The sequence below is a fragment of the Erwinia sp. CGal63 genome (assembly GCF_037026505.1).
In the GTDB taxonomy this organism is placed as follows: domain Bacteria; phylum Pseudomonadota; class Gammaproteobacteria; order Enterobacterales; family Enterobacteriaceae; genus Erwinia.
The window spans coordinates 285,920-401,262 of the sequence record NZ_JAKUMN010000001.1; the positions used below are offsets into that span (position 1 = coordinate 285,920).

The following is a 115,343-nucleotide window of genomic DNA, read 5'->3' on the forward strand; positions in this document are numbered from 1 at the left end:
CGCTGACCTTGATCAGTTCCAGGCAGAACAGCGTCAGAACAAAGGCGAGCGCGCCAAACAGCGCTCCTCTGCACCAGAAGAGAGAAGAGCGGCCAGCGGGGGAAAAAGTATCAGTCGTCATATCAATCCAGCGAGGCAACGGAGGTCGGTCAGCTCGTACCGGTTTAATGCTAACACAACGATTTTTGAATGCCTGCGGTAATTCAAAAGATCGCTCTATTCGGACGATTGACCCCGCCAGCCACGGCACTACTGGCGCAGCTTCAGCAAATCGGCGCGTGTCCAGGGATGATCGATACCGGCGATCTGCACGGAAAGGCGCTGTAAAAACTGCTGCGTGGTGGCGAGACGGCCATGACTCAGCAGCAGCAGAGGCAACAGCAGCGCAACGCAAAGCTGCAGCGAGGAGAATCCCTGCAGCCGTGAACGGCGCTGACTCACCAGAAAAGCCGTACTCAGCGTAAAGCCCAGAATCAGGCCGGTGACCACTTCACTCACGGAGTGATAGCTAAGCAGCAGTCGCGAGACGCCAACCAGCACGGGGATCAGATAGCCGACAGCGACGGCGAACCGGCGGCCGTTTTCGCTCAGGCGACCGCTGAACAGCCAGAGCATGACCGGCCACAGCGTGGCCGACATGGCGGTATGGCCGCTGAAACCGGTAAAGTTAAGATGGGCGCTGCCAAGACCAAAGCCCATAAAAGCGATTTTGGAAAGACTGACCACCGCACCGGCGGTGCAGAACGCCAGCGCCCAAAGCCAGACCGCGCGACGATCGCTGTTTTTCCAGCCGATCAGGCCAGCCATGACGATAGCGGTGGGAATAAGCAGCATGCTGTCGCCAAAATAGGTCAAAAAGTGCAATGTACGCCAGTACAAGGTGTTTCCTTATTATGCTGTGCGGTTCCGACGAGCCTTTTGTGACAGCGTAAAATCGCTGCCGACCACGCGCGAAACGAAAAGATGATCCCGACTGCCGTCAGTTTACCGATCGGTGTCGGCAAGGTATAACGGGAAAGTCTTAAAAGAGCGCCGCCGCTTTTTTCTGGCATCAACACCCCGAAATCCCTATAATTATGCGCGAATTCATCCTCTCCATCTGTCTCAGACACAAATCAGGTCTTTAATTTTATGACTGACAAGTCGCATCAGTGCGTCATCGTAGGTATCGCCGGCGCATCTGCCTCGGGAAAAAGTCTTATTGCCAGCACGCTTTATCGCGAAGTCCGCGATCGGGTCGGCGATGAAAATATTGGTGTTATCCCTGAGGATGCTTACTACAAAGACCAAAGCCACCTGACCATGGATGAGCGGGTTAAAACCAACTATGACCATCCCAGCGCGATGGATCATAATCTGCTGCTGCAGCATCTGCAGATGCTGAAAGCGGGCGAGGCGATCGATCTGCCGGTCTACAGCTATGTCGAACATACCCGTACCGCGCAGACCATTCAGCTGAAGCCGAAAAAAGTGATTATTCTGGAAGGGATTCTGTTGCTGACGGATGCGCGCCTGCGCGCCGAAATGAACTTTTCGATCTTTGTGGATACGCCGCTGGATATCTGCCTGATGCGCCGCATGAAGCGTGACGTCAACGAACGTGGCCGTTCGATGGACTCCGTGATGGCGCAGTATCAGAAAACAGTGCGTCCGATGTTCCTGCAGTTTATCGAACCTTCCAAACAGTATGCCGATATTATCGTGCCTCGCGGCGGCAAAAACCGCATCGCGATCGATATTCTGAAGGCGAAGATCAATCAGTTCTTCGAGTAAATGCTGCCCGACGCCCCGCAAGGCGGCTCGGGTATTCCGCGCAGGGGGCGACCCGCTCCCGCCGTTCAGCCTATTGTTTTGGAGTAACTTTCCATGCGTTTATGCGACCGCGATATAGAAGCCTGGCTCGACAGCGGCCAGCTCGATATCTCTCCACGTCCGCCGGTCGAGCGTATCAACGGCGCCACCGTTGACGTTCGCCTCGGCAACCAGTTCCGCACCTTCCGTGGCCATACCGCCGCCTATATCGATCTCAGCGGCCCGAAAGATGAGGTCAGCGCGGCGCTTGACCGCGTGATGAGCGACGAAATCGTGCTGCCGGAAGGCGAAGCTTTCTTTCTGCATCCCGGCGAACTGGCGCTGGCGGTGACTTTTGAATCCGTTACGCTGCCGGATAATCTGGTCGGCTGGCTGGATGGCCGCTCGTCGCTGGCCCGCCTCGGCCTGATGGTGCACGTTACCGCGCACCGCATCGATCCGGGCTGGCAGGGACGTATCGTGCTGGAGTTCTATAATTCTGGTAAGCTGCCGCTGGCGTTAAGGCCGGGTATGCTGATTGGCGCGCTGAGCTTCGAACCGCTTTCCGCGCCTGCGGCTCGTCCCTATAACCGTCGTCAGGACGCCAAGTACAAAGGCCAGCAGGGCGCGGACGCCAGCCGCATCGATAAAGATCAGGACGCTTAATGGCGGCAGGCCAGCGTACGGCCCTTTTGTCCGTCAGCCGCGTCGTCAGTAGTGGAAGTTATAAGGGGAAGGCATGAAAAGGTTTATCACCACCCTGGCCATTTTGCTGGTGGTCATCGTGGCCGGCATGACGGCGCTGGTGTTGCTGGTCAATCCCAACGATTTTCGCGCCTATATGGCCAGGCAGGTCGAGCAGCGCAGCGGCTACCGGCTGACGCTGAACGGCGATTTGCGCTGGCACGTCTGGCCGCAGCTCAGCATTCTCTCCGGCCCGATGAGCCTGACCGCGCCGGGCGCGCAGCAGCCTTTCGTCAGCGCCAGCAATATGCGGCTCGACGTCAAGCTTCTTCCTCTGCTCTCCCATCAGCTGGCGGTAAAACAGGTGCTGCTGAAAGAGGCGGTCATTCGCCTGACGCCAGACAGCGCCGCGCAGCGCCCGGCCAACGCGCCGCAGGGCCCGGCGGATTCGCCGCCGCCGTCGCCGCTGACCCAGCGCTGGACCTTCGATATCGACAACCTGCAGGTGGCCGACAGCCTGCTGATCTGGCAGCAGAGCAGCGGCGAGCAGCTTAACGTGCGCGACCTCAACCTCAGGCTGTCGCAAAACCAGCAGCGTCATGCCCATCTTGAACTGGGCAGCCGCGTCAGCCGCGATCAGCGCGAGCTGAATCTGAATCTGAACGCGGATGTGGATCTCAGCCGCTACCCGCAGCATCTCGCGGCGACGATCAACCAGCTGGATTACCAGCTCGGCGGCGCGGATTTGCCGCAGGAAGGAGTGAAAGGGCAGGCCAGCCTGCAGGCGGAGTGGAGCGACAGCGACGCTTTCCGCCTGAACAACCTGGCGCTGAGCCTGAACGACAGCCAGCTGACCGGCAGCGCCAGCGGTACGCTGGCGAACCGGCCGCAGATCCAGCTAAACCTTCATGCGCCGATGCTCAATATGGATTCGCTGCTGGGGCTGGAAAGCGGCGGCGACGGCCAGACTATTCAGGCGCGGCGCTCCGCTCCGGCGCCCGTTATCGCCCAGCCCGCGCAGGCTAACGTCGATTCTCTTTTCAACCAGATGGATGGGCAGCTGACGCTGTCGGCGGATCAAATGCGCTGGCGCGGCCTGGCCTTTGATCAGGTCGCGCTGCAGGCCAGCAGCAGCAACGGGCTGCTGACGCTGGCGACGCTAAGCGGCAAAGCGGGCAACGGCGCGTTTTCTCTGCCGGGCAGTATCGATTTCCGCTCGCCGCGCGCGCAGGCGTCGCTGACGCCGTCGCTGCAGAATATCGCCGTCGCGCCGCTGCTGAAAGCCTTTGAGCTGCCGCCTTCGCTGAGCGGCGATTTGACGCTGAACGGCAATTTCAGCGGCGCCGGACTGACCGTAGCCGATTTCAAGCGCGACTGGCAGGGTAGCGCCGAACTCAGCCTGAATAACGCGCTGATGTCCGGACTGAATTTCCAGCGCATGATCCAGCGCGCCGTGGAGCGAAGCAGCAACCGTGTTCATGCCGCCGCCGCGCCTGAAAGCGATTTCCAGCACATCACCGGTAAAATGACGCTGCAAAAAGGGCTGCTCGCCTTTGTCGATCTGGACGGCCGCGCCTCTATGCTGAACTACAGCGGCCAGGGCACGGTTAATATGGCGGCGAAGCAGGCGGATATGAATTTCGGCGTTACGGTCACCGAAGGCTGGCAGGGCGACGGCGAAGTAATCGAACGGCTGCGGCAGACGCCGGTTCCGCTACGGATTTACGGCCCGTGGGACGGGCTGAACTACTCGCTGCAGATCGATCAGGTACTGCGCCAGCAGCTGCAGGATGAGGCGAAAAAGCGCCTGAAACAGTGGTCGGAAAAAAATCCCGAGAACGGCAAAAGCAGCTCGGTGCAGAAGTTAATCAAGGATCTCTGAGGCGAAACGCTGATAAAGCAGGGCTTTATCAGCGTCAGCGTTATGCTTCCTCTTCCTGCGCTAAAGGAATAATCTGCACTTTCTGCACGCGATGGCTTTCAACCTGCAGCGTGCGGAACAAACAGTCGTCGATCTGAATCTCTTCGCCTTCCTGCGGCACGCGCTGCATATGCTCCATCAACAGGCCAGCCAGCGTGTGGTACTCCCTTTTTTCATCCAGCGGCAGCGGTACGTACAGAATCAGGTCGTCCAGCGGCATATGGCCGTTAGCCGTCCAGCTGCCGTCGGCGTTTTGCTGAATATCGTAGCGGGGATCGATCGTTTCACCTTCGTTAGGCAAATTGCCCGCGATGGTTTCCATCACGTCGCTCAACGTCACGACGCCTTCTACTGAACCGAACTCATCCACTACAAAGGCGAAATGGGTGCGCGCGTTGCGAAACTGCTCCAGCGCCGGCAGTAGCGAAAGCTGTTCCGGGAAAACCAGCGGCTGGCGGATAAGGGCGCGAATATCCAGACTGTCGCCATGCAGCGCCTGCTTCAGCAGATCGATTACGTGCACTACGCCCAGCGGGTCTTCGCTGTTTTCCGTTACCACGATACGCGTGTGCTGGTTCAGATCGAGCGTCGCCATGATCTCTTCCGGCGACTCGCTGAGATCCACCGAGGCGATATCCTGCCGCGACGTCATAATGCTGCTCACCGTGCGCTGGCCCATACCCAGCACGCGCGCAATCATCATGCGTTCCTGCTTGTTAAAAATGGCCTGGCTGCCGCCATCCGCCACCAGCGAAGAGGTTTCCGCGTCCAGCTCCGTCTGGTCGTGACTGCCGCGCAGCAGATTCAGTACGGCCTCGGCGGTGCGCTTGCGTAGAGGCGCTTTCGCGGAGAGAAACCGGCGACGGTTAAAGTGCGCCAGCTGGTTCAGCGCCTCGATAATCACCGAGAAACCGATGGCGGCGTAAAGATAGCCTTTGGGAATGTGATAGCCGAAGCCGTCCGCCACCAGGCTGAAACCAATCATCAGCAGAAAGCTCAGGCAGAGGATTACTATAGTCGGATGCTGATTAACGAAGCGCGTCAGCGGTTTACTGGCCAGCAACATTAAGCAAATCGCGATAATCACGGCCGCCATCATTACTGCCAGATGGTCCACCATGCCGACGGCGGTAATCACGGAATCCAGAGAAAAAACCGCATCCAGCACCACAATCTGCGCCACTACCGGCCAGAATTTCGCCCCACGCTTTTGTGGATTCTCATCCTCGTCTTTGCCTTCCAGCCTTTCATTCAGCTCTACGGTAGCTTTGAACAGCAGGAAGACGCCGCCCAGCAACATAATCAGGTCGCGCGCGCTAAACGCGTGGCCCGATACCGAGAAGAGGGCAGAGGTCAGGGAAGAGAGCCAGGAGATAGAGGCCAGTAACAGCAGGCGCATCACCAGCGCCAGCAGCAGACCCGTTACGCGGGCGCGGTCGCGCTGCGCGGGCGGCAGCTTCTCCGCCAGAATGGCGATAAAGACGAGATTATCAATGCCCAGCACCAGTTCCAGCACGATCAGGGTGACAAGGCCAGCCCAGATTGACGGATCGGCGATCCACTCAAACATCAGAAATTCACTCTCAGGATTAAGGAAATGCCATGATGATAGTGAACGCCCTCTGATTCAACAAATAATCCCGCTGCTCGCCGCGTTAAAGCGATAAAGGGCGCTGTTCGATGGCGCCAATTTTTAGAATTATCCGAGCAAAGATTGCCTTCTGATTAAAAGGTTTTCAGGAATATTCGCATAGGTCTGTCCGATAAAGTAAGGGATACTTAAGAGATGAAGTTAAGTCAGACAGGATTATTCTTACTCTGAACGTAAAGCTAATCCGAATTTTATCGCGGGGAAAAAGATGAAAGCTAAGGTATAGCGTGGCGCTGCAGGTAGTCTTAATCCTAAAAGAGCGCATGGGGGAGAGCGGGCTCTTGTAAACAGGCCAGTAATAACTAGTATAGCAATGTGTTAGTAAATGGCTGCGTTAATGTAGCAATTAGCACGGTCGTGTTTTGACGTCCTTTTTATGTTTGCAGTTCAGGGGGCGATAAAATGCGTCTTAAGATGGCAGGATAAAACCAACATGTCAGGACAAGATACAGCGCATTGGCAGCTACAAGCCAGGGGCGGTAGCGTGTTCGAAACGGTGGAAAAACGTGCTGCACTGGCGAAGAAAGCACCGTGGTTGTTGATTTTACATGTCCTCTCCGATCGTACTGCCAGTTGCCATGACCTTTTACACAACTTCTGAATACGTCTCCTGTGGAATAAACAGCATGCCTGAAAACTTGCGGTTCTTAGCGGTGAAATTATTAAATCACAGGCTTTTGAAGAATAAATAAGAGTTAACTATGCGCGATATACAATTCACCTTTAAAGGGCTGTTAATAAAAATATCACTGGCACTTTCAGATCTTATTTTTTTTAACGCGTCTTTATTTATTGCTATTCTGTTGATGAGAAGTTTTCCAGGGAATTTGTTGGAGAATATGTCAGCACAGGATATGCAATTAAAAATAAGCACACACATTATCCTCTCAGTGATCTGTATTGGCTGGTTCTGGGTTCGCCTGCGCCACTATACCTATCGCAAACCCTTCTGGTTCGAATTAAAAGAAGTTTTCCGGAGCGTACTGATATTCTCCGTGATCGATCTTTCCATCACGGCGCTGTCAAAATCGGAAATGTCTCGCTGGGTATGGATTTTAACCTGGCTGCTGGCGCTGGTGCTTATTCCCGTAGGCCGCGCTATCGTTAAGCGCGTGCTTAACCGCAATGGCCTGTGGAAAAAGCAGACCATTATTATCGGCAGCGGTAAAAACGCGGAAGAAGCCTGGATGGCGCTACAGAGCGAAGAAGTGATGGGCTTTGACGTCATCGCTTTCTACGACGTGGACGGCACTACGCCTGCGCCGGCGCTGTTCGGCATCCCGGTTATTCGTGAAGAAGCTGCTCTCTGGCAGCTGGTAAACAGCGAAACGCAATTTATTGTCGCCGTGGAATTCGAACAGAGCCATCATCGCGATATCTGGCTGAAAAACCTGGCGAAGCATAATTGCCGTTCCGTTTCGGTTATTCCTTCGCTGCGCGGCGTTCCGCTATATGGCACTGATATGGCTTATATCTTTAGCCATGAAGTGATGATCCTGCGCGTCAGCAATAATCTGGCTAAACGCACCTCGCGTTTCGTTAAGCGCGCTTTTGATATTGTCGGCGCCTTAAGTATTATCGTCATGCTGATGCCGGCGCTGGCCGTTCTTATCTTTATGGTTGCCCGCGACGGCGGTAATCCTATTTACGGTCATGAACGCGTGGGTCTGAACGGCCGGAAATTTAAATGCCTGAAATTCCGCTCTATGGTGGTTAACTCCAAAGAGGTTCTGGAAGAGGTGCTGCGCACCGATCCAGCCGCTCGTGCGGAATGGGATAAAGATTTCAAGCTGAAAAACGATCCGCGTATTACCCGTATCGGTCACTTTATTCGTAAAACCAGCCTGGACGAGCTGCCGCAGCTGTGGAACGTGGTACGCGGCGAGATGAGCCTGGTTGGGCCGCGTCCGGTCATTGAAGATGAGCTGGAGCGCTATGCGGGCGACGTTGACTACTACTTTATGGCCAAGCCGGGCATGACCGGTCTCTGGCAGGTCAGCGGACGTAATGACGTCGATTATGAAACTCGCGTCTACTTCGACTCCTGGTATGTGAAAAACTGGTCGTTGTGGAACGATATCGCCATTTTGTTCAAAACCATCGGCGTGGTGCTGAAACGCGACGGCGCCTACTAGTTCGAGCTTTCGGCGCGCTCTGCGGAGGGCGCCGCTGTTATGGCGTGATTTGGCTGTTGATCTGCGCGCTCAACGTTTTCCTGGTTAAGGGCTGGTTCACCGCGAACCGGCAGGACTTCTAAAGAGGATAGGGATCGAAAAAGAATGAGTGACAGTGACAGCGATTGAAACGCTTATATTGACTTTTGCATGACGCTACACAGCGGCGGATCCGCCACTATCAATCAAATTACTGATAGCGATGAAACAGATGATTACAATCAAAACGAAGTTATTGCCCTTGTTGATATCGGCTACCCTCCTTTCCGGATGTACGGTAGTACCGGGTTCAAAGCTTTCCACCAGCGGAAAAGATGTGATTAAGCAGCAGGATAACGATTTTGACATCGATAAATATGTCAACGTTTTCCCTATGACCCCAAGCCTGGTCGATCGCATGCGTCCAACGCCTGTGGTTGCCCGTCCTAATCCGCAGCTGGAAAACGAGCTGCAGAATTACGAGTACCGTATCGGCGTTGGCGACGTGCTGACCGTGACCGTCTGGGATCACCCGGAATTGACCACGCCAGCTGGCCAGTACCGTAGCGCCAGCGACACCGGCAACTGGGTACACTCCGACGGCACCATTTTCTATCCTTATATCGGCCGTGTCCGCGTCGCGGGCCGTACCGTGCAGGAAGTGCGCACCGAGATCGCCGGTCGTCTGGCGCAATATATCGAAAGCCCGCAGGTTGACGTCAGCGTCGCCTCGTTTAAATCACAGAAAGCCTATGTGACGGGCGAAGTGACCACTTCCGGCCAGCAGCCGATCACCAACGTGCCGCTGACGATTCTGGACGCGATCAACACCGCCGGCGGCCTGACCGCCAACGCCGACTGGCGCAACGTGGTGCTGACCCATAACGGCAGCGAAATACCGGTTTCCCTGCAGGCGCTGATGCAGAACGGCGATCTGTCGCAGAACCATCTGCTCTATCCGGGCGATATCCTGTTTGTGCCGCGCAACGACGACCTGAAAGTCTTTGTGATGGGCGAAGTCAAACAGCAGAGCACGCTGAAAATGGACCGCAGCGGCATGACGCTGTCCGAGGCGCTGGGTAGCGCGCAGGGTATGGATCAGCAGACTTCCGATGCTACGGGCGTCTTCGTTATCCGTCCAATCAAAGGCAAAAACCGCACCAAAATCGCCAACATCTATCAGCTGAACCTGAAGGATGCTTCCGCGATGGTGATGGGTTCCGAATTCCAGCTCGAGCCGTATGACATCGTTTATGTCACCTCGACGCCGCTAACGCGTTGGAACCGCGTTATTTCGCAGCTCACCCCAACTATCACCGGTATCTATAACGCGAGCGAAAACGCGCAGATTATTCACAGATGGTAACGGCGGGACATGATGATTAATTCAATCTTAGTGGTCTGCGTCGGCAATATCTGCCGCTCTCCTACCGGAGAGCGGCTGCTGAAGCAGGCGCTGCCGGATAAAAAGATCGCCTCGGCGGGCCTGGGCGCGCTGGTGGATCATGCGGCTGACGACACCGCCAGCAGCGTGGCCGCCGAGCACGGGGTTTCGCTGGCGGGCCATCGGGCGCAGCAGCTGACTTCAGCCATGTGCCGGGATTACGATCTGATCCTGGTGATGGAGAAAAAGCATGTCGATCTGGTTAACCGCATTAACCCCTCCGTACGTGGCAAGACCATGTTATTTGGCCACTGGCTCAACCAACAGGAAATAGCGGATCCCTACAAGAAAAGCCGCGATGCCTTTGAAGCCGTGTACGGATTACTCGAAAAAGCTGCCCAGAAATGGGTCAACGCATTAAGCCGATAGTTGGGATACTCGATGAATATTAAAAGTAAGGCGACGACCGCGTCGAAAGAGGAAGCTGGCGGGTGGGATTTAGCGCACCTGGTTGGGCAACTGATTGACCATCGCTGGATTATCGTGGCCGTTACGGCCTTCTTTCTGCTGCTCGGCACGCTCTATACGCTGTTCGCCACGCCTATCTATAGCGCGGACGCGCTGGTACAGGTAGAGACGAAAAGCCCTAACACCGTGCTGACCGATCTGACGGAAACGCCGGTAGAGCCAGCCTCCGCCACCGAAATCCAGATTATCCAGTCCCGCATGGTGATTGGGAAAACCGTTGACGATCTGGGCCTGAATATTCAGGTTGAGCAGAATCACTTTCCTGTCGTAGGCAAAGGGTTCTCGCGTCTGCTGGGCGCGAAGCCGGCTAAAATCGCCATCTCGCGTCTTGAGCTGCCGCGCAGCTGGAAAGACGCCAGCGTCAAGGTTGAGATCACCGGCGCCGACAGCTTCACCGTTTCCAAAGATGGCGATGAGCTGTTTAAAGGGAAAATCGGCCAGCTGCAGCAGCAGCGTGGTGTCTCCATGCTGGTTAGCGGCATCGACGCCGAGCCGGGCGACAGCTTTACCGTGACCAAACTCTCCACGCTGGCCGCGATCGGCATGGTCACCAACAATCTCGCTGTGGCCGATAAAGGCAAAGACACCGGCGTGATGGGCCTGACCTACACCGGCGAAGATCCAGAGCTGATCAGTCAGGTGCTGGATCGCATCATGGCCAACTATCTGATGCAGAACGTGGAGCGTAAATCCGCCGAAGCGCAGAAAAGCCTGGAGTTCCTGCAGCATCAGCTGCCGCAGGTGCGCAGCAAGCTGGATGAAGCGGAAGACAAGCTGAACACCTATCGCCGCAACAACGACTCGGTTGATATGTCGCTGGAAGCCAAATCGGCGCTCGACTCCTCTGTCAGCGTGCAGAGCCAGCTGAACGAGCTGACCTTCCGCGAGGCGGAAGTCTCCCAGCTGTTCACCAAAGATCACCCAACCTACCGCGCGCTGCTGGAAAAACGTAAAACGCTGGAAGACGAGCAGAAAAAACTGAACCAGAAAATTGGTCAGATGCCGCAGACCCAGCAGGAAATTTTACGTCTGACCCGTGACGTGCAGGCCGGTCAGGAAATCTACATGCAGCTGCTGAATCGCCAGCAGGAGCTGAGCATCAGCAAAGCCAGCACCGTTGGCGACGTGCGTATCATTGACCGTGCGGAAACCGCGTCCAAGCCGGTAGCGCCGAAAAAGATGATGATCATGCTGGCCAGCCTGATTGCGGGCCTGGTGATCTCCGTCGGCATTATTCTGCTGAAAGCGATGTTCCATCATGGCATTACCGCACCGGATCAGCTGGAAGAAGCGGGCATGAACGTTTACGCCAGCGTGCCGCTGTCGGAATGGCAGCGTAAGAAAGACGTTGAGGCGTTAAGCAAGCGTGGCGTGAAGGGCGTGAAGACCGATCCGCACAACAGCCTGCTGGCGCTGGGTAATCCCACCGACCTCTCTATCGAAGCGATCCGTAGCCTGCGTACCAGCCTGCACTTCGCGATGATGGAAGCCAGAAACAACGTGCTGATGATTACCGGTGCCAGCCCTGGCATTGGTAAAACCTTTATCAGCGCCAACCTCGCTACCCTGGTGGCGCAGGCGGGTCAAAAAGTGCTGTTTATCGATGGCGACATGCGCCGCGGCTATACGCACGAGCTGCTGGGCGCGGCCAACAAGCAGGGTCTTTCCACTATCCTGTCGGGCAAAACCGCCTTCACTCAGGATTTGATTCAGCACGGCGAATATGGCTTTGACTTTATACCACGTGGTCAGGTGCCGCCGAACCCTTCCGAGCTGTTGATGCACAGCCGTATGAACGAGCTGCTGGAGTGGGCGAGCAAAAACTACGACCTGGTGCTGATCGATACGCCGCCGGTGCTGGCTGTTACCGACGCCACCATTATCGGCAAGCTGGCGGGCACCGCGCTGATGGTGGCTCGTTTTGAAACCAACACGCTGAAAGAAGTAGAGTTCAGCTACAAGCGTTTCGCGCAGAACGGTATCGATATCAAAGGCGTCATCCTGAACGCCGTGGTGCGTAAAGCGGCGAACGTCTATGGCTATGGCTACGACTATTACGATTACAGCTATAAAGGCAACGCAAAAAGCTAGCAGGTAAAAGGATCCGCCGTTCTGGCGGGTCCTTTCGTCTCTGGCTGCGGCCGTTTTATCAACGTTTAAAAGGTGCCTTGTGATGAAGGATATTTTCTTCTCGATTGTGATCCCTGCCTATAACGCTTCCGAATCGATCGTCACCACGCTGGACTGCGTTAAAGCGCAAAGCTACAAGCATTTCGAAGTGATTATCGTGGATGACAAATCCGCCGATGCGAGCCAGCTGGCCGAAGTGGTCAACAGCGACCGCTACAGCGAGCTGGATATCAACCTGGTGCTCTCCGAGGTCAAGCTGAACGGCGCCGGCGCGCGCAACCGCGGCATCGATCTGGCGAAGGGCGACTATGTCTGTTTTCTGGATGCCGACGACGAATGGCATGAAGACAAACTGCTGGAAAACGTCAAAAAAATCCAGGAGCTGACCGCCCGTGGCAAAGATCGCTTTGTGATCTACAGCCAGGTCAACATTATTCAGGACGGCGCTTTCCTCAAAGTGATGCCGCTGAACCAGCCCGCGTACAACGAAAGCATCGCTGAGTACCTGTTTGGCTGCTACGGTTTTATCCAGACCAGCACCATAGTGCTGAAGCGCGAGCACGCGGCGGAAATTAAATTCGATGAGCGCTTTATTCGCCATCAGGATTACGACTTCTGCATCCGCGCGGATAAAAACGACTTTGAATTCGTGATGATCGCCAAACCGCTGGCGAACTACCATATGGTCAGCAAATTCAACTCAAGCCATAAGGGCGAATCGGTCAAATACTCGAACTTCTGGCTGCAGAGCATGAGTCCTTATCTCAGCAAGCGGGACGTTTACACCTATAAAGCCTATAAGCTGCCTATTCGCTATAAAATGGACGGCAAAGTGCTGCACGCCAGCCTGAGCTTCGCGCAATATTTCTTTCTGACCAACAAAGGCAATCGCGATTATTTTCTCGGCCGTTTGAAACAGAAGTTCTCAGAACGTCTTGCTAAAAAATAGCCCTGATTAAAAGAATAAGACGGCGGAACAACAATGGCCATATATTGGATAATCAGTTACAGCATTCTGGCATGCTGTATTTTCGAGTTGGCAGCAATCAACCAGCTTAACGACCCCAGGATTAAACGCGTCATTATGTGGCTGGCGTTTATCTGTACGATGGCGCTGATCTGCTTCGGCGGCTCGCGCGGCCTCAACTCCGGGATGGATGACAGCCAGTATCTTGATTTCTTCTCGGATTTTTCGGCGCAGCTTCATGTCAACACCTATGATGCAATCACCGATACCTACCGCTACGAAAAACTCTTTATGCTGCTGGCGTGGCTCTTCTCGCTGTTTACCAGCCAGAGCTACTATTTTCTGTTTTTTATCTGCTTTATTGCGGTTTCCACCAACGCATACTGTTATAAAAAATATTCGCCGCTGATCCTTTGTTCGCTTTGTTTATATTCGACCCACCTGTTTATCAACAAAGATATGAACCAGATCCGCTTTGGTTTATCCAGCGCCTTCGCCATCGCCTTTATCTGCTCGCTGGCGACGAAAAGAAACGTGCTGGCGCTGATATTCCTGGTGCTCAGCACGCAGTCGCACGCTACGGGCTACACCATTCTGCTGGCGGTGCCGTTCTTCTTTCTGCGCGAACGCAAATATCTGCCGCTGCTTATCGTTTTCGCCTGTATTCCGCTGGGCATTATCGGCGGGAAAAAACTCTTTCTCGACTCGCTGGGTATCGTTCCCGGTCTTGGCGAGCGAGCGGCAGGCTATAGCGGCACTGGCTTCGATACCGCGTCACCGGTATTCGGGCTGGCTAACCTGAAAAACATCTTCTTTATTGGCGCCTTTACGCTCTACTACTTCCGTAACGGCATCCAGAAGGGCGATCGTCTGGTTTATATCCTGCTGGTTTCCTACGCGGTAGGCGCGGGCGTGCGTATTACCTTCTCCGACTTCAGTATCTTCGGCGGCAGGGTAGGTAACCTCTTCCTGCATGCGGAACCGATACTGTTCTCTTTCCTGCTGTTGCGTATACGTAATTTGCTGATAAACGTCGCCCTGTTAGCGGGGATCTGCTCTTACTATCTCGCCTATAACACGATACTTTCCGCGCAGTCGATTACCGGCTATAGCGTGTCGCCACTGTTCCGTATGTTCAGCGGCTAGGCGGCTTCGGCCGCCCTTTGATTCAATTTCAACAGGATGACTGAAAATGTACAGATTGCTGATCCTTATTGACGGCATTTCCAACAGCGGCGGTACGGATCGGGTCGCCAGCACCTTATCCAGCCTGCTTTGCAATAATGGTTACGACGTGACGCTCTATTCGTTGAACAAAGGCGATCCCTACTATCCCACCGATGCGAAGGTTAAAATCTGCTATCCGCAAGCCTCCGCGCGCCTGCTTAAAATTCATGAGTTCGTCCGCTTCGCCAAAGCGCAGCCTTTCGACGGCATCATGATTATCTCTATGGGCAAGCTTTCCGTGCAGGCGCTGCTGGCGATGAAGCTGTTCGGCGTGAAATCAAAAATCATCTGTTGCGATCATGTCTCGATTGAAACCTTTAAAACGCCAGTCCGCCGCCTGAAAGTCTTTTGCTATGGCCTGGCCGACCAAATCGCTGTGCTGACCGATCACGATAAACACTATCTGGAATCGAACTACGGCGTTAAAAACGTCCACGTGGTCAGAAACATTTCGCCTTTTCATGCCGAGAGCAGCGCCACCCGTTTTGAAGCGCTTTTTGCCCATAAACAAAAGCGCGTGCTGGCGGTTGGCCGTCTCACTTACCAGAAGAACTTCGACCGCATGCTTGATGTCTGGCATCGCGTGAATAAGCAGGGCTGGAAGCTGCAAATCGTCGGCGACGGCGAGGACAAGCCGGCGCTGCTGCAAAAAATCAAAAGCTACGGCATTGAAGAGAGCACCGAAATCGTCACGCCCAGCAAAAAAATCAACGACTACTACCGTTCGGCGGGCATCATCATCATGACTTCCCGCTATGAAGGCCTGCCGATGGTGCTGATCGAGGCGAAAAACTTCGCGCTGCCCGCTGTCGCTTTCGACTGCAAAACCGGCCCGGCGGAAATCATCAAAGATGATGGCTTCGTGGTTGACTATGACGACAACAAAGCGTTTGTTACGCAGCTTAACACGCTGATCGCCGACGAAGAAAAGCGCGAAAGCTTTGCCCGCGCGGCCTGGCGGAACGCCGAAAACTACGGGCCGACGCTGATCTTACAAAAGTGGAATGAACTTCTGAATTAACGGGTGGTGTTATGTTTTCAGTTCTTATGTCTCTCTATCACCGGGAGAAGCCGGAAAATGTCGAGCAGTGCATGCAAAGCCTGCACGAGCAGACGCTGCCCGCTGATGAAATCGTCCTGGTTTACGACGGCCCGCTGGGCGATGACCTGAAGGCCGCGGTCAATAACTGGATGGACAAGCTGCCGATCGTCATCGTGCCGCTGGAAAAAAACGTCGGCCTGGGCAAAGCGCTCAATGCCGGGCTGGACCGCTGCTCGCACAATATCGTCGCGCGGATGGACACTGACGATATCTGTCTGCCGCAGCGCTTCGAAAAGCAAATTCCCTATATGGAAGCGCATCCGGAGATGGCGCTGCTGGGCGCGGCGGTTATCGAGTTCGACGAATTCGGCAACGAGCGTCTGAAGCGCCTGCCGCTCAATAACGTTGAGATCCGCCAGTTCGCTCGCATGAAAAATCCGTTCAACCATATGTGCGTGGTGTTTCGCAAAGACAAAGTGCTGGCGGCGGGCAGCTACCAGCACCATCTGTTTATGGAAGACTACAACCTCTGGCTGCGTATGCTGTCGCAGGGCTACGAGGTGGCGAACCTGCATGAAGTGCTGATGCGCGTGCGCTCCGGCAGCGAGATGGTCAGCAAGCGCCGCGGCATGACCTATATCAAAAGCGAAGTGCAGCTCTGGTCGCTGAAAAACCGGCTGCGCCAGACCAACCTTGTTAACGGCACGCTCTATTTTTTAATCCGTACCTCCACGCGAGTGATGCCGGTAAGCGTAATGAAGTTTCTGTATGAACGGGATCGCAAAGGATAAAAAAGCCTGACCGGACGATACCTCTGGACGAAACAGCACCGACATTTACCTGATTAACGGAATTTCGTATGAAGCGCAGAGAATTAATCCGAACAGCCTTTTCCTCCATTGTCGCCACCGCCGCGCTAAGTTCGCTGCCGGTGGCCGCCCGTAGCGAAGAAACGGGTTTAAAACTGAAAAAAGTGCCGGCCGACGCCATTCCTGAAAATGACGTGCCGATTTTTTCCCCTGATGACGTTTTCACTATGCCCGCCGAGTTCTGGCGGGATTTCAGGGGCAAGCTCTATATCGGTAAGGCGGGCGCTGCGCCTGACCAGCATCCGATTGACGTCTTTGTCAAAGGCGCAAATGGCGAGGTGTCGCTGCTGACCCAGCCTGTGATGCTGGACAGCGATACGCTGAAGCGTTTTGTCGCCGGCAAAGGCACGCTGTGGTCAAACAGCGAATATTCGATGGCGCTCTACAACGAGCGTGACGAACAACTTTTCTACGTGCCCGATGTGAAAAACAGCGGCGCCTTCGAGTTCAGTCGTCGCCTGGCGCAGCCGTCCGGCTACCAGCTGATTGGCGAAATCAGCTCTTTTGCCGAGCTGCGCCAGACGCGGCCGCTGTTTAACGGTGCCAAGGTGCGGCTGAAAGGCTGGCACGCCGGCACGGAAACGGGCGGCGGCGCTTTCGTTGGCGAGCTGACTCAGGCAAAAGACGACGGCGGCTATATCGCTTCGGCAGGTCAGGATTATCACTGGCGACGCGTTGCCGACGATCTCAATGCCCTGACGATTTTCGACTTCGGCGCTATCGCCGATGGCCGCACCGATACGCTGCCGGCGATTCAGGCGATGTTTCACTGGGCGCAGGACAACAACCGCATGTTGTCGGTGCAGTTCCCCGCCGGGCGTTTTTTCGTCTCCTCATTCGATATTTCCGGCAACTACGTCAGCTACTTCCGCGTGGCCGGCGCGCCGATAAACTTCGGTTACTTCCCGTCAACGACGCTGGTTTCCGACGGCAAATCGGACTTCGTCTTTAAGGTCAACGCGCGCTGGGTAGAAGTCAGCAACCTGAGTTTTGAAGGGCGCAACAAAGAACTGCCGAACAGCCAGGGGTTCTATCATAACGCCTGTCCGGCAGGGCAATATTTTCGCGGCTCCTGCCTGCGCTTTATCGGCGTTGGCGGCACCTCGCTGAGCCTGATCGACACGCTCGACTGCAAAATCGACCAGTGGTACGCCAATAACTGTACCGGCGACGTGATCAAAGCGACCTGGTCCTATACCAAAAAAGGTAACTGGGATCACAGCACCGCTATTGAGCTGTCGAACTTCAACGTGCAGCACTGCTCCAAAGGCATGGCGCTGAACCTGCCGCGCTGCACGCAGTCCATTATTCACAACGGCTGGATTGAGCATACCGAGTTTCCGGGCGATCTCTCCAACGGCCAGTGGATTGTTGATGCGCTGAGCATTGAAACCTGTCCAAACCCGCTAATCGCGCATCATTCGCGGCTGAATATGCGGCAAATCAACCTGCAGGCGAAAAGCTGGATCGACAACTCGCTGCAGGGCGATGAGTGGCTCGGGCCTTATGAACGGGGTTCCACTCGCGTCGAGTCTTTCGGCATCGCCGCCGACGGCAGCATGAAGTACAACTACCTGACCTCGCGCTTCCGCATTCAGAACAACAGCAACCAGGAAAAATGGTATCTGCTGGGCAATATCCATACGCCTGACGTGGGCGACAGCTGGGAAGTTGAAGTTCTTGGCCAGTCGCAGTTCAGCAACGGCACCACTTCTGAACCGCTGCATAATCTGCTCAACGATCGCAATACCGGCGGCAAAGCTATTGTCACGCTGCAGCGCAAGGTTCACGGTTTCGAAGGCAGCTGGCATATCGAAGGCAGCAGCCCGATCGTCGACGTGATGTACACCACGGATCACGAAGCTGACACCCAGCTCTTTGTTAAGGTCGCTGGCTGGGTCGGATCTGCCGGCGTCATGATGAAGACCACGGCGCGCGATCGCTTTGTGACCGGCCAGTGCGCGCGCTTTGATGCGGAAATGGCCGTTAAAAATCCGCCGCAGGGCGCTCCCCAGGCGGTTCGACGCTTCGCGCTGCATAACGGCAAAGCGGGCGTCGGCGCCAACGAGCAGGGCGATCTGCTGTTGCAGTCGCGGCAGCTCGACGCGGCTCAAGTCGACACGACCAAACCCGGCGGCTTTGTCTCCGTGGTCATCAACGGTCAGCAGGTCGCCGTGCCCTGGTATGCGCTGAAACAGAATTAACGCCCTGTTTCCCGCTGTATTTGCTCTGAAATTACTGAAAAACAGGCTACCCGTTTGATTTTTAGGATAATTACGCTTATTCAGTGGGGACGCTTAGCTGTTACTATAAAGTAAAAATAAATGACAATCGGGCCTGGCCGCGACACCCGCGCCCGTTTTGCTTAAGCCGCCTCTGGGTGGATACGACGCTGCGAGCTTTATGCCTTTCGCTCCGGCCAGCCGCGCTGCAGTGCAGCAACGGCCGGTCGGGACTTATTACCGAAGACGTCGTCAGGATTTTAGGGTAAATCGATGAAACTAACATTTTTCACCATGCGTTTTCCGGTAGCGTCAGAGACCTTTGTCCTGAACCAGGTGACCCACTTTATCGACAGTGGTTATGACGTGGAGATCATCTCGGTGTTTCCGGGCGATCATGTAAACCGGCACGCGGCTTTCGATCGCTACAATCTGGCGGATCGCATTCACTATCTGCTGCCGGAAGAGAAAAAGAGCTATAAGGAAAAGCTGCAGCAGCGCCTGAAAATCATACTGCCAAACCTCTTTAAGCCTGGCGTAATGAAAGCGATGAACGTTGGCCGCTATGGCGATCAGTCCATGAAGCTGCTGCTGCCAGCTATCGTTGCCCTGGCCAAAAAGCCAATCGTGTCAGACGTGTTTCTGGTGCATTTCGGCTACGCTGGCGCACTGGCGAACAAGCTGCGCGAACTGAAAGTTCTGCGCGGCAAGCAGGCTACTGTCTTTCACGGTGCCGATATTTCTCGCCGCTTTATCCTGAAGGAGCATCGAAAAGACTATCCAAATCTTTTCCGTGAAACCGAGCTGCTGTTGCCTATCAGCCATCTTTGGGAAAGAAAGCTGATCTCAATGGGCTGTCCGCCGGAAAAAATCCAGGTGACACGGATGGGCATCGAGCCTGAGAAATTCAATATGAAGGTGCGGGATGCGCTGCATCAGCCGCTGCGTATTTTGACCGTCGCGCGCCTGACCGAGAAGAAAGGACTGGGCGTGGCGGTGGAAGCCTGCAAATACCTTAAAGAGAAGGGCGCTAACTTCCAGTACACCATTATCGGCAATGGCGATATGGAAGAGCAGATGCGTGAAACCATCCGCCAGGCGCGGCTGGAAGATTGCGTACAGATGGTCGGCTTTAAGCCACAGGAAGAGATCAAGCGTTATCTGGACGACGCCGATATCTTCCTGCTGCCTTCGCTGACCGCCGCCGACGGCGATATGGAAGGTATTCCCGTTGCGCTGATGGAGGCGATGGCGGTCGGACTGCCGGTTGTCTCCAGCGATCACAGCGGCATTCCGGAGCTGATTGAAAACAATGTTTCCGGCTGGCTGGCGCCGGAAGGGGATGCTAAAGCGCTGAGCGAAATCCTTTTCAAACTCGCTCAGGGCGATGTGGACGTCGCGCCCGTTGTCGCCGCTGCACGCGCGAAGGTGGAAACGGAATTCAACCAGCATATCGCCTATCAGCAGCTGGCGGAGACGCTGGAGCGGTTAGCGGCGCGCTGAAAAGAGATAAATGCGCCGGTAAAGGGCGCATTATTAATCAGGACGGGTTTTTAACCCTGCCGTAGAGTTAAATGTGGTCGTAAAATTGCGTGAAACTCTATTTGTTTTTGGCCTTGCTACGTGGGCTAAAACTTAATATCGATATCAGGTTAAAAATGGATAAAGGCGATTGCTACGGCGATGGCCTTTTTTTATTTAAATGCGCAGATTTGCTGAAGTTAGGCAATTTTACCTGCATGATGGTTTGGTAATTCGTTACCTGAGCCTGCGATGTTAAACCGCTCTGCGACAGGCGTTATTTATTTTAGCCGACAGCGCAAGAGTCACAAGCCGGTCGCGACGTTAAAAAATAGCGCCATTTTGCGGGCCAGCCACAGCTAAATTTTCAGATAAAGATTATACTTGCCGAATATCGCTTTAATGCATAATTGCTGAACGTTTTTTTACTTCATTTATATGGAAAAAATATGACCAAGCTTAAAGCAGTTATCCCCGTTGCGGGTCTGGGTATGCACATGCTCCCTGCTACAAAAGCCATTCCTAAAGAGATGCTGCCCGTTGTCGACAAACCGATGATCCAGTACATCATCGACGAGTGCGTAGCGGCTGGCATCAAGGAAATTGTTCTGGTCACTCATGCATCCAAGAATGCGGTTGAAAACCATTTCGATACCTCCTACGAGCTGGAAGCTCTGCTGGAAGCGCGCGTTAAGCGTTCGCTGCTGAGCGAAGTGCAGTCCATCTGTCCGCCGGGCGTGACCATTATGAACGTGCGTCAGCCGCAGCCGCTGGGCCTGGCCAACTCTATTCTGTGCGCGCGTCCAATGCTGCACGATGAAGCTTTCGTGGTAGTGCTGCCGGACGTGCTGCTGGATGACTCCACCGCCGATCCGCTGCGTTACAACCTGGCCGCGATGGTCGCGCGCTTTGAAGAAACCGGCCACAGCCAGGTACTGGCGCACCATATGCCGGAAGCCGACCTCTCTGAATACTCCGTTATCAAAACCAAAGAAACGCTGGATAACCCGGGCCAGACCAGTCAGATCGTTGAATTCGTCGAGAAGCCGGACCAGCCGCAGACGCTGCAGTCCGATCTGGCTGCGGTAGGCCGCTACGTGCTCTCTGCCGATATCTGGGCCGAACTGGAAAACCTGGAGCCGGGCGCCTGGGGCCGCTATCAGCTGACCGACGCTATCGCCAGCCTGGCGAAAAAGCAGCGCGTCGACGCACAGCAGCTGACCGGCACCAGCTATGACTGCGGTCGTAAAATGGGTTATATGAAAGCCTTCGTCTCCTGGGGTCTGCGTAACAACGCGCAGGGCCGTGAGTTCCGCGAAGAGATCAAAAAGATCCTGGCTAAATAATTTCCATTCACCGAAGGTCGCGTCTGCGCGGCCGTCAAAGGAGTTAACATGGCTATTTTGGTAACGGGCGGAGCGGGCTACATCGGTTCCCATACGGTGCTGACGCTTTTAGAGCGCGGTGACGACGTTGTTGTTCTGGATAACCTGAGTAATGCTTCACGGGAGTCCATTAGCCGGGTAGAAAAACTGACCGGGAAAAAAGCGACGTTCTGCGAAGGCGATATCCTGGATCGCGCTTGCCTGCGCGATCTCTTCGCTCAGCACAATATTACCGCTGTTATCCATTTCGCCGGCCTGAAAGCGGTGGGCGAATCGACCCGTATGCCGCTGGAGTACTATCAGAATAACGTGACCGGCACGCTGGTGCTGCTGGAAGAGATGCGCGCCGCTGGCGTTAATCAATTTATTTTCAGCTCGTCCGCCACCGTTTACGGCGCCGACGCGCCGGTTCCTTACGTTGAAACCACGCCGATCGGCGGTACCACCAGCCCTTATGGCACCTCCAAGCTGATGGTTGAGCTGATCCTGCGCGACTACGCTAAGGCCAACCCGGAGCTGAAGGCAATCGCGCTGCGCTACTTCAACCCGGTTGGCGCTCACGAGTCCGGTCAGATTGGCGAAGATCCAAACGGCATCCCGAACAACCTGCTGCCTTATATCGCGCAGGTTGCCATCGGTCGTCTGGAGAAGCTGGGCATCTTTGGCGATGACTACCCGACCAAAGACGGCACCGGCGTGCGCGACTATATCCACGTGATGGATCTGGCGGAAGGCCACCTGAAAGCGCTGGATCATCTGCCGGCCATCAGCGGCTACAAAGCCTATAACCTGGGTGCGGGCGAAGGCTACTCGGTGCTGGAGATGGTGAAGGCGTTTGAGAAAGCCTCGGGTCGTCCGGTGCCTTATCAGATCTCTCCACGTCGTGACGGTGACCTGGCGGCGTTCTGGGCGGATGCCTCGCTGGCCGACAAAGAGCTAAACTGGCGCGTATCTCGCGGCATTGACGAAATGATGCGCGATACCTGGAACTGGCAAAGCAATAACCCTAACGGGTATAAGTAAAAAAGCACAGCGGGTATTCTACCCGAGAGAGGCTTATTAAGAAGCGCAGCTTTCGCTGCGCTTTTTTAAATCTTCTCGTCGATCAGATTCTGCAGGTACTGACCATAAGAAGTTTTAGACAATAGTTTTGCCTGTACGGCCACTTCATCGTAGCTTAACCAGCCCTTACGCCAGGCGATCTCTTCAAGACAGGCAACCTTCATGCCCTGACGTTTTTCAATCGTATGGATAAATTGTGATGCTTCAATGAGGCTGTCATGAGTGCCCGTATCCAGCCAGGCAAAACCGCGCCCTAATAATTCCACATTCAGCTGGCCATTCTCCATATACATCTCGTTCAGCGTGGTAATTTCCAGCTCTCCGCGATGGGAAGGTTTCACCTGTTTAGCCATCTCTACGACATTATTGTCATAAAAATATAAGCCAGTTACGGCCCAGTGCGATTTAGGCTTTAGCGGCTTTTCTTCGATAGAGAGCGCCCGCATATTTTCATCAAACTCCACTACGCCAAAGCGTTCAGGATCCATGACTTGATAGCCAAATACGGTAGCGCCGCTCTTTTGTTGCGCAGCGGCTTCCAACTTCTTACCAAAGCTCTGACCGAAGAAGATGTTGTCGCCTAGTACCAGTGCACAGGACTCGCCAGCAATAAACTTTTCACCAATAATAAAGGCCTGAGCCAATCCATCCGGAGAGGGCTGTATCGCGTACTGCAACTGAATACCAAACTGACTGCCATCACCCAGTAACCGCTGAAAAGAAGGCAGATCATCGGGTGTGGTAATAATCAGAATTTCTCTGATTCCCGCCAGCATTAATACTGAAAGCGGATAATAAATCATCGGCTTATCATAAATTGGCAGTAGCTGTTTCGAGATACCACGAGTGATAGGATAGAGACGCGTACCCGAACCTCCGGCTAAAACTATACCTTTCATAAAATACCTTTTATTTATTTAAGCCCAGACGTTCACCAGCATAGGCGCCGCTCTGTACGCGCTGCCACCATTCACGGTTGTTCAGATACCACTCGACGGTTTTACGAATGCCGGTTTCGAAAGTTTCCTGAGGTTTCCAGCCCAGCTCGCGCGCGATTTTTCCGGCATCAATAGCGTAACGCATATCGTGACCCGGGCGATCGGTAACGTGGGTGATTAACTCTTCGAAATGAGCAATGCCGTTTGGCTTGTCAATAATCAGCTCATCCAGAATAGCGCAGATAGCTTTTACCACGTCGATATTTTTACGCTCATTGTGGCCACCAATATTGTAGGTTTCTCCTACTTCGCCTTCGGCAACCACTTTGTAAAGCGCTCGCGCATGGTCTTCAACATAAAGCCAGTCGCGAATTTGCAGGCCTTCGCCGTAAACCGGTAACGGTTTACCCGCCAGCGCATTAAGGATGACCAGCGGAATCAGCTTTTCCGGAAAATGATAGGGGCCATAGTTGTTGGAGCAGTTAGTGACAATCACGGGTAAACCGTAGGTGCGATGCCAGGCACGAACCAGGTGATCGCTGGAAGCTTTGGAAGCAGAGTAAGGGCTGCTGGGCGCGTAAGGCGTAGTTTCAACAAAGAGATCGTCTGTACCGTGCAGATCACCATAAACCTCATCGGTAGAAATATGGTGGAAACGAAAGGCATTTTTTTTCTCATCCGTAAGCGTAGACCAGTAGGCGCGAGCCGCTTCCAGCAGCGTATAGGTACCCACAATATTAGTCTCGATAAAGGCTGCCGGCCCATCGATAGAGCGATCGACATGGCTTTCTGCCGCCAGATGCATTACCGCATCTGGCTTAAATTCGGCGAAGGCTTTATTCATAGCGGCCGCATCACAAATATCGGCCTGCAGAAATTGATAGCGAGGGTTTTGTGACACGGCAGCTAATGATTCCAGATTGCCGGCGTAGGTCAGGCTATCTACTACCAGCACGGTCGCGTTTATATCGTTGATAAGATGCCTGACAACGGCTGACCCGATGAAACCTGCACCGCCTGTTACAAAAATTTTCATGAATTATTGCTCACTCATTTGCTATCACAAAGTTATCCAGCATATTAAGCCGCAGGATCAGAGGGATAACCTGCATACAGGTTAAGTCGTAAATTATACCTGTAACCACTGGCGCCTCAACAGTAGGTGAACAAAAAACACGCAGTTAGTAACAGTTTTTTCGGATATTACTTTTATTAATAACCTTGACATGCGTAAAGAAATTGGGCCGAACGGCCATAGACTGTAAGCCCTAATCCATCTAGCTTTCTTATGGGTAAAAAATTGCTTAAGTCAATATGTTATATAGGTTTTTTGCGCAATTATGTTATGACTACCGCTGAAAAATAGAAAAAAGAATTGCCGGCTCAGGGTTCAGCACCGATCGAGTTAATGCTAAGATCCGATTTTGAAACTGGATGCTTTGACTTAGTTAACCAATTTGTAAAAACGAGCCGGCAGCCCAGAAGCGTGTTTTAACAAAAATGAGCGGTGTGCAGATGAAAGTAACAGAAACGCGTGTACAAGGTGTAAAACTTATTGAGCCACAAATTTTTGGTGACGATCGAGGATTTTTTCTCGAAACTTTTCAGAAAGAGCGTTATCAGACGCTATTGGGCATTGATTTAGACTTTGTACAGGATAATCACTCTCGTTCAGCGCGAGGTGTTCTGCGAGGGCTACATTTTCAAACTGCAAGACCGCAGGGAAAGTTGGTACGCGTCGTGCGAGGCGAGGTTTTCGATGTTGCAGTAGACATTCGTCCGGACTCACCTACGTTTGGCCAATGGGCAGGCGTTTATCTCTCAGAAGAAAATAAAAATCAGTTCTGGGTTCCGCCTGGACTGGCGCATGGTTTCGTAGTGGTTTCAGAATTTGCCGATTTTGAATACAAGTGCACGGATTACTATGATCCACAAAATGAAGGTTGCCTGCTCTGGAACGATCCTGAGATCGACATTGAGTGGCCCATTGCAGAGCCGCTGCTCTCTGGCAAAGATGCGCAGGGTAAATTGTTCAGAGAACTGTTCAAATGAAAGTATTGTTAACCGGCGCTTCAGGCCAGGTCGGTTCCTGTTTTCAGGATCTGGTCAGCAAAAAATATCCACAAATGACGCTATTGGCTACCGATCGCTCGCAGTTAGATATTACGGATGCGGCAGCTGTAGATCGTGTGGTTGCGCAGTTCCAGCCGAATGTCATTTTTAATGCTGCGGCATATACCGCCGTCGATCGCGCTGAGTCCGATCCTGAGGGAGCATGGAGCGTTAATGTACAGGCAGTAGAAAACTTATCTCTTGCCGCTCAGCGACATCATGCCTTTTTTGTACATATTTCTACCGATTACGTATTTAATGGCGAGGCAGATAAACCGTGGGTTGAAGATCATCCATGCGATCCGCAAAGTGTATATGGTTCAACCAAATTGGCTGGCGAGAAAGCAGCGCAGGTATGCGATCAAACTATTGTGCTCAGAACTTCATGGGTGTTTAGCGAGTATGGCAATAACTTTGTGAAGACAATGCTGAGATTAGGCAAAGAGCGGCCCGAACTAAGCATCATTGACGACCAACGCGGCTGCCCTACTTATGCCGGTGATATTGCCAACGCTGTGATGCAGATAATATGTGCCGATGAGCGTCCCACAGGCGTTTATCATTATAGCGGTTTAGGTGAAATAAGCTGGTTTGGTTTTGCAGAAACTATTTTGCAAAAAGCCTGTACGCATGGATTGTTGGCAAAGATGCCTGAACTCAAACCTATTCCTACTACACAATATCCTACGCCGGCGAAAAGGCCTAAATATTCGGTTATGTCTACAAAAAAGATTGTTGCAGCAGGCATTAAGCCTGTTAGTTGGCTGCCAAGCGTTGATTTAGTATTGCAAAAGTTGAAGAGCAGTCTACCCTGAAAAACCCGGCGTTCATTCGAAATGCTAACCAGGACAACGTACATGCATCCGGGAGTGGTGTTATTTTCAGGTAAGTTTAATGATGGATGAAAACCCTTATATGCAAATCGTCGCATCAATTGTCCTGTATCATCATAGTAGGGCTGACATTGAGCCTACTCTGAACTCGCTGTTGGGCGAAGAATCAATCGAGAAAATCGTGCTGGTAGATAATGGCGGCGCTGGCTGGGCCGCCAAGCTGAATAATTCACGTATCGATTATATTCAGGCGGACAAAAATCGCGGATTTGGCGCAGGCCATAACATTGCAATAAAAAGATATCATAAGTGCTCAGAGTTTTTTCTAATCTGCAATCCGGATATCCGTTTTCAGGAAGGTTCTGTTTCAACTCTTTATCGCGCGGCACAAAAAAATAAATATAAGTTTATTTCACCTTCAATTGTTTACTCGGATGGTTCAAAGCAATTTAGTTGTAGACTTTTACCTACGCCAGTAAATCTATTCGCTCGACGATTTATTCCTGCATTGGCTAAAGATCTAGATAAGAAATATGAATTGCGTAATGCAGATTTTTCGAAAGTGTTTACCGTACCGTCTGTCTCGGGCTGCTTTATGTTTTTGGAATCGAGTCTGCTTGCCAAACTTGGTGGCTTTGATGACCGATATTTTATGTATATGGAAGATATAGATCTCTGCCGTCGAGCTCTGAAATATACAGATATTATTTATTACTCCGATGTCACTATTACGCATATTTTTAAGAAAGGTTCTTATAAAAACAAGAGTCTGCTGTTGCAACATATATTATCATCGATAAAATATTTCAACAAATGGGGGTGGTTTTTCGATCCTCAGCGGCGATCGAAAAATAAAGAGTGTTTGAAATCGGTGCCAACACGTGCTGATACCTGAATACTGTTTGAGGTAGTAATTCTATGTTCAAGAAGTTTTTAATTATTAAATTTAAGAGGGACGGGAAATGAGTAACCCTCATTTAAAACAAAGAATTTCAATCAGAGCGATGCTGGGTTCTATTTTACGGCATAAGCAGTTGATTTTCCAAATGACCAAGCGAGAAGTAATTGGCCGTTATAAAGGCTCAAGCATGGGACTGGCTTGGTCTTTCCTGAATCCACTATTTATGCTTGCGGTTTACACCTTTGTTTTTTCCGTAGCATTTAAAGCGCGATGGTCAGTCGGCGGCGATGAAAGTAAGACACAATTTGCGCTGATACTTTTCGTCGGCATGATTGTGCATGGTCTTTTTGCAGAAGTAGTAAATAAAGCGCCAACAATCATTCTGGGTAACATTAATTACGTTAAAAAAGTAGTTTATCCTCTTGAAACACTTTCAGTCATTAGCTTACTTTCCGCTATTTTTCATAGCGTAATTAGCCTGATTGTTCTTATGCTTGCATTTGTGACCTTTAATGGCTATTTGCATTGGACAAGCATTTTTTTGCCGGCTGTTTTTCTACCTTTAATTGTATTTTGTCTTGGGCTTTCCTGGATTCTTTCATCATTGGGGGTATATATTCGAGACGTGGGGCAAACAACCATGATCATTACTACCATTATGATGTTTCTCTCGCCGGTATTTTTTCCTGTTACAGCAATACCTGAGAAATTTCGCATATGGATTATGCTTAACCCACTAACTTTTATTATTGAACAGGCCCGTGAGGTACTGATCTGGGGGCACGTACCAAACTGGAAAGGCTTACTAATCTATACCGGTTGTGCTTCTGTTATTGCCTGGCTCGGCTTTGCTTTTTTTCAGAAAACCAGAAAGGGATTTGCTGATGTCCTCTAATAATTTTGCTGTCCGTATTGAAGGACTGAGTAAATGCTACCACATCTATGATCGTCCCAGAGATAGACTCAAGCAGTTTATTTTACCACGGCTGCGGCGCATAGCAGGTAAAAGTACACAAAGCTATTTTAAAGAGTTCTGGGCATTAAAAAACGTCTCTTTTACCATCAATCGTGGTGAAACTGTAGGTATTATCGGGCGCAATGGTGCTGGAAAATCGACTCTGCTACAGATGATTTGTGGCACACTTTCTCCTACGGCTGGTAGTGTAGAAATTAATGGTCGCGTAGCTGCATTATTGGAACTGGGTGCAGGTTTTAATCCCGAATTTACGGGGCGTGAAAACGTCTATCTCAATGCCAGCGTACTTGGCATGAGCAGAAGCGAAACTGATGCTAAACTTGATGAAATTTTAAGCTTTGCCGACATTGGCAATTTCATCGATCAGCCAGTTAAAACCTATTCCAGCGGCATGTACGTACGACTCGCTTTTGCTGTACAGGCATGTGTTGATCCAGAAATTTTAATTGTCGATGAAGCATTGGCCGTAGGTGACATTGGTTTTCAGTATAAGTGCTTTAAACGAATGGAAGCCCTGAAGAAGAAAGGGACAACCATACTTATGGTAACCCATTCTACCGGCAGTATTCTGGAATATGCCGATCGCTGTATCGTAATGAAAAATGGCGAGTTAATTGCTGACACTACGGATGTGCTGGCTGCCGTACTTGCATATGAAAAAGGAATGATTCTATCCCAGGCCGAGGTGACTGAAACCGTAGAGCCACGCAATGAAAGCTATGCTGCCACAACATTTAGTGTGGCAGAATTACAGCGCATTCAACTTGCAGGCATTCATCGCGAAGTGGATGAGAAACGCTTCGGTAGCGCTCGAGCTATTATTGATAAAATGTTGGTGATTAAATCCGATGGTACACCTTTAGAAGAGAAACCGATGGTAAAGGCGGGCGAGGCGCTAACTTTTAGTTTTACTCTACTTGTGGCAGAAGAAATTAAAGAGGCCGTGCTTGGCATCTCGCTTTCCCGTTCGCAGGGCGGAGACGTATGGGGGGATAATAATATCGCTGCAGGACAACCTTTCCATCTAAAGCCGGGCAAATATTATATGGACTATAAGGTTTCTCTTCCACTTAATGCGGGCGATTATTTAATTCACTGTGGTTTGGCTTCGTTAGATAATGGGCAGAGAGAAGAGCTGGATCAACGTCGTCCGATGCATAAAATAAAATATTGGGCACCACGCGAGCAGGGGGGGGTAGTATACGCACCTGTAAAAGTAGTTTTTAAGGAGGGGGTTGACAAATGATTGTCGCTTATTTCCCTTCTTTTCCTTTCAGAGGACATACTGCTCCATATTTATGGATTTTTTATAAGCTGCTAACCACTTACGGCGATCGAATTCATTTTTTGACAGATGAATCCTACAGGAATGATCTGGAAACCTGGCGTAAGCACGAGCGTTGGGAACTGCTGGACGATTCTCAGAAACGCCAGGGGTATCGTTTGCCCACGTTAACAGAGCTGGAGGCGATGAATTTTACCTCTTTCTCCAGTAATTTTTTTGTTCGCAAGCTTGCTGAACATAATGGTAATCCGACGCAGGCTTTCTATGATTATCTTTCTTACGTTGACACTTCACTGGAAGAAGATTTTTATAATTCCATTTTGTCAATCGGAGAAGTGGAAGTTGTACTAAACTGGTGTAATTGTCCATCTTTATCCGCAGCCTGCGCGAGGTTAAACATACCTGTCATGAACATGGAGTTGGGGCCGCTTAGACATCCTGAATATCAGTCAACTGGCTATCTTGATTTTAGCGGTGTGAATGGTAATACCGAAGCCGCGGCACGCTATGCTGCCGTGGCGGAAGAATGCCGATTTGACCTGACTCTTAAAGATTTGCGGGGTTTCTTTGCTGCATCGCCACCGCCAATGCTGACAAAAGAGTATGAGTCAGGCATAGTATTGCAGGTTGAAAATGATTCTAATCTTATCGCTTACGCTAATGGTTTTAATAACCAGGTATTGCTTGACTATGCGCTATTGAATTGTAGCCGTAACTTCATCGTACGCAGTCATCCTGGCAGCGCATTCAGGATTAATGAGAGCCTTTTTGACGTTGATCATTCACCAACCAGTATTGATTTTATTGCTCGATGCGAAAAAATTATAACTATAAATTCCAGCGTAGGACTTGAAGCGCTTTTGATGGGAGTGCCGGTTGTTGCTTTTGGGGACTCTTCTTTCAGGTTTGTTCTGAAGACAGAAGACGAAAAGGAGCGTGTTAACCGTCTTGCGTTCTACCTTTTCGCTTATTTAGTGCCTTATCCTCTGATATTTGATTTAGACTATATTCGCTTCAGGCTCACCAGTCCTTCCGAACAGGAAATTGTAAAAAAACATCTTCAATTTTATGAAAGTGCAGGAAATACAAATGAACGATAACGAAAAGGGAGTGTCGCTGGCTTCCGATATCGAAAATAGCATCAAGGACCGGAAAATAAAGGAACTAACTGCCAGTATCGCTGTATTGGAAAACAGCATCGCTTCGCTGAAAGCATCTTGCGCTGAAAACGAAGCCGATCATGATGAGACTGAAGCAGGACGTCTTTCTTCTGCTGATGAATATTCTGTTATAGCAACAGAAAACAGAATGTTGAAAGAGCAAGTGGCAGCATTAAGGCTTCAGTTAGATGAGCTCCACGTCAGTCACAGACAGGCGATGATACACAGAGAAAGCGATTTATCTAAAAAAGTCGACGTTATCGTTCCCGTTTATGCAGGCCTGGAAGAGACACAGGAATGTATTGAGTCCACATTGGCTTCAATTCCGGATTGGGCGCAACTGGTTGTTATCAATGATTGTTCTCCGGAACCCGAGCTGACCGAATGGCTACGCCAGCGTAGCAGCAAGAACGAATTTATCTTGCTGGAAAACGAAACGAATCTGGGTTTTGTAGCGACGGTCAATCGCGGTATGCAGCTTCATCTACGTAATGATGTGTTGTTACTCAATAGCGATGTTGAGGTTGCCAACGATTGGCTGGAAAGGATTAGAGACGCTGCTTACAGTAAAGAACGCGTGGGCAGTATTACGCCTTTCTCAAATAACGCGACTATTTGTAGCTTCCCTAATTTTTGTGAAGATAATGAACTGCTGCTTGGGCTGGATGTCAAAGCGCTGGACGATCATTTTGCAAGTTACGGTACTCAGGATAACCTGGTGGAAATACCTACCGGCATCGGTTTTTGTATGTATATTCGCCGCGACTGTTTAAATCAGGTAGGTTATTTTGACGTCGAAACCTTTGGCCGCGGCTATGGTGAAGAGAACGACTGGTGCCAGCGAGCGGATAAACTGGGATGGAAAAACTATCATCAACTTAATGTATTTGCTTACCATAAAGGTGGAGTAAGTTTCGCTGGCGAACAGAGTCCTCGTAAAATCAGGGCGATGGAATTGCTGGCGGAGTTGCATCCTAATTATACTGCTGATGTTATGGCTTTTATTGCTGCTGACCCGGCCAAAAAGGCGCGCCAACAGATAATGGCGCGAATTATTGCATCAAGTTCTGTTCCTAAAGTATTATTGGTTAGTCATAAAATGGGGGGCGGTGTGGTCACCCATTTAAACGAGCTTATCGCGTACTACAAGAAAAATATTCACTTTTTACTTCTTTCGCCAGGAGATAATGAGAATACCTATGCTTTGGCATTAACCGCAGAAGGGGCAGCCAATAAGGACAGGTTTATCTTTGATCTTGAACAGGGCACGGATAAATTAATTGATTTGCTGACATTTATAGGTGTAGGAAACATTCACTATCACCATATTATGGGATTTAGCAAAGAAATCCTTACACTGCATGAAAAGCTGAAATGTGGTTATGATATAACCGTTCATGACTATTTTCTGATCAATGGCAACCCTACATTGACTGACCGCAACGGCCGCTTTTGTGGCGACGATCTGGCTACTATGGATCAACTGTGCATCAAACACTATCCCGTGCCGATGTATATGCCATTAGAAGATTACCGAAAAAATGTGGCTGCATGGCTACAGAGTGCACAGCGTGTAATATTTCCTTCCGTTGATACACAGGCGCGTTACGCTAATATTTACGACCTGCAGAAGTGCAATACGGTTAGCGCATGGCATATCGATCACCACGTCAAACAGTTTGATGTAACGGTTAAGATACCTCAACCTGCCCGCGAACTGCATGTATTGATTATTGGCGCGATCAGTAAAGAAAAAGGGGCCGTTCTGCTGGAAGAAGTCGCTGTCGCCCTGAGCGGACATCCGATTAAGTTTACCCTGATGGGCTACGCTTTCCGACCGCTGCATAGCGCCATTAATACGTTGGGTGGCTATTCGGATAAAGATATTCCTGAAATAATTGCGCAAGCAAATCCGGATGTCGTTTGGTATCCTGCGCAGTGGCCTGAAACTTACAGCTATACGCTGAGCATTGCGTTGGAAAACGGTTTACCGGTAATTGTACCTAATATTGGCGCCTTCCCTGAGCGAGTGGCGAAACGCTCTTATAGCAGGGTTATTAAATGGGATATGTCTGTTCCGGCGTTGAAAGACTTTTTCCTGGCGTTAGCTGCGGATCCCGCTCTTCTTAATAGTGGCGAAAATGAACCCAATATTTTAGAGAATAAAGGTATAGAGCTAAATACGAATTTCTACTTGTCGGATTATCCTGGCACGGGGTGGCAACGAGAGAATAAACTTGGCATTGTTGACTATAAGACGTTGATTAATCAAATTGAGATTAGCCGGGTGATTAGTGGTCAGCTTTCCCGAAAAGAGGTTTACCTGGCGAAACTATGGAAGATTATTCAGCTTCCCGGCGTTAAAGTTGTTACGCGGCTTATCCCGTATCGTCTGCAGCGCTACGTTAAACGTAGATTATCAAATCGTGCTATTCACGAGATTGTCAAATAATATTCAAGCCCTCACTTTGTGAGGGTTTAGTATTTCAGAGTGTAAGTAATTCCATTATATGCGCACTATTGGTTGTTTTCTATTCACTCTGCCTACGCTATATCTGCTTATTACTTAAGCATTAATCTGAAAACAGTAATAGCTGCGATAGCTTTGAATGCTAATTTTGCTATGTACAATAGAATAGATAATCTCTAAGGTAGTGAGACAGTTCAAGCACTAAAACGAAGGCGATGCAAGCCATTGTTTTTACATGACAGGAGTATGTAATGTCCAAGCAACAGATCGGCGTTGTAGGTATGGCGGTGATGGGCCGCAACCTGGCTCTCAACATTGAAAGCCGCGGCTATACCGTATCCATCTTTAACCGCTCTCGCGAAAAGACTGATGAAGTCATCGCCGAGAACGAAGGCAAAAAGCTGGCGCCTTACTACACCATCGAAGAGTTTGTAGAGTCTCTGGAGAAACCTCGCCGTATTCTGCTGATGGTGCAGGCAGGCGAAGCGACCGATAAAACCATCGCTTCCCTGACGCCGCACCTTGATAAGGGCGATATCCTGATCGACGGCGGCAACACCTTCTATAAAGACACCATTCGTCGTAACCGCGAACTGTCTGAGCAGGGCTTCAACTTTATCGGCACCGGCGTTTCCGGCGGCGAAGAGGGCGCCCTGAAAGGCCCATCCATCATGCCTGGCGGCCAGAAAGAAGCTTACGAGCTGGTTGCGCCAATTCTGGACAAGATTGCCGCGCGCGCTGAAGGCGAAGCTTGCGTTGCCTATATCGGTCCGGACGGCGCGGGTCACTATGTGAAGATGGTGCATAACGGCATTGAGTATGGCGATATGCAGCTGATCGCAGAGGCTTACTCTCTGCTGAAAAATGCCCTGAACCTGAGCAACGAAGATCTGGCTAAGACCTTCAGCGAATGGAACGAAGGCGAGCTGAGCAGCTACCTGATCGACATCACCAAAGATATCTTCACCAAAAAAGATGATGAAGGTAACTACCTGGTTGACGTGATCCTGGATGAAGCGGCGAACAAAGGTACCGGTAAATGGACCAGCCAGAGCTCTCTGGACCTGGGCGAGCCGCTGTCGCTGATCACTGAATCCGTTTTCGCGCGCTACCTCTCTTCCCTGAAAACTCAGCGCGTAGCGGCTTCCAAAGTACTGAGCGGCCCGACCGTGCAGACCGTTTCCGGTGATAAAGCGGAATTCGTTGAGAAAGTGCGTCGCGCGCTTTACCTGGGCAAAATCGTTTCCTATGCGCAGGGCTTCTCTCAGCTGAAAGCCGCTTCCACCGAGAACAACTGGGATCTTAACTACGGCGAAATCGCGAAGATCTTCCGTGCTGGTTGTATCATCCGCGCGCAGTTCCTGCAGAAAATCACCGATGCCTACGCGGACAATGCCGACATCGCTAACCTGCTGCTGGCGCCATACTTCAAAAACATTGCTGACGAATACCAGCAGGCGCTGCGCGACGTTGTGGCCTATGCCGTACAGAACGGTATCCCAACGCCAACCTTCTCTGCCGCTATCGCTTACTACGACAGCTACCGTTCAGCGGTACTGCCAGCGAACCTGATTCAGGCTCAGCGTGACTACTTCGGCGCGCATACCTACAAGCGTACCGATAAAGAAGGCGTGTTCCACACCGAGTGGCTGGATTAATTCGCCATCTCCGGGGTTTTAAGCCCCGCTAATAAAAAACCCCACGCGTTGCGCTGGGGTTTTTTTTCGTCTGCAAAAACTTTTACGCTTTCAAAATATCAGCCGACTCTGTCTGGGCGATACGCAAATAATCCTCTGCGTTGAGCACTATCGACTTCTCCAGCAGGCCAGCATTGAAGGCGATTTCGCGGTTGCGCTCGCACAGCGTGGGATCGACCACCACTTTCAGCTCGTCGTGAAAGCTGAAGGGCGGAATAGCGCCGAATACGCAGCCGGTCAGCCGGTCGACTTCGGCCGGACTGGCCAGCGAGGCGCGCAGGCCGCCGACGGCTTTGGCGACCTTGCTTAAATCCGCCTGCTGGTCGGCCGGCAACACCGCCAGCACGTACTGCTTCAGGCCGTTGCCCTTGACGTGGCACACCAGCGCTTTCGCGCCCTGGCCGACGGCGGTGCCGCGGATCGCCGCCACTTCCTCGCATTTCCCGGTAGCCTGGTGCTCCATCACCTGATAGCGCGCCTGCCTGCTCTCCAGCAGCGTCATTAGCTTGTCAAAAGTGCTCATCGATTTTCCCTAATGAAAAAGGCCGGTTTCCCGGCCTGTTTGGCTAAGATCTTTTAATTGTGGCGCTGACGCAAGTTCTCGATCACCGTGCTCAGGTCAAGATCCTGATCCTGCAGCAGCACCAGCAGATGATAGATCAGATCTGAGGCTTCATTGGTCAACTCTTCGCGATCGTTAACGGTGGCCGCCAGCGCGGTTTCCACGCCTTCTTCACCCACCTTTTGCGCAATACGCTTGGTGCCGCTGGCGTACAGGCTGGCGGTATAGGAGCTTTTCGGATCGGCGTGCTTGCGTTCCGCCAACAGCTGCTCCAGCTGATAAAGGAAAGTCCAGTCGGCAGCTGCGGGCGAGAAGCAGCTTGAGGTGCCGCGATGGCAGGTTGGGCCAACCGGATTGACCAGCACCAGCAGCGTATCGTTGTCGCAATCCGGCGTGATGCTGACCACGTTCAGATAGTGTTCGGACGTTTCGCCTTTGGTCCACAGCCGCTGTTTGGTGCGCGACCAGAAGGTCACTTTGCCAATCTCCAGCGTTTTCGCCAGTGCTTGCTGATTCATATAGCCATGCATTAACACTTCGCCGGAAACGGCGTGCTGGACGATGGTCGGCATCATGCCGTCGGTTTTTTCCCAGTCGAGCCGGGCAAGTTGTTGTTCTGTTAACACGTGCGAATCTCCACACCCTGGTCGAGCAGAAACGCTTTCAGCTCGCCAATATTGATAATCTGCTTATGGAACACGCTTGCGGCCAGCGCGCCGTCGACATCGGCATCACGGAAGGCCTCAAGGAAATGCGTCATCGTGCCTGCGCCGCCGGAAGCGATCAGCGGCACTTTGCAAACCTCGCGCACTTTCTGCAGCTGCGAGAGGTCGTAGCCGTTGCGCACGCCGTCCTGATTCATCATATTCAGCACGATTTCGCCCGCGCCGCGCTTTTGCACTTCCTGCACCCACTCCAGCGTTTCCCAGCTGGTGACCTGAGTGCGCGCTTCGTCACCGGTATACTGATTAACATGGTATTTGCCGCTTTCGCTGTCATACCAGGTATCGATACCGACCACGATGCACTGCACGCCAAAGCGATCCGCCAGACGCGTAATCAGCTCAGGATCGGCGAGCGCGGGCGAGTTGATGGAAATTTTATCCGCGCCGAAAGAGAGGATCTGCGCCGCATCTTCTGCCGACTTGATGCCGCCCGCCACGCAGAAAGGAATATCGATCACTTCCGCCACGCGCGCTACCCAGCTCTTATCCACCACGCGACCGGCAGAGGAAGCGGTAATATCGTAAAACACCAGCTCGTCCGCGCCTTCCTGCGCATAGCGCTGCGCCAGCGGTACGATATCGCCGATGATCTCGTGATTACGGAACTGCACGCCCTTGACCACCTGGCCGTCGCGCACGTCCAGACAAGGAATTATCCGTTTTGCCAGCATGCAATCGCCTCCGAAACATTGAATTTGCCTTCCAGTAAAGCGCGACCGACAATCACGCCCTGAGCGCCGCAGCCGCGCAGCGCGCGGATATCATCCAGCGACCCGATGCCGCCGGAGGACTGAAAAGCGATCGGCGGGTAAAGCGCCGAGACTTCGCGGTAAAGATCGACATTCGAACCCTGCAGCGTCCCGTCGCGGGAAATATCCGTACAGAGCACGTGCCGCAAACCGTAAGGCTGAAACTGCTCGATCACCTCTTCCAGCGTGACGCCAGCCGCTTCCTGCCAGCCGCTGATCGCTACCTCTTTACGGTTGCCTGCGTCGATACGCACGTCCAGCGCCAGCACAATCGCTTCCGCGCCGTACTCTTTAAACCATTTCTGCACTTCTTCCGGCTGCTTTACCGCGGTTGAGCCGACCACCACGCGCGTCGCGCCCGCTGCCAGTAAGGCTTCAACGTCGTCTTTGCTACGAATGCCGCCGCCGACCTGCACCGGTACGCTGACGCCAGCCAGCAGCTTTTTCAGCAGCGGGATCTGCCGCGCCGCCGGATCTTTCGCGCCGGTCAAATCCACCAGATGCAGTACCTGCGCGCCCTGAGCCTGATAGTCCTGCAGGCGCGGCAGCGGATCGCTGCCGTAGTCGCGCTGCTGCCCGTAGTCGCCCTGATGCAGCCGCACCACTTTGCCTTCAATTAAATCCAATGCGGGAATAATCACTTACATCTCCAGGAAGTTTTTCAGCAGCTGCGCGCCAGCCGCGCCGGAACGCTCCGGGTGAAACTGCACGCCGAAAAAGTTATCTTTCTGCACCGCAGCGGTAAAAGGCTCGCCATAGTTGCACTGCGCGATGGTGAAAGCGTTCACCGGCATAGCGTAGCTGTGGACGAAATAGAAGTAAGCGCCGTCCGGGATGCCGCGAAACAGATGGTTGCCCGCCTGCGCGGTAATCTGGTTCCAGCCCATATGCGGCAGCGGCAGGCCGTGATCGCTCATCTGCTGCACCGGCTGATCGATAATACCCAGCGTGGCGACGCCGTTGCTCTCCTCGCTGTGCGAACCGAGCAGCTGCATACCCAGGCAAATGCCCAGCACCGGCTGGGTACAGGCTTTGATCAGTTCAATCAGCTCACGCTCGCGCAGCTGATCCATTGCCGCCTGCGCGGTGCCGACGCCGGGCAGCAGCAGCTTGTCCGCCTGTAAAACTATGTCGGCTTCGCGGCTGACCTGCGGCTCGTAGCCCAGACGCTGAATCGCCCATTTAACCGACGAAAGGTTGGCGCAGCCGGTATCCAGAATCACCACGTTCATTACAGCACTCCTTTCGAGCTGGGCAGGGTATTGCCTTCCACGCGGATCGCCTGGCGCAGCGTGCGGCCAAAGGCTTTAAACAGGCTTTCGACGCGATGATGATCGTTTTTGCCTTTGGTTTTCAGGTGCAGCGTGCTCGCCATGGTGTAGGAGAGCGAGCGGAAGAAGTGTTCCACCATCTCGGTGCTCAGATCGCCCACACGCTGGTAGTTGAACTCGGCTTTATACTCCAGGTGCGGACGACCAGAGATATCCAGCGCGCAGCGCGCCAGGCATTCGTCCATCGGCAGTACGAAGCCGAAGCGACCGATGCCGCGCTTGTCGCCCAGCGCCTTCAGCAGCGCCTCGCCCAGCGCCAGGCCGGTATCTTCCACCGTATGGTGATCGTCGATATAGAGATCGCCTTTCACTTCGATATTCATGCGGAAGCCGCCGTGCGTGGCAATCTGATCCAGCATATGGTCAAAGAAGCCGACGCCGGTATTGAACTGGCTGTTGCCTTCGCGATCCAGCCAGACCTCCACCTTGATCTGCGTCTCTTTGGTATTGCGTTCCACCAGCGCATGGCGGTCGCGCTTAGTCAGCTGCTGCGCGATCCCCTGCCAGTTGAGGCCGTCCTTTGAGTAGTGCAGTCCCTGAATGCCCATATTGGCGGCCAGCTGCAGATCGGTGGTGCGGTCGCCGATCACATAGCTGTTGGCAATATCCAGCACGCCTTCTGCCAGCCATGCGGTCACCAGTTTGGTTTTCGGCTTGCGGCAGTCGCAGTTCTCTTCCGGCAGATGCGGACAGATCAGCACTTCATCAAAGCGGATGCCCTGCGAGCTTAAAACCTGCATCATCAGCTGGTGCGGGCCGTCGAAATCAGCCTGCGGAAAACTGTCGGTGCCCAGGCCGTCCTGATTCGTGATCATCACCAGCTTAAAGCCGGCGTTTTGCAGCGCCAGCAGGGCAGGAATAACGTCCGGCTCGAAGGCCAGCTTCTCCATGCGGTCGACCTGATAATCTTCCGGGGGCTCGGAAATAAGGGTTCCGTCACGATCGATAAAAAGAACTTTCTGGCTCATGCTTGCTCCATGGATGCGGATGCGCCGGAGAACTGCTGCAGCGCGGCGATAACGCGGTCACACTCTTGCCGGGTGCCGACGGAGATGCGCAGGCAGCCCGCCAGACCCGGCTGTTTGTTCTGGTCACGCAGAATAATGCCCTGATCCCAGAGCGTTTTAAAGACCACCGGCGAATCGGTAAAGCGGGCCAACACGTAGTTGGTATCGCTGGGAAACACTTTTTCCACACAGGCGCAGTCGCGTAGTTCGCTAATCAGTTTCTCACGCGTCGCCAGCAGCTCGCCGACATGCTCTTTCATCAGCGCGACGCCTTGCTCGCTCAGCGCCTGGGCGGCGATATCGGCCACCGGCGTGGAAAGCGGGTAGGGCGCGATAACTTTCAATAGCAGCGCGATAACGTCGGCGTTAGCCAGCGTAAAGCCGCAGCGCAATCCGGCCAGCGCAAAGGCTTTGGAGAGCGTGCGCAGGATCACCAGATGCGGATACTCGGTCAGCCAGCCGCTTAGCGTGGCCTGCGGGCAGAACTCAATATAGGCTTCGTCGGCCACCACCAGCGCCTTGCCGCGGGTCATCTCCAGCAGCTGGCGAATATCTTCCGGCTTCACCAGATTGCCGGTGGGATTGTTCGGGCTGCAGACGTAGACCAGCTTCACGCCGTCGAGCTTCTCTGCGATGGCGGGCAGATTGAGCTGCCAGCCATCCTGTGCGGCTACGGTGCGGTACTCAATGCCCAGCGTTTCGGCGCTGACGCTGTACATGCCGTAGGTCGGCGGGCAGAACAGCACTGCGTCCTGGCCCGGTTCGCAGAAGGCGCGCATCAGCAGCTCAATGCCTTCATCGGCGCCGCGGCTGACCAGTACCTGCTCCGGCGACAGGCCCGCGTAGGCCGCGTAGCGCTCAATCACTAGTTTAGGCTGACACTCTGGATAGCGGTTCAGCGTCTGCTGGCTGAGCTCAAACGGCACCGCCAGCGGGTACTCGTTGGCATTAAGCCAGACGTCGCCGTTGCCGCCAAGACGGCGGGCGGACTGATAGGGCGTCAGTTTGCGCACGTTGGCGCGAGCAAGATTTTCAATGCTCATTGCTTCTCCTTGAGCGCGGCAACGCGCAGAGTCACGGCGTTTTTGTGCGCGGTCAGCTGTTCGGCCGCCGCCAGCGTCTCAATGGTCGACGCCAGATTTAAGAAACCCTGCTTTGTGAGCTCCTGCACCGTCATGCGCTTCTGGAAATCCGCCAGGCCCAGGCTGGAACAGGTAGCCGTAAAGCCGTAGGTCGGCAGCACGTGATTGGTGCCGGAAGCGTAATCGCCCGCCGATTCCGGCGACCAGTCGCCCAGAAAAACGGAGCCCGCGCTGGTGATACCGTCGACCAAATCGCGCGCCTGGCGAGTCTGAATAATCAGATGTTCAGGCCCATAGCGATTACTGATTTCCACGCACTGCGCCAGATCGCGCGTCACAATCAGGCGGCTGGCGGCAAGCGCTTTACGCGCCGTTTCGGCACGCGGCAGCACGGCCAGCTGACGCTCCACGGCAACGGCCACGGCTTCGGCCATCTGGCGCGAAGGCGTCAGCAGGATTACCTGTGAATCGGGGCCGTGTTCGGCCTGGGAAAGCAGATCGGAGGCGACGAAATCCGGCGTGGCTTCGGCATCGGCAATCACCAGCACTTCCGAAGGCCCGGCGGGCATATCGATCGCCGCGCCGTCCAGACGTTGACTCACCTGACGCTTGGCTTCGGTGACGTAAGCGTTGCCTGGCCCAAAAATCTTATCGACCTTAGGCACGGATTCGGTGCCCAGCGCCATCGCGGCAATCGCCTGCGCGCCGCCTACCTGAAACACTTCCCGCACGCCGCACAGCTGCGCCGCGTAGAGGATCTCATCGGCGATCGGCGGCGGCGAGCAGAGCACCACACGGCCACAGCCGGCGATGCGGGCCGGCGTCGCCAGCATCAGCACGGTGGAGAAGAGCGGGGCGGAGCCGCCAGGAATATAGAGGCCAACGGAAGCCACCGGCCGGGTCAACTGCTGGCAGCGGACGCCCGGCTGCGTTTCGATATCCACAGGCGGTAGCTGCTGCGCCCGATGGAAGGTTTCGATATTCGCTACGGCCACGGCCATCGCCTGTTTGATTTCATCGCCCAGCCGCGCTGCCGCCGCCTGGATCTCTTCATCGCCAACACGCAGGACGGCAACGTCGGTTTTATCAAAAGCGGCGCTGTAGTAGCGCAGCGCTTCATCGCCTTCCACTTTGACCTTCTGCAGGATCTCACGGACGCTGGCGCTGATATTTTCTGAGGCGGAAATCGCCGGGCGGGTCAGCAGAGCCTGCTGCTCATCCGCGCTGCAATCCTGCCAGTTAATCGGGGATAAAGAGTTCATCGCTTACTCCATCATCTTCTCAATAGGCAGCACGAGGATGGAGCTGGCGCCCAGCGCTTTCAGTTTCTCCATCGTTTCCCAGAACAGCGTTTCGCTACTCACCATGTGCATAGCGACGCGGCTTTTATCGCCCGCCAGCGGCAGCACGGTAGGACGCTCCGCGCCCGGCAGCAGGTCGATGATATCTTCCAGCTTTTCGCTCGGGGCGTGCAGCATGATGTATTTGGACTCGCGTGCCTGGATAACGCCCTGAATACGGGTCATTAGCTTGTCGATCAGCTCCTGCTTGGCGGCCGGCATTTCGCCGTCGCGCTGGATCAGACAGGCTTTGGAGCGGTAAATGACCTCTACTTCGCGCAGGCCGTTGGCTTCCAGCGTGGCGCCGGTGGACACCAGATCGCAGATGGCGTCGGCCAGCCCGGCGCGAGGCGCGACCTCAACGGAGCCGTTCAGCAGGCAGGACTTAAAAGAGACGCCCTGCTTGTCGAGATACTTTTTCAGCAGGTGAGGATAAGAGGTAGCGATGCGGGCGTTTTGCAAACATTGCGGGCCGGTATACTCATCGTCGACCGACATCGCCAGCGACAGGCGGCAGCCGCCGAAATCGAGACGGCGCAGCGTCAGATAACGCGGATCTTCTCCCTGAGCGCGACGGGTCAGCAGCTCCTCTTCCAGCACGTTCTCGCCGATAATGCCCAGATCCACAACGCCATCCATTACCAGACCCGGAATATCGTCGTCACGCACGCGCAGGATATCGATCGGCATATTCTCTGCGAATGCGATCAGGCGCTGCTGCTGCAGGTTGATTTTAATGCCGCAGCGGGCCAGCAGCTCGCGGGATTCATCGCTTAAACGGCCGGATTTCTGCATAGCTATGCGTAAACGTTTGTTATCTAACATCGGTGCTTATCCTCTTTTCCTGTCTGCTCGATTTAACCTGCTTTGCCGTTCATCCCTTCAGGCCCGGGCTTGCGCCCATAAAAAAAGCCCCCGGAAGGCGATCTTCCGGGGGCTTTTTCTGCGTTCTGCACCACTGGAAGATCTGAATGTCTCCCAGCACACATCGCCTGAAAGACTAGTCAGGGTGATGGTGATGATGGTGGTTGAACTGAACGCGTGTCATAGTTTTCTCAAAATTGGGTGAATGATTATTCATTGCGTGACCAATAACCTAACTCAGGATAAATGTCGGGCGCAACACTTTTTTATCTTTAATCACCGATAAAAAAGCTTAATCGATTGTTGTTAACCAAAGGCTGGCGTAGTTTTAGTGACATTGTTAAGCATCAGGAAGCGGAAAGATGAAAAAAGTGGCAATCGTAGGGCTGGGCTGGCTGGGTATGCCGCTGGGGTTGGCTATGTCGGCGCGAGGCTGGCAGGTGACCGGCAGCAAAACCACGGCAGACGGTGTTGAAGCGGCGCGCATGTGCGGGCTGAACAGTTTTCTGCTGACGTTGACGCCTGAACTGGAGTGCGATCCTGACGATCTGGAAGAGCTGCTGAACGTGGATGCGCTGGTCATCACTTTGCCGGCAAGCCGCACGGCGCAGGGCGGCGAAAATTATCTGCTGGCGGTACAGCAGATTGTGGACAGCGCCCTGGCCGCCAGTGTGCCGCGCATTGTCTTTACCAGCTCCACCTCCGTATACGGCAGCGGCAACGGTACGGTTAATGAAGAGAGTCCGCTTGAGCCGGTAACGGTGGCCGGCAGGACGCTGAAAGAGCTGGAAACCTGGCTGCATAATTTGCCGGGAACCTCGGTAGATATCCTGCGGCTCTCCGGGCTGGTGGGGCCGCAGCGCCATCCAGGCCGTTTCCTGGCGGGTAAAACCGACCTGAGCGACGGCTCGCACGGCGTCAATTTGGTCCATCTGGAAGATGTTATCGAAGCTATCATCCTGCTGCTGGAAAACGGCGAGGGCGGAAGAGTTTATAATTTAAGTGCGCCCATGCATCCTGCCCGCCAGGATTTCTACCCGGCGGTAGCCCGCCAGCTGGGCCTGACGCCGCCAACGTTTCATGCAGATATGGGCGGTGGAGAAGGCAAGATTGTCGACGGCGATCGCATCTGCAGGGAGCTCGGTTTCCGCTATCGCTATGCGGATCCGGGTAAGATGCCTGTTAGCTGACAAGGATCTGATTACCAAAGCATAGTAGTAACAGAGGAGTAAGTAACTTCGTAAACTTACTCTATTACTTAATTTATCTTCGCTGTAATGAAAACTTTTGGACGATATCATTAGTTAAAAAAATATAGCGAAAGATTTTTATTCTCCTGCATGAAAGGACTAACAACAAGGAAATCATAAAACGATAACTGTATTTATTAAGGGGGAAGTTATAACCCTGTCGTAAACTGGCATCCTTTTTTCATCAAGGAGTAAATATACTTTCCAGTGTGAAAAGTATATAACAAAAGAGCATCCACCAAGTTTGTAAATAAAGCTGTGAATGTTACCAGAGACAAAGCTAAGATAAAGGCTCATTATTGTGTTAAACAAAGCAGAGGATGAAATAAAAACCAAAGCGTAGTAAAACCGTACATGGATTCATTGGGTGCGTTAAAATTGCTCGATATTTTAAGGTGAGGTAGAGGTTTAAAATTATGAGGGTAATATAAATGGAGCGATATTGGTTTTTAACAAAGATAGGGGAAAGCAATAACATATAACAAAAGGAAAGATAGATTCATGCTGAAGAGGTTTAAGTCAGATAAAAACGTAATGCTCATCAGTTAATCTTAATATTTAAAGAAATATAGGTAAAAAATTGAGAGGATAAATATAACATAAAAATATGAAGGATCTTATTTTTATCTTCGTCAGGGGAAACATTTTTATTGCAGGGGGAAGAGTGGGGTAGCCGATAAATGCCGGGGTAAACCACAAGTGAAATGCTGAGTCTGCTGCAGTTATCTTTCTAAAAAAATATAAAAGCTACTTCCTTCACAGTAAAAGTATAATCAAAAAAAATAAAAAAATGCCAGGGCTTGTGGTTTTCTGTTTCCAGTTTTTCTTAGTATTATTATTAGAGATGATATAAGCAGTAATGATCAAAAATGGGTGCGCAAAATCGTTATGGAAAACAATTAACATTGTTAAGAAGCTGTGTAGTATACCAGTTTCTCATTAAGTTATTATCATAGAAATATGCAATCAACATATAAATAATAACAGCAAGATTAAAATAACGCGAAAAAGTTCAATATTTAAATTTATATAATTATTCATTTAATACATCTAAAACTCAAATCAATGACCTTAAACAAAATCGTGAAGTCAACCAATCTTCTTGTTCGTTAGTTATTATTGCCAGGATTATAGAATATTATCAGTCAAGCCTCTAAATTTAAGCAAAAAATACATTTTATGTGATTTTTGCAGCATGAGCCAAACAGATGTTCCATGCTTGCTATCTTAAAATAAATCGAATGCAGTGAATAAAGGTCGATTAGGAAAGACAGAATAGTTTTAAGCAAGAAGGTTCACTTAGTTTCAATTATAACAGCAGCAATGACGAATAAGCGAAAATAGCGAGTTAATGCTGTTCGTTTGAGACAAGAAAGATGAATGATAAATTGCCAAAAGAACCCGAAACTTGGTTGCATACTCAGCCGGCCTTCGACAAGTGGTGCGCAGCTTTCCGTGCTGATAAGGTCATGGTAACATCCTGGGTGTCTTCTGGCAGATAAACCGACGTATACAATGGTTCACACGACGTGATTTGGGCTCCCTGGAAGAGCTCGCCAGGGCTATTATTCTGCTGTAAAAAAGCGGGAAAACCGGAAGTGTTTATATCCTCAGTGCGGCGGAACGTTTTGCATTCTACGACTTTATCTGGCAGTAGCTTGCCAGCTAATCCTGACGTCGTTAAGGTTTCGCAAAGAAAAGAAACACGAAAAATATATGGTTGTCGACAGCAATCGCATCATTATAGATCAACGTTTCCGGTATCTTTACATATTCCTACAAGAATGAATTTTATAATAATAAATTTAAGAAGGAGTGGGTTATAGAAATAAAAGCGGGGGTTCCCGCTTTTATTTATTAGCATTTCGTATTGCTGAAGTCAATTACGGCAAGGGTATCATTTCTATAAATTGAATAAATGCTATTTGAAGAAACTTTTTCCATAGTGCATATTTTTGAACGGCCTGTCTCCGAAGGTAAGTAGTTTTTATCAAAATAATATTGATTAAGTTGTACATTCCCCCAGAGTAAATCTTGTCCGATATTATTAACGTTAAGGAATTTTATAATTGGAAAATTTTTCTCCGACAGGCTTGATTGGTAACTGGTAGGAGCATTGCCAAGTATACTTACATTCTTTATATCATTCATATTGTGGGTGGAAAAATCACTTTGTATACGTGTGATCAGAGATAATTCAAGCTTTTCTGTGGTTTTCTGTGCATTGTATAAGGAGTATGCCAACGTAAATAGACCGAAAATGGGGAGTAAAATCCAAAACTGTAATTTATTATACTTTTTAAAAAGGACAAATGACAATGTAAAGAGACTACAGATTAATCCTGCAGCTCCTAACAAAGTTCGTGCAGAAGTTATAGGGTTGAGTAGCAAGAGCATTGGGCCATATACAGCTATGTATAATAAGAAAGGGCACAAAGAAACAATAATCAAAGTGATTATTTTTGAAAGGAACGGTATATCCTGAGATAGCGTTTTCTTTAAAAGAATAATTATGGCCGCAGGAACTATAATAGCAAGAGGTAAAAAGAATATCCATAAATTGCCTTTGAAGGCGCTAAGGAATATTTCTCCAAGTAGATGATGATTCCTTATTATCGTTGATAAGATTAAACTGGGGTTGTTGGTTGCAATTTCGCCATGAGTAATATTATATTCACCATAAATTACAAATTTTTTTATGATTAAAATATACATAATGTTTGCTGATAAATAAGCAATAGCCTGGTGCTTTATTTGCTCCAGGGCTATTAATGTTTTTCCATTGTTTATATTTAATAGGAAAAACAAAATAGAAAGGCTAATGAATATATTTAAGGCTGCCTGATAGAAGCATAAAGAGGAAAATAATAAAAAGGTAGAAAAGATGGCTTTTTTTAGGAAAGAGTTAGCCCCGTTAAGAAGAAAGGGGATAACGGCTAGAAATATAGAAAGAGACATTGTTAATGAATCATATTTATACGACCAGTTTTCCAGATAATAAGGAGAGATAGCCAGAGGTAAAAAAGTAAATAGGGGAATAAAAACTCTACCTTCATCTATTTTACCTGATAAGAGGCTAATGGTAATCGCCATCACCACAGCAGCCAGTAGCTGTGGTAGCGGTGAAATATCATTAAAAAAACCTCCAGCCATTATAATTTTAAACGTTAATACAGAAAGTGGGCGACCATTAGATAACCAGCCTGTTACACCAACCATTGAATGAACCAGGTCGTCAGAATAATAATGCTCAGATATAATAAGGGGAAAGATATATAGTATTAATATCCCTAAGGTTATGTAAAAGACTTTTTTAAAGTCTTTTCTGATAGAGAAGTTGTTTGAAATAAATTTTTCTATACGCAACATTTTTAGTTCTTACCTTTTGATTTAATATATTTAGGTCTTCTTTTTACCTCTGTATAAATGCGACCTATATATTCTCCTAGCACGCCAATTCCAATTAGCTGAACTCCACCCAGGAAAAGAATTGAAACCATAATAGAAGGATAACCCCTGACCGCATTTCCCCAAATAACCTTTTCAATTATCATCCATGCACCATACAAAAAGGAAAAGGCAGCAACTAACAGGCCTAAATATGTCCAAACACGTAAAGGGAATGTGGAAAAGGAGGTGATGCCCTCTAAAGCAAGATTCCATAATTTCCAACCATTAAACTTGGAAACTCCTGCCACTCGTTCTTCTCTGGTATACTCGACAATAGCTGTTTCTCCCCCAACCCAACTCAGGATACCTTTCATAAAAAGGTTTCTTTCCTCTAGTCGCTTGATGTTATCCACGATTTCACGTGAAAGCAGGCGGAAATCACCAACGTTTTCCTCTATCTTCGGTGAGCTTATCTTATTATGTAAGCGGTAAAACCATTCGGCTGTCTTTCTTTTTAGATGTCCATCAGAACTACGATCTATTCTCTTGGCCAGGACAACATCTGCGCCGCTTTGCCATTTTTCAATAAGCTTTGGAATTACGGATATAGGATCTTGCAAATCGACATCAATAGGAATTACTGCGTCGCCCGTTGCATTCTCAAGTCCCGCGAAAAGAGCTGATTCTTTACCAAAGTTTCGCGTAAAATTGATTAGACGTACAGCATTGTCTTGTGCCGCCAATTTTTGTGCAATCACACTAGTGCTATCAGTGCTACCATCATTAATGAAAATAATCTCTAGTGTATATTGTGTTAGTTCCCTTTTGACTGTGTTATAAAAAATAGGTATGGCTTCTTCTTCATTATATACAGGTACGATTAGTGATATTTTCATTAAATTTTCTCCCTGAAAACCACTAGTTTTGAGTAGATAAACCCGGTAGTAAGGCTTATAAATGAGAAAGTAATAAGCGTAACTATTACCGGGAAATGTAATCTATCAGCAATATATCCGGTTAGCCATGCCAATATCCCCATAAAAATGACAAATAAAAAATAGCGGGTTTTCGTCGCTTCTCTTTTAAAAGTCCATTTGGCGTTAGCAATGAAACTGAAGCTTACGGCAATAAGGAATGCCAATAAATTAGCAAAGGATTGTGAGCAGGATAAAGCATAAACAAAAAATGAGAAGCTAATCCAATGAAGCAGCGTGTTAACTATGCCAACAGACATATATTTTGCAAATAATTTCCACATAATCACATTCTTTTTTTTAAGTTATAGCAATCTTAACATTTACAAAGAGCTAAGCAAAGGGACTACTAACGTAAAAAATATCACGACATGATTAATCATAGTAGAGTGGTTTTACGTATACTATATATAGCAAGGCTAAAAACTTTAAACCCCCAGCCTGTCTCTTAACGCGTACCAGGCCGCGCCGATCGCCGTCAGGGGCACGCGCAGGCGACGGCCGCCAGGAAAGGGCAGATGCGGCAGCCGGGCAAAGGCGTCGAAGCGCTTCGGCGCGCCTTTTAGCGCTTCGGACACCAGCTTGCCCGCCAGATGTGTCCAGGTCACGCCGTGGCCGCTGTCGCCCTGCAGATAAAACACGCCGTTCTCCAGCCGTCCGATCTGCGGCATTCTTGATAGCGTCAGTAAAAAATTTCCGCTCCAGGCATAATCAAACTTTATCCCTGCCAGCTGCGGAAAGGTTTTCAGCAGTCTGGGACGGAGCAGCTCTTCAATGTTATCCGGTTCACGCGCGCCGTAGGTAACGCCGCCGCCATACAGCAGACGGTTATCGGCGGTCAGGCGATAGTAATCCAGCAGGTAGTTACAGTCTTCTACACAATAGTTATCCGGCAGCAGCGCCAGCGCTTTATCGGTGGAAAGCGGTTCTGTGGCGACAATCTGCGAGCCGCAGGGCAGGCTTTTACGCGCCAGCCTTGGTTCCAGATGCGGAGCCAGATAGGCGTTGCCGGCGAAAATAACGTATTTCGCCAGCACGCTGCCCCGACCTGTGGCAACGCGATGAGGCGCGCCGTAGGTGACGGCGGTAACTTCCGACTCTTCATAAATTCTGCCGCCGTGGCGCCGGATTGCTTCCGCTTCGCCCAGCGCAAGGTTAAGAGGATGCAGGTGACCGCCGCTGCGATCCAGCAGGCCGCCGACGTAGCGTTCGCTTGCAATCTTACGTCGGATGCCCAGCTCGTCCAGCAGCTCCAGCTGGTGATTGCCATACAGCTGCCAGCGCTGCTGCTGCTGCTTCAAATGAGCGAACTGGCGTTTGTTTAGCGCGGCGAAAATGCCACCGGGTCGGTAGTCGCAGCTGATAGCGTAGCGGTCGATACGGTCGCGGATCACCGCCGCACCTTCAAACATCATACTGCCGAGTAGCTGCGCGCTCTCTTTGCCGTAGCGCCGCTCAATAACATCGACGTCGCGGCTGTAAGAGTTGACGATCTGACCACCGTTGCGGCCGCTGGCGCCGAAGCCGACTCTGGCCGCTTCCAGCACCACGACGTCATAACCGGCTTCCGTCAGGTAGAGTGCGGATGAAAGACCGGTAAACCCGCCGCCAATAATACAAACGTCGCACTGAATATCATCCATAAGCTGAGGCCATGGAGCGTGAGGATTTGCCGTGGCGGCGTAATAGCTCTGCACATGTTCCATCTCTCCCTCCGAAAAGCCTGACGCGGCGTCTGTTAAAAAGTGGTTGGCGTATGCGCGCTGACAATCCGGCAAGGCTGCGCAGAGGTATTGGTAAAGCTGTGCGGATGGCCGGTATCGATTGCGTAGCTCTGCCCGGCCTTAAGCTGGTAGTGCTGACCGTCGATGGTCAGCGTGATCTCGCCTTCCAGCAGCGTGCCGATCTCTTCGCCCTGATGACGAATTTTTTCCCCGGTGGTCGCGCCCGGCTCATAGGTTTCCAGCATCATTGCCAGCGTGCGATCGGGATTGCCGTTATGGATTAGCTTCAGCGAAACGCCCTGACTGCCGATATCGATCAGCTCGTCTGCTTCAATCACTACTTTCGGCCTGGCTCTCTGTACCGGCTCGGAGAAAAATTCAGAGAGCGAAAGGTTATAGACTTTCAGCAACTTCTGCAGTGTGCCAATCGCCGGGCTAACCTTATCCTGCTCAATAGTGCTGATTGCGCTGTGGGTCAGGCCGGAAAGTTCTGCGACGCGCCGCTGCGACAGACCAAGCTGCTGACGAATTTCCGCCAGGCGGCGGCCAGGGGCCAAAGAGATATCGCTCATGGCATGGCTTCCATCTGCGATGCGCGCGCGCTTTCCGGTAATCTCTGACCGGTTGTCAGATAATGCGGTAGGGCGGCGCAAGCATGACTTCGTGCCTTCCGCATGACTTTACTTGCCATGCAGCCTCGACACATTATTACGCCAATCAAAGGGTTGTTCGAAATAATGCCCATCCCGACTCTCCATCCTGTTTCTGTGAGCAATTAAAGGCGGTATCAGCGCTATCCTGCCAATCTGGCATTCTGCCGGGCAATATGCAAAAGATTTTGCCTGGAAAATAAACTTATCTTTAACATTTGCCGCCCGCAAAGGTTGGCGCTATGTTAAAAAGGTGGCGCTTATTTTGAGCGACGCACATTAACCGGCAGGCTCAGCGAAGGCGGGTGGCATCATGACCAATATCGTCGAAGTGGAAGACTTTACGCGGCATAGTGAAGAACAACGAACCAGCGCGTTCCAGCTTGAAGTGGAAACTTATCTGGAACGCTATCCTGAAACGCAACATGTTGATGTTTTGCTGAATGATTTAAACGGTGTTTTTCGCGGCAAGCGCCTGCCGGTAGCCAGTCTGTTCAGGCTGGAAAAAGGCTGCTACTTTCCCGCTTCCGTCTTTGCGATGGATATTCTCGGCAACACGGTGGAAGAGGCCGGGCTGGGCCAGGCGCTGGGCGAACCGGACAATCTCTGTTTACCCGTCGAAGGCACGCTTACTCCCTCCGCTACCGACCCGCAGCGCCTGGCGCAGGTTTTACTGACCATGCGCAATCAAGATGGTACTCCCTTTGACGTTGAACCCCGGAATGTCCTGAATCACCTTTGGCAGCAGTTACGCAATCGGGGACTCTTTCCGGCGGTAGCGGTAGAGCTGGAGTTCTATCTGGTGGATAAAAAACGCGATGCGGAAGGCGCTATTCAGCCTCCCTGTTCGCCAGGCAGTGAAGAACGCAACCGGCAAAGCCAGGTCTACTCCGTGGACAACCTTGACTGCTTTTCCGCCGTGCTAAACGATATCGATCGTCTGGCCAGGCTACAGGGCATCCCGGCCGATGGCGCGCTGGCCGAAGCGTCGCCGGGGCAGTTTGAAATCAACCTCCACCATACCCGCAACGTGCTCAGCGCCTGCGACTATGCCGTGCAGATGAAGCGGCTTATCCGGCAGGTAGCCGAGAACCACGGTATGAACGCCACTTTTATGGCGAAACCTTATGAAGCCTGGGCGGGGAGCGGGATGCATGTGCATATCAGCCTGCTGGACGCCGCTGACCATAACGCCTTTATTACCGATGACGGCAGCGACTCGCCGCTGTTGAAGCGGGCGCTGGCTGGCATGATCGATCTTATGCCTGCCTCTATGGCGCTGTTGGCGCCTAACGTTAACGCTTATCGCCGCTTTATGCCGGAAGCTTTTGTGCCTCTACAGGCATCGTGGGGACACAATAACCGCACGGTCGCGCTGCGCATTCCCTGCGGCGAAGCGGAAAACCACCGCGTGGAATACCGTGTCGCGGGCGCGGACGCTAATCCTTATCTGGTGGTCGCGGCCGTACTGGCAGGAATTCTGCACGGTCTTGACCACCAGCTGCCGCTGCCGTCGGCGATTACCGGCAACGGTCATGAAGCTGAAGGGCTGCCGCTACCGATCAGGCAGAGCGACGCGCTGGATGAATTCGCACAGAATCAGGCGCTGCAGAAGCTGTTGGGCGAACGTTTCGGCTTTGTCTGGCACAGCTGCAAACACCACGAGCTGAAACATTTTGAGCGCCTGATCACCGCGACGGAAATCGACTGGATGTTGAAAAACGCCTGATCTTACCCGTAAAGAATTGGTTATGATGGCCTTAAAAACTTGTATTCTGCTTTACAGCCAGGCAAAATATCCCGGTAAACAGATAACCGACGCTTCCTGCGCCGGTTATTTTTTTTGCACAAAAAAACCAAAGGTTAAGAGGCCGGCTTCGTCGGACTGATACACACTGACAGGGTCATTTTGAGGAAATAAAAATGGGGCAACATTACATTACGCCGGCCGCAGCCGGTAAACATTTGCGCGACGACTACGGCGCAGCGGCAGCCATCACTTTAACGCCTGCCTGCTTTACCTCCCCAAATAAGAACAACGCTCGCATAAAGCGAAGTTTCCCTGTGGTTCAACCCAGAAAGGTTGATGCTATGGGGAGGCTGAATCATGTCGCATAATGCCCAGACCTCTGCGCCGCACTCACGCGCGCACCTGAAAAAAACGCTGACTCTGATGCCTGTAGTGATGATGGGCCTGGCTTATATGCAGCCAATGACCCTGTTCGATACCTTTGGCATCGTTTCTGGCCTGACCGATGGTCACGTAGCTACCGCCTACGCCTTCGCGCTAATCGCGATCCTGTTTACTGCGCTGAGCTATGGCAAGCTGGTTCGCCGCTTCCCGTCTGCCGGCTCGGCCTATACCTACGCCCAGAAAGCCATCAGCCCGCACGTCGGCTTTATGGTGGGCTGGTCCTCGCTGCTGGATTATCTGATCATGCCGATGATCAATATTCTGCTGGCGAAAATCTATTTTGAAGCGCTGGTGCCGGGAATTCCTTCCTGGATTTTCGTGGTGCTGCTGGTCGGCTTTATGACGCTTTCTAACCTGAAAGGCATTAAAACCGTCGCTAATTTCAACAGCGTCATCGTAGTGCTGCAGATGGTGGTGATGGTCGCTATCACCGGCATGGTCATCTACGGTGTGGCGCACGGCGAAGGCACCGGCACGCTGGTCAGCAGCAAGCCGTTCTGGTCTGAGCAGGCTCACGTGGTGCCGATGATTACCGGCGCGACTATCCTGTGCTTCTCTTTCCTGGGCTTTGACGGCATCAGCTCGCTGTCGGAAGAAACCAAAGATGCCGGACGCGTGATCCCGAAAGCGATCTTTTTGACTGCCCTGATTGGCGGCGTGATCTTTATCGTGGTCTCCTACTTCCTGCAGCTTTACTTCCCGGATATTTCGCGCTTTAAAGATCCGGACGCGTCACAGCCGGAAATCATGCTCTACGTGGCGGGCAAAGCCTTCCAGTTCGGCATTCTGATTTTCTCCTGCATCACCGTGCTGGCTTCCGGCATGGCGGCGCACGCGGGCGTTTCCCGTCTGATGTATGTGATGGGCCGCGATGGCGTGTTCCCGGAGCGTTTCTTCGGCTATATCCATCCGAAATGGCGTACGCCGGCGTTGAATGTGATTCTGGTTGGCGTCGTTGCGCTTTCCGCTATCACTTTCGATCTGGTGACGGCGACGGCACTGATTAACTTCGGCGCGCTGGTGGCCTTTACCTTTGTTAACCTGTCGGTGATCTCGCAGTTCTGGATCCGCGAAGGGCGCAACAAGACGCTGAAAGATAACATCAACTTCCTGCTGCTGCCGCTGTGCGGCGCGCTGACGGTTGGCGCACTGTGGATTAACCTGGAAGAAAGCTCGATGATTCTGGGACTGGTCTGGGGCGCGATTGGCCTGGTCTACCTGGCCGTGGTCACGCACCGCTTCCGCAAGCCGGTACCGCAGTACACCGAAGAGCCGATGTAAGCGACGATCTCACATCGCCATAAAAAAGGGCGCGGTATGAAAATCGCGCCCTTTTTCGTCTGCGTTAGCGGACAACAATCAGGAAACCAGCTCGCGGGCGTATTCGAACAGCGCTTTTAGCTGGGTCATTTTCGCCTGATCGCCTTCATACTGATTGAACAGCATCTCCAGCTCCTGAATATAATCCTGCACCCGCTGCGGGTTCAGCATCTCGCGGCGGTGCTGCAGCCAGCGATTTTGTTCGGCTTCATCCAGCGTGCCGGGGAAGTTGCGCGCGCGATAGCGGAACAGCAGTTTCTTAATACGCTTGTCGTTAAAGGTCAGATCCAGCGCGGGCAGGTTTTCTGGCGATGTCTGCCGGATGATATTCATCGCGTTGCGATCCGCATCGCTGAAAAAGCCGTCGTAAAGCTGGGCGTCCACATCTTCTGAAGCGACAAACGGCTCCGCTTCCGCGTAAAGCGCCACCACCTTTTCCCGGATCTCAGGATGCTGACGCAGCAGTGCCAGGTTATCCAGACAGCGCTGGCGATCGATTCCCAGGCGTTCGGCGTCTTCCGGCCGCAGCGTATTGGCGGGCGCGACGACCGGGCATTTATTAATATGCAGCAGTTTAATCGGCACGGGCGCGGCATCGCCCAGCTCTTCCCGGCGGGTATATAGCCTTTCGCGCATGGCATCGGCGTCCAGCTCCAGCAGCGGCGAGATATCCTGAGCAAGGTCGCAGGTAATCAGCGCGTTTTTGTTAGTCGGATGCCAGGCCAGCGGCGCTATCCAGCTGGTATTGCCGCGCTGCGCGCCGAACATGCCGGAGATATGCATCAGCGGCTTCATCTGCGGGATATCAATCAGCGTCATAATCTTCTGTTTATTGCGATGACTGAACAGAAAATCGTACAGGCGCGGCTGCTTCTCTTTCACCAGCTTCGCCATCGCGATAGTGGCGTAAACGTCGGACATGGCGTCATGCGCGTTATCATGCGCCACGCCATTAGCTTTGGTCAGGTGCTCCAGGCGAAAGCTGGGAAAGCCGTCGTCGTTTTCCGGCCATTCGATACCCTCGGGCCTCAGCGCATAGCAGGCACGCATCACGTCCAGCAAATCCCAGCGGCTGTTGCCGTTTTGCCAGCTCCAGCCGTAGGGATCGTAGAAGTTGCGGTAGAGCAGGTTACGCGTTACTTCGTCATCAAAGCGAATATTGTTATAGCCCACGATGCAGGTATTGGGTTCGCTGAACAGCTGATGAATGCGCTGAGTGAAAGCGGCCTCGCTTATGCCTTTCGCCTTCGCCAGCTGCGGCGTGATGCCGGTGATCATCACCGCTTCCGGCTGCGGCAGGTAGTCGTCGGCAGGGTGGCAGTAGAATACCTCCGGCTCGCCGATGATGTTGAAATCCATGTCGGTTCGGATGCCGGCAAACTGGGCAGGGCGATCCAGCGACGGACTTTTCCCGAAGGTTTCGTAGTCGTGGAAAAGGAAGGTCGGTTGGTTGCTTTCGGTTTTCACTGTTTTGCTCTGTTCCCTTCTGTTTGTTGACTTACTGAAAACGCAGCTTCCAACTTGGGGCTTCGGCCTTCTACGTTCACTTGTGTTCACTTCTGGTTATTGATGTTCGCTTTAGCCCATGCAATATTGCGTACATAGTTGGTACAGAATCCCTGGAACCACTCGTACAGAATATTATTATGGCCTTCAGCAATACAAAACTTCGTTCCCTATATGGTAAACCATATTCAGGAAGTCCTGAAGTGGCAGATGCAGATGGCCTTGGTGTGCACATCTCGCCAAAAGGCGTTATCACTTTTCAATACCGCTAAAGATGTAAAGGGAAAGCACAACGCCCTGGTCCTGGCCGGTATCCAGCGGTTACGCATCAAAGATGGCAGAGCAATTACTGCCCACCTGCATGTTATGTATGATAGCGGTAAAGATACACGCATCTTCTTTGACACGGAGTCCGGTGACAACAGCATGACCGTGGCCGACTGTGTGGACTACTGGCGAGATAAATACGTTAAAGTGGCTTTGCGTCCAAAGACTCGGGCACTATGCAAATAAACTCTTCTGAAAAACTTGCACGGAGCTTTTTCCGGGTGCCCCATATCAGATATTTCAGTTAAGCAGTGGGTAGATTTATTAGCTAAACAGGAAAGGGAAAATCCTCGCTGTGCGCGGCAACTGCTGGCGAAAATACGATCGGTAATCAGCTGGTGCATACGCCGTCAGGTTCTCGATAACTGCTTAATTATGCGTATCTCTCCAAAAGATGTAGGCGTGCGTGCCGAAACGGGAAGCAGAGTCCTAATCTATACGTAGTTGGCTCAGGCGGCGACGGTAGCTCTGGAATTATTATTGTATGGGAGTACATAGGATGAGTAACTACGCAGTTGTAAATAGTGAAGGCAAGGTAATTAAGATATTTACTAGGATGGTGAAAGCAATTAATCTCCGTTAAAGGATACAATGGCTGTGAAAATCTCTGATGGAGTATTTGTAGATATTGGTTCCAGCTATGCTGGAAAGAAAATCTTTGAGTAAATCTGGCGGGCTATAGCGCCCGCTTGTTTTTCAGAAAAGGCTTTTCAATGTAATTCCAGCTCAAACGCCCTATGATGAGAGATGCGGTGATTGATAAAGAAAAACCTAAAAATAGATTGGTTGTTATATAGTTAGCTATGATTTGCTGAATTGGAAAAGCCCAAAGGTACATGCCATAAGAGGGGTCGCTTTTCATTTTTATCTTTAAGGATAATTTGCTTGAAAAAAAATACAAGATCAATATGCAAAAAGGAAAGCAAATCATATAGCTTTTTAATGTTACGTCATTTATGAAAAAAGCGGAAATTAATGCAAGTGCTGGAAATATTGGGTTGGGTATTGAATAATCTCTACAAAGTGCGATAATGCAGCCTAGTGAAAAGCAAGGGGCGAGCATATAAACAGCTGGGTTATTGTTTGAATCGAACAACCAATCCCTGAATGGCGTTAGAGGCATTATTATAATAAGTATGCATATTAAAGGTGATATCTTATTGCTGGTCATTCTGCACATTATACTTATAGCCAATAATACAGCATAACACTTCACCTCCAGAGGTATAGTCCATATAGAACCATTGAATGCGTACTTACTGTTTTCAAATACTCCAGGCAAAAAATATGAGGTTCTGAATGATAAGTTATTAAAGAAATAATCCCACACCCCCGGACTATAAATATAATCATGTAATTTTAAGCTGGATAGAATGGGTCCGATAATCAAGCAAGATATAAATATTACAAACCAATATCCCGGTAGAATTCTTTTCGCCCTTGATTGCAAGAAGTGAACTGGAGAGCTATTTTTGAATAGACTGTTAGTAACAAGCATGCCACTCAAAAAGAAGAATGATTTTACAGCAAGACCTCCTGTACTGACAACAGATAAGTAATGTGTAACTGGATCATAATATCCATTTTTTTCAAACAGAGCAAATGAGTGATAATAAACGACAAGAGACGCAAGAAAAACTCTTAACAAGTTAAAGTTATTATTACCTTTTATAAGCGCATCTTTTATCAGCATCAATCAAATCTCAGAAATTTTGTAAAATTTATAGTATCAGCAGAAAGATAAATCATTACTGAACTTAAATCCAGTTGCCGAAACGCCTTCAAACTCATTGCTGTATATAAAAACAGTGAAAAGGAGCGGCTTTATGAGCTTCCCATCACCGGCGCAGGACTACGTAGAGTCGCGTATCGACCTGAATGCGTTATTCATCCACCATCCGTCTGCAACTTTCCTCGTGGATCGGGACAACCTGAGCTATGTTGCGGACTCATCCCTGAAGCCGGTGCCAGGTGATGAAGTTTGCTGTTTGCCAGAGCTAATTGGCAAGCAGGGCATCGGCAAGCTAAGAGGGCGCGCAATAATCACGTCGAACGGCGAAGCGCCGGTGTTGGATGACCTTCTGATCCGTGGCGTGGTCGTGATGCAGGTGATGAAAGTGTGGGATGACCGGTTGCCCTTCTAAATTTCAACCACTTAAAAAATTGAGCACAGAATCAAAGAGCGAATTCGGATAGTGCAGTACTGGCGCGGGTTGCTGGGCTATGTTTCGTAGTCGTGGGAAAGAAAGGGCGGTTGATTGCTTTGGGTTTTCACTGTTTTTTCCCTTCTCTTTGTTAACTTGTTGAAACAAAATTGTATCCCGGAAATTTTGGCTTTTGTATCCAAATCCTCCCGCGGCGATGTTCAATTCGTACATTTATCTTTGCATTATAATATACGTGATTATTTCAAAATATAACCATATTCAAAAAGGGCATAAGTAATAAATAGAGATAAACTGTATTTTAATAACCCTAATATATGTCAGCTGAAAATTTAAGGAAGGTGTCAAGGGTTTTTGAATGATATTTGAAATGAGTATTTTTATAAATGCAAGGAGTTAATAATTTTTTCTCAGGGCCAAAGAAAAGAGCATGCTGGCAAATGTGCTAAAGTTAATCGCTGGATTTATTTATTAGCAGCCTGGATGAGCAGTAACTGTAGAGGGGTTGACAATGTCAATTAGTAGCTTTTTTTCATAATGGTATATCTTTATTGAAAGAAGTTTTTCATTGCATGGTAATTACTAAACGTTTGAACGCAAACAGGAAAGTGCGCTGTTGGTAAGGCGCTACATGATCAATGTAGCGCTAATTTATTTCAGCCTGGTGATATTTTATCACGAAGAGAAAGTATTTTCTTTTCAAGGGTTATATGCAGTAAAATTGCAAGCGATAGAGTGATAATCAAATATGCTGACCATAATAGAATGCAAACCCAGCCCTGCTGTTCTGGGATGAGATATTGCATTGTATACAAAACAGGAAGGTTGATCAGGTAGGAAATATAAGAGCTGGCAGCGATTTTTTGGACTATATAAACAAAAAAACCTTTAATTTTAATTTTAACACCAACAACTACGCATGAGGCACAAATTACTCCAGAAGCATTGAATAAGAATATTTTAGTAAAGTTATGTTCATTAAGTATCTCATCGGGTAGGTGAGTAAGATAGATGAGAGCCGGGAAGAATAATGAAAATAAAAGGGTTGAGTATAAAAGCACACTTTTGAAATTAGATTTAAAGTAAAATAACCAGGCTATTAATACGCCGTACATTATTGAATCAAGTCTTGCCAGGGAGACAGTACGAATTTCGTTCAAAGATAAGTTTATAGCGAGCGATAAGTAAACTCTATATATCGTAGGGAGCAAAATCATAACGAAAAGAGTTAATAATAAAGATTTTTGATGGCTTTTGATACATTTAAAAAACAAAAAATAAAGGATTGGTGTTATAAAATAGAATATTTCTTCAACAGCCAAACTCCACGCTTCGCCAAAAAAAGAGGGGTGTGGATGTGTTAAGCTTTGTGTGAATATAAAATATCCAAGGATGTTGTCATCACCTGCGGGCCTTAGGCTTGTTGATATTGCTATATTTAACAACAAAAACAAAATATAGATGGGGTATGTTCTGGCCCATCGCCTGAACCAGAAAGGTAGAATCCATAACGCTCTCCCTTCAGAATCACGAGATTTAACGATTATTATCCTTCCTATAAGAAATCCTGACAGAGCAAAAAACAGTTCTACCCCAATAAAGCCACCAAACTTTAGTCCATTGAAAGGTTGCCATAACGGGATCAAATAACCCCTGCTATGAGACAAAAGAACCAGTAATATCGCCACTGCTCTACAAAAGTCCAGCCATTGGTTGTTTTTGATACTGTTCATTTAAATCCTGAAAATTAATCCATATTAAACCAATTTAAACATAATATTATGCTTAAATCTAGTTAATGCTTTTGATGGGCTCCAAAATTTACATAAAACAGGAAAGATTATAAATGCTGCAGCATTGATTGGCTCGAATTAGTATTTATAGTTAAAATCATAGAGGATAATGCTGATCGTTTTCACTATTCTCGATTTAGAGTGTACTTGGTTTTTTTAATGAAAATTAAATTATATCAACCGGTTTTTCAAATCGCTTCTATATAATATAAAAGTTTTTTAAGTTATAAAAATAGCAATATTACAAGGAGCATAACAACTGAAAACGCTAGATCTTAATATTTCCTTGCAATTTTCTTACGCATCCCAACGGCAAATCCCGTACAACAGGCGGGATTTTTTCCAGACTATTGAGGATTTACCGTTGAAAAAGCGTCAGCTCGCAAGTGTCAGCCTGCTTTTGGCCGTGGTCGCCGTGGCCCATGCTGAAGACAGCCCCTTAGCTTTTCCCCTGACTCCGCCCGCCATTGATGCCGCTTCCTGGGTGCTGATGGATGCGACTACCGGTCAGGTGCTGACGCAGGGCAATGCCGATGAACGTCGCAACCCGGCCAGCCTGACCAAGCTGATGACGGGCTACGTGGTGGATCGCGCTATCGACAGCAAGCGTATCAGCCGCGACGATATGGTTACCGTAGGCAAAGATGCCTGGGCCGCAGGCAATCCCGTATTTAAAGGGTCTTCGCTGATGTTTCTTAAGCCCGGCGAAAAAGTCTCGGTGCGCGATCTGAGCCGTGGCGTGATTATCGATTCCGGCAACGATGCCTGCGTGGCGCTGGCGGATTATGTCGCGGGCAGCCAGTCAGCTTTTGTCGATCAGATGAACCAATATGTGGTTAAGCTTGGTCTTAAAAATACCCATTTTGAAACGGTGCACGGCCTTGATGCGCCGGGTCAGTACACCACCGCCGGCGATCTGGCGAAGCTTTCTCGCGCCATTATCTATGGCGAGCCAGATTTCTATCAGATGTATAGCGAAAAATCGCTGAGCTGGAACGGCATCACCCAGCAGAATCGTAACGGTCTGTTATGGGATAAAACCCTGCACGTTGACGGGCTGAAAACCGGTCATACCGAAAGCGCCGGTTTTAATATTATCGCCTCCAGCGTCGACGGCCAGCGTCGCCTGATCGCGGTTATCATGGGCGGAAAAAGTTCTAAAGGCCGTGAAGAGCAGGCGCGCAAGCTGCTGATCTGGGGACAGAACAACTTCGATACCATTCAGCTGTTCCATGCCGGCAAAGAGATCGGCCATGAAAACGTCTGGTACGGCAATCCGCATCAGGTTTCCGTTGGCAGCGATAAAGACGTTTATCTTGCTCTGCCGCGTGAAGACGTTAAAAGAATCAAGGCTAAATATGTTATCGACCGCAAAGACCTGGAAGCGCCGCTGAAGCTGCACGAGCAGGTGGGGACGATTCGACTGGTCGACGGTGACAAAGAGCTGGCTTCCTATCCGCTGGTAACGCTGAAACCGGTAGAGCAGGCTGGCGTGATCACCCGCATTACCGATTACATTAAACGCAAACTGTAACCTTTACGGCGATCCGGCAGGCTTGCCGTTTCGCTGTTTTTAATGGTTTGTTAGGCTATTGTTATCGCGAGACGCGAGTACAGAAAAAAGCGGGCGACGTGCGGCGGAGCAGGGTATGATGCCGGTCGTTTAATCGCCGCCCGGAGAAAATTGTGCGTCCCGATAAGCCGCTATCGGCCTTTGAATTTACCCTCTATCGCAACTATCGCACGGTGCATGGCATTCGCATCGCGCTGGCGTTCGTCCTCACTTTCCTGCTGATCCGTCTGCTTTCTATCCCGGAAGGCAGCTGGCCGCTGATTACCCTGGTGGTGGTCATGGGGCCGATCTCCTCCTGGGGCAACGTTTTTCCTCGCGCCATCCAGCGCATCGGCGGCACGATATTCGGCTCGGTGTCGGGCCTGATCGCGCTGCGGCTGGAGCTGTGGTCGCTGCCGATGATGCTGGCCTGGTGTACGCTGGTGATGTTCCTGTGTGGCTTTCTCACGCTTGGCAAACATCCTTATATGGCGCTGCTGATCGGCATTACGCTGGCGGTGATCTGCGGCGGCGCGCCGGGCGATATGACGATGGCGCTCTGGCGCGGCGGCGATGTGATTCTGGGCTCGATTCTGGCGCTGCTGTTCACCAGCATCTATCCGCAAAAAGCTTATACTCACTGGCGCATCAAGCTTTCCGACTCCCTGCTGGAAACGGCGAAAATCTATCACGCCGGCTTTTCGCCCAACCTTGTCGACAAGCCTCGCCTGACGCGTCCTTTGCAGCGGCTGCTGACCGGCGTGGTGAAAATGCGGGCGTTAATCGATCCCGCCAGCAAAGAGACGCGCATACCGCGTTCGGTGTTCGAGGGCATGCAGACGCTCAACCGTAATATGGTTTGTACGCTGGAGCTACAGCTCAACGCCTGGTGGGCCTCGCGCGAAAGCCATCTGATTATGCTGAACGCGCCAACGCTGAAGCGAACCCAGCAGATGACGGAAAACACGCTGCGGGCGCTCTCCAAAGCCATAGTGGAAGGGAGCACGGAGCAAATCTCCGCCAACAGCGCCGAACTGGCGGAAATCACCCGCGAGCTGCGTCAGCTGATCAAAGAGTCCAATAGCGACGAGCTGGTGGAAACGCCGATCCACGGCTACGTCTGGCTGAGTCTGGAGATGGCGGGGCAGCTGGAAAGGCTGTCGGATCTGATGCGGCTGGTGCTGCGTAAATAAACGATTAATAACAACTTACTGCGAAAAGCGCCGGTTCGCGCTAAGATAGCCGCAGTTTGGCTCTCGTCCTCGGCCTTGTAAGCCGGGCGCTATGATAATAATGCCTGCGCAGGCAGGCCTGAACAGAAGGTGTTTCCATGGAAAATGCAAAGCAGTCCTTTCAGGATGTACTGGAGTTTGTGCGGATGTTCCGTCGTAAGAACAAGCTGCAGCGTGAAATCCACGATATTGAAAAGAAAATTCGCGACAACCAGAAACGCGTTCTGCTGCTGGATAACCTTAGCGAATACATCAAGCCTGGCATGAGCGTTGAGGCTATCCAGGAAATCATCAGCAGCATGCGCAGCGATTACGAAGATCGCGTGGATGACTACATCATCAAAAATGCCGATCTCTCTAAAGAGCGTCGCGAGCTCTCCAAACGGCTTAAGGCGATGGGCGAGCCTAAATCTCAGTAAGCTGTTTGCTCTCTCCGGGGCGAGACTCTTCGCCCCTTTAGCCTTCTCGCTTTTTTACCAGTAAAGCAAAATTGACTGCTGCTGTTTATGGCAAGCAAAGCTCGCCACAGGCTCGACAATATCGATTTTTATCAGCTCACAGACGGCTGCTGCTCTTACCCTTGTCCGCTTCTGCTTTCCGGCCAGCTAAAAGTGGCTAAGAAAAAGGCGGTCGGCGAGCAAAAAGACTTTGCATATCAGAGCGCCTTTTACCATCATCTGTAGAGTCTTTTTCATTTCTGGCAGGCAGCATCTTGCAAACATTCCGCTTTTCTCCGTTACAGGCCATCAGGCGCACGCCCTGGTATCCGAAAAGGCGTTCTTATCGGGTGCTGTTCTGGCGAGAAATCACGCCGCTGGCGGTGCCGATCTTTTTCGAAAACCTCTGCGTGCTGCTGATGGGCGTGCTCAGCACTTTCCTGGTCAGCTGGCTGGGCAAAGAGGCGATGGCGGGCGTCGGGCTGGCCGACAGCTTCAATATGGTGATTATCGCTTTTTTCGCAGCTATCGACCTGGGCACCACGGTGGTAGTGGCCTTTAGCCTGGGCAAGCTGAACCGCGAACGCGCGCAGGCAGCGGCTCGCCAGTCGCTGGTGCTGATGACGATTTTCGCCGTGCTGTTGGCGATAGGGATTGAGTTCTACGGCGAATGGATAATCGATCTGATTGCCGGCAGCGCGGAGCCGCAGGTGAAAGAGATGGCGCTGATCTATCTCAATATCACCGCATGGAGCTATCCGGCGGCGGCGATAGCGCTGATTGGCTGCGGCGCGCTCAGGGGCGCGGGCAACACCAAAATCCCGATGCTGATCAACGGCGGCATGAATATCCTCAATATCATTTTCAGTACCGTGCTGATTTACGGCTGCTTCTCCTGGAAGGGGATGGGCTTCGTCGGCGCCGGACTGGGACTGACCATCGCCCGCTATATCGGCGCGGCGGCGGTAATCTACGTGCTGGCTATTGGCTTTAATCCTCGCCTGAAAATCACCCTGAAAAGCTACTTCAGCAAACTCAATACCAGCATCCTGATGGAAGTCCTGGGCATCGGCGTGCCCGCCAGTATCGAATCGGTACTGTTTAACGGCGGCAAGCTGCTGACGCAGGTTTTCGTGGCGGGCATGGGCACTGACGTTATCGCGGGCAACTTTATCGCCTTCTCTATTGCGTCGATGATCAACCTGCCTGGCAACTCGCTCGGCTCCGCTTCCACGATTATCGTCGGTACCCGCTTAGGGAAAGGGCAGCTGAAGCAGCCGGAAAGGCAGCTGCGGCATATTTTCTGGCTCTCCACGCTGGGGCTTTGCCTGCTGGCCGCGCTGACGGTGCCTTTTGCGGGTATTCTGGCCTCGTTCTATACCCGCGATGAGGACGTCATTCACGTAGTGAAAATATTGATCTGGCTGAACGCGCTGTTTATGCCGTTCTGGGCCGCCTCCTGGGTGCTGCCTGCCGGACTGAAGGGCGCGCGCGACGCAAGGTTCACCATGTGGGTTTCGCTGCTGGGCATGTGGGGATGCCGCATTGTGGCGGGCTATAGCCTGGGCGTGGTGCTCGGTTTCGGCGTGGTCGGGATTTGGCTGGGCATGTTCCTGGACTGGATTGTGCGTGCTATCTTCTTCTACCGCCGTATGACCAGCGGACGCTGGTTGTGGAAATACGCGCCTGCGCAGGAGCCGCCCGCTCAGGATCTGGCGCTGTCAAAAAAATAACCGGGAACCGCTATGCCATCGCCCACTTCCGCCCGAGCGGAGTCGCTGTTTCATCATCGCTCTTTTGTCGCTTTCTGGCTGGCGCGCACCAGCTCCAGCTTTGGCTTTCAGATGCTCTCTATCGCGGTCGGCTGGCAGATTTACGCTATCACCGGCCGCGCTTTCGACCTGGGCCTGATTGGGCTGGCGCAGTTCCTGCCGGCGTTAGTGCTGGCCTTGCCGGCGGGACACGTGGCCGATCAGTTCGATCGCCGCCGGGTTGTGCTGCTGGGGCAGTTTACCGAGCTGTTGGCGATAGCCGCGCTGGCGACGCTGACGCTGCTGCATATGACCAATGAGCTGGTGATTCTGGCGCTGATTTTCGTGCTTTCCATTGCCAAAACGCTGGAGGCGCCGTCGCTGCAGTCGATGCTGCCCGCGCTGGTGCCGCCCGGCATTCTGGCGCGGGCGACGGCGGCTAACGGCGCGTCGATGCAAACGGCTTCCATGCTGGGCCCGGCGCTCGGCGGTTTCTTATATGTCGCCGGGCCGCAGGCGGTCTATATCACTACCGGCGTGCTCTACCTTATCTCGGTGATTATGGTCAGCCGCCTGCGCTACGACCATGCGCCGCCGCCGCGGACGCCAGCCACCTTTGCCAGCGTCTTCGCCGGCGTGAAATTTATTCGCAACCGGCCGGACGTGCTGGGCGTCATCTCGCTGGATCTTTTTGCCGTGCTGTTGGGCGGCGCGACGGCGCTGCTGCCCATTTTCGCCAAAGATATCCTGCATACCGGCCCGTGGGGATTAGGCCTGCTGCGCGGCGCGCCAGCCGTTGGCGGTCTGCTGGTGGGCTTCTGGCTCAGCAGCCGCTCGCTGGAGCGCAACGTCGGTAAAATTATGTTTGCCTCGGTAGCCGGATTCGGCGTGGCGACGCTGGTATTCGCGCTGTCAAAGGAGCTGTGGCTCTCGCTGCTGGCGCTGTTTGCGCTGGGCGGCTTCGATATGGTCAGCATGGTGATTCGCGGTTCGCTGGTGCAGCTGGATACGCCGGACGAGATGCGCGGACGCGTCAGCGCGGTGAACTCGATATTTATCAACACCTCTAACCAGCTCGGCGAATTTGAATCGGGAATGCTGGCGGCCTGGCTGGGCGCGGCGCCGGCTGCGGCGATCGGCGGTATCGGCACGCTGGTGGTGGTGGGGCTGTGGATGGCCTGGTTCCCGAGCCTGCGCAAACGGCAGCGGCTGCACGATCCTGCCGCCAACGAAATCGCCAGCGCTCCCTGACCGCGCTATCGGCAAGCGCCGCTCATTAGCGGCGCTGTTATTCTTATCGTCGGCCCTCTTTTCCACGGCATCCGCATCGTTTTAACGCTTCGTCAGCCGGCAAGTTTCCCGTTCGACCTCACGCCGCTCCTCTTGTCTTTCCTCTTCTTTTCTGTGGGTTAACGCCTTACCACCCCGCAAAATTTCCGCGCTATTTCTTATTGCAAATGAAAACTATTATCAATAAAATTGGCAGCTCTGCAGTCCCGAGGTTATTTAGTATTAATTACATAAGGTTATGATATGACTGGCGGTTGGGAAAGCGGCGCGCAGGCGGCCTGGCGAAGCAAGCTGGCGCTGGGATCACCGGCAATCGTGACGGAAGGCGATATCTGCACCGTCACCTTTTACTGGCAAGATCCTGCCGGAACGGAACGGACTTCACCAATAAAGCGGGTATGGATTTACATCACCGGCATTACCGATCATCACCAGCAGCGCCCGCCGCAAAGCCTGCAGCGCATTAACGGCACGGCTGTCTGGCAATGGCAGATCCGCCTTCATGCAGGCTGGCGGGGAAGCTACTGTTTTATCCCCTCGGAGAGTGAAAGCGACTTTTCCGCCGCCGCGCTGCAAAGCCCGCCCGATCGCGCCGCGCTGCGCGAAGGCTGGCAAAAATTGCTGCCGCAGGCGATAGCGGATCCGCTTAATCCTCACAGCAGCTGGCGTGGCGGACGCGGCCATCCCGTTTCCGCACTCCACCTGCCGCAGGCGCCGACACAGCCGGGCTGGACGGATAACGTCGACTACGCCGCGCCGCGCTGTCTCACCTGGCAAAGCAACCGTCTGGGCAACCAACGTCGGGTCTGGCTTTTCGCCACGGGCGAAAGCCAGCCGGAGCAGCGTCCGCTGGCTATTCTGCTGGACGGCCAGTTCTGGGCGGAACAGATGCCGGTCTGGTCGGCGCTGCAGGCGGAAACCCAACGCGGCCAGCTGCCGCCAGCGGTCTATCTGCTGATTGACGCTATCGACACGCGGCATCGCGGCGAAGAGCTGACCTGCAATCCCGATTTCTGGCTGGCGGTACAGGAAGAACTGCTGCCGCAGCTTTCACAGCAGACGCGCTGGCGCGACGATCCGGCGAGCACGGTTATCGCCGGCCAGAGTTTCGGCGGCCTTTCCGCGCTCTATGCCGCACTGCACTGGCCGCAGCGCTTTGGCTGCGCGCTCAGCCAGTCCGGCTCCTTCTGGTGGCCGCACCGCCAGCGAACCGGCGAAGACGGCTGGCTGACGGAACAGCTGCTGCAGAAACGGCTCGACGCCGGAACGCTGCGTATCTACCTGGAAGCGGGCCTGCGCGAGCCGGTGGTGCTTCAGGCCAATCAGCGCCTCTGGCCGCTGCTGCAAAAAAACTGCCCGGCGCTGCACTATCGCCTGTTTGACGGCGGCCACGACGCCCTGTGCTGGCGAGGCGGCCTTATTAACGGGCTGACCACGCTGTGGCGGCCTGAATCCGGAGTATCCCATGGAACAGAGTAATCCCTTCGATCGTCCTGAGAGCCTTTTTCTTATTCTGCAAAACCCGCAGGGCTACAGCCTCTGGCCCGCCCACTGCGCGCAGCCTGCTGGCTGGCAGCAGGTTTATGGGCCGGCGGCGCTGCAGGCCTGCAACGAGTGGCTGACAGGCTGGCAAACGCTGACGCCGACCTATTTCGCCACGGAGAGAGAAAAGTGAAAACTGAATTAAGCGAGGCGCTGGTGAACAACGCACAACAGCAGTTAATGCCGCTGGTGGCGGCGCAGCCCGGCATCTGGATGGCGGAACAGCTTTCGCCGCAGGTTAACGCCTGGAGCGTGGCGCACTATGTGGAGCTGAACGGCGCGCTGGACGAGCAGCTGCTGAGCCAGGCGGTGGTCAGCGGCATGAGGGAAGCGGATACGCTGCGGATGCGTTTTACCGAACTGGACGGCGTGCCGATGCAGTGGGTAGACGAAACGGCGGACTTTACGCCGCCGGAATGCGTCGATCTGCGGCATGAAGCCGATCCCGCCGCCGCTGCGCTGGCGCGTATGCAGCAGGATCTCGATCGCGACCTGCGTATCGGCAGCGGCAGCGCGATTTATTGCCATATTCTTTTCCGCCTGAGCGAAACCCGCTGGTACTGGTATCAGCGTTTCCATCATCTGGTGGTGGATGGCTTCAGCTTTACCGCGATCACCCGCCGCATTGCGGAAATCTATACGGCGCTTTGCGCTGGCAGCGAGCCCGGCCCTTCGCCTTTTGTGCCTTTCCGCGAGGTGGTGGAGGAGTACGATAGCTACAGCGCTTCCGCCACTCGCCAGCGCGACGCCGCTTTCTGGCAGCAGCAGGCGAGCCAGCTACCGATGCCGGCGAGCCTGTCGCCGCTGCCGCTGAACGGCCAGAGCGCCACCACGCGCCTGATCCGCCAGCGTCTGCAGCTTAACGGCGAAGCGTTCCGCGAACTGCAGGCGCAAAGCGGCCTGAACGCGGCGGAGCTGGCGCTGGCGCTGGTCGCGGTCTGGCTGGGACGCCTGAGCGGTCGGGCGGAGTACAGCGCAGGCTTTATCTTTATGCGCCGTCTGGGTTCGGCCGCGCTGAGCGCTACCGGCCCGGTGCTCAACGTGTTGCCGATGGCGATACGTCTCGATCCGCAGGCCACGCTGCCTCAGCTGGCCGAGACGCTCCAGCAGCAGCTGAAAAAGGTACGTCGCCACCAGCGTTACGACGCGGAGCAGATCCAGCGCGATATCGGTCAGCTCAGCGAGCCGCTGTTCGGCCCGGTCATCAACCTGAAAATGTTCGACTATCGGCTGGATTTTGCCGGGATGGAGGGTATCACCCATCAGCTGGCGTCCGGGCCGGTGCGCGATCTGGAAATCGCGCTCTATCCGGACGAGCAGGGCAACGTCGCACTGGAAATACTGGCGAACTCGGAGCGCTATCAGGCGGAGACGCTGCGTGAGCACCTTGATCGTTTGCCGCTGCTGCTTAACCAGTTTGCGCAGGATCCCGCGCTCCACTGCGCGCGCGTCGATCTGCTGCATCTTTATGAGAAAGAGCTGCTGCGCCAGGTTAACGATACCGCGGCGGAAGTGCCGGAAACCACGTTGAGCAGCCTGATAGACGCACAGGCGCAGCGAACGCCGAATGCGCCCGCGCTGGCGGATGAAAACTACAGCTTCAGCTATCGCGAGATGCGGCAGCAGGTAGCGGCGCTGGCGGATGAGTTGAAAAGCCGTGGCGTGCAGGCGGGGGATATTGTAGCGGTGGCGCTGCCGCGCTCGGTATTGCTGTCGCTCTCCCTGCAGGCGATTGTTCAGCTGGGCGCCGCCTGGCTGCCGCTGGATACCGGTTATCCTGACGACCGGCTAACCATGATGCTGGAAGATGCCAGCCCGCGCCTGCTGATTACCACGGAAGAGCAGCTCAGCCGCTTCGCGCAGCTCGATAATTTGCAGAGCTTCTGCTATCGCCAGCCGCTGCCGGTTGAGCATTCGCCCGTGATGCAGGATTTTTCGCGTCCGCATCATACCGCCTACGTTATCTATACTTCCGGCTCCACAGGGCGGCCAAAAGGCGTGATGGTTGGTCAGCAGGCGATAGTCAACCGTCTGCTGTGGATGCAAAACCACTATCCGTTAAGCGCGGAAGATGTGGTGCTGCAGAAAACGCCGTGCAGTTTCGACGTATCGGTATGGGAGTTTTTCTGGCCGTTTTTAACCGGCGCGCAGCTGGTAATGGCGCCGCCGGAAGCACACCGCGATCCGCAGGCGTTGCAGCTTTTATTCAGCCGTTACCGTGTCACAACCACGCATTTTGTTCCTTCTATGCTGGCGGCTTTCGTGGCCGCGTTGCAGGACGACGAAGCGGTGGCTCACTGCGCCACTTTACGCCGCGTATTCTGCAGCGGGGAGGCGCTGCCGACCGATCTCTGTCGCCAGTGGCAGGATAAAACCGCTGTACCGCTGCACAATCTCTATGGCCCGACCGAAGCCGCAGTGGATGTCAGCTGGTATCCGGCATATGGCGAGGCGCTGCGAAAGGTGACCGGCGCAAGCGTGCCGATAGGTTTCCCGGTCTGGAACACCGGGCTGCGCATCCTTGACGGCAATATGCAGCCGGTGCCGCCGGGCGTCGCGGGCGATCTCTATCTGACCGGCGTGCAGCTGGCGCAGGGCTACCTGGCGCGGGCCGATCTGACCGCCAGCCGCTTTATCGCCGATCCGCAGAGCGTGGGTGAAAGAATGTATCGTACCGGCGACGTGGCGCGCTGGCTGGCGGATGGCGCGGTCGAGTATCTGGGCCGCAGCGACGATCAGCTAAAGATCCGGGGACAAAGGATCGAGCTGGGCGAAATCGATCAGGCGATGCTGGCGCTGGCTAACGTGGCGCAGGCGGTCACCAACGCCTGTGTGCTGGGCAACCTTAGCGCAGGCGGCGGCGATCAGCGACAGCTGGTGGGTTATGTGGTGGCCACCTGCGGCGAGCTGGACACGGCGGCGCTGCGCGAGCAGCTCAGCGAACGTCTGCCGGCGCATATGGTGCCGGTGAAGCTGATCCAGCTGGACGCTTTTCCGCTGAGCGCTAACGGCAAGCTGGATCGTCGGGCGCTGCCGCTGCCGCAGCTGGCCGCCGCAGAAGGCCGGGCGCCGGCGGAAGGCGTGGAAACCGTAGTGGCGGAAGCTTTCGCCCGCCTGCTCGAGTGCGAAATCCGCTCGGTCAACGACGACTTCTTCGCGCTTGGCGGCCATTCGCTGCTGGCGATGCGGCTGGCGGTCGATTTGCGTCGCCGCCTCGATCGGCCGGTCACGGTAGGCCAGGTGATGGTGGCTTCCACCGTCGGCGCACTGGCTGAACAGCTAACGCAGCAGCAAAGCGAAGAAGAGGCGAATCGCGCCGGCATGGAAACGATCCTGCCGCTGCGGCGCTCGCACGGGCCGACGCTGTTCTGTTTCCATCCCGCCTCCGGCTTCGCCTGGCAGTTCAGCATCCTGCAGCGCTATCTGGAGGCGCGCTGGTCGCTGATCGGCATTCAGTCGCCGCGTCCTGATGGCCCGATGCAGCAGGCGGACAATCTGGATGAGGTCTGCGAGCGCCATCTGGCCACGCTGCGCGAACAGCAGCCGCACGGCCCTTACTATCTGCTGGGCTATTCGCTCGGCGGTACGCTGGCGCAGGCTATCGCCGCGCGTCTGCAAGAGCAGGGCGAAAAGGTCGCTTTCCTGGGGCTGCTGGATACCTGGCCGCCGGAAACGCAAAACTGGTCGCAAAACAACCAGCTGGATGCTGAAGTTCTGGCGGAGATCGATCGCGAGCGCGAGGCCTTTATGGCCGCTCAGCAATCGCTGCGGCAGTCGCTGGCAACCTCCGCCAGTCAGGATCTCTTCGGCGCTATCGAAGGCAACTACGGCGACGCGGTCAGGCTGCTGGCGACCGCGAAGAGCCGCCGTTTCGCAGGCAAGGCCACGCTGTTCGTCGCGCAGAAAACCCTGAAACCGGGACAGGATGCGCAAACTGCCTGGGCGCCGTGGCTCGACGAGCTGCAACTCTGGCCGGTGGAGTGCGCGCACGTGGATATTATCTCCGCAGCGGCGTTCAGCGATATCGGCCCGCGCCTCAACCAACTGCTTAATCAGGCCACAGAATGAAGAAACAAAGCTTTATGCTCAGTCTCAGCCTGCTGAAGACGCATCCCGCTTTTCGGGCGGTTTTTATCGCCCGGTTTATCTCGATCCTCGCGCTGGGGCTGCTCGGCGTCGGCGTGCCGGTACAGATTCAGGCGCTGACCGGCTCCGCCTGGCAGGTCAGCCTGGCGGTGACGCTGACCGGTATCGCGCTCTTTACCGGCCTGATGCTTGGCGGCGTGCTGGCGGATCGTCACGAGCGTCGGCGGCTGATCCTCTTTGCGCGCTCGACCTGCGGGCTGGGCTTTATCGGCCTGTGCATCAACGCGGCCATGCCGCAGCCTTCGCTGGTGGCGATCTATCTGCTGGGGATCTGGGACGGCTTCTTCGGCGCCATCGGCGTAACGGCGCTGCTGGCCGCCACGCCCGCGCTGGTAGGCAGGGAAAACCTGATGCAGGCCGGCGCGATCACCATGCTGACGGTCAGGCTGGGCGCGGTGATTTCGCCCATGGTCGGCGGCGTGCTGCTCGCTGCCGGCGGCGTTTTCTGGAACTTCGCGCTGGCGGCGGCAGGCACCTTTATTACCCTGATCCCGCTGCTGCGCCTGCCTCAGCTGCTGCCGCCGCCGCAGTCGCACGCCAGGCCGCTGCAGGCGCTGATCGAGGGCTTTAAATTTCTGCTGGGGCATCGCCTGCTCGGTGGCATAGCGCTGGTTGGCGCGCTGCTGACGATGGCGACAGCGGTGCGCGTGCTCTATCCGGCGCTGGCGCTGCGCTGGGAGCTGAGCGCGCAGCAGATCGGCTTTCTCTATGCCGCCATCCCGCTCGGCGCAGCTGCGGGCGCGCTGACCAGCGGCAATCTGGCGCAGCATCCGCGTCCCGGACTGGTGATGCTGTTGACTGCCGTCGCTGCCTTTGTCGCGGTAGGCGCATGCGGTCTGATGCCTTCATGGGAGGCGGGCGCGCTCTGCCTGGTGCTGTTCGGCTACCTCAGCGCCCTGAGCGCGCTGCTGCAGTACACGCTGATCCAGACGCTGACGCCCGATGCGATGCTGGGACGCGTCAACGGCCTGTGGACGGCACAGAACGTGATGGGCGACTCGCTGGGCGCGCTGCTGCTGGGCATGATGACCACGGTTATGCTGCCGGCCACCGCCGCCAGCGCCAGCGGACTGGGTCTGGCGGCGCTCTGCCTGCTGGTGGCCGCCGCGTTCACTTCGCTGCGGCGCTACCAAAAGCCTGCGCCCGCGGCGCCGGGAGAAAGCGTGACCGAATAGTTTCACCGCTTTCGCTTCCCGCATCGGCCTGCTTTATCTGCCTTAACGGCAGGTAAAGCTTTCCAGAACGCTTCAATTAACGGCGCTGACATTGCGTTGGGTCGCGGCGTGGAATCTGGCCCGGTTTTAAACTACGAAACGCGCTTGACATCACAAATAATTTACTTAAAGTTACGCGGTAATAATGCAAATGATAATCATTATTATACTTCTTTACGCTGTGGCTGGAGGCCGTTATGGAGACGCTCTGCGCTGATGAAATCAACACGTCAGCTTCTCTCTCGAATGAAAGCTTTTTCTTCGGATCTCTGTGGAAAAGCTTAATTACCCGTGGTCGCTTCGCCGAAATTACCTGTCCGGCTGCGGACGGCGACAACCTGCAGGGCGCTTTTCAGCAGCAGGTGCGCGAGGCCTTTGCAGCGGCGAAGGCGAAAGGGATCAAACAGCCGGTGATGGTCGGCGCCATTCCTTTTGATACGCGTCAGCCTTCCGCGCTGTTTATTCCTGAACACTGCGAACACTTTTCCCGCCAGCCGCAGGCGGCGCAGCAGGCGAATACCGGCCTGAATCCGGTGATTACCGCCAGGCAAGAAATTCCGCAGCAGGCGGAATTTATGGCCATGGTGGCGCAGGCGGCAGAGGCAACCGCGCAGCCTGGCCTGGACAAAGTGGTGCTTTCCCGCCTTATCGATATCACCACGGAAGAGCCGGTAGACGCCGCCGCGTTGATGGATCGGCTGGTGGCGCTTAATCCCACCAGCTATCACTTCCACGTGCCGCTGGCCGATGGCACGACGCTGCTGGGCGCCAGCCCGGAGCTGCTGCTGCGCAAAGCGGGCGAAACCTTCTCCTCGCTGCCGCTGGCCGGTTCCGCCCGACGAGATCGCGGCGACAAAGCGCGTGATTTTGCCATCGGCGAGCAGCTGATGTATTCGCAGAAAGATCGCTATGAGCATCGCCTGGTGACCAGCGCCATGTATGACGTGCTGAAGCCTCGCAGCAGCTATCTGGCGGTGCCGGAAAAGCCGGAGCTGATCACCACCTCCACGCTGTGGCATCTGGCAACGTCCATTGAAGGCAAAGCCAGCTCGCCGGAAGAAAACGCGCTGTCGCTGGCCTGTCTGCTACACCCGACGCCCGCGCTCAGCGGGTATCCGCACGTTGCGGCGCGCGAGTGGATTGAGAAGCTGGAGCCGTTCGATCGCCAGCTGTTCGGCGGCATCGTCGGCTGGTGCGACGACGAAGGCAACGGCGAATGGGTGGTGACTATCCGCTGCGGCACGCTGAACGGGAAAAATATTCGACTGTTCGCCGGCGCGGGCATCGTTCCGGCCTCGTCGCCGGAATCGGAATGGCGCGAAACCGGCGTCAAACTCAGCACCATGCTGCACGTATTTGGACTGCAATAAGGCTATTTTATGACGATTTCCTACACACGCTGGCCGGACGATTTCGCGGCCCGCTATCGTGAAAAAGGCTACTGGCTGGATCTGCCGCTCACCGATATCCTGACCCGCCACGCCGACAGCCCGCAGACGGCGCTGATCGACGGCGACCGCGAATACAGCTATCAGCAGCTGGAAAGCGCCAGCAACCGCCTGGCCGCCGCGCTTTCGCGTCGCGGCCTGAAATGCGGCGACACCGCGCTGGTGCAGCTGGGCAACGTGGCCGAGTTCTATATCGCGCTGTTCGCGCTGCTGAAAATTGGCGTCGCGCCGGTCAACGCACTGTTCAGCCACCAGCGCCAGGAGCTGGATGCCTATGCCAGCCAGATCGAGCCGGCCCTGCTGATCGCCGATCGCCAGCATGCGCTATTTGCCAGCGACGACTATCTGCAGCCTTTGCGTCAGCGCTATCCGTCGCTGCGTGAAGTGGTGTTGCGTAACGCTCGTGAAGGCGATACCTCGCTGGAGGCGTTGATTAACGAAGCGGAAGAAGAGTTTGTCGCCGCGCCTTCCGCCGCCGATGAAGTCGCCTTTTTCCAGCTTTCCGGCGGCAGCACCGGCACGCCCAAGCTGATCCCGCGCACCCACAATGACTACTACTACAGCATTCGCCGCAGCGTGGAAATCTGCCGTTTCGACGAAAAAACCCGCTACCTCTGCGCCTTGCCTGCCGCGCATAACTATCCGCTCAGCTCGCCAGGCGCCTTTGGCGTCTTCTACGGCGGCGGCTGCGTGGTGCTGGCGAGCGATCCCAGCGCCAACCTCTGCTTCCCGCTGATCGAAAAGCATCAGATTTCGGTGACGGCGCTGGTGCCGCCGGCGGTAAGCCTCTGGCTGCAGGCGATTGAAGAGTGGGGCAGCAACCGCGCGCTCAGCTCGCTGCAGCTGCTGCAGGTTGGTGGCGCAAGATTGAGCGAAGCGCTGGCCGCGCGTATTCCGGCGGAAATCGGCTGTCAGCTGCAGCAGGTATTCGGCATGGCGGAAGGGCTGGTCAACTATACGCAGCTCAACGACGATGAATGGCACGTTTTCTCCACGCAGGGCAAACCAATGAGCCCGGACGATGAAGTTTGGGTCGCTGACGAGCAGGGCAATCCGCTGCCGCCAGGCGAAACCGGACTGTTGATGACGCGCGGCCCGTACACTTTCCGTGGCTACTATCGCAGCCCGGAACACAACGCCAGCGCCTTTGATGCTAACGGCTTTTACTGCTCCGGCGATCTCATCTCCATCACGCCGGACGGCTACATCTGCGTGCAGGGCCGCGAAAAAGATCAGATCAATCGCGGCGGCGAAAAGATCGCTGCCGAAGAGATCGAAAATCTACTGCTGCGCCACGAGGCGATTTTGCACGTCGCGCTGGTGTCGATGGAAGACAGCCTGCTGGGCGAAAAAAGCTGCGCCTTTATCGTCGGCAAGCGTCCCGTGCGCGCCGTGGAGATCCGCCGCTATCTGCGCGAGCTGGGCGTAGCGGACTACAAACTGCCCGATCGTATTGAAAACGTTGACGACATGCCGCTGACGCCCGTGGGCAAAGTGGATAAAAAACGTCTGCGTCAACAGCTGGCCGCCAGCCAGACCCACTGAATTCCGGAGAGAACATGACTATTCCTGCACTGAAAGCCTATGCCCTGCCAGTCGCGGCAGATCTGCCTGAAAACAAGGTCAAATGGGCCTTCGAGCCGTCTCGCGGCGCGCTGCTGATCCACGACATGCAGAACTACTTTATTAATTTCTGGGGCGAAGAGTGCCCGATGATCAAACAGGTCATTCGCAATATCGCGGCGCTGCGCGACTACTGCCGTCAGAACGACATTCCGGTTTACTACACGGCGCAGCCGAATCATCAGAGCGATAAAGATCGCGCGCTGCTGAACGATATGTGGGGGCCAGGCCTGAACAAACATCCGGAGCAGCAGAAAGTCGTCGCGGAGCTGGCGCCGGAAGAGGGCGATGAAGTGCTGGTGAAATGGCGCTACAGCGCCTTCCACCGCTCGCCGCTGGAGCAGCATCTGAAGGAAACCGGTCGCGATCAGCTGATTATCTGCGGCGTCTACGCCCATATCGGCTGCCTGACCACCGCTATCGACGCCTTTATGCGTGACATTCAGCCCTTTATGGTGGCGGACGCGCTGGCGGACTTCAGCCGCGAAGAGCACCTGATGGCGCTGAAATATACCGCCGGCCGCGCCGGGAAAGTAGTGATGACGGAAGATCTGCTGCCGGTGCCGCTGAGCATGGAACAGCTGCGCGCGCTGGTGCAGCCGATGCTGGACGAGGACGAAACGCCTGAGGATGACGAGAACCTGATCGACTACGGTCTGGATTCGGTACGCATGATGGCGCTGGCGGCGCGCTGGCGTAAAGCGTACGGCGATATCGATTTCGTGATGCTGGCGAAAGAGCCGACGCTCGCGGCCTGGTGGCGACTGCTGACGCGGGAGCGCGCATGAGCTTCGATTTCACCGGAAAAAATGTCTGGGTAACCGGCGCCGGAAAAGGCATCGGTTACGCTACCGCGCTGGCTTTTCATCAGGCGGGCGCAAGGGTTATCGGGCTGGATCTCGCTTTTCCTCAGGCGGAATACCCTTTTCAAATCGCTGAGCTTAACGTGGCGGACGCGCCGCAGGTCAAAGAGGTCTGCCAGTGTCTGCTGCAGGAGACGCCGCGGCTGGACGTGCTGGTCAACAGCGCGGGCATCCTGCGTATGGGCGCGACCGACGAGCTGGCGGTCGCCGACTGGCAGGCGGTGATGGCGGTAAACGCCGGCGGCGCGTTTAACCTGTTTCAGCAGACCATGCCGCTGTTTCGCGAACAGCGTAGCGGCGCTATCATCACCGTGGCTTCCGACGCGGCGCACTGTCCGCGCGTCGGCATGTCGGCCTATGGCGCATCAAAAGCCGCGCTGCGCAGCCTCAGCCTTACTGTCGGCCTGGAGCTGGCGCCCTATGGCGTTCGCTGCAATCTGGTGTCGCCCGGCTCTACCGACACGGACATGCAGCGCACGCTGTGGAAAAGTCCTGATGCCGAACAGCAGCGTATTCGCGGCTTCGCGGAACAGTTCAAGGTCGGCATTCCGTTGGGCAAAATCGCCCGGCCGCAGGAAATCGCCGACACCATTCTGTTTCTTGCCTCCGATCAAGCCAGCCACATCACGCTGCAGGATATCGTGATCGACGGCGGCAGCACTTTGGGGGCGTAATGACGAAATCAATCTGGAAAAGGCAGCTGAGTCTGGAGGAGCTCAATCGCATGAGCGACGGCTCGATGGTCGCCCATCTGGGCATTACTTTCACCCTGTTGGACGAGGGCAAGCTGGAGGCGACCATGCCGGTCGACGCGCGCACGCAGCAGCCTTTCGGTCTGCTGCACGGCGGCGCTTCGGTGGCGCTGGCGGAGACGCTGGGCTCAGTGGCTGGCTATCTGACCAGCCAGGAAGGGCAATGCGTGGTGGGTACGGAGATCAACGCCAGCCACCATCGCGCCGTCACCGGTGGCCTGGTGCGCGGCGTCTGTCAGCCGCTGCATCTGGGCAGAAGCCAGCAGGTCTGGGAGATCGCCATCTTTGACGAGCGGGACAGACGCTGCTGCACCTCACGGCTGACCACGGCGATTCTGGGATGACTTTTCGGCCCGGCGTGCCGGGCCGTTTTACTGACGACCATTCGGTTACATGGAGAGAAGATGAAACTTACTTTCAGTCGTGGAAAAGGCTACTTCCTGACGCTGGCGCTGTTTGCCGCCGCCGTTCCCGCCCACAGCGAAACCGCTGAACCGCTACGCCAGCCGGTAGCTAAAGGCGCCTATGAGATGGCCTATAGCCCGTCGCAGCAGGCGCTTTACGTGGCGACCTCCGGTAGCCGCCAGCTGGATAAAGGCGGCGTGGTTTACCGTCTTGACCCGCAGACGCTGGCGATTACCCAGGCTGTCCACAACGATTTAAAACCTTTCGGCGCCGCGATCAACAATAAAACCGACACCCTGTTTATCGGCAACACGCTGAACAGCGCGGTAACGGCGATTGACGTTAAAAGCGGCGAGGTAAAAGGAAGGCTGGTGCTGGACAAGCGCCCGCGTAGCGAAAATTTTCGTCCGCTGGCGCCGCGTGAGGTGGTCGTGGATGAGAACACCAATACGCTGTATGTCAGCGGCGTGGGCGAAGAGAGCCAGATCTGGGTAGTGGACGGCGACACGCTGACGCTGCGCCACACGCTGGAGGGGTTAGGCAAGCGGGCGACCGGCCTGGCGCTGGATGCGGCGGCACATCGTCTGTACGCCACCGGCGGCGACAACGAGCTGTTCACCTTCGATACCGCCAGCAACAAACTGCTTGCAAAAGTGAAGCTGGCGGAAGGCGAGCACTTCTTCCTGAATATTAGCCTGGATACCGCGGCGCATCGCGCCTTTATCACCGATTCCAAACAGCCCGAACTGCTGGTAGTCGATACCAACGACGGCAAGGTGCTGCAGAAAGTCGCGGTGCCGAAATCGCTGGCGGTGCTGTTTAATCCGCAGCGCAATGAAATCTATGTGACTCACCGCGAAGCGGGCGAGGTCAGCACTATCGATGGCAAAACCTACAAGGTTATCAAAACAATCAAGGCGCCGACTCATCCCAATAGCCTGGCGCTGTCGCCGGACGGCCAGACGCTTTATATCTCCGTTAAACAGGCCTCTTCCCGCAAACAGGAAGCCACCGCGCCGGACGACGTGATGCGCGTCGCGCTGTAAATTGTTCTCCCGGAAGCCTGGCTGCCGGGAGTTTTTATTTTTTCCTCCCTGGCGTTCAAAAAACCATCGGCCGCTTGCTGGTGATGCTGGTTATGTTATATTGCTAATAACCACCATCACTTGAGGGTATGGCGATGAGCACTATCCACACTTCTTCCGGTATTTCTACGTTGGTAGGCACGCCAAAAGAGATACAAAGCCGTTTAGGTAAATCCCACGCGGATCGCGTGCTGGTAATGACTTTTACACAGCAAAAGCCAGACGTAGTCGAGACGCTAACGGAAAATATTTTAAATATGACGCTCTCAATGTTTGAGGTGCTGCGCGAGCGGCAGGAGCAGTCATCGCTTGAACGCCTGGCGGAAATTATGTTGCCGGCAGCGCCGGTTTCTCCGCGTCTGCTGAAAGAAGCATCAATGCTTATTCAGGCGCGCAAAGCCGTACTGGAAAGCGGAGACTGGCTAACGGCAGCCAATGTCGCGGAGCTGGCCGGGTTCAGCGCGCGTAACCCCAGCGCCCAGCCCAATAAATGGAAAAAGCAGAAGCAGATATTCACCATTATGCACAATGGCGTCGACTATTATCCGGGCTATGCACTGGATGCGGAGGCGAACTTTCGGCCTGTGGCGGCGCTATCTGAAATTATCGCTATTTTTACCGACCGCAAAGATGGCTGGGGAATGGCTTACTGGTTTCGGTCGGACAATAGTTTTCTTGGTGGAAAGCGACCACAGGATCTGCTGGTCACCGAGCCTGAACGAGTTATCGCGGCCGCCAGGGACGAAGTGGAGGAGGTAGCACATGGCTAAGGATGGCCCTGCTGTGCAACAGAAAGAGCCGTTGTTAATAACGCCTGTGCCCCCGGACAATCTCTCCGTTTCTCTGATTACCGTTGACGCGGGCGAGAGGCTGCATCGTATTCATCTCGATAAATACAGAGCGACCCAGTTTAATCCTGGTGTTGAAGGGAATGCGCGATTTAGTCCGATAAAGGATGAAAAAGCCAGGGCAATACCGACGCTTTATGCTGGTTCAAACTTTTCTTGCGCGCTTATGGAAACGTTGTTTCATGATGTTCCCCATACTTCTGGATTCAAAAGCCTGGCTAAAGGAAAATTCACGGGGCAAAACTATTCCGTTATCGAAGTGAAAGAAAAATTGTTACTGGCCGATTTGCGCGGTTTGGCGTTACGTAAACTGGGTATAAAACGCAGTCAATTAATTGATACCGAAAAAAATCATTATCCGGATACGAGAAAATGGGCGGAGGCGATCCATAGCCAGTGTCGCGATGTTCAGGGGTTGCTGTGGGTATCCAGACAGGACGATACGGCCCGCGCCGTAATGATTTTTGGCGATCGCGTCCGGGCTGACGCCCTCCAACCCGTAGGTGATTCACTGTCGCTGCTGCAAGATGCCGGTACCTGGGAGCAGGTGCTTGATTTGGCCGGCAAGATAGCGCTGAGCATAGTCCCTTCTCTCCATTAACCATTCTCGCCTGTCGGCCATCCCACTTTTGCTTTAAAATCTGCCTGTTCCGTAATGAGTTTGTCGCTAAAACTTTCCGTTTTAAAAAGGACGAATGCAATGAAAGAAAGGTTTCCGCAAGGCTTTATGTGGGGCGGAGCGACCGCCGCGAACCAGGTCGAAGGCGCTTACGACGAGGATGGCAAAGGGCTTTCCATCGTGGACGCCATTCCCGGCGGCAAGTCGCGTTTAGCCATCGTCTCCTCGCCCGATTTTGATTTTACCGTAGACACCTCCCGCTATACTTATCCCAACCATAAAGGCATCGACCACTATCATCGCTTTCGTGAAGATATCGCGCTGTTTAAAGAGATGGGGTTCAAATGCTACCGCTTCTCTATCGCCTGGACACGCATCTATCCAAACGGCGTCGAGCTCGAGCCCAACGAAGCGGGCCTGTGTCACTATGATGAGGTGATCGACTGCTGTCTCTCCCACGGTATCGAACCGGTGATTACGATTTCGCACTACGAGATGCCGCTGCATCTGGCGACCGAATTCGGCGGCTGGAAAAACCGCGAGGTTATCGGCCACTTTGAGCGTTTTGCCCGCACGGTGCTGCAGCGCTACGGCCAGAAAGTGAAGTACTGGATGACCTTTAACGAGATCAACAGCGCGGTGCACTTTCCGATGATGAGCCAGAGCCTGACGGTGAAAACCGGCGCGCTGGAGGCGCAGGCGAAGTTTCAGGCATGGCATAACCAGTTCGTCGCCAGCAGCCTGGCGGTGAAAATCGCCCATGAAACCAGTCCTGCCATTCAGATTGGCTGCATGGTGATCCACGCCACCGCCTATGCGTATGACTGTAACCCGCTGAACCAGCTCGCCACCCTAAAAGAGACGCAGCTGTTTAACTTCTACTGCGCCGACGTGCAGGCAAAGGGCGACTATCCTTATTACGCCAAAAGCCTGTGGAAATCGCTGGGCGTGGAGCTGGATATTCAGCCGGGCGATATGGCGTTGATTAAGCAGCATACCGTGGACTACATCGGCTTCAGCTACTATATGTCCACCACCATCAACAAAACGCAGGCCGAGGCGGACGGCGCGCAGGGCAATCTACTGGGCGGCGCGCGCAATCCTTTCCTGGAAGCCAGCGACTGGGGCTGGGAGATCGATCCTGTTGGTCTGCGCATTGGGCTGAACCAGCTTTACGATCGCTACCAGAAGCCGCTGTTTATTGTCGAAAACGGCCTGGGCGCTATCGACAAGCCGGACGAAAACTTCGTTGTCGAAGACGACTACCGCATCAACTATCTGCGCCAGCATATTGAGGCGATGGCGGAAGCGATTGACGACGGCGTGGAGCTGATGGGCTATACGCCGTGGGGCTGCATCGATCTGGTCAGCATGTCCACCGGCGAGATGAGCAAGCGCTACGGCTTTATCTATGTCGATCTGGACGACACCATTTCCGGCACCGGCAACCGCTATAAGAAAAAGTCGTTTTACTGGTATCAGAAGGTTATTGCCAGCAACGGCAGCGACTTAGGTTGAGTAGTGGGGCCGCCGCTGGCGGCCTTATTTTAGGCAAAATTTGCTACAGCGCCAGACGGGCTTTTAACTCGTTGACGAATACCCGATCGTCCAGTTCGGCGCTTAGCTCGTGGCGGATGGCGTAACGAAACTTTCCTGACCTTTCACAGCTGTCGTGATAACCATGTGACAGCCAGTTCCAGCTACCTATGGTAATAAAGCGTCCATCGACAATCAGCAATTTTTCATGTGTCCCTTCCGGAAGCCGGATAACGTTCTCTTTGCCCAACCGATCGCAATATTCCGCTATCAGATCGCTGTCGTTATCGTCGTTACGCTCCAGTCGCTGATTAAAATAGCCGTAATAAATTTTAACTTTCACACCTCGCCGCTGCGTTGCCGCCAATATAGCCAGCTCCGGTCGTTGCAGACGTCCGGCACGCTTTATCCAGGGAGTCACCACGATAAACTCATGCTCACAGCTTGCTGCCCTGGCGGCAAAAGCCGCAATATGTTCACAATCCCGAAAATAGCGCTGCAGAAGAGGCGTGTCGCTCAGGCGTGCGAAATCCGGATGCTGGCTGCCCTGTTCCAGTAAAAAGTCCTGAGCTACGGTTTGCGCCATAACGGCAAGATAGCCGCCAGCCTGCTTAAGGCGATGAGAATTGCCTACCACGATAAACTGCTGTTTGGCCCTTGAAACCGCCACATTCAGCATATTTGGCGCATCGTTTTGGAAACCGTCTTTATCCAACGGATGGAAAATAACCGGGCTATAGATAATGACTTCAAAACCGACGCCCTGAAACTGGTGGACGGTGCCAATGCAGTTTTTCTTCTGATGATCCATCCGACTGGCAAATTTTTGCACCAGTAAAGATTTTTGATTGGTATAAGGCGTGACAATGCCGACGTCGGCGCAGAGGTCATAACCAGCCTCTTCAAGCTTGTCCAGGAGTTGCCCTATGGCTTCCACCTCATCAATATTGGTATTGGTTACCCGTCCTCTCTGGCCTTCTACGCTATAAAACATTAAATGGTGGCCGCCCATTTTTTCAAAGGCTTGCGCTATTGCCGGGCCGGACGGCGCGGTTTCTACCGTTACGCCATGGTAGCCGGCCAGGCGGATAAACAAACTGGCAACAGGTGGCTGGCAACGACGATGCTCATCCAGAATAATGCCGTTGCCGCTATCGCTGGCATGGCCGGTAGCGCTGCCAGCTGCCCGATGGTAAGCAGTGACGGTTGCGGGCGAAACCTGTTCATACAGCGTATTCCTGTCGGCAAAATGGCGCTGCCGCAGCTGCTCCAGCGTGCCCTCAGAAAAATTGCGGATCGGCTCGATCTGCAAAGGGTCGCCTACGATCATTGCTTTTTCACTGCGGCTCAGCAGCGGCACCAGGGATTCTGTGGAAATCATGCCGGCTTCATCACACAACGCCAGATGCCAGGGTTTATGGCCTTTCAGCTCACTGAGCTTGCCGTATCCGGCCATTTTATAGGTGGATACCAGCGTGGTGGCCATCACCGGATAGACCAGCGAAAGCGCGCTATAGAATTCATCGAGCCTGTCGAGCCAGCGATAGTAGCCGGCTCCTGTTTTCTGGCGGGAAAGAAGCGCGCGCCAGTGAGTCAGTATCTCTGCCAGTTCGTTTTTACGCTTTAGCTGTTCCTGCCAAAGAAAGCCTGTAGCATCGGCGAACATCTCGCGCTGTGCCTCAATAAAACGTTTTCGCAGAATATCGCACCAGTTACCTTCCGGATAACGTCGTTGGTGTTCCGCAATATGTTGCTGCGCGGTTTCGACTTGCTGCTGCAGCGCCATTAATTCCTTATTCTCCTTCGCCAACCCCTCTAACACAGTCAGGTGTTGAGGATTAGGTTCCGGTGTCAACAGTAGTCTTAATAAACGCACGCTTTCTGGCTCTGCCGCCAGCTCTGCACCAGCTTTTGCCAGCTCAGCCAGCTGATGATGGGGCAGATCAAGCAGAGCCATTCTTTGGTAGCTTTCGGCGTAACGGGAACGCATTTTCTCGCCGAGAGTTTGGTATTTTCCTTTCAGAACGCGTACCAGTAAACGCTGAAACCCCTGACGAGGATAGTCATGGTAATTCTGCTCCAGCGTGGGACGCAGCGGATCATCCAGCCAGGCGACAATCGTTCGCCAGCAGTGCGCCAGCGGCCATGTTGACTCAATCTGTAAGGCCAATTGCTGCGCCTGCGCACGCTGCTCTTGTGCCTGGATGAAGGCCTCCCTGTGCTGTTCAATTGCCTCGCCGAGGGAAGAAAGATCGTTCGGCCGTGCAGGCACTACACCTGGCGGGCTGGTCGCGGCCCGGCTGGAGAGATCGGCTATTTTTACAGCTAATTTTTCAGCAATAGCCTCTATATTTGTGTCGCCTGAACCGCACTGGCGGATACTTCGCAACATGTTGTTTTTATGACTAATATAGTTTTCATAACAGCTGTCGATCAGTTGACGATGATAGGTTAATTTCGTCAGGTAAGCCTGCTGGCGTTCCGGCTCATACTTCTCCTGATGCCACCTCTCCAACAACCTCTCCAGCCTGGCAAACTCTTTTTGTACTTGCTCTTTTGAACCGCCCTGAAACCATAGCCAGTCCAGTCCCTGAGTAACAGGATCGTCGCGTAGATCTTCAATAATATTTTCAACGGCTTTAATCGCAGTCGAGGTGACCAGCATACCGCAATTACGATCCTTACCCTCAGCAATAGCCAGCGCTCGCTCAACCAGTTTTTGCGCAATTAATGATTTAAAAAGGGTAGTTTTGCCCGTGCCCGGCGCGCCCTGAACGGCAATTAGTCGCGCCTTCTGATTGATGGCCTGAATAGCTGCCATTTGCCCATGTCCCAGCGGATGCCGGGTTTCAAACAGCCCGTAAGTTGGTAACTCATTGTAGGGTGAATGATTGTTTGGCGAATGGCAGCCAATCAAATATTGCTCCAACAGGGGAAAATCACCTTCAGGCCGATCGCACAGCCATTGATAATCTGTGCCGTCGCGTCGGGTATTAAAATCTTCATTATGCAGCGGCGCCACCAGCGCGTTAAACGCGGTTTCAGGCCGGCCACGGGCTTCAGGATGTTGACTCATCCAGCGCATCAATCCTTCCAGAGCCGCATAAAAACCGTCATATTTTGTGCCGGTTAACCCGCTGACGATACTCATAAAATGGCGGTTTTCGCCCAGTTCGGCCAGCTCAACGTTAAACATCTGACGAAAGGTGAAAGGGAAGGCGCTCACCTGTAGCCCATCCTTTACCGGCAGCAACAGCGTGTTATCGGTAGCGTTAAAAAAGGAGTGCGTTAAGGGAAAAGAAAATAGCGGCAGATATTTCGCAGCGGCCCGTTCGCTCTCTTTATCTATACAGCGCAGAACAGGAAAAAGAAGACTGACGGCTTCAAAAGAGATAAGCGCGCCTTTTTCATCGTATTTGGCGAAACGCCGACGCCAGTTTGCCGCCATTTCGGACGGTATTGTCAGCTTTACCCCAGACTCAAGATCGCTGCAGCTTTCTGCAGAGATAAATAATTGTTGATACTCATGGATCTTGCTGGCGGAAATCTTGCTTTTTTCCGCGCCGCTGTACTCGACATAATCTTGCCAGGCTATCAGGCTATCAGGCTATCAGGATATCTTTAGCAGTGCTGTTCATTATCAGAAGGCGATCCTTGTTGTCTTTTTCCTTTAGGTGCGCGTAAACCGCAGAATAACACAGAATAAGACGACGTTTTAAGCTCCGGGGATGACCAAAATCTGAATTATACGCAGAGGAAAGGTAAATGAATTTTATCTGGCCGATATTGCGCAGGGCCTGTGAAAGAGCCAGATTTGCTGAAGGCTATTAGCCACATTCCGCGATCATTTTCATGATCCCCCCAACCGCAGCGGCTATGGTTAAAAGGCACCAGCAATTTCAAATGGAGGGGTCGATGAGCGAACAACAGAATCAAGCCTTGATAGCCGCGCGGCTGGCGCTGACCGCACAGCAGCGCGCCGATACGCGACAGGCGCTGGCGGAAGGTCGGCAGGCGGAACCCGATCTGTCCCGCGCGCGGCGCTACGCTTTTCAACAACGGCTGCAGCAGGGCGTGATCGCTGGCGAAAGTAACGATTTGCTGCCGCTATCCTTTCTGTCTCAGGGGCTGAACCGCGCGCGTTCGGTAGCGCTGCTAAGAGAAGACGGCGTGCCCAAAGGTAGCGCCTTCTTGCTGCATGGCGGGTTGCTGCTGACCAATCACCATCTGCTGCCGCAGCCGCCCACAAAAGGCGCGATTAGCGTGCAGTTTGGCTGGCGGCGCACGGAGCAGGACGAACTGGCGGACGGCGTCACTTATAGTCTGGATGCCGAGAGGTTCTGGCTCACCAGCCCGACCGACGAACTGGACTGCACGCTGATAGCGCTTGGCGAGCCGATCGGCGGCCAGGGCGAAGCGCCGCAGCCGCTGGAACTGAACGATCGCCATGACAAACACGCGCTGGGCATCAGCCTTAACCTGATCCATCACCCTGACGGTGCGCCGCAGCAGGTTACGCTGCGTAACAACGCGCTGCTGGCGCGGCACGAGCAGGCGCTGCACTATGAGGCCGACACGGATAACGGCTCGTCCGGCGCGCCGGTGTTTAACGACAGCTGGCAGCTGGTGGCGCTCCATCATGGCGGCGTCGAGAGCGACGACGGCTGGGTGAATGAAGGCATCCGCATCAGCGCTATCATCGACTGGCTGAAAGGAGAATTGCCGCAGCTGCCCGCAACGCAGCAGGCTGTGCTGATGCAGGCGCTGACCTCCGGCAACGCGCCGGTGGCCACAACTGCCGCAAAGCCGGATGAAAACTACGGCAATCGCGACGGCTATCAGGCCAATTTTCTGGCGGGCGAACCGATTGAGCTGGCGGAGATTATCGCGCCGCGAGCGGCGGAAGTGGCGCCGTTACGCAACGGTAAACAGGGCGCTGAGGCGCAGCTTAACTATGAACATTTCTCGCTGCTGATGAACGCCGACCGACGGCTGGCCTTTTTTACCGCGACGAATATCGACGGCGCGAGCTATATCTCTATCGATCGCGGTAGCGGCCAGCCGTCGCTGCTGGAGGAGGCCGACCATTGGGTGGAAGATAGCCGTATCGACAGTCGCTACGTCACCGGCCAGGCCTTCTACAGCGAATACAGCCGCTGGTTCGATCGCGGCCATCTTACCCGGCGCAGCGATCCGACCTGGGGAACGGCGGCGGAAGCGGTGCGCGCCAATAAAGATACCTTTCATTTCACTAACTGTTCGCCGCAGCATTTTCGCTTCAACCAGAGTTTGCAGTACTGGCAGGGCGTGGAGCGCTATATCCTGGAGTCGGGCGTGCTGGAATCAAAGCGGAAAATCACCGTCCTTACCGGGCCAGTACTCAACGAACAGTGGCGGCAATATGCCGACTGGAAAGTGCCTTTGCTGTTCTGGAAAGTCGTGCTGCGTATCGGCCAGGCGGGCAAACCACAGGCGACCGCGCTGCTGGTGAGCCAGGCCGATTTGCTGGACGAGCCGCGACGGCTGCTGCCGGAGGCGCAAAACGCGCGTCCGAATGTGGATGAGTATCGCGTAACGGTAAGCGCGCTTGAAAAGCTGACCGGACTAAACTTCGCCGCCTTCCGCGACTGGGAAAGCTGGCGGCCGGATGAATCTTTACTGGCGCAGCCGCTGCCCGCGAAGCTGATTATGAACTGGGAAGATCTGCTCTGAACGGCGGAGTGGCCTTAAACCCGGTCTGAACAGGCAGACAAAAAGTAGATTGCGATATGAAAAGAGCGCAATCGTCAGTGCCTGTTCAGGATTGCGGTTGGTCAGATGCCGATAGCCAGTAACCGGCTTCTGACCAGAGCATTACCGGGCAAGTATGCCGTGAGGATCCAGCACATATTTTGCAGCGACGCCTGAATCAAAGCTGGCATAGCCTTCAGCCGCGCTTTCGAGCGGAAGAACCTTCGCGTTAACGATTTTTGCGATGGGAAGACGGTCATGCAGAATGGCATTCATCAGCTGGCGGTTATAACGTAATACCGGCGTCTGCCCGGTATGGAAGCTTTGCGCTTTTGACCAGCCAAGACCAAATTTCAGGCTCAAAGAGCCTTCGCGGGCAGCTTTTTCCTGCGCGCCCGGATCGGCTGTGACATACAGCCCCGGAATGCCGATCTTTCCCGCCACTCGGGTAATTTCCATCATGCTATTCAGCACCACCGCGGGTTGTTCCCTGCCTGAATGACCCCGTGCTTCAAAGCCGACAGCATCGATAGCCGAATCGACTTCAGGAACGCCGACCACATCCGCAATCATTTCCCCCAGACGGTCGTGTTTTCCCAGATCGATGGGGACAAACCCCATTTTTTCGGCATGCGCCAGCCGCTCTTTATTAAAATCGCCGACCATGACCACTGCGGAACCAAGAATTTGCGCGGAGGCCGCCGCTGCCAGACCAACCGGGCCGGCACCGGCGACATAGGTGACAGAACCAACGCCGACGCCTGCCGTGACCGCACCGTGAAATCCGGTCGGGAGAATATCCGATAACATGGTCAGATCCAGAATTTTTTCCAGCGCGCGATCTCTGTCGGGGAACCTCAGCAAATTAAAATCCGCGTAGGGCACCATCACATATCTGGCCTGTCCGCCAACCCAGCCGCCCATATCCACATAGCCGAATGCGCCGCCGGCGCGCGCCGGGTTTACGGTCAGACATACGCCGGTGTCGAGTTCGCGGCAGCAGCGACAGCGGCCGCACGCCACATTAAAGGGCACCGAGACAATGTCGCCGACGTTGAGCATTTCAACGTCAGAGCCTTTTTCGATAATTTCTCCCGTAATTTCATGCCCCAGCACCATCCCCGCAGGCGCCGTGGTACGGCCACGCACCATATGTTGATCGGAACCACAAATATTGGTCGACAGAACTTTAATAATCACCGCGTGATCGATTCTCTTCCCTGTCGGGCTGACAAATTCAGGATCGGCAATCGCCATCACTTCGACTTTACCTGGCCCTTGATACACAACACCTTTATTTGATGAGAGTCCCATAATATGTTCCTGTTCTGCTGATTAAGATGTCTGCAGATGGGCACTAACATACAGCGATAGCGCATACAGGTCTGCACGCTCATTTTAAGGGATGCCGCGCCGTACAAATGATCTGATAACGACATCGGAAATTCATATAACGCAGCAAATTGCGACATTAAAAAACCAACAGGCCGGAAAGATCAGTGCCGGACGGGTAGAAACGTAAACGACCCCTGCTTTTGTTAAACAGAACTATTTCCCGTAGCCGCTATAGAATAAAAGCGGAAAATAACATTTAAAAATAAAAACGACATTTTCCTGTCCGGGAACGACAAAGGGAATAAAAGCGGCATAATATTTTTGTATGCCGCTATTTCTGAATAGGGAATGCTATGATAGAAAGTATGTTTTAATTATCTGCCGCGTTTTTTATTGCTGATAACAGTCTGTGGCTGCACTGAGAAGAAGATAGGCTTGTGCTTGCTGCAATCTTTTAATCTGTTGAAAATAATAATTTATCTTCAATTTCGCTGTTCGGAAAATATCGTCTTTTCGCTGCATCCGTAGAGCGAGGGTTACCTTTTTATAGAATTTAAAATCGCGCCTGCATGTAAGTCATCAGGCAGAAGAAAAGGGATATGAATAATATGCAACCTGTTCCACAAGTCACGCTCAGAAAAGTAACGACAGCTGCCGCCATTGGTAATTTTGTCGAGTGGTTTGATTTTGCCGTCTATGGTTTTCTTGCCACTATTATTGCACGAAACTTTTTTTCTCAGGATGTTCCGCAGGCGGCGTTGTTGCAGACCTTTTTAGTCTTTGCGGTCGCTTTTGCATTGCGTCCGTTAGGCGGCGTGGTCTTCGGCGTGTTGGGGGATAAATATGGACGTAAAAGCATTCTGTCGCTAACCGTGCTGTTAATGGCCGGGTCAACCACCATTATTGGCTTACTGCCGACCTGGAAGAGTATCGCTATGCTGGCACCGGTTCTGCTGACGATTACCCGCTGTGTTCAGGGATTTTCTGCCGGCGGGGAATATGCCGGCGCCTGCGCTTATGTCATGGAGCATTCACCTCCTCGCCAGCGTGCCTGGTACGGTAGTTTTATTACGGTATCGACATTTTCCGCTTTCGCGGCCGCCGCAGCGGTCACCTTTTTGCTGGATAGCTGCCTGAGCTCAGCGCAGATGGACGACTGGGGATGGCGTATTCCGTTCCTGATGGCGGCGCCGCTGGGGTTGATCGGCGTCTATTTACGCCTGCGCATGGAAGAGACGCCAGCGTTTCGCGCGGCGCTGCAGAAGTCAGGCGGTACTCACGCGTCATTAATCGAGACGTTACGCCACCAGGCGGGGAATATCCTGCGGCTGGGCGCGTTTATCGCCTTAACCGCGCTGTCGTTTTATATGTTCACCACCTATTTTTCTACCTTTCTGCAGCTGGAAGGTCATCTGAGCCGCGCAGCGGCATTGATGGTTTCGCTTATTGCTCTGCTCTTTGCCGCCGGAATTTGTCCGCTAGCAGGCGCGCTTTGTGACCGAATCGGCAGGCGAAAAACCGTAGCCATCACCGGGATATGGACGATTTTAAGCGTCGGCCCGGCCTGGCTGCTGGCCGGTTCAGGCAATCTCTGGGCGGCTATTTTCGGGGATTTATTGTTAGCAACCGGCGCCGTGTTGTCTGGCGTGGCGACCGCAGCCCTGCTTTCTGAAGTTTTCCCGACGCGCTCGCGCTATACCGCTTCCGCCATTACCTATAATCTGGCCTATACCATTTTTGGCGGTACGGCGCCTTTAGTCGCGACCTGGATGATTAACTATACCGGCAATGCGCTGTCACCAGCGCTCTACCTGGCGCTGGTGGCCTTGCTGGCGCTGGCTGGCGGTTTAGCGCTGCCGGAAACGTCGCGCATCTCTTTGCGTAGCGAATAGCATCGGCTTGCTCACACCAGCCGATTTTGCATGAACAAGGCGGGGCTAGCCGCCTTGTTCAGAGGGTAAAACGGCGCGGCATCGTGCCCGGAGAGCATGACTTCAGGTCAGCAATGCCAACCGGGAGCCTGCGCGCTTACCCCCACAATTCCCTGATAAGAGGAACGGAGGAAAAATGGTGGGCGACCTGCGCCTGAAGCAGCTCGGCGCAACCCAGCGCGTCGGTCAGAGCATTATGTGCCGTATAGTGGGGCAGATTATAACGCGCCCGGCTGTCCGCCAGGCGTAAAGAACATTGAGGCTTACGCCGGCAGAATCTTCGCAGCAAGCCTGTGTCCTGCTGACCCCGTATAAACCCTGCCTCCAGCGAGAGCGTATCAATACAGGGGAAAACAATGCCTTCGCCAATCCGTTCTTTCAGCGCGGCCGCCAGGAAATGTTGTTCTATCCCTTTGTGATGAACCACCATCACCTTGCCGGCCATCATCTCAAGTAGCTTTATCAGCACCACATTGAGATCCGGCGCGCGCGCTACGGTGGAGTGCGTAATACCGTGAATAACTACAGATTCCTTACGCAAGTCTGCTCGCGGGTTAAGTATCCAGTGCTGGCTTTCCTGTAACCGAATGCGCAGCAGGCTCATAGGAATTAAACCGATGCTGACTATGTCGTCACGGCGGGTATCGAGTCCGGTGGTTTCAAAATCCATTGCCAGCAAAGGGACATCACTGATGGGCGTGTCAGGCGCAGGCACGCCGGAGAGGTAAAAATCTTTCAGGGCAGTATGGCGCGCTTCTCTGGCGTACTTTGCCATTATCGCTGGCCAATCCTGGGGAGCCGGGCGCTCCGGAGCGGAGCGGGTGAAGGATGACAATAATTCTTTATGAAGATAAAGCACAATAACCTCAACCTTTCCGGCCTGGCTGATAGCGATATTTAAGAAATTTTTGCGCGTTACTCAGGATCTGAAAAGCGTCCTTGAGGTTCTTACGCTCAAAGTCAGACAGGTTGAGCGGCTCGATCCGGTTATCAGGTTGCTGGCCGTTTTCCACATCCTGCGCCTGGTGGCGAATACGCACCATGGAGATAAATTCCATGGAGTCCCGCAGATCCTGGCCGCGCCCATTGGGCAAAATATCCGCCTGCATAATATCCTGCAGGCGATCGAACGAGTTACGCGCCGTCGATCCCGCCGCCAGCGCATGCACGCGAATCAGATCGGCCAGCGGGGCAGTGCCGCGTCGTTTCATATCGATAGAGGGCGTATGCTGGCCGGAGGGCTCCATCACGAAATTTTTAAAGAAGCCCAGCGGCGGCTTACGTAGCAGCGCATTCCGCGCCATGCAGGCGAGAAAGCGCGAATTGTGCCGGACTTTATGCCTGATGCGGCTGTTAAGCTGCTCGCCCCACTTGACCTGGCCCCAGACGGCGTCCAGATCGAAGAAGATGGCGCTGTCCAGCAGGGTTTGTGGCGAAGGCGTATCTATCCACTCGTCAAAATAGCTTTCCCATACGGACAGCGGCTGGCGCCAGCGGCTGTTGGTGGCCATGATATTGCCTGTACAGTAGCTGTAGCCGCAGGCTGCCAGACCGTCGCTGACGCGGCGGGTCAGCGCCATAAAATAGGCTTCATGGCGAGAGGCGTCGTAGCGATTGTCGAGGATCAGCGCGTTATCCTGATCGGTGACCAGCAGCTGCTCCTGACGCGCCATAGAACCCAGGGTGATAAAGCAGTAGGGCACCGGCGGCGGCCCCAGCGCCGCCTCGGCCAATGCCAGCAGGCGCTGAGTAAAGCTGCGGCCGATAACCGCCATAGCGCGGCCAATCATTTGCGAATTGGCGTCTTCACGCACAATACGGCCAAAGCAGGCGCGCACCTCGTTTTTCAGGGCGCTCAGCTCTTCTGTACTGTTACAGTGAAAAATGCGGCTGACGATAAACAGGCTGTTGCGGGATTCGTAGCGGATAATATCTGACTGAGAAATCACGCCCACCGGACGCCCATTTTTCAGCACCGGCAGATGATGAATGTTTTGCTGCATCATGGTCAGCATCGCCTCAAACACCAGCTGATGGTGCTCCACGTGAGTCAGCTGAGCAGTCATAATATCGCCGATCGGCGTATCAAAGCGTAACCCGGCCGCAATCACCCGGTCACGCAGATCCTTGTCCGTCACAATGCCCACGAGCGCAGGCTTTTTGCCCTCGGCGTTTGATGTGACAATCAGCAGCGACGACACGCCTTCCTTACTCATTTTTCTGGCGGTTTCGCACACGGTGGCGCCGCTGTCGATAGTTACCGGCGCCCGGCCGATCAGCGTCTCGATACGCGAACTCATCAGGCCGTTGGCCTCTTCGGTACGCGCGACGGTTTGCCGCAGTCGGGTATGGTCTTCAACCTCGACCAAATCAGCAAACTCCTCATATTTTCTGAACAGCTCATTAAAAATCGCAGCAGGGATCAGATAGGTAAGCGTATCTTCCAGCGCCGTGACCGGGAAGCGCACACTGTTTTCGCGCAGTAAGCCGAACTCGCCAAAATAGCCGCCAGCGCTCAGGCGGTTATAAAGGTCGCCATTACGCCGGTAAATTTCCACGGCGCCGCTGCGGATCACATACCAGGCGTCCACCTGCTGGCCAAAAGTCAGAATCGGCGTACCGGCTTTGTAGTAGCTGACTTCAATGTTCGCAGCAATGCGCGTTAACGCCGTCAGCGGTAATGCGTCAAACGGCGGATAGCGCTGGATAAAATCGACAATATCCTGATGCTCAGCCTGCATAGCAATCTCCGGGGAAACCCTTTTTAAGCGGCGGTAAACCGCTCTCTGCTATCCGCCTGCTGCCGGTCTGTTAATCGCGTACCGCCACGGCAGGGCGCGCCAGTCGCGGCTCGGACATCAATCCTTTAATCACCGCCACCGAGGCGACCAGCAGCACCAGCGCAAACGGCAGCCCGGTGGAGACGACCATCGCCTGCAGAGCGTCCAGGCCGCCGCCCAGAATCAGCGTAATGGCCACCAGTCCTTCAAACACGCACCAGAAAATTCGCTGCGAGGTCGGCGACTCAATCTTGCCGCCGGAAGCGATAATATCAATGACCAGCGTGCCGGAATCCGCCGAGGTGACAAAGAACACCACCACCAGGATAATCGCCACCACACAGGTGATTTTCGCCAGCGGCAGGGTATTCAGCATAGTGAACAGCTGCAGCGGCAGAATCGCATTGGCGATGCTCTGATAGCCATCAATGAAATACTGGTGGATGGTAGTACCGCCAAGCACGGTCATCCACAGCACGCAGGCCAGCGACGGTACCAGCAGCACAGAGGTGACAAACTCACGAACCGTGCGGCCGCGCGAAATACGCGCGATAAACATCCCGACAAATGGCGACCATGAGATCCACCACGCCCAGTAGAAGGACGTCCAGCCGGCGACAAAATTGGTGTCAGATCGCGCAACCGGATTGGAAAGTGCGGGCAGAAATTCGATATAGGAGACCAGGTTGGAAAAAAAGCTGCTGAACAACAGCAGCGACGGCCCGACAACGATGATAAACAGCAGCAGCAGGCCAGCAAGGATCATATTGGCTTCCGACAGCCGCCGTAGGCCGACATCCAGACCGGCGACGACGGAGAGGGTGGCGATAGCGGTAATCGCAATCACCAGCACAATCTGCGTAGTTTGCCCCAGCGGCACATCAAACAGAAAGTTCAGGCCGGAAGCGGCCTGGGACGCGCCCAGCCCCAGTGAGGTGGCGAGGCCGAACAGCGTAGCCAACACGGCGAGAATATCGATTAAATGACCCGGCCAGCCCCAGACCGCATCGCCCAGCAGCGGATAAAACAGCGAGCGAATGGTCAGCGGCAAACCTTTATTAAAAGAAAAAAGCGCGAGGCCCAACGCAAGAATGGCGTAGGTCGCCCAGGGATGCAGCGCCCAGTGGAAAATCGTAGCGGCCATCGCCAGGCGCGTGGCGTTTTCAGCCGAACCGCTGGCCCCATTCAGGGGAGCCCAGTCGGTACGCGCGCCATGTTCGATCACGCTTCCCCGCATGGCGCTGGAGAAATGTGACAGCGGCTCGGAAACGCCGTAAAACATCAGGCCAATCCCCATGCCGGCGGCAAACAGCATTGAGAACCAGGTGACATAGTTGTAATCAGGGCGGGCAAGGGTGCCGCCGAGCCGTACCTTGCCGAGCGGCGAAATAATCAACGCCAGGCAGATAATGACAAAAATATTACCGGCGCTCAGAAAAAACCAGCCGAGCCGGGTGGTTAGCCAGCTAAGCATATTTTTGAAAAGTGGGCCTACGTCGCTCTGAAATATCAGGGTTAATACCACAAACGCAATAATTAACACGCCAGATATCACGAATACCCGGTTATGTATGTCGAGACCAAACGGCCCGACATTTACCACGATATTGTCCTGACCGACCTGATAATCGGTGTCATAGGGTGAGACTTCCCCGTCAGGCAACATCGGATCTCTGGAATCCGCCATCGTTATTTCCTCGCTGCTTCGGAGCTGGGCCTGTCAGGGCAGCTGTAGATTGAGTGTAAGGTGATAATAACCACCAGCATTACAGTCAGGATGTTTGGTAACGCCGGGGCTGTGTCAATTTGCGACATAAGGTGGCGGCCACCTGTTTTCAGAAGCGTGTTTTTGCGATCCGGGGCAAAAGGCGAGTCGGGCGCTGAACGCGTCGTTATCAGGCAATAATTATTTTTATCGCCGCCGATAATAGGACTGTGGATCCCTGAACGGCATCAGCCCTGGAGAGCAGCATGAATAGCGTCTTCGATTTGTCTAAAACAGGAACGGAAGCATCCGGTTCCTGTACCGTCGGCCCGATGCGCGCAGCGCAGCATTTCGTCGAGCAGATCGCCAACCGGGAGGCGCGACAGACGCTTTACCGTATCAAAATCGAACTCTCTGGTGCGCTGAGCGCCAGCGGTCAGGCTGGCGGCACGGATAAAGCGGTGCTGCTGGGACTGACAGGCGCGGCATCCGCTACTCTCAATCCGCACGTTATTAACGCTACCTTCCGGGCGATATGCGAAACCGGCTCGGTCACGCTGCCCTGGGGGAAAAATATTGAGTTTGACTGGTATCAGGATCTTATCTTTGTCGACGATTCGATCGCTTACCGTCCTGCCGCCATACGGTTAAGCGCTTTCTTTATCAAGGATGAAACTTTTTCTGCCGTCTACGGCTTCACTGAAGAGGAGATGGTGGCAGGCCCGCGGCATTGAGCGGCGCGCTGAGGGTCAATACCATGAATTTTTTTTAATTGTTAACTGTTAGTGGTGGATTATTTTCTGGTTTATAAGGGATTGCCGCGTTTAGCAGAGCGTAAAGCGGGCTCAAAAATGCGGACTTAACTAAAATGGGTCAACCGATGCACTGTTTTGATGCTTATACCCGGCAACCCGAGGACAATTTTCAAATCTGTGAAGCTGAACAAACATTTGTATCGCTTATGTTAACTGTGTGTCATTTTCAGGCCGCCTGACCCGGTGACGAATGGCATGTCTGTTGCTTACTCTATAGGTGATGGAAAGCGATGGGGGAATTTTTTCCCCTGGTGATGTTTCTGTTTAGCCTGATAGAGGTCAGCGCATATGTTTGATACTGATGCAATTCTTAAAAGTTCCTCTAATGAAATTAAAAAGCGCAGCGTGGGCTTTTTGCTGGTAAATAATTTCACCATGATGGCGTTGGCTACGGCCGTCGAACCTTTACGCATGGCTAATCAGCTAAGCGGTAAAGAGCTGTATAGCTGGTGTACTGTCAGTGAAGAAGGCACGCCCGTTGCGGCAAGCGACGGCATCTCAATCACGCCCGATCATTCAATGGCTAACGTTCCGACGCTGGATGTGCTGATTGTGGTTGGAGGCGTCAACATCACCCGAAGTTATACCAGCCGCCAGGTGAGCTGGCTGCAAAGCATGGCGCGCCGCAAAATCCTTATCGGCGGGATCTGCACCGGCCCTTATCTGCTGGCGGAGGCGGGACTGCTGGATGGCTATCACTGCAGCGCGCACTGGGAGTGCATCGCCTCAATGCAGGAGGCGTACCCTAAAGTCATCTGCACCAATCAGCTGTTTGTGATTGAGCACGATCGAATGACCAGCAGCGGCGGCACCGTGCCGATGGATATGATGCTGACGATGATCCAGCGTCATTTCGGCCATCAGCTCACCGCCGGTATCTCGGAAATGTTTATCTGCGATCGGGTGCGCAACGAGTCAGACTACCAGCGTATCCCGCTACGTCATGTGCTGGGCACCGCTCAGCCCAGCTTAGTGGAGGCCGTCTCGCTGATGGAAGCCAATATCGAAGAGGCGATCGATCTTGATGAGCTGGCAGGCTACGTTGGCCTGTCGCGGCGTCAGCTGGAGCGCCTGTTTCAGAAATACCTGCACTGTTCGCCTTCACGCTACTACCTGAAACTGCGTCTGTTCCGCGCGCGTCAGCTGCTGAAACAGACTTCGATGTCGATCATTGAAATTGCGCTGGCCTGCGGTTTTGTCTCCACGCCGCACTTCAGTAAGTGCTACCGCGAGCATCTCGGCGTGCCGCCGCGTGAAGAGAGACGAGGCATTCACAGCCAGGGAAGCGGCAAAACGCTGACCCAATTCTTTATGGCCGAACTGCCTGGCCTGACCAACTGGCAGCAGGAGAGCACCGTATCCGCTTCCCTGCGTATTCTCAATGAAGCGCGTTTTGAACCCACCTTTGGTTCTGTCATCTTGCCGACTAACGTCTGAACCTGCCACCGGCTGCATGGTTTCAGAGTAAAAGAGCCGCCGCTGCGTCACTGATTTAAACGCGACCCGGGATTTGTCATCAACCTTAGCTGCCTTTCGGGGCAGCTTTTTTATGTCCGTACCTCTTTCTGCGATTTCTGCCTTGTCTGATTTGCGCCAGCTGTCAGGCAAGTGACGTTTTCAGAACAATTCCGCCACAGCGTAAACCCTATTCTGTTTTCATCAGGCCGCACCCGGTTATCAATCAAACCCGAGAGGAAGATATGAACGCGACTGAACTGCATGATTCTGCGATTGTCATCGATGGGCTGGTGATTGCGAAATGGGACAGAGAGCTGTTTGAAGATATGCGCCGCGGCGGACTGACCGCTGCCAACTGCACGGTATCGGTATGGGAAGGTTTCCAGAGCACGGTTAACAATATCGTGGAGATGAATAACCTTATTGCGCAAAACGCCGACCTGGTGACTAAGGTAACCAACACCCGCGATATTCGCCGTGCCAAAGATGAGGGCAAAACCGGCATTCTGATGGGCTTTCAGAACGCCCACGCGTTTGAAGATCAGCTTGGCTATATCGAGATTTTCAAGTCGCTGGGCGTGGGCGTGGTGCAGATGGCTTACAACACGCAAAACCTGGTCGGCACCGGCTGCTACGAGCGCGATGGCGGCCTCTCCGGCTACGGTCATGAAGTGGTGGCGGAGATGAACCGCGTCGGCATGCTGTGCGACTTATCTCATGTAGGGGCTCAGACCTCGAAAGAGGTCATTCTCTCCTCAAAAAAACCGGTCTGCTATTCACACTGCCTCCCGTCGGGGTTGAAAGATCACCCGCGCAATAAATCGGATGAAGAGTTGAAATTTATTGCCGATCGCGGCGGTTTTGTCGGCGTCACCATGTTCACGCCTTTCCTGAAAAAGGGCATTCACTCCACCATTGAAGATTACGTCGAAGCGATCGACTACATCTTCAACCTGGTAGGCGAAGATCAGATCGGTATCGGCACCGATTTCACCCAGGGACACGGCCAGGCCTTTTTTGAATGGTTAACCCACGACAAGGGCTACGCCCGCCAGCTAACCGACTTCGGCAAAATCATTAACCCGGAAGGCATTCGAACGCTGGGCGAGTTCCCTAACTTAACCGCTGCCTTATTACGCCACGGCTTCACCGAGAAGCAGGTACGTAAATTTATGGGTGAAAACTGGCTCAACCTGCTGGCTGAGGTCTGGAACGAGTAAGCCTGCCACTCCATCAACGTTAAGAAAGAGGTTAAATCATGGCACATGCCCCCGAAATGCCCATCAGCGTCGACGATGAAACCGGCGTCTGGACCACTGACGCCTTACCGATGTTATACGTGCCGCGCCATTTTTTTGTGAATAACCACCGGGGCATCGAAGAGGAGATTGGCGCAGAACGCTATGCGGCCATTCTCTATAAAGCAGGCTATCAATCCGCTTTTCACTGGTGTGAGAAAGAGGCTGAGCTACACGGCTTATCCGGCGAAGCGGTATTTGAACACTATATGAAACGCCTTTCTCAGCGCGGCTGGGGCTTTTTTACCACCGAATCGCTGGACTTAAAGCAGGGCACGGCGCGTATCCGGCTCGATCACTCTGCCTTCGTTTACCAGTACGGCAAAGTGAACCGTAAAGTGGATTATATGTTTACCGGCTGGTTCGCCGGCGCGATGGATCAAATTGCGCAGAGCCTGGGCTACAGCGTGAAAACCAAAGCGGTACAGACGCAGAGCGCGGCAGAAGAGGGATGCGAGTACGGCATTTTTACCGTTTCGCCAGCGTGACGTTAAAACGCAGCTTCGCGCTGCGTATAACGCCTGTCCCGTGTAGCCAGGCTGGCTATCAAAATTGAGGTAAGGTGAAGCTATGTCACAGTTTGATCTGCTGTTTGAGCCGTTAAATATCAATAAACTGACTATTCGTAACCGCATTGTCAGCACCGCCCATGCCGAGGTCTATGCCACTGACGGCGGGATGACCACCGACCGCTATGTCAAATATTATGAAGAAAAAGCCAAAGGCGGTTGCGGGCTCTGTATCTGCGGTGGCTCAAGCGTGGTGTCGATCGACAGTCCACAAAGCTGGTGGAGCTCGGTCAACCTGAGTACCGATCGCATTATTCCGCACTTCCAAAATCTGGCGGAAGCCGTCCATCAGCACGGCGGAAAAATCATGATCCAGATTAGCCATATGGGACGACGCTCGCGCTGGGATGGTGAGAACTGGCCGAGCCTGATGTCGCCATCCGGCATTCGTGAGCCGGTGCATCGCGCCACCTGTAAAACCATTGAAGAAGAGGAGATCTGGCGCGTCATTGGCGACTTTGCCAAAGCGGCGCTGCGGGCGAAAGAGGGCGGGCTTGATGGCGTAGAGCTATCCGCCGTGCACCAGCATATGATCGACCAGTTCTGGTCGCCGCGCGTGAATAAGCGTACGGATGAGTGGGGCGGCAGCTTTGAAAAACGCATGCGCTTTGGTCTCGAAGTGCTGAATGCGGTGCGCAAAGCGGTAGGGCCGGACTTTGTGGTCGGCATGCGTATTACCGGTGATGAGTTCCATCCTGACGGCCTCAACCATGAGGATATGCGCCAGATTGCCGCTTACTACGACAAAACCGGCCTGGTGGATTATTTTGGCGTGGTCGGTTCCGGCTGCGATACCCACAACACGCTTGCTAATGTCATCCCTAACATGAGTTATCCGCCGGAACCCTTTCTGCACCTGGCTGCGGGAATCAAAGAGGTGGTGTCGGTGCCGGTAATCCATGCGCAGAATATTAAAGATCCCAACCAAGCGCAGCGCATTCTGGAAGCGGGCTATGTGGACTTTGTTGGCATGACGCGCGCGCATATCGCCGATCCACACCTTATCGCCAAGATCAAAATGAACCAGGTGGATCAGATCCGCCAGTGCGTTGGGGCCAATTACTGTATTGACCGTCAATATATGGGACTGGACGTGTTGTGCATTCAGAACGCCGCCACCTCACGCGAATATAGGGGGCTGCCGCACATTATTACTAAAACCGAGGGCGCGATACGCAACGTAGTGGTCATCGGCGGCGGCCCTGGTGGACTGGAAGCGGCGCGCGTGGCGGCTGAACGCGGCCATAAGGTGACGCTGATCGAACGCGCCAGCGAGCTGGGCGGTCAGATCACTATCGCGGCGAAAGCGCCGCAGCGCGATCAGATGGCGGGCATCACCCGTTGGTTAGCGATGGAAGTTGAGCGTCTGGGCGTCACCGTGCTGACCGGCACCACGGCTGATGCGGCGATGATCCGCGATCTTACGCCCGACGTCTGCGTCCTCGCTACGGGCGGACAACCTTTTCTTGAGCAGAATCCGGAATGGGGTGCGGCGGAAGGGCTGGTGGTCTCCAGCTGGGATATTCTGACCGGCGCGGTCGAGCCGGGCAAAAACGTGCTGGTGTATGACGCCATCTGTGAATTCTCCGGGATGTCAGCGGCTGATTTTCTCGCGGCGCGCGGCGCGCTGGTCGAGCTGGTCACTGGCGATATTAAACCCGGCGTCGGCATCGGCGGCACCACTTTCCCGACCTACTACCGCAGCCTGTATGAAAAAGCGGTGGTGATGACCTCCGACCTGGCGCTGGAAAAAGTCTATCGCGAAGGCGAAAAGCTGGTGGCGGTGCTGGAAAATGAGTACACCGGCCAGAAAGAGGAGCGAGTAGTCGATCAGATCGTGGTGGAAAACGGTACGCGTCCTGACGAGGAGCTCTACTACGCGCTGAAGGCGGAGTCGCGCAATAAAGGGCAGACAGATGTCGAGGCGCTGTTTGCCATAAAGCCGCAGCCTGTTCTTTCTCAGCCTGGCAGCGGCATGATCCTGTGGCGTCTGGGCGACTGCGTATCGCAGCGTAATGTTCACGCCGCCATCTACGACGCGCTGCGTTTGTGTAAGGACCTGTAATCACGCCGTTATTAATGCACAGCGCGCGGCGTCGGCCATGCGCTGCACACAACAGAAATTGTCTGGAAAGGGCACATCATGGTATTCGATCGGTTACTCCACGGGTTACTTTTTGGCGTTGTGCTCCTTGCCATTGCAGGAATGGTCAGGCGCATCCTGCTCTGGCGTCGCGGGCAACCAGAAAAAGTTGCTTTGCTGAGTGGTTTACTGGCGATGCCTCGCCGCTATTTAGTGGATCTGCACCATGTCGTGGCGCGTGACAAATATATGTCGCGCACCCATGTAGCGACCGCTGGCGGCTTCGTACTGTCGATGGTACTGATCCTCGCGGTTAACCTGTTCGGCGTCAGCAGCAAGATAGTTGATAGCATTCTCGCTATCGCGCTGGTCGTCATGTTTATCGGCGCGCTGTTTGTGTTCAAACGGCGACGCAACCCGCCAGCCCGCCTTTCGCGCGGGCCCTGGATGCGTTTGCCGAAAAGCCTGTTGATGTTTTCGATCACGTTTTTTATCACTACGCTGCCACTCTCTGACCTGTTTGGCGAAGCAGGACGCTGGGTGTTGACGGCGCTGCTGCTGGCGGGCGCTGTCTGGGGACTGGGCGAGATGGTCTTTGGCATGGCCTGGGGCGGGCCAATGAAACACGCCTTTGCTGGCGCGCTGCATCTTGCCTTTCATCGTCGCCCGGAGCGGTTTGGCGGCGGACGGTCAACCGGGCTGAAAAGCCTCGATCTGGCCGCGCCGAAGCTGGGCGTTGAAAAGCCAGCGGATTTTAAATGGAACCAGCTGCTGGGATTCGACGCCTGCGTGCAGTGCGGCAAATGTGAAGCGATGTGCCCGGCCTTTGCCGCTGGCCAGCCGCTGAACCCGAAAAAGCTGATTCAGGATATGGTCATCGGCATGGCGGGCGGCAGCGATGCCCGTTTCGCCGGAAGCCCTTATCCGGGCGTGCCGGTCGGCGAAGCCTGCGGTCAGCCGCATCAACCTATCGTCGGCGGGTTGATTAAAGAGGAGACGTTGTGGTCCTGCACCACCTGTCGCGCCTGCGTTGAAGAGTGCCCGATGATGATCGAGCACGTGGACGCCATCGTTGATATGCGCCGTTTCATCACGCTGGAAAAAGGGCGAACGCCGGGTAAAGGCGCCGAAGTTCTGGATAACCTGAACCTCACCGATAATCCAAACGGGTTTAATCCGCGCAGCCGTATGCACTGGGCGGCCGATCAGAATCTGCCGTTGATGCGCGACGTAAAGCAGGCGGATGTGCTGTTCTGGGTCTCCGACGGCGCTTTTGATATGCGCAGCCAGCGCATTCTGCGCGCCTTTGTCAAAATTCTTAAAGCCGCCAATATCAGCTTCGCGGTGCTGGGCGACGAGGAGCTGGACAGCGGCGACGTTGCCCGGCGTCTGGGCGATGACGCGACCTTCCAGCGTCTGGCTAAAAGCAATATTGCGACGCTGCGTAAGTATCGCTTCAACCGCATTGTCACTACCGATCCTCATGCATTTCACTGCCTGAAAAATGAGTATCCCGATTTTTATCCGGTCGACGCGCAGCCCGAGTACAAAGTGCTGCACCACACCACCTTTATTAACGAACTGGTAAAAGTCCAGCTGCTGGAGCTGAAGGATTACAAAGGCGGTAAGGTGACCTGGCACGACCCCTGTTATCTCGGCCGCTATAACGGTGAATATGATGCGCCGCGCGAACTGCTGGCGGAGCTGGGGATCAAGCTTACCGAAATGGATCGTTCCGGCTTTCGCTCTCGCTGTTGCGGCGGCGGCGGCGGCGCGCCGATCGCTGACATTCCCGGCGAACGGCGTATTGCCGATATGCGTATGGAAGATGCGCAACAGACGGGAGCGGAGCTGATCGCCGTGGGCTGTCAGCAATGTACCGCCATGCTGGAGGGCGTGGTAGGGCCGCGCCCGGCAGTGAAAGATATTGCTGAACTGGTGGCCGAAGCGCTGAGCGAAACGAAAAAGCCGCTGACGGCAAAAATCCGCGATCGTCAAATCGCTGTGGAGGTTATCTGATGGAAACGATCATACGCCGCGATCCGCGAACAGAGTGGATAAGCCGCAACCGTTTACACCCGGAGCACACCGAACAGATCCTGCCTGCGCAGGAGAGTCGTGGCCCATCAGGGCTGCTGCGTAAAAATCCGCACAGGATGGGGTTTACCGGCCCGAACGGGCTGAAACGGATTGACCGGGAAAACGGCAACGCCATCCCGCAGCTTTTGGGCAGACGCCCGGCTGTTGCGCCGCCTGCTGAACTGCCGCTGCATCGCGTAGAACAGCCTGATTACTGCGTGGCGGCCGTGCTGGATATGACAGGCGGACGCCTGACCAGCCATGACCGCGATATTCTCGGTCTGGCGCATCAGCTGGTGCTTCATATGGGTGGCGCTGGCGTGGTGATGGCCATAGTTTTTGGCGAACACCGTGAAGAGCATTTCGCTACGGCAGGCGTGGATCGCCTGCTTCATCTCAGAGGCGAGCATTACGACGGCTACAGTCCGGAACAGCGTCTCCACGCGCTGATGGCGATCGAAAAAGAGATGGTACCGCGCTTCTGGCTCTTCCCGGACAGCGCCGCCGCAGGTTTTGAGCTCGGCTGTCGCTTTGCTGCCCGTACCGGCGAGCGTCCGGCCACCCAGGTCTGGCGCGTAGAGGGCGACACCTGCATCAGCCGCGCGGCTGGCGGCAGCGCTGACATTACCCGTCCTGTAGCACGCGTTATGCTGCTGGCGCAGGAGTGTGCGGAGCAGATAGATGAAACCCGGCATGAAGCGTTGCCGCTAAGCGTCGGGCCGCTGAGTCTGCAGGCGACACGTATCAATGACGGCGGCCTGATGCCGGTCGATCCCGCCGCTGTCCCGCTGGGCGAGGCGGAATTTATTCTTTCGGCGGGCAACGGCGTCGGCGACTGGGCGCAGTTCCACGCTACCGCAGAGATCCTGGGGGCGACCGAGGGCGCGAGTCGTGTGGCGGTAGACAGCGGTCATATGCCGCGCTTCCGTCAGGTTGGCGCCACCGGCACCTGGGTAACGGCGCGGGTTTATCTTGCCGTGGGAATTTCAGGCGCGATACAGCATCTTCAGGGTATTGCGCAGTGCGACCGGGTAATCGCCATCAATACCGATCCCGGCTGCGATATGGTCAGCCGCGCGTCGTTAAGCGTGATTGCCGACAGTGATGAAATCCTGGCGGAGCTGGCGCGGCTGGCGCTCGCCTGGCGCAAAGAGGAGCTGAATCATGCAGCATGAAGTACAACACGACGGCTACCGCATTACCGCGCTTGTCTCGACAGGCAGGCATCCGGAATCGGGCCGCGCCCGCCGTGCAGAGCAGGATGCCAGAGCGGTTGAAATGGGCTTAACGCTGGCGCTTAGCGATCTTGAAGTGCTGCACGCTGGCGATCCGCATGATGAAGCGTTACGTAGCTATGCGGGGATGGGGGTTCCTTCGCTGCGCGTGCTCGCTATGGCAGCGCAGGGCGATGCGGTGGCGGTGCTGGGGCACTACCTGAAGCAAAATTGTCCTGACGTAATCCTCACCGGCGGGCGGGCCGAGCGTGGCGAATCTTCCGGCATGCTGCCTTTTCTGCTGGCGGAGGCGCTTGAAATCCCGATCGTGACAGGCGTGGCAAAAATTGTCAGCCTGAATGGCGCGGATGCCGAGGTATTACAGGCACTGCCGCGGGGGCAACGTCGGCGGCTGCGCATCGCGCTGCCGTTTATCGCCAGCGTGGACATGGCTGCCGCTGCGCCACGGCAGAACGCTTTTGGGCCGGCGAACCGCGCCGACATCGTATTGCAGCCGGGCATCGCGATACTGGATGAGGCGATGTCAGCATGGGAAACGGCACCAGCGCGCAAGCGGCCTAAGCGCCTCAAAAAAGTGAAAGCCAAAACCGCCGCTGACCGCTTCAAAGCGGCAACGGCGAAATCGCAGGGGGAAGGTGGCAAAGTGCTGCAGAATAAGCCGGTAAGCGAGATGGCGCAGGCCGTGTTTGATCTGTTACTGGAGGAGGGCGTGATTCGCTAACGTTCCGCCGAACCCGCCTGGCGTTAAGCAACGCAGGCGGGCAGACCCCTTTAGCCTTTCATGTTCTTAAGTACTGTTTCACTGTACCAGTCGACAAAGTTAATCACGCCAAACTCGTAAGTTTCAGAATAGGGACCAGGCTGATATCCCATGGAGTTGATACCGCGCTGGTTCTCTTCGCCCAGGATACGATCCTGCTCGTTAGTGGCGTCCCAGACGGCTCGCAGACGATCCGGCTCGTAATCCACGCCGGAAACGGCATCTTTATGCACAAACCATTTGGTGGTGACCAGCGTCTCCTGCGCGGAGATTGGCAGCACGCGGAAAACAATAAAGTGATCGCTCTGCATATGATTCCAGGAGTTCGGCAGATGCAGAATACGCATCGATCCCTGATAGTGACTGGTGAAGCGCCCGAGTAGTTTAGCGCACCCTTCCTGACCATCAATGGTCATCACTTTGGTGCCCTCTTTCAGCGGCATGCGCACGATACGGTTACGCAGGCCGAAGCTCTGATGGCGATGCGGGATACCCTGTTTATCCCATAACGCCGCCTGTTTATTGTAATAATCGTGGAAGCTCTGCGGCGCGCGCGGATCGTTAGTGTCATCCCATTCCAACAGGCTGTTCAACAGCTCCGGATGGCTGCCCGCGCAGTGGTAGCACTCGCGGTTATTCTCCAGAACCAGTTTCCAGTTGGCTTGCTCATACATATGAGACTCTACCGCCAGCCTGGTATTATCGACATCGTAGGGCTCCATGTACTCTTCCAGCGTGGCGAGAAAACGATCGAAGTCAGATTGCGGCGGAGCCTCGGCCAGGCAGATAAAAATAAAGCCGCCTGCGGTTTTGCAGTGTGCTTTTTTCAGGCCGTGCTGCTGCTTATCGAATGAGGGGTTCATTTCTGAACCGGCGAACAGCAGATTGCCTTTCAGATCGTAAGTCCACTGATGATAAGGACAGACCAGGTTCGCCACCTTACCGCGCTGTTGCGAACAGAGGCGCGAGCCGCGATGGCGACAGGTATTATGAAAAGCATTGATACTGCCTTCGGCATCCCGCAGCACCAGCACCGAATTTTGTCCTACTTCAAAGGTAAAATAGTCGCCTTTTTTTGGGATTTCGCTGCTAATGCCTGCAAAAAGCCACTCTTTTTGAAACACCTCTTCCATATCTATGCGAAACAGAGTCGGGTCATTATACAGCGCCTGCGGCAGCGAGTAGTTTGGCTGACGTTTTTCGAGCAGATCCTGCATGTGGTCGTTCGCATCAACAAGGTTTTTACAGGTGATATTCAGCAGATCGTTGTGGTTCATCATATCGCTCTTCTCGCGCGGTTGAGGAGATAGTGTCTTGTGCTTTTGCAGGCGCATCCCGGATGCCAACAAAACCAGACCGCCGTTGCGCCGGAAGCCCGATCGCGATGGATAACGCTTGAAAACCATGCTGCACTGGTTACGCATCAGCGAATGTTCTGCCAGCGACATAAATCCCCTCTGTTAAAGACGCGCGCGCGAAGTTTTTTTCCGTCGTGGTTTTTTCAGGCATTTCCGTGTCGCGGATAACTAAATGTTGCCGCAGGGTTAAACGGAGAATCGGCATTTCCGGCTCAAAAGCCTGCTGTTATGCAAGCATCGATACGGGCGATTGATCACTCCACTTCTGATGGGAATGAAATGTATGACGGACAGAAATATCACGGTACTGAATACCACTGCTTTTGAGCCTGTCACCACGCAAACCTGGACTAATGGCCGTCATGCGGTGCGCTGCGTTAAGGTGATTCAGGAAACCTGGGACGTGAAGACTTTCTGCTTTATGGCGGAACAGCCGATCATGTTCTTTTTTAAGCCGGGCCAGTTTGTCACGCTGGAACTCACGATAGAGAATGAAACGGTATTTCGTTCTTATACGATCTCCAGCTCGCCTTCCGTGCCCTATAGCTTTTCCATTACCGTTAAGCGCGTGCCGGGAGGCAGGGTATCGAACTGGCTGCACGATAATATGAGCGAAAGAATGGAGCTCGCGGTGCATGGGCCGGTTGGTCAGTTCAACTGTATCGACTTTCCCAGCGACAAAGTGCTTTTTTTGTCCGGCGGCGTAGGCATTACGCCAATGATGTCAATGGCGCGTTGGTATTTTGACACTAACGCCGATGTCGATATGGTTTTCGTTCACAGCGCGCGCACGCCGCAGGATATTATCTTCAGGCGCGATATTGAAAATATGGTCGCGCGCATCGCAAATTTTAAACTTAGCCTTATCTGTGAACGCTATGAATCCGGGCAATTCTGGGGGGGATTTAGCGGATTTCTGAATCTTGCCATGCTGCAGATGATTGCGCCGGACTTTCTGCAAAGGGAGATCTTCTGTTGCGGCCCGACACCTTATATGCAGGCGATAAAAACGCTCCTGCAAAATGTCGATTTTGATATGTCGCGCTACCACGAAGAATCGTTCGGCTCGACGCCTGAAGTAATAAAAGAGCAGGTGGTGCAGGGCGCCGAAGAGGCCGCCGAATTAGCCGAAGCCATATCTGCCTCAGAACTGCTCAGCGTTAATTTTGCCAGTACCGGTAAAAGCGTAAAAGTTGCGCCAGGAGAAACGGTGCATGCGGCGGCGGCAAAAGCGGGACTGCATATTCCTAAAGCCTGTGGCATGGGAATATGTGGCACCTGCAAAGTAAAATGTCTTGATGGCGAAATTGAGATGAACCATAACGGCGGAATTACCGATGAAGATGTCGAAGAGGGCTATATTTTGTCCTGTTGCAGTACCCCTAAAGGCAATATTATCGTCGAGTTTTAATCAATTCTGCACTAAGTCATAACCGTCGTTTAGTCTCCGGCGCCCGACGATCCTTTCAGAAGGACGCTACGAAAAAATAACCTGTCCGGCCGCAGGCTCAAGATGTCAGGTTGGCTGTACGGTGACGCGATGAACAGCATGAGCCAGCCTGTTTATTGTGCTGTGGCAATGGGGTGATTCAGGTATCTGAAGCGGACGGAAACGCAAAGAAGAAAACAGACGGGCCTACAGTACCGCAGGTAAAGCCAGCCAACAGCAAAAAGCCCGCTTAGATAAGCGGGCTTTTCAGAATTTGGCTCCTCTGACTGGACTCGAACCAGTGACATACGGATTAACAGTCCGCCGTTCTACCGACTGAACTACAGAGGAATCGTTTGAACGGGGCGCATATTATCGATAGCGATTTGCGATGTCAAAGCCTGATTGCACTTTTTTTACTGACTGCCGAATAAAGCAGCAATCTGCCCGCTATCCTTGCCTGCAAAGCCGCTCCTCTTCGCCAGCATGCGTTTGCGTAGCGCCTCGCAAGTTATGTATGTACCGGCCTGCGGCTTGCAGTGACTTTCGTCGGAACGATCACGTTTGTTTCATTTTTACGTTGTTCAACCCTTTTTTGAAATATACATTCCATAAAAAGCCTCATACACCTGCAAGGAACCGTGATGAAAAAGGTCAGAATAGGGTTGATCGGCACCGGCTATATCGGGCGCTGCCACGCCATCGCCTACGCTCAGGCGGCTACCGTCTTTGCGTTAAAAGGCGAAATCGTGCGTGAGATGGTGGCAGAAGTAAACGCGCAGACGGCGCAGGCGCAGGCGGCCGCGCTGGGCTTCAGGCGAGCAACCGGCGACTGGCATGAGCTGGTAGCAGACCCGGACATTGACGTGGTGGACATCTGCGCGCCTAACTTCCTGCATAAGGAGATGGCGCTGGAGGCGATTCGCCACGGCAAACACGTCTATTCTGAAAAACCGCTGGCGCTGAACGTAGCGGACGCCGAAGAGATGACGCGCGCGGCGGCGCAGGCAGGCGTTAAAACGCTGGTGGGCTTTAACTATATGAAAAACCCGACCAGCCAGCTGGCGAAAGAGATTATCGCCAGCGGCGAAATCGGCGAGGTGGTGCATTTTTACGGCACGCACAACGAAGACTATCTCGCCAGCCCGCAGACGCCGCTGGACTGGCACTGTCAGAAAGCGCTGGCCGGGCTTGGCGCGCTGGGCGATCTGGGCGCGCATATCGTCAATATGGCGCACTATCTGGTGGGCGAGATCCACGAGGTTTCCGGCGATATGCAGACGGTTATCAAACAGCGTCCCGATGCGAAAGATCCTACAGTAGTGCGCGAGGTGGAAAACGAAGATCAGGCCAGCGCGCTGCTGCGTTTCGCCAGCGGCGCGCACGGCGTGATTGAAACCTCGCGCATCGCCTGCGGCAGCAAAATGGGATTGACCTATGTGGTGACCGGCACCAAAGGCACTCTCCGCTATACCCAGGAAAGAATGGCGGAGCTGGCGCTTTATCAGCACAACGACGCTGCCGGACGCCAGGGATTTAAAACCATTCTCACCGGCCCGGCGCATCCTGACTACGCCGCGTTTTGCGTCTCTGCCGGACACGGCATCGGCTTTAACGATCAGAAAACGGTGGAGATCCGCGATCTGATTAACGGCGTGGCGGCCGACGATCGCATGTGGCCGGACTTCGCCGAAGGGCTGCAGGTGTCAAAAGTGCTGGAAGCGATAGCCGTCTCCGCGCTGGAAAGGCGCTGGATTAGCGTGAAGTAAGCGGAAAGCCGCGAGCGATTGAGGGCTTTTCATCAAGCGCTTGCGGCAAAAATGTGACAAACATCACGCCTCTGCCAGGCTTAAGGAAGGTTTATCACAAGGAAAAAAGCGATGAGTATCAGAGGCATTGAACACATTGGCATCACGGTATCCGATCTGCCCGCAGCGGAAGCGTTTTTTATTAACGCGCTGGACGCCAGCGTACTATATCGCATCGTGCCGCCTGAGGAGCCTGAACAAAAGGTCGAAGGCGAAGCGATGCGGCCGCTTAACGGCTTTCCGCCAGAGATGCAGGTTACCGGCCTGGCCATGCTGCGGCTGCGCAACGGCTGCAATGTCGAGCTGTTTCAGACCAGCCCGGTAACGGCCAACGAAAAACAGGGCATCAGCCACGCTGGCGTTAACCATTTTTCCGTTTACGTGGATGATATTCAGCAGGCGGGCGAAAGAATGCGCCAGCACGGCGCGGAGATGTTTAATGGCCCCAGCGACTGCTTTGCGCAGGAAGAGGGAAAGGGAAATCAGACCTGGTTTGGCCGTACGCCTTTTGGCGTGTTGATCGAGCTGATTACGCTGCCTTCGCCGCTGCACTATGACGCCGAAGCTACGGAAAAGCGCTGGATACCGGCCAGCTAAACGCCTGGCCGCCGCCGCTAAACGTTTAGCCCTTTGCAAGCGGTCATTCAGGCGACGGCGGGCAAAAAAAATCGGGCGGAAGCCTCTGCGCCCGCCCGATCTCAGTGGATGACCTTTGTAAAAGACCGCCTGCCGTGAAGCTTAACGGAACGGCGGCTCGTTAAAGGTACGCAGCTTGCGGGAGTGCAGCTTGTCGCCTTCCGCACGCAGCAAGTCGATAGCGCAGATGCCTATCTGTAAATGCTCGGAGATGGCGCCTTCATAAAAACGGTTTGCCTGGCCGGGCAGCTTGATTTCGCCGTGGATCGGCTTATCAGAAACGCACAGCAGCGTGCCGTAAGGCACCCGGAAGCGATAGCCCTGAGCCGCAATAGTGGCGCTCTCCATATCCACCGCCACCGCGCGGCTAAGGTTAAATCGCAGCGCGGAAGCGGAGTAGCGCAGCTCCCAGTTTCGGTCATCCGTGGTGACTACCGTACCGGTACGCAGCCGCTGCTTGACCTGTTCGCCCGGCATATCGCTGACCTGTTTAGTGGCGTCAAACAGCGCGCGCTGCACTTCGGCGATGCTCGGCACCGGAATGTCCGGCGGCAGCACCGCGTCCAGCACGTGGTCGTCGCGCAGGTAGGCGTGAGCCAGCACGTAATCGCCGATAGCCTGGCTCTCGCGCAGGCCGCCGCAGTGGCCAATCATCAGCCAGGCGTGTGGACGCAGTACCGCCAGATGGTCGCAGATGGTTTTCGCATTCGACGGGCCGACGCCGATGTTAATCAGCGTAATGCCCTGGCCCTCTTTGGCGATTAAGTGCCAGGCAGGCATCTGGTGGTTTTTCCAGGCCAGGCCGGAAATCGTGGCCTGAGGATCGGGCGTTTCGGCGGTGATATAAATACTGCCCGCGCAGGATAGCGCCTCATAAGGCGAAGTCGGGTCGGCGATCTGCTCGCAGCTCCAGCGCACGAACTCGTCGACATAGCGGGTATAGTTGGTAAACAGCACCCAGGACTGGAAATGCTCGACCGGCGTACCGGTATAGTGGCGCAGCCTGGCCAGCGAAAAGTCGGTGCGCAGCGCGTCAAAATGCGACAGCGGAAATTTTTCGCCCGGCTGATAGAGCCCGTCGGCGTTCTCGTCGCCAATCTGCGCCAGTTCTGTCGTAGGGAAATGCTGGGCCAATCCGGCGCTCATGCTGCGATCCAGACCCAGGTTAGAGCCGTCGATCACATAGGGGAAAGGGATCTCCTGACGGGACGGCCTGACTTCCAGCGTCACCGGATACTCGCTGCTGAGCATAGTCAGCTGCTCGTGCAGATAATGGCGAAACAGCGCCGGACGGGTAATGGTGGTGGCGTAGCTGCCGGGACGGGTAAAGCGGCCAAAAGCGCGCGACAGCTTGTGGTCCATCGCGTCGCCCTGCCAGCTGACGCGCAGCTCGGGGTAGACAAAAAGTCCGGCGTCGCGGCTGGCCGCATCAGGCAGCGTGCCCTCGCTGACATAAGTGGTGATAGCCTGGCGTAGCGCGTCGACCGCCGCCTCATACAGGGCGTCCAGTTTGTCCAGCGCCTCGTCTACGGTGAGTCCTTGTGGGGAACGCGTCATGGGTGTCTCCTCGGGCTGTTATTGTTTTCTTAACAGCATGTTAGCTGAAATAACGCGTGCGCGCACAGGCGCCGTCTGAATTGCTGCTCATCTGGAGAAATTTGCGTCAGGCTGGCCGCCTGAAGGGGAATTGCGTTAGGCTGACAGCCTGAACGTTAACAAAGGAAAGGGATATGGATTGGGGCGAGCACAGGGAAAAAACGATCGGCGTGCTGGTGATTGCCGCCGGACGCGGACAAAGATATAAAGCGGCGGGCGGCGCAACCGACAAGCTGCAGGCGGAGTTCGCCGATGCGTCGGGTCAGTCAGCAACGGTATTCGTTCACAGCTGCCTGGCGGCGCAGCAGAGCGGCCTGCCTGTCTGCGTGGTGACGCGGCCCGGGCAGCACGCTATTCGTCAATATTGCGAACAGCAGGGCATCGCCACGGTGCTGGTGGAAAATACCCGTATGGGCGAATCGATCGCGGCGGGCGTTCGCCATACGGCTGACTGGGATGGCTGGCTGATCCACCTGGCCGATATGCCTTTCATCACTGCGGATACGCTGCGGCTGGTGGCGGGAAAAGTGGTCGAAGACGGCGCCGTTCGCCCGACTTTTAACGGTCGTCCCGGCCATCCGGTAGGCTTTGGTCGCGGCGCTTTTCAGGCGCTAAGTACGCTAAGCGAAGAGCAGGGCGCGCGCAGTCTGCTGGTGCAGTTTCCTTTGTATACGATTGAAATGCGTGATGAAACCATCCTGCGCGATATCGATCTGCCTTCGCAGCTGCCGACGGGAGGAAATAATGAGGTCGATAAATGATCGGGTTATGCAGCAGGCAGCAGAGTGGATTGCGACAGAGCCTGTCTGGCTCTGCACCGTGATCGCCACCTGGGGATCTTCGCCGCGCGCGGTGGGATCGCTGCTGGTTGCCAACGCGCGCGGCGCCGTCTGCGGCTCGCTGTCGGGCGGCTGCGTGGAGGAGGATTTCCTGCAGCGTATTCAGGCCGGCTACTACCGCCAGCCCGCTCAGGTAATCCGCTATGGCGAAGGCGGGCTGACGCCGAACCGGACGCTGCCCTGCGGCGGCACGCTGGAGGTACTGGTGGAGTATCTGCCTTCGACGGCGGAAAATCGCCACTATCTGCAACAGCAGCGCGCATTGCTGGAAGGTTACGGCGCGCTGGTAAAACATTTTACGCTGCCGCACGCCTGTCAGTCGCTACGGGCAGGCGAAGCGGAGAATCAAAACGGCGTGGATCGGGAAGACGGGCAGTTGACGCTGCGGCTGGCGGCGGCGCCAGCCGTGCTGATTGCCGGTCTGTCGGCGGCCGCGCTCTGCTGTAGCGAGTTTGCCGTCGCGCTGGGGTTCAATACTGTTGTTTGCGAACACCGGCCCGAAGTTTTAAACGATTACGCCGCAAGCCTGAACGAGCAGGTACAGCTTGTTCGTCAGTTTCCGGCAAAGTTTATCGAACGTGAGGGCTGCCCGCGCCGCTGCGCGATTATTTCGCTAACCCACGATCCCCGCATTGATGACCTGACGCTGATGGAGGCTATCCGCACCGACTCCTTTTATATCGGCGTAATAGGTTCGCAACGCAGCAGCGAAAGCCGGCGTAAAAGGCTGAAAACGATCGCGGACTTCACGGAGGAGCAGCTCAACCGTATCCATGCGCCCATCGGGCTGGCGATTGGCAGTAAAACGCCAGCCGAAATTGCGCTGGCGGTGATGGCGGATGTGGTGCTGCATAAAAATCGCGGGCCGTCGGAGAGCCCGCCAACGGCTACAGCAGTTTGTCCTGAGTAATGGGAAGGTCGCGGATACGTTTGCCGGTTGCGTGCCAGACCGCGTTGGAGATGGCCGCCGCTACGCCGACGATCCCCAGCTCACCGACGGCTTTGCCGCCCAGCACGGTCGCCAGATAGTCGGGCTTGCCAACGTCTATCGTGGTCAGCTCGGGAATATCCGCATTGACCGCCACCAGATAGTCGGCCAGGTTGGCGTTGTTGATGCGGCCGTCGCGGTCATCGATCAGTCCTTCCTCCAGCAGCGCCTGACCAATGCCCATTACCATGCCGCCGATCCACTGGCTCTCTGTGAGTTTGGGGTTATAGATGCGGCCGGAATCGAAGGCGCCGACCATCCGCTTAACGCGCACCGTGCCGAAATCCTCGTCGACGGCGACCTCGACAAAGATCGCGCTCCAGCTATGGGCGGAGACGCCGCCGTCGGTCGGCGGCAGCATCATGGAAGAGGTGCGATCCGCTTTGTTGCGATCTTCCTCGCTGGCTGTTTTATCGAAGGTGTCCTGATGCGCCACCAGCTTGTCATGACCGCTCAGCTTCAGCAGATCGGCAAAGCCGATGCGCAGATCGGGGCTGCTGGTCAGCCAGAGAAAGCCGTCTGCCAGCGAAACGGCTGACGGCGCCTGCTGCCAAAGCGGCGATTTTTCGCAGGTGACGGCCAGCGTGATCAGCATATCGCGCAGCGCCAGCGCGGTTTTATGCACCGCGCCGGTCAGCAAATTCGCCAGCTGCGAGCCGCCCGCCACCGGCGCGCGCGGCAGCAGCGTATCGCCCAGCGAAACGGT

The 115,343-nt window shown here is 54.0% G+C and carries 92 protein-coding genes, 1 tRNA gene, 1 pseudogene and 1 other annotated feature (2 of these 95 running past the window's edge); of the genes and pseudogenes, 62 read left to right on the forward strand and 32 right to left on the reverse strand.

The genetic code is table 11. The features are described 5' to 3' along the window. Together MKZ79_RS01145 and MKZ79_RS01150 are read right to left on the reverse strand one after the other, a co-directional pair. Nucleotides 1–121, reverse strand: the 5' end (the start) of a protein-coding gene (locus tag MKZ79_RS01145) for a diguanylate cyclase (RefSeq protein WP_336139387.1). Its footprint begins 2,501 nt before the window's first position; 121 of the gene's 2,622 nt are visible here — the first part of the coding sequence; the start codon lies at nucleotides 119–121; its stop codon lies beyond the left edge, outside the window. Nucleotides 122–249: 128 nt separating this feature from the next. Beyond that, complete coding sequence (locus tag MKZ79_RS01150; protein ID WP_336139389.1) at nucleotides 250–879, reverse strand: phosphatase PAP2 family protein; 630 nt, start codon at nucleotides 877–879, stop codon at nucleotides 250–252. 252 nt (nucleotides 880–1,131) lie between these two features. On the opposite strand from MKZ79_RS01150, the gene udk reads away from it, so the two are divergent. The 3 genes from udk (at nucleotide 1,132) to asmA (ending at nucleotide 4,357) form a co-directional block, all read left to right on the forward strand. Then, the gene (gene udk / locus MKZ79_RS01155) at nucleotides 1,132–1,773 is read left to right on the forward strand and encodes a uridine kinase (protein ID WP_336139391.1); all 642 of its coding nucleotides are present in this window, start codon (nucleotides 1,132–1,134) and stop codon (nucleotides 1,771–1,773) included. A gap of 93 nt (nucleotides 1,774–1,866) precedes the next feature. Beyond that, nucleotides 1,867–2,457, forward strand: a complete 591-nt coding sequence (dcd, locus tag MKZ79_RS01160; RefSeq protein ID WP_336139394.1) for a dCTP deaminase — start codon at nucleotides 1,867–1,869, stop codon at nucleotides 2,455–2,457. Nucleotides 2,458–2,530: 73 nt separating this feature from the next. Next, on the forward strand, nucleotides 2,531–4,357 hold the full coding sequence (asmA, locus tag MKZ79_RS01165; protein WP_336139396.1) for an outer membrane assembly protein AsmA: 1,827 nt from the start codon (nucleotides 2,531–2,533) through the stop codon (nucleotides 4,355–4,357). A 40-nt stretch (nucleotides 4,358–4,397) separates the two neighbouring features. Here asmA and MKZ79_RS01170 read toward each other — a convergent pair whose 3' ends face one another. Then, entirely contained in the window at nucleotides 4,398–5,966 is a 1,569-nt protein-coding gene (locus tag MKZ79_RS01170) for a TerC family protein (RefSeq protein WP_336139398.1), read from the reverse strand. A gap of 514 nt (nucleotides 5,967–6,480) precedes the next feature. Here MKZ79_RS01170 and MKZ79_RS01175 point away from each other — a divergent pair. The 13 genes from MKZ79_RS01175 to galE all read left to right on the forward strand — a co-directional run bounded on the left by MKZ79_RS01175 (nucleotide 6,481) and on the right by galE (nucleotide 22,498). After that, nucleotides 6,481–6,648: a hypothetical protein gene (locus tag MKZ79_RS01175; RefSeq protein ID WP_336139400.1), complete on the forward strand. Its 168-nt coding sequence runs from the start codon at nucleotides 6,481–6,483 to the stop codon at nucleotides 6,646–6,648. Between the two features lie 100 nt (nucleotides 6,649–6,748). Beyond that, nucleotides 6,749–8,182, forward strand: a complete 1,434-nt coding sequence (wbaP, locus tag MKZ79_RS01180) for an undecaprenyl-phosphate galactose phosphotransferase WbaP (RefSeq protein ID WP_336139403.1) — start codon at nucleotides 6,749–6,751, stop codon at nucleotides 8,180–8,182. A 241-nt stretch (nucleotides 8,183–8,423) separates the two neighbouring features. Further along, nucleotides 8,424–9,566: a polysaccharide export protein gene (locus MKZ79_RS01185; protein ID WP_336139405.1), complete on the forward strand. Its 1,143-nt coding sequence runs from the start codon at nucleotides 8,424–8,426 to the stop codon at nucleotides 9,564–9,566. Nucleotides 9,567–9,578: 12 nt separating this feature from the next. After that, the gene (locus MKZ79_RS01190; protein ID WP_336139407.1) at nucleotides 9,579–10,013 is read left to right on the forward strand and encodes an arsenate reductase/protein-tyrosine-phosphatase family protein; all 435 of its coding nucleotides are present in this window, start codon (nucleotides 9,579–9,581) and stop codon (nucleotides 10,011–10,013) included. A gap of 12 nt (nucleotides 10,014–10,025) precedes the next feature. After that, a complete protein-coding gene (gene wzc, locus MKZ79_RS01195) occupies nucleotides 10,026–12,203 on the forward strand; it encodes a tyrosine-protein kinase Wzc (RefSeq protein WP_336139410.1) in 2,178 nt (725 codons plus the stop codon). 82 nt (nucleotides 12,204–12,285) lie between these two features. After that, nucleotides 12,286–13,191 carry a glycosyltransferase family 2 protein gene (locus tag MKZ79_RS01200; RefSeq protein WP_336139411.1) on the forward strand — a complete coding sequence of 302 codons (906 nt, stop codon included), beginning with the start codon at nucleotides 12,286–12,288 and terminating at the stop codon, nucleotides 13,189–13,191. 33 nt (nucleotides 13,192–13,224) lie between these two features. Then, nucleotides 13,225–14,355, forward strand: coding sequence for an EpsG family protein (locus tag MKZ79_RS01205; protein WP_336139412.1), 1,131 nt, complete (start codon nucleotides 13,225–13,227; stop codon nucleotides 14,353–14,355). A gap of 46 nt (nucleotides 14,356–14,401) precedes the next feature. Then, nucleotides 14,402–15,457: a glycosyltransferase family 4 protein gene (locus tag MKZ79_RS01210; RefSeq protein ID WP_336139414.1), complete on the forward strand. Its 1,056-nt coding sequence runs from the start codon at nucleotides 14,402–14,404 to the stop codon at nucleotides 15,455–15,457. 11 nt (nucleotides 15,458–15,468) lie between these two features. Further along, nucleotides 15,469–16,269 carry a glycosyltransferase family 2 protein gene (locus MKZ79_RS01215; protein WP_336139416.1) on the forward strand — a complete coding sequence of 267 codons (801 nt, stop codon included), beginning with the start codon at nucleotides 15,469–15,471 and terminating at the stop codon, nucleotides 16,267–16,269. A gap of 68 nt (nucleotides 16,270–16,337) precedes the next feature. Further along, nucleotides 16,338–18,551, forward strand: coding sequence for a phage tailspike protein (locus tag MKZ79_RS01220; protein ID WP_336139418.1), 2,214 nt, complete (start codon nucleotides 16,338–16,340; stop codon nucleotides 18,549–18,551). Between the two features lie 291 nt (nucleotides 18,552–18,842). Beyond that, nucleotides 18,843–20,072 carry a glycosyltransferase gene (locus tag MKZ79_RS01225; protein WP_336139420.1) on the forward strand — a complete coding sequence of 410 codons (1,230 nt, stop codon included), beginning with the start codon at nucleotides 18,843–18,845 and terminating at the stop codon, nucleotides 20,070–20,072. Between the two features lie 467 nt (nucleotides 20,073–20,539). Beyond that, nucleotides 20,540–21,436, forward strand: coding sequence for a UTP--glucose-1-phosphate uridylyltransferase GalF (galF, locus tag MKZ79_RS01230; protein ID WP_336139422.1), 897 nt, complete (start codon nucleotides 20,540–20,542; stop codon nucleotides 21,434–21,436). Between the two features lie 48 nt (nucleotides 21,437–21,484). Then, entirely contained in the window at nucleotides 21,485–22,498 is a 1,014-nt protein-coding gene (gene galE / locus MKZ79_RS01235) for a UDP-glucose 4-epimerase GalE (protein ID WP_336139426.1), read from the forward strand. A gap of 65 nt (nucleotides 22,499–22,563) precedes the next feature. Here the strand turns inward: galE and rfbA are convergent, their stop codons facing one another. Beyond that, a complete protein-coding gene (gene rfbA / locus MKZ79_RS01240) occupies nucleotides 22,564–23,436 on the reverse strand; it encodes a glucose-1-phosphate thymidylyltransferase RfbA (protein WP_336139428.1) in 873 nt (290 codons plus the stop codon). 10 nt (nucleotides 23,437–23,446) lie between these two features. Next, nucleotides 23,447–24,511 carry a dTDP-glucose 4,6-dehydratase gene (rfbB, locus tag MKZ79_RS01245; RefSeq protein ID WP_336139430.1) on the reverse strand — a complete coding sequence of 355 codons (1,065 nt, stop codon included), beginning with the start codon at nucleotides 24,509–24,511 and terminating at the stop codon, nucleotides 23,447–23,449. A gap of 479 nt (nucleotides 24,512–24,990) precedes the next feature. On the opposite strand from rfbB, the gene rfbC reads away from it, so the two are divergent. From rfbC to gndA, 8 genes are all read left to right on the forward strand, one after another. Beyond that, the gene (gene rfbC, locus MKZ79_RS01250) at nucleotides 24,991–25,527 is read left to right on the forward strand and encodes a dTDP-4-dehydrorhamnose 3,5-epimerase (RefSeq protein WP_336139432.1); all 537 of its coding nucleotides are present in this window, start codon (nucleotides 24,991–24,993) and stop codon (nucleotides 25,525–25,527) included. After that, nucleotides 25,524–26,402 (forward strand): dTDP-4-dehydrorhamnose reductase, encoded by an 879-nt coding sequence (gene rfbD / locus MKZ79_RS01255; RefSeq protein WP_336139434.1) that lies wholly within the window; start codon nucleotides 25,524–25,526, stop codon nucleotides 26,400–26,402. The genes rfbC and rfbD overlap by 4 nt, the downstream gene beginning before the upstream one ends. Nucleotides 26,403–26,481: 79 nt before the next feature. Further along, entirely contained in the window at nucleotides 26,482–27,315 is an 834-nt protein-coding gene (locus tag MKZ79_RS01260; protein WP_336139436.1) for a glycosyltransferase family 2 protein, read from the forward strand. A 67-nt stretch (nucleotides 27,316–27,382) separates the two neighbouring features. After that, complete coding sequence (locus tag MKZ79_RS01265) at nucleotides 27,383–28,216, forward strand: ABC transporter permease (protein ID WP_336139438.1); 834 nt, start codon at nucleotides 27,383–27,385, stop codon at nucleotides 28,214–28,216. Next, nucleotides 28,206–29,543 carry an ABC transporter ATP-binding protein gene (locus tag MKZ79_RS01270; protein ID WP_336139440.1) on the forward strand — a complete coding sequence of 446 codons (1,338 nt, stop codon included), beginning with the start codon at nucleotides 28,206–28,208 and terminating at the stop codon, nucleotides 29,541–29,543. The genes MKZ79_RS01265 and MKZ79_RS01270 overlap by 11 nt, the downstream gene beginning before the upstream one ends. Then, nucleotides 29,540–30,682, forward strand: coding sequence for a GT99 family glycosyltransferase N-terminal domain-containing protein (locus tag MKZ79_RS01275; RefSeq protein ID WP_336139442.1), 1,143 nt, complete (start codon nucleotides 29,540–29,542; stop codon nucleotides 30,680–30,682). The genes MKZ79_RS01270 and MKZ79_RS01275 overlap by 4 nt, the downstream gene beginning before the upstream one ends. Further along, nucleotides 30,672–33,194, forward strand: coding sequence for a glycosyltransferase (locus MKZ79_RS01280; RefSeq protein ID WP_336139445.1), 2,523 nt, complete (start codon nucleotides 30,672–30,674; stop codon nucleotides 33,192–33,194). Before MKZ79_RS01275 ends, MKZ79_RS01280 begins: the two co-directional genes overlap by 11 nt. A gap of 269 nt (nucleotides 33,195–33,463) precedes the next feature. Beyond that, nucleotides 33,464–34,870, forward strand: coding sequence for an NADP-dependent phosphogluconate dehydrogenase (gndA, locus tag MKZ79_RS01285; protein WP_336139447.1), 1,407 nt, complete (start codon nucleotides 33,464–33,466; stop codon nucleotides 34,868–34,870). Nucleotides 34,871–34,952: 82 nt separating this feature from the next. On the opposite strand, the gene MKZ79_RS01290 is transcribed toward gndA, so the two are convergent. From MKZ79_RS01290 to hisL, 10 genes are all read right to left on the reverse strand, one after another. Continuing rightward, the gene (locus tag MKZ79_RS01290) at nucleotides 34,953–35,432 is read right to left on the reverse strand and encodes a YbaK/prolyl-tRNA synthetase associated domain-containing protein (RefSeq protein WP_336139449.1); all 480 of its coding nucleotides are present in this window, start codon (nucleotides 35,430–35,432) and stop codon (nucleotides 34,953–34,955) included. Between the two features lie 53 nt (nucleotides 35,433–35,485). After that, nucleotides 35,486–36,097: a bifunctional phosphoribosyl-AMP cyclohydrolase/phosphoribosyl-ATP diphosphatase HisIE gene (gene hisIE, locus MKZ79_RS01295; protein WP_336139450.1), complete on the reverse strand. Its 612-nt coding sequence runs from the start codon at nucleotides 36,095–36,097 to the stop codon at nucleotides 35,486–35,488. Further along, entirely contained in the window at nucleotides 36,091–36,867 is a 777-nt protein-coding gene (gene hisF, locus MKZ79_RS01300; protein WP_336139453.1) for an imidazole glycerol phosphate synthase subunit HisF, read from the reverse strand. The genes hisIE and hisF overlap by 7 nt, the downstream gene beginning before the upstream one ends. Beyond that, entirely contained in the window at nucleotides 36,849–37,586 is a 738-nt protein-coding gene (gene hisA, locus MKZ79_RS01305) for a 1-(5-phosphoribosyl)-5-[(5-phosphoribosylamino)methylideneamino]imidazole-4-carboxamide isomerase (protein WP_336139457.1), read from the reverse strand. Before hisA ends, hisF begins: the two co-directional genes overlap by 19 nt. Beyond that, nucleotides 37,587–38,177, reverse strand: a complete 591-nt coding sequence (hisH, locus tag MKZ79_RS01310; protein ID WP_336139459.1) for an imidazole glycerol phosphate synthase subunit HisH — start codon at nucleotides 38,175–38,177, stop codon at nucleotides 37,587–37,589. Continuing rightward, the gene (gene hisB, locus MKZ79_RS01315; protein ID WP_336139465.1) at nucleotides 38,177–39,244 is read right to left on the reverse strand and encodes a bifunctional histidinol-phosphatase/imidazoleglycerol-phosphate dehydratase HisB; all 1,068 of its coding nucleotides are present in this window, start codon (nucleotides 39,242–39,244) and stop codon (nucleotides 38,177–38,179) included. Before hisB ends, hisH begins: the two co-directional genes overlap by 1 nt. Then, entirely contained in the window at nucleotides 39,241–40,326 is a 1,086-nt protein-coding gene (gene hisC, locus MKZ79_RS01320; RefSeq protein ID WP_336139467.1) for a histidinol-phosphate transaminase, read from the reverse strand. Before hisC ends, hisB begins: the two co-directional genes overlap by 4 nt. Then, entirely contained in the window at nucleotides 40,323–41,627 is a 1,305-nt protein-coding gene (gene hisD, locus MKZ79_RS01325) for a histidinol dehydrogenase (RefSeq protein WP_336139469.1), read from the reverse strand. The genes hisC and hisD overlap by 4 nt, the downstream gene beginning before the upstream one ends. A gap of 3 nt (nucleotides 41,628–41,630) precedes the next feature. After that, on the reverse strand, nucleotides 41,631–42,530 hold the full coding sequence (gene hisG / locus MKZ79_RS01330) for an ATP phosphoribosyltransferase (RefSeq protein WP_336139471.1): 900 nt from the start codon (nucleotides 42,528–42,530) through the stop codon (nucleotides 41,631–41,633). Between the two features lie 78 nt (nucleotides 42,531–42,608). Further along, nucleotides 42,609–42,730 (reverse strand) — a sequence feature (His leader region). After that, entirely contained in the window at nucleotides 42,706–42,753 is a 48-nt protein-coding gene (hisL, locus tag MKZ79_RS01335) for a his operon leader peptide (protein WP_100396937.1), read from the reverse strand. (Overlaps the previous feature by 25 nt.) 178 nt (nucleotides 42,754–42,931) lie before the next feature. On the opposite strand from hisL, the gene MKZ79_RS01340 reads away from it, so the two are divergent. Beyond that, the gene (locus MKZ79_RS01340) at nucleotides 42,932–43,759 is read left to right on the forward strand and encodes an SDR family oxidoreductase (protein ID WP_336139473.1); all 828 of its coding nucleotides are present in this window, start codon (nucleotides 42,932–42,934) and stop codon (nucleotides 43,757–43,759) included. A 1,917-nt stretch (nucleotides 43,760–45,676) separates the two neighbouring features. Here MKZ79_RS01340 and MKZ79_RS01345 read toward each other — a convergent pair. The 5 genes from MKZ79_RS01345 to puuR all read right to left on the reverse strand — a co-directional run bounded on the left by MKZ79_RS01345 (nucleotide 45,677) and on the right by puuR (nucleotide 50,479). Beyond that, the gene (locus tag MKZ79_RS01345) at nucleotides 45,677–47,188 is read right to left on the reverse strand and encodes a glucosyltransferase domain-containing protein (RefSeq protein WP_336139475.1); all 1,512 of its coding nucleotides are present in this window, start codon (nucleotides 47,186–47,188) and stop codon (nucleotides 45,677–45,679) included. 2 nt (nucleotides 47,189–47,190) lie between these two features. Further along, the gene (locus MKZ79_RS01350) at nucleotides 47,191–48,105 is read right to left on the reverse strand and encodes a glycosyltransferase family 2 protein (protein WP_336139477.1); all 915 of its coding nucleotides are present in this window, start codon (nucleotides 48,103–48,105) and stop codon (nucleotides 47,191–47,193) included. Then, a complete protein-coding gene (locus MKZ79_RS01355) occupies nucleotides 48,105–48,467 on the reverse strand; it encodes a GtrA family protein (protein ID WP_336139479.1) in 363 nt (120 codons plus the stop codon). Before MKZ79_RS01355 ends, MKZ79_RS01350 begins: the two co-directional genes overlap by 1 nt. Nucleotides 48,468–48,611: 144 nt before the next feature. Continuing rightward, the gene (locus MKZ79_RS01360) at nucleotides 48,612–49,889 is read right to left on the reverse strand and encodes an NAD(P)/FAD-dependent oxidoreductase (protein ID WP_336139480.1); all 1,278 of its coding nucleotides are present in this window, start codon (nucleotides 49,887–49,889) and stop codon (nucleotides 48,612–48,614) included. A 32-nt stretch (nucleotides 49,890–49,921) separates the two neighbouring features. Continuing rightward, complete coding sequence (puuR, locus tag MKZ79_RS01365) at nucleotides 49,922–50,479, reverse strand: HTH-type transcriptional regulator PuuR (RefSeq protein WP_336139481.1); 558 nt, start codon at nucleotides 50,477–50,479, stop codon at nucleotides 49,922–49,924. Nucleotides 50,480–50,867: 388 nt separating this feature from the next. On the opposite strand from puuR, the gene MKZ79_RS01370 reads away from it, so the two are divergent. Both MKZ79_RS01370 and MKZ79_RS01375 read left to right on the forward strand, forming a co-directional pair. Continuing rightward, on the forward strand, nucleotides 50,868–52,286 hold the full coding sequence (locus MKZ79_RS01370; RefSeq protein WP_336141323.1) for a glutamine synthetase family protein: 1,419 nt from the start codon (nucleotides 50,868–50,870) through the stop codon (nucleotides 52,284–52,286). A 378-nt stretch (nucleotides 52,287–52,664) separates the two neighbouring features. Then, on the forward strand, nucleotides 52,665–54,032 hold the full coding sequence (locus MKZ79_RS01375) for an APC family permease (RefSeq protein ID WP_336139484.1): 1,368 nt from the start codon (nucleotides 52,665–52,667) through the stop codon (nucleotides 54,030–54,032). A gap of 78 nt (nucleotides 54,033–54,110) precedes the next feature. On the opposite strand, the gene sbcB is transcribed toward MKZ79_RS01375, so the two are convergent. Further along, the gene (gene sbcB / locus MKZ79_RS01380) at nucleotides 54,111–55,538 is read right to left on the reverse strand and encodes an exodeoxyribonuclease I (protein WP_336139486.1); all 1,428 of its coding nucleotides are present in this window, start codon (nucleotides 55,536–55,538) and stop codon (nucleotides 54,111–54,113) included. Nucleotides 55,539–55,717: 179 nt separating this feature from the next. On the opposite strand from sbcB, the pseudogene MKZ79_RS21210 reads away from it, so the two are divergent. Next, nucleotides 55,718–56,342, forward strand: a pseudogene (locus tag MKZ79_RS21210) (Arm DNA-binding domain-containing protein); the annotation flags it as partial. A gap of 238 nt (nucleotides 56,343–56,580) precedes the next feature. On the opposite strand, the gene MKZ79_RS01390 reads toward MKZ79_RS21210, so the two are convergent. Then, a complete protein-coding gene (locus MKZ79_RS01390; RefSeq protein ID WP_336139490.1) occupies nucleotides 56,581–57,597 on the reverse strand; it encodes an acyltransferase family protein in 1,017 nt (338 codons plus the stop codon). A 133-nt stretch (nucleotides 57,598–57,730) separates the two neighbouring features. Here MKZ79_RS01390 and MKZ79_RS01395 point away from each other — a divergent pair, with 133 nt between their 5' ends. After that, complete coding sequence (locus tag MKZ79_RS01395) at nucleotides 57,731–58,048, forward strand: hypothetical protein (RefSeq protein ID WP_336139492.1); 318 nt, start codon at nucleotides 57,731–57,733, stop codon at nucleotides 58,046–58,048. A gap of 677 nt (nucleotides 58,049–58,725) precedes the next feature. Here the strand turns inward: MKZ79_RS01395 and MKZ79_RS01400 are convergent. Next, the gene (locus tag MKZ79_RS01400) at nucleotides 58,726–59,802 is read right to left on the reverse strand and encodes an acyltransferase family protein (protein ID WP_336139494.1); all 1,077 of its coding nucleotides are present in this window, start codon (nucleotides 59,800–59,802) and stop codon (nucleotides 58,726–58,728) included. A 424-nt stretch (nucleotides 59,803–60,226) separates the two neighbouring features. Between MKZ79_RS01400 and dacD the strand changes: the two genes are divergently transcribed. The 18 genes from dacD to MKZ79_RS01490 all read left to right on the forward strand — a co-directional run bounded on the left by dacD (nucleotide 60,227) and on the right by MKZ79_RS01490 (nucleotide 82,187). After that, nucleotides 60,227–61,396, forward strand: coding sequence for a serine-type D-Ala-D-Ala carboxypeptidase DacD (gene dacD, locus MKZ79_RS01405; protein WP_336139496.1), 1,170 nt, complete (start codon nucleotides 60,227–60,229; stop codon nucleotides 61,394–61,396). Between the two features lie 152 nt (nucleotides 61,397–61,548). Continuing rightward, nucleotides 61,549–62,607, forward strand: coding sequence for an FUSC family protein (locus MKZ79_RS01410; protein WP_336139498.1), 1,059 nt, complete (start codon nucleotides 61,549–61,551; stop codon nucleotides 62,605–62,607). A gap of 137 nt (nucleotides 62,608–62,744) precedes the next feature. Beyond that, on the forward strand, nucleotides 62,745–63,065 hold the full coding sequence (locus MKZ79_RS01415) for a DUF496 family protein (RefSeq protein WP_336139500.1): 321 nt from the start codon (nucleotides 62,745–62,747) through the stop codon (nucleotides 63,063–63,065). A gap of 293 nt (nucleotides 63,066–63,358) precedes the next feature. Next, nucleotides 63,359–64,816: an EmmdR/YeeO family multidrug/toxin efflux MATE transporter gene (locus MKZ79_RS01420; protein WP_336139503.1), complete on the forward strand. Its 1,458-nt coding sequence runs from the start codon at nucleotides 63,359–63,361 to the stop codon at nucleotides 64,814–64,816. 12 nt (nucleotides 64,817–64,828) lie between these two features. Then, a complete protein-coding gene (locus MKZ79_RS01425; RefSeq protein ID WP_336139505.1) occupies nucleotides 64,829–66,085 on the forward strand; it encodes an MFS transporter in 1,257 nt (418 codons plus the stop codon). 282 nt (nucleotides 66,086–66,367) lie between these two features. Next, a complete protein-coding gene (gene fes, locus MKZ79_RS01430) occupies nucleotides 66,368–67,603 on the forward strand; it encodes an enterochelin esterase (RefSeq protein ID WP_336139507.1) in 1,236 nt (411 codons plus the stop codon). Then, nucleotides 67,590–67,799 carry an MbtH family NRPS accessory protein gene (locus MKZ79_RS01435; RefSeq protein WP_336139509.1) on the forward strand — a complete coding sequence of 70 codons (210 nt, stop codon included), beginning with the start codon at nucleotides 67,590–67,592 and terminating at the stop codon, nucleotides 67,797–67,799. The genes fes and MKZ79_RS01435 overlap by 14 nt, the downstream gene beginning before the upstream one ends. A 47-nt stretch (nucleotides 67,800–67,846) precedes the next feature. After that, the gene (locus MKZ79_RS01440; protein ID WP_336141324.1) at nucleotides 67,847–71,734 is read left to right on the forward strand and encodes an enterobactin synthase subunit F; all 3,888 of its coding nucleotides are present in this window, start codon (nucleotides 67,847–67,849) and stop codon (nucleotides 71,732–71,734) included. Beyond that, nucleotides 71,731–72,987 (forward strand): enterobactin transporter EntS, encoded by a 1,257-nt coding sequence (gene entS, locus MKZ79_RS01445; RefSeq protein ID WP_336139511.1) that lies wholly within the window; start codon nucleotides 71,731–71,733, stop codon nucleotides 72,985–72,987. The genes MKZ79_RS01440 and entS overlap by 4 nt, the downstream gene beginning before the upstream one ends. Before the next feature lie 236 nt (nucleotides 72,988–73,223). Further along, on the forward strand, nucleotides 73,224–74,396 hold the full coding sequence (locus MKZ79_RS01450; protein ID WP_336139514.1) for an isochorismate synthase: 1,173 nt from the start codon (nucleotides 73,224–73,226) through the stop codon (nucleotides 74,394–74,396). Between the two features lie 9 nt (nucleotides 74,397–74,405). Next, the gene (locus tag MKZ79_RS01455; protein ID WP_336139515.1) at nucleotides 74,406–76,019 is read left to right on the forward strand and encodes a (2,3-dihydroxybenzoyl)adenylate synthase; all 1,614 of its coding nucleotides are present in this window, start codon (nucleotides 74,406–74,408) and stop codon (nucleotides 76,017–76,019) included. A gap of 14 nt (nucleotides 76,020–76,033) precedes the next feature. Next, entirely contained in the window at nucleotides 76,034–76,885 is an 852-nt protein-coding gene (locus tag MKZ79_RS01460; RefSeq protein ID WP_336139517.1) for an isochorismatase family protein, read from the forward strand. After that, nucleotides 76,882–77,634: a 2,3-dihydro-2,3-dihydroxybenzoate dehydrogenase gene (gene dhbA, locus MKZ79_RS01465; protein ID WP_336139519.1), complete on the forward strand. Its 753-nt coding sequence runs from the start codon at nucleotides 76,882–76,884 to the stop codon at nucleotides 77,632–77,634. The genes MKZ79_RS01460 and dhbA overlap by 4 nt, the downstream gene beginning before the upstream one ends. Next, a complete protein-coding gene (locus MKZ79_RS01470) occupies nucleotides 77,634–78,056 on the forward strand; it encodes a hotdog fold thioesterase (protein WP_336139521.1) in 423 nt (140 codons plus the stop codon). The genes dhbA and MKZ79_RS01470 overlap by 1 nt, the downstream gene beginning before the upstream one ends. Nucleotides 78,057–78,116: 60 nt before the next feature. After that, nucleotides 78,117–79,163 carry a 7-bladed beta-propeller protein YncE gene (yncE, locus tag MKZ79_RS01475; RefSeq protein ID WP_336139523.1) on the forward strand — a complete coding sequence of 349 codons (1,047 nt, stop codon included), beginning with the start codon at nucleotides 78,117–78,119 and terminating at the stop codon, nucleotides 79,161–79,163. A 134-nt stretch (nucleotides 79,164–79,297) separates the two neighbouring features. Beyond that, nucleotides 79,298–79,972, forward strand: coding sequence for a hypothetical protein (locus MKZ79_RS01480; RefSeq protein ID WP_336139526.1), 675 nt, complete (start codon nucleotides 79,298–79,300; stop codon nucleotides 79,970–79,972). Continuing rightward, a complete protein-coding gene (locus tag MKZ79_RS01485; RefSeq protein ID WP_336139528.1) occupies nucleotides 79,965–80,651 on the forward strand; it encodes an RES family NAD+ phosphorylase in 687 nt (228 codons plus the stop codon). Before MKZ79_RS01480 ends, MKZ79_RS01485 begins: the two co-directional genes overlap by 8 nt. 99 nt (nucleotides 80,652–80,750) lie before the next feature. Further along, the gene (locus tag MKZ79_RS01490; RefSeq protein WP_336139530.1) at nucleotides 80,751–82,187 is read left to right on the forward strand and encodes a glycoside hydrolase family 1 protein; all 1,437 of its coding nucleotides are present in this window, start codon (nucleotides 80,751–80,753) and stop codon (nucleotides 82,185–82,187) included. 43 nt (nucleotides 82,188–82,230) lie between these two features. Here the strand turns inward: MKZ79_RS01490 and MKZ79_RS01495 are convergent, their stop codons facing one another. Continuing rightward, nucleotides 82,231–85,653 (reverse strand): AAA domain-containing protein, encoded by a 3,423-nt coding sequence (locus MKZ79_RS01495; RefSeq protein WP_336139532.1) that lies wholly within the window; start codon nucleotides 85,651–85,653, stop codon nucleotides 82,231–82,233. Nucleotides 85,654–86,120: 467 nt separating this feature from the next. Here MKZ79_RS01495 and MKZ79_RS01500 point away from each other — a divergent pair, with 467 nt between their 5' ends. Then, on the forward strand, nucleotides 86,121–87,917 hold the full coding sequence (locus MKZ79_RS01500) for a DNA/RNA non-specific endonuclease (protein ID WP_336139536.1): 1,797 nt from the start codon (nucleotides 86,121–86,123) through the stop codon (nucleotides 87,915–87,917). A 141-nt stretch (nucleotides 87,918–88,058) separates the two neighbouring features. Here MKZ79_RS01500 and fdhA read toward each other — a convergent pair whose 3' ends face one another. After that, nucleotides 88,059–89,249: a formaldehyde dehydrogenase, glutathione-independent gene (fdhA, locus tag MKZ79_RS01505; RefSeq protein ID WP_336139540.1), complete on the reverse strand. Its 1,191-nt coding sequence runs from the start codon at nucleotides 89,247–89,249 to the stop codon at nucleotides 88,059–88,061. A gap of 620 nt (nucleotides 89,250–89,869) precedes the next feature. Between fdhA and MKZ79_RS01510 the strand changes: the two genes are divergently transcribed. Further along, complete coding sequence (locus MKZ79_RS01510; protein ID WP_336139542.1) at nucleotides 89,870–91,162, forward strand: MFS transporter; 1,293 nt, start codon at nucleotides 89,870–89,872, stop codon at nucleotides 91,160–91,162. Between the two features lie 136 nt (nucleotides 91,163–91,298). Here MKZ79_RS01510 and MKZ79_RS01515 read toward each other — a convergent pair whose 3' ends face one another. The 3 genes from MKZ79_RS01515 to MKZ79_RS01525 all read right to left on the reverse strand — a co-directional run bounded on the left by MKZ79_RS01515 (nucleotide 91,299) and on the right by MKZ79_RS01525 (nucleotide 95,668). Further along, on the reverse strand, nucleotides 91,299–92,060 hold the full coding sequence (locus tag MKZ79_RS01515) for a 3'-5' exonuclease (RefSeq protein ID WP_336139544.1): 762 nt from the start codon (nucleotides 92,058–92,060) through the stop codon (nucleotides 91,299–91,301). Nucleotides 92,061–92,067: 7 nt separating this feature from the next. Beyond that, the gene (locus tag MKZ79_RS01520) at nucleotides 92,068–93,942 is read right to left on the reverse strand and encodes a DUF294 nucleotidyltransferase-like domain-containing protein (protein ID WP_336139547.1); all 1,875 of its coding nucleotides are present in this window, start codon (nucleotides 93,940–93,942) and stop codon (nucleotides 92,068–92,070) included. A gap of 70 nt (nucleotides 93,943–94,012) precedes the next feature. Continuing rightward, the gene (locus MKZ79_RS01525; RefSeq protein ID WP_336139549.1) at nucleotides 94,013–95,668 is read right to left on the reverse strand and encodes a BCCT family transporter; all 1,656 of its coding nucleotides are present in this window, start codon (nucleotides 95,666–95,668) and stop codon (nucleotides 94,013–94,015) included. Between the two features lie 284 nt (nucleotides 95,669–95,952). Here MKZ79_RS01525 and MKZ79_RS01530 point away from each other — a divergent pair, with 284 nt between their 5' ends. The 8 genes from MKZ79_RS01530 to etfB all read left to right on the forward strand — a co-directional run bounded on the left by MKZ79_RS01530 (nucleotide 95,953) and on the right by etfB (nucleotide 105,944). After that, on the forward strand, nucleotides 95,953–96,420 hold the full coding sequence (locus tag MKZ79_RS01530) for a serine dehydratase beta chain (RefSeq protein WP_336139551.1): 468 nt from the start codon (nucleotides 95,953–95,955) through the stop codon (nucleotides 96,418–96,420). A 369-nt stretch (nucleotides 96,421–96,789) separates the two neighbouring features. Beyond that, nucleotides 96,790–97,938 (forward strand): GlxA family transcriptional regulator, encoded by a 1,149-nt coding sequence (locus MKZ79_RS01535; RefSeq protein ID WP_336139553.1) that lies wholly within the window; start codon nucleotides 96,790–96,792, stop codon nucleotides 97,936–97,938. Nucleotides 97,939–98,201: 263 nt separating this feature from the next. Then, nucleotides 98,202–99,179: a dipeptidase gene (locus MKZ79_RS01540; protein ID WP_336139555.1), complete on the forward strand. Its 978-nt coding sequence runs from the start codon at nucleotides 98,202–98,204 to the stop codon at nucleotides 99,177–99,179. A gap of 38 nt (nucleotides 99,180–99,217) precedes the next feature. Then, entirely contained in the window at nucleotides 99,218–99,745 is a 528-nt protein-coding gene (locus tag MKZ79_RS01545; protein WP_336139557.1) for a DUF5943 domain-containing protein, read from the forward strand. An 82-nt stretch (nucleotides 99,746–99,827) separates the two neighbouring features. Next, nucleotides 99,828–101,891 (forward strand): dimethylglycine demethylation protein DgcA, encoded by a 2,064-nt coding sequence (dgcA, locus tag MKZ79_RS01550; protein ID WP_336139559.1) that lies wholly within the window; start codon nucleotides 99,828–99,830, stop codon nucleotides 101,889–101,891. A gap of 78 nt (nucleotides 101,892–101,969) precedes the next feature. Continuing rightward, entirely contained in the window at nucleotides 101,970–103,928 is a 1,959-nt protein-coding gene (locus MKZ79_RS01555; RefSeq protein WP_336139562.1) for a (Fe-S)-binding protein, read from the forward strand. Next, nucleotides 103,928–105,163, forward strand: coding sequence for an electron transfer flavoprotein subunit alpha (etfA, locus tag MKZ79_RS01560; RefSeq protein WP_336139564.1), 1,236 nt, complete (start codon nucleotides 103,928–103,930; stop codon nucleotides 105,161–105,163). Before MKZ79_RS01555 ends, etfA begins: the two co-directional genes overlap by 1 nt. Beyond that, on the forward strand, nucleotides 105,153–105,944 hold the full coding sequence (etfB, locus tag MKZ79_RS01565) for an electron transfer flavoprotein subunit beta (RefSeq protein WP_336139566.1): 792 nt from the start codon (nucleotides 105,153–105,155) through the stop codon (nucleotides 105,942–105,944). The genes etfA and etfB overlap by 11 nt, the downstream gene beginning before the upstream one ends. 50 nt (nucleotides 105,945–105,994) lie before the next feature. Here etfB and MKZ79_RS01570 read toward each other — a convergent pair whose 3' ends face one another. Further along, nucleotides 105,995–107,431: an aromatic ring-hydroxylating oxygenase subunit alpha gene (locus tag MKZ79_RS01570; RefSeq protein ID WP_336139568.1), complete on the reverse strand. Its 1,437-nt coding sequence runs from the start codon at nucleotides 107,429–107,431 to the stop codon at nucleotides 105,995–105,997. Between the two features lie 193 nt (nucleotides 107,432–107,624). On the opposite strand from MKZ79_RS01570, the gene MKZ79_RS01575 reads away from it, so the two are divergent. Further along, nucleotides 107,625–108,752, forward strand: coding sequence for a hybrid-cluster NAD(P)-dependent oxidoreductase (locus tag MKZ79_RS01575; protein WP_336139570.1), 1,128 nt, complete (start codon nucleotides 107,625–107,627; stop codon nucleotides 108,750–108,752). Between the two features lie 293 nt (nucleotides 108,753–109,045). Here the strand turns inward: MKZ79_RS01575 and MKZ79_RS01580 are convergent. Beyond that, nucleotides 109,046–109,121, reverse strand: a tRNA-Asn gene (locus tag MKZ79_RS01580). 293 nt (nucleotides 109,122–109,414) lie between these two features. On the opposite strand from MKZ79_RS01580, the gene MKZ79_RS01585 reads away from it, so the two are divergent. Together MKZ79_RS01585 and MKZ79_RS01590 are read left to right on the forward strand one after the other, a co-directional pair. After that, on the forward strand, nucleotides 109,415–110,539 hold the full coding sequence (locus MKZ79_RS01585) for a Gfo/Idh/MocA family protein (RefSeq protein ID WP_336139572.1): 1,125 nt from the start codon (nucleotides 109,415–109,417) through the stop codon (nucleotides 110,537–110,539). 111 nt (nucleotides 110,540–110,650) lie between these two features. Beyond that, entirely contained in the window at nucleotides 110,651–111,175 is a 525-nt protein-coding gene (locus MKZ79_RS01590) for a VOC family protein (protein ID WP_336139574.1), read from the forward strand. A gap of 141 nt (nucleotides 111,176–111,316) precedes the next feature. On the opposite strand, the gene MKZ79_RS01595 is transcribed toward MKZ79_RS01590, so the two are convergent. Further along, nucleotides 111,317–112,771 carry an AMP nucleosidase gene (locus tag MKZ79_RS01595; RefSeq protein ID WP_336139576.1) on the reverse strand — a complete coding sequence of 485 codons (1,455 nt, stop codon included), beginning with the start codon at nucleotides 112,769–112,771 and terminating at the stop codon, nucleotides 111,317–111,319. A gap of 173 nt (nucleotides 112,772–112,944) precedes the next feature. On the opposite strand from MKZ79_RS01595, the gene MKZ79_RS01600 reads away from it, so the two are divergent. Both MKZ79_RS01600 and MKZ79_RS01605 read left to right on the forward strand, forming a co-directional pair. Next, a complete protein-coding gene (locus MKZ79_RS01600) occupies nucleotides 112,945–113,571 on the forward strand; it encodes a nucleotidyltransferase family protein (RefSeq protein ID WP_336139578.1) in 627 nt (208 codons plus the stop codon). After that, nucleotides 113,555–114,559: an XdhC family protein gene (locus MKZ79_RS01605; RefSeq protein ID WP_336139580.1), complete on the forward strand. Its 1,005-nt coding sequence runs from the start codon at nucleotides 113,555–113,557 to the stop codon at nucleotides 114,557–114,559. The genes MKZ79_RS01600 and MKZ79_RS01605 overlap by 17 nt, the downstream gene beginning before the upstream one ends. On the opposite strand, the gene MKZ79_RS01610 is transcribed toward MKZ79_RS01605, so the two are convergent. After that, nucleotides 114,537–115,343: the final stretch of a xanthine dehydrogenase family protein molybdopterin-binding subunit gene (locus tag MKZ79_RS01610; protein WP_336139583.1), read on the reverse strand. The gene runs 1,476 nt beyond the window's last position; the window shows 807 of its 2,283 coding nt (coding positions 1,477–2,283); its start codon lies off the right edge, out of view; it ends in the stop codon at nucleotides 114,537–114,539. The genes MKZ79_RS01605 and MKZ79_RS01610 overlap by 23 nt on opposite strands.

Coding starts and splice junctions, on each gene's coding strand:
- udk (WP_336139391.1), top strand. CDS start 1,132: ATGACTGACAAGTCGCATCAGTGCGTCATCGTAGGTATCGCCGGCGCA.
- dcd (WP_336139394.1), top strand. CDS start 1,867: ATGCGTTTATGCGACCGCGATATAGAAGCCTGGCTCGACAGCGGCCAG.
- asmA (WP_336139396.1), top strand. CDS start 2,531: ATGAAAAGGTTTATCACCACCCTGGCCATTTTGCTGGTGGTCATCGTG.
- MKZ79_RS01170 (WP_336139398.1), bottom strand. CDS start 5,966: ATGTTTGAGTGGATCGCCGATCCGTCAATCTGGGCTGGCCTTGTCACC.
- MKZ79_RS01175 (WP_336139400.1), top strand. CDS start 6,481: ATGTCAGGACAAGATACAGCGCATTGGCAGCTACAAGCCAGGGGCGGT.
- wbaP (WP_336139403.1), top strand. CDS start 6,749: ATGCGCGATATACAATTCACCTTTAAAGGGCTGTTAATAAAAATATCA.
- MKZ79_RS01185 (WP_336139405.1), top strand. CDS start 8,424: ATGAAACAGATGATTACAATCAAAACGAAGTTATTGCCCTTGTTGATA.
- MKZ79_RS01190 (WP_336139407.1), top strand. CDS start 9,579: ATGATTAATTCAATCTTAGTGGTCTGCGTCGGCAATATCTGCCGCTCT.
- wzc (WP_336139410.1), top strand. CDS start 10,026: ATGAATATTAAAAGTAAGGCGACGACCGCGTCGAAAGAGGAAGCTGGC.
- MKZ79_RS01200 (WP_336139411.1), top strand. CDS start 12,286: ATGAAGGATATTTTCTTCTCGATTGTGATCCCTGCCTATAACGCTTCC.
- MKZ79_RS01205 (WP_336139412.1), top strand. CDS start 13,225: ATGGCCATATATTGGATAATCAGTTACAGCATTCTGGCATGCTGTATT.
- MKZ79_RS01210 (WP_336139414.1), top strand. CDS start 14,402: ATGTACAGATTGCTGATCCTTATTGACGGCATTTCCAACAGCGGCGGT.
- MKZ79_RS01215 (WP_336139416.1), top strand. CDS start 15,469: ATGTTTTCAGTTCTTATGTCTCTCTATCACCGGGAGAAGCCGGAAAAT.
- MKZ79_RS01220 (WP_336139418.1), top strand. CDS start 16,338: ATGAAGCGCAGAGAATTAATCCGAACAGCCTTTTCCTCCATTGTCGCC.
- MKZ79_RS01225 (WP_336139420.1), top strand. CDS start 18,843: ATGAAACTAACATTTTTCACCATGCGTTTTCCGGTAGCGTCAGAGACC.
- galF (WP_336139422.1), top strand. CDS start 20,540: ATGACCAAGCTTAAAGCAGTTATCCCCGTTGCGGGTCTGGGTATGCAC.
- galE (WP_336139426.1), top strand. CDS start 21,485: ATGGCTATTTTGGTAACGGGCGGAGCGGGCTACATCGGTTCCCATACG.
- rfbA (WP_336139428.1), bottom strand. CDS start 23,436: ATGAAAGGTATAGTTTTAGCCGGAGGTTCGGGTACGCGTCTCTATCCT.
- rfbB (WP_336139430.1), bottom strand. CDS start 24,511: ATGAAAATTTTTGTAACAGGCGGTGCAGGTTTCATCGGGTCAGCCGTT.
- rfbC (WP_336139432.1), top strand. CDS start 24,991: ATGAAAGTAACAGAAACGCGTGTACAAGGTGTAAAACTTATTGAGCCA.
- rfbD (WP_336139434.1), top strand. CDS start 25,524: ATGAAAGTATTGTTAACCGGCGCTTCAGGCCAGGTCGGTTCCTGTTTT.
- MKZ79_RS01260 (WP_336139436.1), top strand. CDS start 26,482: ATGATGGATGAAAACCCTTATATGCAAATCGTCGCATCAATTGTCCTG.
- MKZ79_RS01265 (WP_336139438.1), top strand. CDS start 27,383: ATGAGTAACCCTCATTTAAAACAAAGAATTTCAATCAGAGCGATGCTG.
- MKZ79_RS01270 (WP_336139440.1), top strand. CDS start 28,206: ATGTCCTCTAATAATTTTGCTGTCCGTATTGAAGGACTGAGTAAATGC.
- MKZ79_RS01275 (WP_336139442.1), top strand. CDS start 29,540: ATGATTGTCGCTTATTTCCCTTCTTTTCCTTTCAGAGGACATACTGCT.
- MKZ79_RS01280 (WP_336139445.1), top strand. CDS start 30,672: ATGAACGATAACGAAAAGGGAGTGTCGCTGGCTTCCGATATCGAAAAT.
- gndA (WP_336139447.1), top strand. CDS start 33,464: ATGTCCAAGCAACAGATCGGCGTTGTAGGTATGGCGGTGATGGGCCGC.
- MKZ79_RS01290 (WP_336139449.1), bottom strand. CDS start 35,432: ATGAGCACTTTTGACAAGCTAATGACGCTGCTGGAGAGCAGGCAGGCG.
- hisF (WP_336139453.1), bottom strand. CDS start 36,867: ATGCTGGCAAAACGGATAATTCCTTGTCTGGACGTGCGCGACGGCCAG.
- hisH (WP_336139459.1), bottom strand. CDS start 38,177: ATGAACGTGGTGATTCTGGATACCGGCTGCGCCAACCTTTCGTCGGTT.
- hisB (WP_336139465.1), bottom strand. CDS start 39,244: ATGAGCCAGAAAGTTCTTTTTATCGATCGTGACGGAACCCTTATTTCC.
- hisC (WP_336139467.1), bottom strand. CDS start 40,326: ATGAGCATTGAAAATCTTGCTCGCGCCAACGTGCGCAAACTGACGCCC.
- hisD (WP_336139469.1), bottom strand. CDS start 41,627: ATGAACTCTTTATCCCCGATTAACTGGCAGGATTGCAGCGCGGATGAG.
- hisG (WP_336139471.1), bottom strand. CDS start 42,530: ATGTTAGATAACAAACGTTTACGCATAGCTATGCAGAAATCCGGCCGT.
- MKZ79_RS01340 (WP_336139473.1), top strand. CDS start 42,932: ATGAAAAAAGTGGCAATCGTAGGGCTGGGCTGGCTGGGTATGCCGCTG.
- MKZ79_RS01345 (WP_336139475.1), bottom strand. CDS start 47,188: ATGTTGCGTATAGAAAAATTTATTTCAAACAACTTCTCTATCAGAAAA.
- MKZ79_RS01350 (WP_336139477.1), bottom strand. CDS start 48,105: ATGAAAATATCACTAATCGTACCTGTATATAATGAAGAAGAAGCCATA.
- MKZ79_RS01355 (WP_336139479.1), bottom strand. CDS start 48,467: ATGTGGAAATTATTTGCAAAATATATGTCTGTTGGCATAGTTAACACG.
- MKZ79_RS01360 (WP_336139480.1), bottom strand. CDS start 49,889: ATGGAACATGTGCAGAGCTATTACGCCGCCACGGCAAATCCTCACGCT.
- puuR (WP_336139481.1), bottom strand. CDS start 50,479: ATGAGCGATATCTCTTTGGCCCCTGGCCGCCGCCTGGCGGAAATTCGT.
- MKZ79_RS01375 (WP_336139484.1), top strand. CDS start 52,665: ATGTCGCATAATGCCCAGACCTCTGCGCCGCACTCACGCGCGCACCTG.
- MKZ79_RS01390 (WP_336139490.1), bottom strand. CDS start 57,597: ATGCTGATAAAAGATGCGCTTATAAAAGGTAATAATAACTTTAACTTG.
- MKZ79_RS01395 (WP_336139492.1), top strand. CDS start 57,731: ATGAGCTTCCCATCACCGGCGCAGGACTACGTAGAGTCGCGTATCGAC.
- MKZ79_RS01400 (WP_336139494.1), bottom strand. CDS start 59,802: ATGAACAGTATCAAAAACAACCAATGGCTGGACTTTTGTAGAGCAGTG.
- MKZ79_RS01415 (WP_336139500.1), top strand. CDS start 62,745: ATGGAAAATGCAAAGCAGTCCTTTCAGGATGTACTGGAGTTTGTGCGG.
- MKZ79_RS01425 (WP_336139505.1), top strand. CDS start 64,829: ATGCCATCGCCCACTTCCGCCCGAGCGGAGTCGCTGTTTCATCATCGC.
- fes (WP_336139507.1), top strand. CDS start 66,368: ATGACTGGCGGTTGGGAAAGCGGCGCGCAGGCGGCCTGGCGAAGCAAG.
- MKZ79_RS01435 (WP_336139509.1), top strand. CDS start 67,590: ATGGAACAGAGTAATCCCTTCGATCGTCCTGAGAGCCTTTTTCTTATT.
- MKZ79_RS01440 (WP_336141324.1), top strand. CDS start 67,847: ATGCCGCTGGTGGCGGCGCAGCCCGGCATCTGGATGGCGGAACAGCTT.
- entS (WP_336139511.1), top strand. CDS start 71,731: ATGAAGAAACAAAGCTTTATGCTCAGTCTCAGCCTGCTGAAGACGCAT.
- MKZ79_RS01450 (WP_336139514.1), top strand. CDS start 73,224: ATGGAGACGCTCTGCGCTGATGAAATCAACACGTCAGCTTCTCTCTCG.
- MKZ79_RS01455 (WP_336139515.1), top strand. CDS start 74,406: ATGACGATTTCCTACACACGCTGGCCGGACGATTTCGCGGCCCGCTAT.
- MKZ79_RS01460 (WP_336139517.1), top strand. CDS start 76,034: ATGACTATTCCTGCACTGAAAGCCTATGCCCTGCCAGTCGCGGCAGAT.
- dhbA (WP_336139519.1), top strand. CDS start 76,882: ATGAGCTTCGATTTCACCGGAAAAAATGTCTGGGTAACCGGCGCCGGA.
- MKZ79_RS01470 (WP_336139521.1), top strand. CDS start 77,634: ATGACGAAATCAATCTGGAAAAGGCAGCTGAGTCTGGAGGAGCTCAAT.
- yncE (WP_336139523.1), top strand. CDS start 78,117: ATGAAACTTACTTTCAGTCGTGGAAAAGGCTACTTCCTGACGCTGGCG.
- MKZ79_RS01480 (WP_336139526.1), top strand. CDS start 79,298: ATGAGCACTATCCACACTTCTTCCGGTATTTCTACGTTGGTAGGCACG.
- MKZ79_RS01485 (WP_336139528.1), top strand. CDS start 79,965: ATGGCTAAGGATGGCCCTGCTGTGCAACAGAAAGAGCCGTTGTTAATA.
- MKZ79_RS01490 (WP_336139530.1), top strand. CDS start 80,751: ATGAAAGAAAGGTTTCCGCAAGGCTTTATGTGGGGCGGAGCGACCGCC.
- MKZ79_RS01495 (WP_336139532.1), bottom strand. CDS start 85,653: ATGGCGGCAAACTGGCGTCGGCGTTTCGCCAAATACGATGAAAAAGGC.
- MKZ79_RS01500 (WP_336139536.1), top strand. CDS start 86,121: ATGAGCGAACAACAGAATCAAGCCTTGATAGCCGCGCGGCTGGCGCTG.
- fdhA (WP_336139540.1), bottom strand. CDS start 89,249: ATGGGACTCTCATCAAATAAAGGTGTTGTGTATCAAGGGCCAGGTAAA.
- MKZ79_RS01510 (WP_336139542.1), top strand. CDS start 89,870: ATGAATAATATGCAACCTGTTCCACAAGTCACGCTCAGAAAAGTAACG.
- MKZ79_RS01520 (WP_336139547.1), bottom strand. CDS start 93,942: ATGCAGGCTGAGCATCAGGATATTGTCGATTTTATCCAGCGCTATCCG.
- MKZ79_RS01525 (WP_336139549.1), bottom strand. CDS start 95,668: ATGGCGGATTCCAGAGATCCGATGTTGCCTGACGGGGAAGTCTCACCC.
- MKZ79_RS01530 (WP_336139551.1), top strand. CDS start 95,953: ATGAATAGCGTCTTCGATTTGTCTAAAACAGGAACGGAAGCATCCGGT.
- MKZ79_RS01535 (WP_336139553.1), top strand. CDS start 96,790: ATGTTTGATACTGATGCAATTCTTAAAAGTTCCTCTAATGAAATTAAA.
- MKZ79_RS01540 (WP_336139555.1), top strand. CDS start 98,202: ATGAACGCGACTGAACTGCATGATTCTGCGATTGTCATCGATGGGCTG.
- MKZ79_RS01545 (WP_336139557.1), top strand. CDS start 99,218: ATGGCACATGCCCCCGAAATGCCCATCAGCGTCGACGATGAAACCGGC.
- dgcA (WP_336139559.1), top strand. CDS start 99,828: ATGTCACAGTTTGATCTGCTGTTTGAGCCGTTAAATATCAATAAACTG.
- MKZ79_RS01555 (WP_336139562.1), top strand. CDS start 101,970: ATGGTATTCGATCGGTTACTCCACGGGTTACTTTTTGGCGTTGTGCTC.
- etfA (WP_336139564.1), top strand. CDS start 103,928: ATGGAAACGATCATACGCCGCGATCCGCGAACAGAGTGGATAAGCCGC.
- etfB (WP_336139566.1), top strand. CDS start 105,153: ATGCAGCATGAAGTACAACACGACGGCTACCGCATTACCGCGCTTGTC.
- MKZ79_RS01570 (WP_336139568.1), bottom strand. CDS start 107,431: ATGTCGCTGGCAGAACATTCGCTGATGCGTAACCAGTGCAGCATGGTT.
- MKZ79_RS01575 (WP_336139570.1), top strand. CDS start 107,625: ATGACGGACAGAAATATCACGGTACTGAATACCACTGCTTTTGAGCCT.
- MKZ79_RS01585 (WP_336139572.1), top strand. CDS start 109,415: ATGAAAAAGGTCAGAATAGGGTTGATCGGCACCGGCTATATCGGGCGC.
- MKZ79_RS01590 (WP_336139574.1), top strand. CDS start 110,651: ATGAGTATCAGAGGCATTGAACACATTGGCATCACGGTATCCGATCTG.
- MKZ79_RS01595 (WP_336139576.1), bottom strand. CDS start 112,771: ATGACGCGTTCCCCACAAGGACTCACCGTAGACGAGGCGCTGGACAAA.
- MKZ79_RS01600 (WP_336139578.1), top strand. CDS start 112,945: ATGGATTGGGGCGAGCACAGGGAAAAAACGATCGGCGTGCTGGTGATT.
- MKZ79_RS01605 (WP_336139580.1), top strand. CDS start 113,555: ATGAGGTCGATAAATGATCGGGTTATGCAGCAGGCAGCAGAGTGGATT.